Origin of the sequence: Streptomyces humicola (assembly GCF_024436035.1) — a bacterium.
In the GTDB taxonomy this organism is placed as follows: domain Bacteria; phylum Actinomycetota; class Actinomycetes; order Streptomycetales; family Streptomycetaceae; genus Streptantibioticus_B; species Streptantibioticus_B humicola.
The window spans coordinates 170,452-258,012 of record NZ_JANFNG010000006.1 but is presented as its reverse complement, the minus strand read 5'-3'; the positions used below and the strand labels follow the sequence as shown (position 1 = coordinate 258,012).

Here is an 87,561-nt window from a genome sequence, read left to right as displayed (position 1 = left end):
CAGGTCCAGCGCATCGTCATGGCCCGCAACCTCCCCTGACCACCCCCACCACCCCTACCTGCCCTCTGGGAATCGCCGTCATCCGCAGTGCGCCGGGATGAACGGCCGCGCCTCTGGCGACCTCCCGCACCCGCGCGCCGACGACGGGACGCAGTCGCCAGCGGCCGGCGATGGTGGCCAGGTGGATGACGAGTTCGGTGAGGGCGAAGTGGTTGCCCGGGCATTGACGTGCACCGCCGCCGAACGGAATGCAGGCGCCCCGCGCCAGCCCCGCCGAGCGCTCGGGCAGCCAGCGGTCCGGGTCGAAGCGCCCGGGCTGCGGGAAGACACGTGCGTCGTGGTGGAGGGCGTACGGGCTGAAGAGCACCGAGGCGCCTTCGGGCAGCGTGGTCCCGCCGATCGTGACGGTGGCCGGCGCGTGGCGCAGGATGATGTACGGGGGATAGCGGCGCAGCGTCTCCTGTACCACGCGGCGGGTGTAGTCCAGGCGTGAGATGTCGTCGAACTCCGCTGCCCTGCCGCCGAGTACCTCGTCCACCTCGTCGTGGAGTCGAGCCTCGATCCCAGGGTTGGTACCGAGTTCGTGGAAGGCCCAGGCCAGGGCGGCGCCGGTGGTCTCCGTCCCCGCGACCATCATGTTGACGAGCTGGTCGTGCACCTGATCGTCGCTCAGACCCGTGCCGGTCTCGTGGTCGCGGCTGCGCAGGAGGCTGGAGAGCAGGTCCCCGCGGTCGGTGCGGTCCCCGCGGCCGGCGGCGACGGCCTGCCGCGTCGTCCGGTGCAGCCGGTCAACGGCGGTACGGAAACGGCGGTTGCGGCGAGTGGGCAGCCTGAGCAGCAGCGCGGGGGCCAGCGCGCGCCGCGGGATCTCCTCCAGCGCGACCGGCAGTGAACGTTTGATCTCCTCGATGGCGTCGGTGAAGTCCGCGGAGAAGAGCGTGGTCGCCACGGTGAGGAGGGCGAGCTCGTTCATCTCCTCGTCCACGGCGAGCACGTGACCCGGGCGCCACGAAGCGGCCCGCTCGGCGGCGAGTCGGCTCATGGTCGTTGCGTAGGCGGCGATCCGCTCCCGGTGGAACGCGGACTGCATCAGCCGGCGGTGGCGTCGGTGCTCCTCCCCGTTGAGCATCCCGACACCCCGGCCCAGCAGCGGACGCGCCGAATCCACCAGCTGCCCCTGGTCGAAGGTGCCGCTCTCACCGACGAGGACACTGCGCACCAGGCCGGCGTCGTTGATGACGAAGGCGGTGACGGTGCCGAGACGGATCCGTACCACGTCCCCGTACCGGGGCAGCGAGGTGAGGAAGGAGAGCGGGTCGCGGACCATCGGCAGCCCGTGCCCGATCAGAGGCAGGCCGCCCGGTGCGGTGGGCACGGTCATGTCGTCTCCGGATCCAGGACGGGCGCGCGCCCGGTCGCCTGGCGCAGGCCGAGATGGCGGCGGTACCAGGGGGCGTACGCCGTGAAACGCTCACCGAAGCCGCCCGGTACCAGGCCGAGTTCGCGCCAGACTCTGGTGCTGTCGTAGAAGTGGTCGAGGGCCACCAAAGCCAACTGCCGTACCAGCCGCGGCTCGGCGCCGGTGAACGCCAGCGCGTCCTCGTACGTCAGATCCGCGGCCGGGGCGGGGACGCCGAGATGCCGGGTGAGCGCCGCATGCAGCTCGGCGACGGTGACGGGCACCGGATGGTTGACGTGGTAGACGCCTCGTGTCGGGCGCGCGGTGTGGGCGAGGGCGGCGATGGCCTCGGCCAGGTCCTCCACCGCGACGAGGGAGAGCCTGGCGCGCGCACCGTTGACGGTGACCGGAGTACGGGCCAGGGCGGTGGCCAGCGCCGGTACGAACCGGCTGTCGCCCGGCCCGTAGACGAACATCGGGCGCACCACTGTCCCGCCCGCGGCCAGCACCGACCGCTCGGCGAGCAGCCTGGTGCGGCTGGTCACGGAGGCGGGTGCGCACTCCACTGCGTTCTCCGTGATCCCGGCGTGCGGCCCGGTCCCGTAGACGGCGGCGGTGCTCAGATGAACGATGCGGCGGACTCCGGCCCGGCGGGCCTCGGTGACGAGCGCCGCGGTGCCGTGCACGTTGACGGCGGTGCACCTTTCCTGGTCCTCGCCGTGCTTGCCGTCCCCCTCGTTCCCCTCGATCGCTGAGGCGCAGTGCACAAGCGTGTCGACGCCCTCACAGACGCCCGCCAGCGACGCGGGATCGGCCAGATCCCCCGCGATCCGCTCGGCGTCCCCGTCGACGGGGTCGATGGGGCGGCGGTGGGTGAGCAGCCGCAGCGAGGCCCCGCGGCGGGTGAGCGCGGCAAGTGCCGCCCGTCCGACGAAGCCGCTCGCACCGGTGAGCAGGATCATCGCACCCCCGCCTGAAGCGCCAGGGCCAGATAGTCGCAGACGACGAAACCCATGGCCAGCGGCACCGGCCACGCCACCACCCGCCGTCGCGTGAACAGCACCAGTCCGGCGGCCGGGAAGGCGAGCGCCACATACGGGGCATACGCTGCCGACGCGGCGAGCGCGCCGGCGCCTATGGCATGCCACGGCCGGAAGAGCGCCAGGGTCAGCAGCGCCGTGGCTGCCGTGAACCCCGCCGCCGTCCGGGCGCTGCGCTGCGGACCGATGACACCGGAGTACAGACGCGCCCCGTCCGGCCCCGCCCAGGCCGTCTTGCGGGCGAACTCGAAATGCAGGAAGACGCAGACGAAGATCGCCAACAGCAGTACGGCCCGCAAGCCGGCGCCGCCGCCCGCCGAAAGGTAGACGTACACGCTGATCAGCACCTGCACCGGGTAGGTGATCGCCAAGTTGACCAGCAGCCCGTCCCTGACCCTGCGGCTGCGACGTTCGAGTACGACGAGGAGGAGGGCGTAACCGAGATCCGCGACGAGCACGGCGAGGGCCGCCGCGGGCAGCCGCACGTTCAGCGCCACCAGCGCGATCGCGATCACCACCATGGCACCGCGCAGCTCGCCGCGGCCGATCTCCCCTGTCACCAGGGGCCGTTCGGGGTTGTGGACGCGGTCGTACTCCAGATCCTTCTGCTCGTCGGCCATCCGCAGATACAGCAGGGTGAGCACCACGCTGACCGCCCGCACCGCCGTGCCGGGGGAGGGATGCCAGGGGCGGTGCGCGAGGAGCGACGCCGAGCCCTCCAGGGCCAGCACCCACAGGACCGCATACGTCACATACACGTGCGGCGTGAACACCGCGAGCGTGAAGTGGCCCAGTCTGCGCAGTGTCCTCATACCCGGTGTCCTCATGCGCGCTCCGTCTCGCCGTCGAGGACCGTGACCAGGCCACGGGTGCCGTCGATCTCCACCAGCGCGCCGTCCGGGATCGCGGTGGTCGCGCCGGGCAGGGCGACGATGGTGGGGATGCCGAACTTCCGCCCGGTGATCGCGGTGTGGGAGAGCATGGTCCCGCGCTCCACGACGATGCCCGCGGCGCGCAGCATCAGGAAGAGCCACCCCGGGTCGGTCTCCCGGGCGACGAGGATCAACCCCTCGTCGGAGGGTCCGGTGACGTGGGTACGAGGATCCAGCACGATCCGGGCGATGCCGCGGGCCGTTCCGCCGCTGGAGCCCAGGCCGCGCAACACGCCGGGTACGGAGGCCGGTTGCCATGCCGTAGGCCGGGTGTGCCGTACGGGTCCCAGGGTGGTGAACCGCATCGGCGGCTCCTCGTCCGCCGCCTCGAACTCGGCGCGGCGTGCGTCCGCGACGGCCTGCGGCTCCTCGCTCGTACCCGTCCCGTCGAAGTAGCCGAAGAGTTCGTCCTGGGTGAGGTGGACGACGTCGTCGGCGCCACGGAGCACGCCGCGTGCGGCCAGCTCCTCACCGAGCGAGGTGAAGACCGCCTTGGCCAGGCCGAACAACTCGCTCCTGCAGTAACGGGAGTTCTCCCGGTGGCGGACGTACTGGCGGAGCTTCGCCAGCAGCAGCCGCACCACTGTGAGCTGCACCGGGCGGCCCCGCAACGCGTCCGTGAGCCGCCGTTCGGCCTCGGCCCTGATCAGCCGCTCCCGCTGCTGCAGCTCCGCGACGCCGAGGTCACTACGGGCGTAGTCGCCGACCAGGCGCAGCAGCTCCCACGGCGCCTGCCGCACGGTGGGCTGCTCCATCTTCAGCTCCTGCAGTCCCCGGTCGCCGTACCGGTGCAGATGGGCACGGAGCTGTTCGAGGAGCTCGCCGCCGAACTCGCCGCGCTCGACGGCCTGCCACACCTCGCGCACGTCCCGCCCGTCCCGCGCCGCCAGCGCCTCCAGCAGGGAGGGGCAGGAGCGCGCCCGCTCCGCCAGGCGCACGACGGAGAGCACGATCGCCGTGCTGTGGTTCTCCTCGTCCCCGCAGAGCAGGTCGCTGAGGAGCGCCTGGTCCCGGCCCGGCACCCATCGCCGGAGCAACCGTTCCGTGACGGCGGCGGTGGTGCTCAGCACGGAGTCGTTGATCAGCGTGACGCCCCACTCCTCGCCGACGGCCGCCCATACCTCATGGAAGGCCTGGATGCGGGCGAGCGGATCGACGGCGGACCAGTCCCGGCTGCGCAACGGGGAGATCAACGATTCCCACCACGCCTCGAAGCGGCGCATCGCCCGGTCGTGGCGGGCGAAGCGGACCGCCACCCGGCACAGCGGCAGGGCGAGCCGCAGCATCGCGGACCGGCTTCCCGGACGTCCCGCTCCAGGTACGGGTGGCGCGCCGGAGATCCCCATCATCTGCTCCCAGGAGGCCCGGAAGAGCGGGAAGACCGCGAGCTGCTGGTGGAGGTGATACCAGGCGCCGAGCTCGTAGTAGATCCTCCCGTGGTGCCACCCGATCATCCGCTCCAGATGGCGCCGGTTGCGGCGCAGGGTGCGAGCATCCACGCCGAGCCTGCGGTACAGGTCGTGGAAGATGGTGCTGTAGAACTTCTGCGCGAAGGTGTAGGTCAGGGCGGTCGTGACGCCGGGGAAGCTCTCGGTGACGTTCGCACTGCTCCACTGCCGACGCAGCGAAAGGTCGACGGTGATCGGCCGGGACTGCACCAGATGCAGCGCGCCGTCGGCGGTGAACGTCCCCTCGATGTCCTGCGGCACACCGAAGATCCGCTCGATCCTGCGGCCCACGCCGTCCAGTTGCCGTATCTCGTCGTCGGTGAGCACCGGCCTGCCGCGCAGTTCCTCGGGCACCGGCAGGGCAACCGGGCCGGCCTCGGGACGCGCGGCGCTGAACCCGAGCCGCTCCGGCTTGTCGGCGATCCGGGTGCCGATCCCGCCGTCGGCCGCCAGAAAGTAGTGATCGACGCCGACCCGCTCCTGGACGACCCCTTCGCCGATCCCGTATCCCGCTGCGATGACGCACTGCGCGGCGCCGGTGCGCGGATCGCAGGTGAACACCACGAACGACCGCTCGCCCAGCGCCATCTGCTGGACGCCGACGGCCACGTCGACCTCGAGCGGGCCCAGGCCCTGGACATGCCGGTACAGGAGCGATTCGGCGTTGAAGGCGGAGGTCCAGCAGCCGCGGATCCGCTCCAGGAGCAGCTCGCGCGGAACGTAGAGGAAGCTGTCGCTCATCCCGGCGAAGGCATCCTGCGTGGAGTCCTCGCTGATCGTGGAGGCCCGCACCGCGACGAGCGTGCCGGGCGCGAACGCATCGTCGAAGGCGGCGAGGATATCGTGTGCCACCTTCGGCGGGACGGCGGCTGCGCCGAAGAGCGCGCGGACGGCGTCGGAGGCTCTCTCGACCGAGGCGGGATCGGTGAAGTCCACACTGCGCAGCTCGCGTTCGATCGGGTCGCGCAGCGCGTCGGCCACCACCCGGAAGCATCCGGCCGTGAGCGCGAAGAAGGGCGGCACGGGCAGCCCCTCGGCAGCGAGCCGGGCAAGCCGGGCCAGTTTCTGCCCCACCTCGTCCGCGCGGACACTGCGCATCCGGTGCCCGGTGACAATGTATTGACGGCGCATCACCACACCACCGGTACCAGCCGCTTGCGGTTGCGTGCGTAGGCCGGGTAGCCGGTCAGCTCCATCAATGTCCGTTCCTCGACGAGAATCCGGTGCACGATGGCCGGAATCAGCAGCCCGGCACAGGCGGCGATGATGTAGGGGTTTGCGAAGATCGCGACGAATCCGGCGTGGGCCACGATCATGCCCGCGTAGGCGGGGTGGCGTATGAAGCGGTACGGGCCGGTACTGACGATCGCGTGGTCGTGGAGGGTGCGCACCCGGTGCGAGTAGAAGCGGCCGAGGTGGACGACGGCGGTCAGCCGCAGTGCGATTCCCGCGAGGAAGACGACGATCAGGAGCGGTACGATGCGCCCGCTGGGCCAGCCCGGCCACCCGGACCCGGCGGGTGCGAAGACGGCCGCAGCGACCACCGCTCCACGCGCCAGTCCGTACAGCGGCATGCTGCCCCGGTCGTCGCCTCCGGCTTCCCCAGGGCTGCGCCGGAACGTCACTCGCAGCTCGGTCACCGTCCAGGCCAGGTACAGCGCGATCACGACCCGGCGGACCCCGGACTCGGTCACGAGCCCGTACCCGAGCGCGCCGAGTCCGGCGAGGAAGAGCGCGGGCGGAAACCAGCTCTCCGGCTTCACAGCCCTCACCGCGCACCCACCGGGCGCATCCGCCGCAGATGCTCGTACGCGCGGCGGGAGACCACATGGCCGGTGATCGCGGCCTCGCCGATGATCGGGCCGCCATGCACGGTGAACCTCATGACCCCGGCCCCCCGGCGGCGAGCCGTCGGCAGCCCGCAACACCGGAGCACGGTCCGTCGTCCGCGCCGGAGCGGCCGGTCCAGCCGTACGTCGAACGAGCCGACGATGAACTGCCCGTCCGCCGCCACCTCGCGGGCCTCGTGCCCGAGCAGGGTGGCGAACTGCCGTAAGCCTTCCATGAGTTCCCCCAGCGAGCGGGTCGGCCCGGTGCCGCTGACCAGGTAGTGCCCGGGCGGCGGGTCCAGCAGCTCCGCCGCGTACTCGTCCTCGCCGAGTTGTTCGAAGCCGCCGATCAGGACGTTCTCCGAGCGCGCGCGGTGAACGAGCCCGGCCGGAACGGGCGCCGCCGCCGATGGCGTGCCGCGAACGGGATGGTCTGCTGAGGCCGCACGGCCTGCGTACGCGAAACTACCCGCGCCGACCGACGTTCCCCCCTGCACGATCTCCAGATGCCATCGGCCGGGGTCACGGGGCGTCTCCCAGGCCCGCACCACTGGCGCTTCCTCGAGCTCGCAGAACCGGTGGAAGTCCAGCCCCAGCGAGCCGACGCCAGGCGGCCGGCCGCCGTGGCCACTCACCTGCCCGACCAGCTGCAGCGCGCCTTCCACGAGGAGCATGGCGGGCACGTGGTCGAGAGGGTGGTCGAAGAAGTACGGATGGCCGGAGTCGACGGTCAGCCGCGCTTCCCAGACCAGGCGGACATCATCGTCGAACACCCCTGTGGGGTGCGTCGGCTCGGCGCCGGGCGGCGGCCCCGAGGACAGCGACTCAGAAGACAGCAACGCCGGGTACAGCGCTGTCATGTGACCCCCTTCATCTGCCGGACTGCGCCGGGTCGGCCAAGGATTGCGGTCGTGCCGTTGAATTCGGCGAATTCCTTTGCCGTGCCCGAGATCGGACAAAATACTGCCGACCGCGAACACCGCGGCCCATGGCCGCGGTGTGCGGCACTCAATGCCCTTGATTATGCACACTCAGTGTCCCAACTGCCGCTCCATGGAGGCAACGTGACGTGCCATACACACGCCGATAGCCTTATCGTGGGTAATTGAATACCCAACTGCGGCACTACGAATGGCCCTTGCCTGACACTCAGTACCGCCCTTTCGTTTCCACCGGATGACGCGGCGAAAAACATTCGCCGGAGCAGGTCAGGCAACGCCTCGGTGACCTGGGCAGGATGAAGCCGTCGTAGCCCTTCTCGCCGACGGTTTGCGGGGCGGTCGCGGTGAGTCGGGGGTGCCCGGCGACCAGTTCGGCGAAACGGCGCACGCCGTGGACGCGCGGATCGGGACTGGAGGCATCGACGAGGGCGCCGTCGCGAACCACGTTGTCACCGATGATCAGGCTGCCCGGCCTCGTCAACGTGGAGCGGTCGGCATGCACGAGATCGTCAAGACCGATCCGAAACCGTAGTCGCGCAGATAGTCACGCAGCACAGATCAGGGCCGGTTTCCCTCACGAGGAAACCGGCCCTGATCTGGTGTTTCACTGGTCGGGGTGGCGGGATTTGAACCCACGGCCTCTTCGTCCCGAACGAAGCGCGCTGCCAAGCTGCGCTACACCCCGGTGCAACGGGGACTACTCTAGCGGACCCGCAGCCGGAGACGAAATCGCGTTATGCCCGTCCCGGCGGGAAGGGCGCAGGTGGTCGAGGCCGACGAGGCCCAGGGCGAGCAGCCACAGGGCCACGCCGAGCTGCATGGCGTCCAGGAGCACGCGATGGTAGCCGTGGGCGCCGGCGTCGAGGAAGGGGTACGGGTAGCGGTGGCGCGTTCCCGGAGTGAGCAGGGCGCCGCGGGTCAGGACGAACGCCAGGTACGCCGACGGGTAGAGCAGCCACCGGAAGGAGTGCCGCAGGCGGTAGCGGCCGGCGGGGGTGAGCAGCAGCCAGTCCGCGGCGACCGCGAGCGGGACGGCGGTGTGGAGCAGGCTGCCGGTGATCGTCTGCGTCCCGGTGTGTGCGCTCGCGCCGTGGTCGTGGCCGAGGGCGAGGTGGTACACCAGCGCGGTGGCTGTGATGTAGAGCACCGCCGCCCCGGTGAGCCCTGCGGGCAGCGTGGTGCGTCCGGTCGCGGCGCGCAGAGCGGCGGCTGCGCAGACGACAGCGACCAGGGCGTTCGCCTCGATGACCGGCGAGGCGAGGAGGTGCAGGAGGCCGACGGCCCGCGGTGCGCCGAGGGCGTCGAGGGCGATGCCGAGGGCGGCCGCCGCCGCGATGAGCGTGCGGACCGCCGCGGCCGCCGGGTGGCGCCGTCGCCGGGGCCGCGAGGCCAGGCCCGGGGCGCCCATGATGTGCGAGCGGACCGGCGTAAGGGATGAAAGGTGCGGATCGGTCATCGACCCAAGGTAACGGTTCCGTCACTCCTGTGGTGTGAGCGTCAGCAGCGTCGCCTCCGGCGGGCAGGCGAAGCGCACCGGCGTGTAGCGGTTCGTACCGCAGCCGGCCGACACGTGCAGATACGACTCGCGGCCGCCCGCGCGGTGCAGCGACAGGCCCTTGACCCGTTGCGTGTCCAGGTCGCAGTTGGTGACGAGCGCCCCGTAGAAGGGGACGCACAGCTGGCCGCCGTGGGTGTGCCCGGCGAGGATCAGCGGATAGCGGTCGGCGGTGAAGGCGTCGAGAACGCGCAGGTAGGGGGCGTGGACCACGGCCAGCGACAGCCCCTCGCCCGGCTCCGCGCCGCCGCCCACCGTCGCGTACCTGTCGCGCTTGATGTGCGGATCGTCCAGGCCGGTGAGGGCGATCTCGATGCCGTCGGGGAACTTGAGGCGGCCGCGGGCATTGTTGAGGCCGACCCAGCCCGCCGTGTCGAAGCAGTCCCGCAGCTCCTCCCACGGGTTGTGGATCGCACCGTGGACCGGCGCGTTGCCGTTGAGGCCGTGCCGGCCGCGCGCCCTCTCGACGAGGTAGCGGGCCGGGTTGCGCAGCTTGGGCCCGTAGTAGTCGTTCGAGCCGAAGACGTAGGCGCCGGGCAGCTCCATCAGCGGTCCGAGGGCGTCGAGCACCTCGGGGACGGCGTCAGGGTCGGAGAGGTTGTCACCGGTGTTGATCACGAAGTCGGGGCGCAGCGCGGCGAGCGCCTGCAGCCACCGGCGCTTCTTCTTCTGTCCGCAGACCATGTGGATGTCGGAGACCTGCAGCACCCGCAGCGGTCTCATCCCGGGCGGCAGCACCGGAACCTCGACCCGCCGCAGCCTGAAGGACCGGACCTCGAAGCCGGCGGCGTAGGCCAGCCCTGCCGCTCCGACTGCCGTGACTCCCAACGGGATCCCATAACGCGCGCGCATGCGTTCATCGTCGCAGACCCGCACACCGCCAGGAAATCTTGCGGCCCTTGTACGGCTGTGCATGGCAGACTCCCTTGCATGACCACGACGCTCAAGCAGCGGTTGCAGAACGACCTGACCAGCGCGATCAAGGAACGGGACGAGCTGCGCTCGGCCACGCTCCGCCTTACTCTCTCCGCCATCACCAAGGAGGAGGTCGCGGGCAAGACCGCCCGCGAACTCTCCGACGACGAGGTGTTGAAGGTGATCACGCGCGAGGCGAAGAAGCGTCGCGAGGCGGCCGACGCGTTCGAGCAGGGCGGGCGTGCCGAATCCGCGGAGCGTGAGCGCGCCGAGGGCAAGGTGCTCGAGGCTTATCTGCCGCAGCAGCTGTCCGCGGACGAGCTGGCGGCGCTGGTCGCGCAGGCGGTGAAGGAGGCCGCGGCCGACGGCGCCGAGGGACCGCGGGCGATGGGCGCGGTGATGAAGATCGTGAACCCGAGGATCGCGGGACGAGCGGAAGGCGGCAAGGTGGCCGCCGAGGTGAAGAAGCAACTCGGCAGCTGACCTGCCTCCGCATGCGCGAGGGGCGCCCCGGAATGCTCCGGGGCGCCCCTCGTCGCGTCGTTTCGGGCTCAGCCGCCCGGGAAGTTGGCTCCGCCGTTCCCGTTCCCGTTGCCGCCGTTTCCGTTGCCGCCGTTTCCGTTGCCGCCGATCAGGCCCGGCGGGAGGGAGAACCCCGGAAACGGGTTGTTTCCCTGGCCGTTGCCGTTCCCGTTGCCATTGCCGTTGCCGCTCGGGGACGGGTTCGGGCTCGGGTTCCCTTGTGACGGCGGGTTGTTCGAGCCGCTCAGCGACACCGTCGGCAGCTTGGCCGACGGGGTGCCCGCCAACGCGCCGTTCATCGCGTCCCGCCAGATCGGGCCCGGCGTGTCGGCACCGAAGACCTGCTTGTGGAAGACGCCGCCGATGGTGATGTTGTACATCTGGACCGACTGTTGCGGGTCGCCGACCCAGACCGCACCGGCCATGTTCGAGGTGTAGCCGACGAACCAGGCGTTCTTGAGGCTGTCGGTGGTGCCCGTCTTGCCCGCCGTGTCACGGCCGGTCAGGCCCGCCTGCGTGCCCGTACCGTCCTCGACCACGCCCTTGAGCAGCGTGTTGAGGGTGGACGCGGTCTTCGGCGACATGGCGCGGGTGCACGAGGTCTGCGGCACCGGCAGCGACTTGCCGTTGGCGTCCGAGATCGACTCGATCGCGACCGGGGTGCAGTACACGCCGCCGTTGGCGAAGGTGGCGTAGGCCGATGCCATCGTCAGCGGGGTGACGAGCTGGGTGCCGAGGGTGATCGACGGCACTTGCCCGAGCGGTACCCCGTTCGCCTGGTGCACGCCCATCTTCTGGGCCATCTGCACCACCGGGCAGATGCCGATCTTGCTGATGAGCTGCACGTAGTAGGTGTTGACCGAGAGCGCCGTGGCCTTCTGCATGTTCATCGGGCCGACTTCGGACTTGCTCTCGTTCTGCACCTGCGCCGGCGGGTTGCTGTCGTTGACCCAGGGGTTGCCGCAGGTGTTGACCGGGCTCGGGTAGTTCATCGAGTACGGCGCGGGGAGCACCGTGTTGGGGTCGGTGCCGCCCTCGATGGCGGCCGCTGCGGTGATCGGCTTGAACGTCGAACCCGACTGGAAGCCTCCGCCTCCGCCCATGTCCTGGTCGACGTTGTAGTTGATCTGCGTCTCGTCGGTGGCGAAGCCGTACGGTCGCGACTGCCCCATGGCGACGATCTTGCCGGTGCCGGGCTGGACCAGGGTGGCCGCGGCGGCGACGGGGTCGGTCTTGTAGATGTGCTTGTTGAGCGAGTCCTCGACGGAGGCCTGGGCCTGCGGGTCGAGGGTGGTACGGATGGTCAGGCCGCCTTGCGTCCAGCGCGCGGCGCGGTCCTCCTCCGTCTTGCCGAAGGCCGGATCGTTGAGGAAGGTCTCGCGGACGTAGTCGCAGAAGAAGCCGGCGCCGCTGACGGCGGTGATGCAGCCGTTCTTGGGCGTGCTGGAGTTGAGGCCGAGCGGCTTGGCCTCGGCCGCCTTGGCCTGCGCTGTGGAGACGTCGCCGAGCTGGGCCATGCGCTTGAGCACCGTGTTGCGGCGCTTGAGGGCTTCCTGCGGGTCGGCGATCGGGTCGTAGCGGGTCGGCGACTGGACCAGGCCGGCGAGCAGCGCCGACTGCGCCAGATCGAGGTTCTTGGCGTCGGTGGAGAAGTAGCGCTCGGCGGCGGCCTGGATGCCGTACGCCTGCTCCCCGAAGAAGGTGATGTTGAGGTAGTTCTCCAGGATCTGCTTCTTGCCCAGCTCCTTTTCGACCTGGATCGCGTACTTCAGTTCCTTGATCTTGCGGCCGAGGGTCTGCTGGGTGGCCTCGGCCAGCGCCTTCGGGTCGTCCCCGGCTTCCTCGATGAAGACGTTCTTGACGTACTGCTGGGTCAGGGTGGAGGCGCCCTGGGCGACGCCGCCGTCGGCCGCGTTGGTGTCGAGCGCGCGCAGTATGCCCTTGGGGTCGATCGCGCCGTGCTGCCAGTAGCGCGAGTCCTCGATGGCGACGATCGCCTTCTGCATCGTCGGGCTGATGTCGTTCAGCGGTACGACGGTGCGGTCGCGCGAGTAGACGGTGGCGATCAGACCGCCGTTGGCGTCGAGGATCTGCGTCGCCTGGCTCAGCGGCGGGCGTTTGAGGTCGCCGGGAAGGGCGTTGAAGTCGGCGACCGCACCCTTGGCGGTCAGTCCGAGTGCACCGGTGGCGGGCAGGGCCAGACCTGCGAGCACCACACCCGCCATCACGCTGGCGCCGACGAACTTCGCGGCCTGCTTGGCGGTCGGCTCGCCACCGCCCGAACGCTTGTAAGCCATGAGGAGCAGCCTACGTTGCGATTCTGAGGACGTGCGCCCACCTGTTCGCCTACCCTGTGAGAGGCGGGCGCGTCTACGAGTCGCGCATCTGTCTCTCGTGCTCACTCTTGTGGGTGATGAGAGGTGTCCGGATTCCCGTCATATGCCATGTGTATGGGGTCACTCTCCGAGCGAAGTGCCCTTTATGTCCAAAGAGTCGGACTTGCGTCGGGCTCACTCCGTTGGGTGATCTGCCGCGTACGCATAGTCCTTTCGGGCCATTCAAGATTGGGCCTGAAAGGGCTGTTGTGCCGTGCCCTGCTTCCGTAACGTCCTCAACTGGCGGCGGTGAATATGCCGCTGCCGCCGTGGGGGAGCCCCGATTCGGGAGAGGACGGCGCCAGCATGAGCTGGGTTACCGACTGGAGTGCGCAGGCAGCGTGCAGCACCACTGATCCGGACGAGCTCTTCGTCCAGGGGGCGGCACAGAACAGGGCCAAGGCGGTATGCACCGGATGTCCGGTGCGTACGGAATGCCTGGCGGATGCCCTCGACAACCGTGTCGAGTTCGGCGTCTGGGGAGGAATGACCGAGCGCGAACGCAGGGCTCTGCTGCGCCGCCGCCCCACGGTCACCTCCTGGCGCAGACTTCTGGAGACCGCACGCCACGAGTACGAGCGCAGCGTGGGCCTCCTGCCCAGCGACGCGGACGCGGACTACGCAGCGGTCGGCTGACCCTCCGCCAGCCGTTCTCCGACCACGCGCAGACCGTCCAGGTCGTGCACGTCACCGGGCAGCGCCGCGACCTCGGCCACGGGCACCTCGGGATGGACCGAGGCGAAACGGTCACGTGTACGGCGTTCGCGTGCGACGACCTGCATTCGTTCGGCGTGCAGTCGCAGGAGACCGACGGCGAGCGACTCCGCGGGGGGCTCACTGTCAGGCTTCCCGCTGTCGCGATCCACAATGCTGCGATGCGGAAGATTTTCTGAGTCATCAATCACCTGAATGGGGACGGGGGTTGGCGACTCACCGTCGTCTTTGCCCTCCACCGGGGGATCGGCGGCCTCGGCACCCCCGTTGGCCTCCGCGAGCTCCTCGAGCGCCTCGGCCGCCGCGAGAGCGCGTTCCGCCGTGAGCCCCGCCGCTCCGCTGCCGTGCACGCGGTTGAGCACCAGACCCGCCAGCGGCATGTCCTCCGCGGCGAGGCGCTCCACGAAGTACGACGCCTCGCGCAACGCGTCCCGCTCCGGAGCAGCGACGACGAGGAACGCCGTGCCGGGAGCCTGCAACAGCCGGTACGTCGCGTCCGCGCGGGTACGGAAACCGCCGAACATCGTGTCCATCGCGGCCACGAACGTCTGCACGTCCTGCAGCAGATGGGCCCCGACCACCTTGCTCAACGCACCGGTCATCATCGACATGCCGACATTGAGGAACATCATCCCGGCCCGGCCGCCCGCCTTCGCCGGCGCCATCAGCATCTTGATGAACTTCCCGTCCAGGAACGACCCGAGACGTTTCGGCGCGTCCAGGAAGTCCAGCGCCGAACGGCTCGGCGGGGTGTCCACAATGATCAGGTCCCACTCGTCGCGCGCCCGCAACTGGCCCAGCTTCTCCATGGCCATGTACTCCTGCGTGCCCGCAAAACCGGCCGAGAGCGACTGGTAGAAGGGGTTGTCCAGGATCGCCTGTGCGCGCGCCGGATCGGCGTGCTGCTCGACGATCTCGTCGAACGTCCGCTTCATGTCGAGCATCATCGCGTGCAGCCCGCCGCCCGCGGACTCGTCGATCCCGGCCACCTTCCGCGGGGTGTTGTCGAGGTGGGTGAGTCCCATCGACTGGGCCAGCCGCCGCGCCGGATCGATCGTCAGCACGACCGTCCTGCGGCCGCGCTCGGCCGCCCGCACGCCGAGCGCCGCAGCCGTCGTCGTCTTGCCCACCCCGCCGGAGCCGCAGCACACGATGATCCGTGTTTTCGGATCGTCCAGCAGCGGATCGACTTCGAGCACCGGCGCTTCCCAGCTCATCGCTCGTTCCCCTTCGCCCCGCCGCGCAAGCGGCTGATGTAACTGCCGCCCGCCGCTCGCGCGCTCATCGGGCCTCCTCACGCGCGAATCCCTGCTTGCGAAGGCTCTCCGCCAGCCGGTAGAGCCCGCCCACGTCGACGCCGTCGCCGAGCAGTTCGAGCTCGTACGTGGGCAGGCCGAGGGCGGCGATCTCGGCACGCTCCTGGCGTTCGAGCACCACGCGCTCCGCGTGCTCGCGCGCCTGCTCCAGCAGCGGGTCCACCAGCCGTTCGGCGTGCCCGCCGCGGCGTGCACCGCCGAGGCCGGCCTGCGACAGCGCCCTGGCGATGGCGGCACGGCGGTTGCCGTCGCCCGCGGACGCCACCGCCACGTCGTCGAGCACCACGGGACGCAGCATGTTGATCACCGCAGCGCCCACCGGCAGCCCGGCGGCGCGCAGTTCGGCGACGCCGTCGACCGTCTCCTGGACCGGCATCTCCTCCAGCAGCGTCACCAGGTGGACGGCGGTCTCCGACGACTTCAGGACACGCATCACCGCCTGCGCCTGGTTGTATATCGGCCCGAACCGGGCCAGCCCCGCGACCTCGTCGTTCACGTTGAGGAAGCGGGTGATGCGACCGGTTGGAGGCGCGTCCATCACCACCGCGTCGTAGCTGCGCCACCCCGCCTTGTCCTTGCGGCGGACGGCTTCGCAGGCCTTGCCGGTGAGCAGGACGTCGCGCAGGCCGGGCGCGATGGTCGTGGCGAAGTCGATCGCACCGATCTTCTTCAGCGCGCGGCCGGCGCGACCGAGCTTGTAGAACATGTCGAGGTAGTCGAGGAGCGCCAGTTCGGGGTCGATGGCCAGCGCATACACCTCGCCCCCGCCGGGCGCGACGGCGATCTTGCGCTCCTCGTACGGCAGCGGCTCGGCCTCGAAGAGCTGGGCGATGCCCTGGCGCCCCTCGACCTCGACGAGCAGCGTGCGCCTGCCCTCACCCGCGAGGGCGAGCGCGAGGGAGGCGGCGACCGTGGTCTTCCCGGTGCCGCCCTTGCCCGTCACGATGTGGAACCGGGCGGGCGGGCCGGGCGTGGCAGGCTCCTGGACGGCTCGTTGTTGGGCGCTCACATTTGCGAGCCTAACCAGTCCGGACCCGTACCACGCACGGGCCCGTCCGTGCGAGGCCCGCCGGGGCAGTCCGCCGGTGCGGCCCCGTCGACGGAGTCGGCCCGATGTCCCCGCCGACGGAGTCGGCTGATCTGGCACTACAGTCGCACCCATGACGAAGTGGGAATACGCGACGGTGCCGCTGCTCGTGCACGCGACGAAGCAGATTCTGGACACGTGGGGCGAGGACGGCTGGGAGCTCGTCCAGGTCGTCCCGGGCCCCAACCCCGAGCAGCTGGTGGCCTACCTCAAGCGGGAGAAGCAGGCATGAGCGGCGAGAGCGCCATCGAGCAGAAGATCGCCTCGCTGGGGCTGAAGCTTCCCGAGGTCGTGCCGCCGCTCGCGGCCTACCAGCCTGCCGTCGTCTCCGGTGCGTACGTCTACACCGCCGGTCAGCTGCCCATGGTCGACGGCAAGCTGCCGCTCACCGGCAAGGTCGGCGCCGAGGTGACCCCGGAGGAGGCGAAGTCGCTCGCCGCGACGTGCGCGCTCAACGCACTCGCCGCCGTGAAGTCGGCCATCGGCGATCTGGACCGCGTCAAGCGGGTGGTCAAGGTGGTGGGCTTCGTCGCCTCCGCGCCTGACTTCACCGGGCAGCCTGCCGTGCTCAACGGGGCGAGCGAGCTGCTCGGCGAGGTGCTCGGGGAGGCCGGGGTGCACGCCCGCAGCGCGGTGGGTGTCGCCGTCCTGCCGCTCGACGCGCCGGTCGAGGTGGAGCTCCAGGTCGAGATCGAGCCGTAGCAGGGCCGGGCCCCGGTCGTGCTCCCGGGGCCCTGGCGTGTCCCCGCACCGTCCTGTGCCGGCCTTTCCCCGACCCGTCCCGGTCCCGTAGACCGTTCTGGGTCGAACAACCGCGCGCGAACACATACCATCCCGGCATGACCACGACGGGTTGGTTCCCGCACAGCTGGCCCGACCGCATCCGTGCGCTCGTCGACGGCCGGCTCACTCCTGTGACGCCCCGGCGCGCCGCCACCGTGCTGCTGCTGCGGGACGGGTCGGCCGGGCCCGAGGTCCACATGCTGCGCAGGCGCGCCTCCATGGCGTTCGGCGCCGGCGCGTACGCCTATCCGGGCGGCGGCGTCGACCAGCGTGACGAGGGCGCGGTCGGCTGGGCCGGGCCGACCCCGGGGGAGTGGGCGCAGGCGCTCGGCGTCGCCACGCCCGCCGAGGCGCAGGCCGCCGTCTGCGCGGCGGTGCGGGAGACCTTCGAGGAGTCCGGGGTGCTCCTCGCCGGCCCCGATGCGGGCTCGGTGGTCGCGGACACCACGGGCGAGGAGTGGGAGGTGGACCGGCGGGCGCTGGTCGCCCGGGAGCTGTCGTTCGCCGAGTTCCTCGCACGGCGCGCGCTCGTGCTCCGCTCCGACCTGCTGGGGCCGTGGGCCCGTTGGATCACCCCCGAGTTCGAGGAGCGGCGCTACGACACCTGGTTCTTCCTGGCCGCGCTCCCCGAGGGTCAGCGCACCCGCGACGTGTCGGGCGAGGCCGACCGGACCGTGTGGCTGGGCGCGGCCGAGGCGGTCGAGGCGTACGACCGGGGTGAGTTGCGGATGATGCCGCCGACGATCGCGACGCTGCGCGCCCTCGTCCCGTACGCCAGGGTCGCGGACACGCTGGCGGCGAGCGCTGCCCGCGATCTGACGCCCGTGCTGGCACGCGCAGCCGTCACCGACGGCGAGATCGTGGTGAGCTGGCCGGGACACGAGGAATTCACCAAGCGCATCCCCACTGCGCCGGCGCCCCGAGGAGCCGAGTAATGACGGCCGCCATCATGCCCGGTGCCCCCAGGCCCATGGTCGGAGGGCCCGCGACGTCGCGCGCGGTCTGCGTCCTGGCGCCGAACCCGTCGCCGATGACCCTGGACGGGACGAACACGTGGATCGTCTCGGAGCCCGGATCGGAGCTGGCCGTCGTCATCGATCCCGGCCCGCTCGACGAGACGCACCTGCGTAACGTCGTCTCGACGGCCGAGGCTTCGGGCAAGCGCATCGCGCTCACCCTGCTCACACACGGCCACCCCGATCACGCGGAGGGCGCCGAACGGTTCGCGGAGCTGACGAAGAGCACCGTGCGGGCGCTGGACCCGGCGCTGCGGCTGGGGGACGAGGGCCTGTCGGCCGGTGACGTCGTCACGACGGGAGGCCTGGAACTGCGCGTCGTCGCCACTCCGGGGCACACGGCCGATTCGCTCTCGTTCCACCTGCCGGCGGATTCGGCGGTGCTTACCGGCGACACCGTGCTCGGCCGCGGTACGACCGTGGTGGCGCATCCGGATGGTCGCCTCGGCGACTACCTCGACTCCCTGCGCCGGCTGCAGGCGCTGACGGCGAAGGGCGCGATCGACACGATCCTGCCGGGCCACGGTCCCGTTCTGGCCGACGCGCGCGGAGCGGTCGAGTACTACCTCGCCCACCGTGCGCACCGCCTCGCCCAGGTCGAGACGGCGGTCGAGCTGGGGTACACCACACCGCCCGCGGTGGTCGCCCACGTCTACGCGGACGTCGACCGCGCGCTGTGGCCTGCGGCTGAGCTCTCGGTCCGCGCGCAACTGGACTACTTGCGCGAGCACGGACTGATCTGACGCAGCGTCAGATCAGGTGACGGATCAGGGCGAGAGGCCGGATCACGGCGGGCACCGCCCGTCAGCGCGACCGCTTGGCCAGCCGCTCCACATCCAGCAGGATCACGGCCCGCGCCTCCAGGCGCAGCCAGCCGCGGCCGGCGAAGTCCGCGAGCGCCTTGTTGACCGTCTCGCGCGAGGCGCCCACCAGCTGGGCCAGCTCCTCCTGCGTCAGATCGTGGACGACGTGAATGCCCTCGTCGGACTGGACGCCGAAGCGGCGCGACAGGTCGAGCAGCGCCTTGGCGACGCGGCCGGGGACGTCGGAGAAGACCAGGTCCGACATGTTGTCGTTGGTGCGCCGCAGCCGCCGCGCGACGGCGCGCAGCAGCGCGATGGCGACCTCGGGCCGCGCGTTGATCCACGGCTGCAGGTCGCCGTGGCCCAGGCCGAGCAGCTTGACCTCGGTGAGCGCGGTCGCCGTGGCGGTGCGCGGGCCCGGGTCGAAGAGGGAGAGCTCGCCGATCATCTCGGCGGGACCGAGCACCGCGAGCATGTTCTCGCGGCCGTCCTGCGAGGTGCGGTGCAGCTTCACCTTGCCTTCGGTGACCACGTAGAGCCGGTCACCCGGGTCGCCCTCGTGGAAGAGCGAGTCCCCACGCGCAAGCGTGACCTCCGTCATGGAGGCACGCAGGTCAGCGGCCTGCTCGTCGTCGAGCGCCGCGAAAAGCGGTGCGCGCCGCAGAACGTCGTCCACGAGGTCTCTCCTTGTTGACTTCACCGACCGGATCCAGTCCCCATCATGCCGGACGGCAAAACAGTGCGATCAATCACAAGTGTGTCCTATAGCCGCGCGACGCTGCCCCGCGGGGTCGGGGTACGTGGTGGACGCGCGGTGATTTTGGTGGTCAGCGCGGTACCACCGCCATATGTCAGTGGTGAGCCTTAGGCTGGCCGGGTGTCTGATACGCCAAGTGCGAGTGACAAGCGGCAGGGTACGCGACCCGTTCGGGTGAAACGTACTCCGGATTCCGCTACGAGCGAACAAGCCCTCCGCAAGGCCAAGGCTCCGGCCGAGGGCAAGCCGGCCAAGCGCCCCGCGAAGCCCGAGTCGCGGGTCGCCCTCGTCCGGCGCGCCCGGCGGATCAACCGGGAGCTGGCCGAGGTGTATCCGTACGCCCACCCCGAGCTCGACTTCGACAACGCCTTCCAGCTGCTCGTCGCCACGGTGCTCTCGGCCCAGACCACGGATCTGCGCGTCAACCAGACGACGCCGGCGCTCTTCGCCCGCTACCCCACCCCTGACGAGATGGCCGCCGCCGACCCCGAGGAGCTGGAACAGCTGATCCGGCCGACCGGGTTCTTCCGCGCCAAGGCGAAGTCGCTGCTGGGTCTGTCGGCGGCCATCCGCGACCGCTTCGGCGGCGAGGTGCCCGCCCGCCTGGAGGACCTGGTGACGCTGCCGGGCGTCGGCCGCAAGACGGCGAACGTCGTGCTCGGCAACGCCTTCGGGGTGCCAGGGATCACGGTCGACACGCACTTCGGGCGCCTCGCCCGCCGCTTCGGATGGACGACGTCCGAGGATCCCGAGACGATCGAGCGGGACGTCGGCGCTCTCTTCCCCAAGAGCGAGTGGACCATGCTCTCGCACCGCCTGATCTTCCACGGCCGCCGCGTCTGCCACTCCCGCAAGCCCGCGTGCGGCGCGTGTGCGATCGCGCCGCTGTGCCCCTCGTACGGGGAGGGCGAGACGGACCCGGACAAGGCCGCGAAGCTGCTCAAGTACGAGATGGGCGGCGGCGACGGCCAGCGGCTCAAGCCCCCGGCCGCCTACGTGGACTACCTGAAGACGCTCCCCGGCCAGCCCAAGCCCCCGCGGGAGGCCGGATGACGACCGCGCCCGCGGTGTCGGTCCGCGGGCTGCCGCAGTGGCTCACACCGGTCGTCGAGGCGGTCCGGGCCGTACGGCCTGAGCAGCTGAGCCGGTTTCTGCCGCCGGAGGGGGGCGGACGGCCGTCTGCGGTGCTGATCCTCTTCGGGGAGGGTGAGCGCGGCCCCGAGCTGCTGCTGCTGGAGCGCGCCCGGTCCTTGCGCTCGCACGCCGGGCAGCCGTCGTTCCCCGGCGGCGCGCTCGATCCGGAGGACGGCGATCCGGACGGCGTCGGCGCGCTGCGGGCGGCGCTGCGCGAGGCGCAGGAGGAGACGGGGCTCGATCCGTCCGGTGTGCAGCTCTTCGGCGTCCTGCCCAAGCTGTTCATCCCGGTGAGTGGTTTCGTCGTGACGCCGGTGCTCGGATGGTGGCGCGAGCCGAGCGCCGTCGGGGCCGTCGACGAGGCCGAGACCGCACGGGTGTTCACCGTTCCGGTGGCCGATCTTGCTCACCCGGATAACCGTACGACTGTCACACATCCGAGCGGCTTCCGCGGGCCGGCGTTTCTTGTGGAGGATGCCCTGGTTTGGGGTTTCACGGCCGGTTTGATCGACCGGATCCTGCATTTTTCGGGGTGGGAAGAGAAATGGGACCGGAGTAAGGAAGTCCCGCTCAGCGCCTATGCGTGAGACGGTATCCCGGTGAACGCGCTGGACATCCTGCTGCTGCTCGCGGCCGTGTGGTTCGCGATCGTCGGCTACCGACAGGGATTCGTCGTCGGGATCCTGTCGGTGCTGGGCTTTCTGGGAGGCGGACTCGTCGCCGTCGCCGTCCTGCCCGTCGTATGGGACCAGGTGACGGGCAATGCCCAGCCGGGCACCTTCGGGGCGCTCGCCGCGGTCGTCGTCGTGATCGTGTGCGCCTCTGTCGGGCAGGCGTTCACCACCCACCTGGGCAGCAGGCTGCGCACCCGCATCACCTGGTCACCGGCGCGGGCTATCGACGCCACGGGCGGCGCGCTCGTCAACGTCCTGGCGATGCTGCTGGTCGCCTGGCTGATCGGCTCCGCACTTGCGGGGACAGCACTGCCGACGATCGGGCGGGAGGTGCGCTCGTCCAAGGTGCTCACCGGCGTCTCCCGGATGATCCCGCAACGCGCGGACATCTGGTTCGCCGATTTCAGCTCGGTGCTGGCGCAGAACGGGTTCCCGCAGGTCTTCACGCCGTTCTCCAACGAGCCGATCACCTCGGTGCCGCCGCCCGACCCCAGGCTCGCCAAGAGCGCCATGGCGACTCGCGCCGAGAAGAGCATCGTCAAGGTGGTCGGGACGGCGCCGAGCTGCTCCAAGGTGCTCGAAGGCAGCGGCTTCGTCTTCGCCAAGCACCGTGTGATGACCAATGCGCACGTGGTCGGCGGGGTGACCAATCCGACCGTCCAGATCGGCGGCGAGGGCAAGCTCTACAGCGCCACGGTGGTGCTCTACGACTGGCAGCGCGACATCGCCGTGCTGGACGTGCCGTCGCTGGATGCGCCCTCCCTGCAGTTCACCGACGCCGTCGCCTACACCGGCGACGGAGCGATCGTGGCCGGCTTCCCCGAGAACGGCGGCTACGACGTGCGGGCGGCACGCGTACGGGCGCGCATCCAGGCCCACGGGCCGGACATCTACCGGCGCTCGGATGTCAGCCGTGACGTCTATTCGCTCTTCACGATGATCCGTCAGGGCAACTCCGGCGGCCCGCTGCTCACCCCGGACGGCAAGGTGTACGGGGTGGTCTTTGCCAAGTCCCTCGACGACGACTCGACCGGGTACGCGCTCACCTCGAACGAGGTGCGTTCCGACATCACGGCGGGTCGCACGGCTTCGCATCAGGCAAGCACCCAGCAGTGCGCGCTGTGAGCGATACGGGGTCCGATGCGCTGCCGGGGCGTCGGCTGGGCGGGTGTCAGCTGCGCGCCGAGTGACGCAGCCTTGCGCTCACCCAGCGGGCGCGACGCCCCAGGATGCGTGGGATAGCGAGCAGTTGTCCCCGTTCGGGAAGCTCGTCCGACAACACGGCCGAATGCGACGGTTGGCCCGAGGCGGCGGTGCTGTGGTGGTTGCGTGATACGTCACGGTAGTCGTGCGTCCAGCCCATACCGAGCTACGTGCCCGGCGCTCGTGGTCGATAACCGCGCTCCGGTCGCTCAATTGGCTTATGCGCCCGGCATTTGGCGGATCGTCTGACAGTCATACCGGTCTGCGGTCCGGTGCTGACACGGCGTGCGCCGCGGCGCGGTCACCTGTCGGGCTCGGGGTCCTTGAGCCAGTTGACCAGCTCCGTCGAGAACGCCACCGGGTCCTCTTCGTGCGGGAAGTGGCCGAGCCCGTCGAAGAGCCGCCAGCGGTACGGGGCTTCGACGTACTCCCCGGAACCGGCCGCACTACGGGTACGCATCACTGGATCGAGTGAACCGTGCAGGTGCAGCGTCGGCACCCGCACCGGGCGCTTCATGCGGCGGTAGAACTGCACTCCGTCCGGCCGTGCCATCGACCGCACCAGCCACCGGTACGGCTCGATGGAGCAGTGGGCCGTCGACGGGATCTGCATCGCCCTGCGGTAGATCCCGACGGCTTCGTCGTCCGGCAGTCGCGGCCCCGACCACTGCCGCACCAGCCGCCCGACCAGCGCCGCGTCGTCCGCGACCAGCTGCCGCTCGGGCAGCCAGGGCCGCTGGAACCCCCAGATGTATGAGCTGTCGGCGGTCTGCCGGACGTCCGCCACCATCGCGGACCGCCACCGCCTGGGGTGCGGCATCGAGCAGACGGCGAGCCGGCGGATCAGCTTGGGCCGCATCACGGCGGCGGTCCACGCCAGATAGCCGCCCAGATCGTGGCCGACGAGCGCCGCGTCGGGCTCACCGAGCGAGCGGATCACGCCGGTCACGTCGAGGGCGAGGTTGCCCGGGTCGTAGCCGCGGGGCGTACGGTCGCTGCCGCCCACGCCGCGTAGATCCATCGCCACCGCGCGGAACCCGGCCTCCGCCAGCGCGGGCAGCTGGTGCCGCCAGGCCCACCAGAACTGGGGGAAGCCGTGCAGCAGCAGCACCAGCGGGCCGTCGCCCATCTCGGCGATGTGGAAGCGGGCGCCGTTCGCGGCGACGTCCCGGTGCGTCCAGGGCCCTTCGATGCGTACACCCGACAAGCCCCATGGGCCGGATGAGTCAGCGACCGTCATGTCCAAAAGCGTGTCACATCCGGCGTGCGACCGGGTGGCCGTCGGCGAGAGCCCTCGGATGCGGTTTGACGCCCTGCAGCGCCGTGGCCGTCTCCTTCGCCGAGGCGATCGTCCGCTCCGGCGGCTTGATCTTCTTCAGCTTCGCCTTGGCGAAGAGCCCGAGGAGGCCGGCGATCACCAGGTAGGCGGCGCCGACGATCAGGAACGACCAGGCGAGACCGAGACCGAGGTTGTGGATGCCGTATGCCGCGGCGAAGCTCAGCACAGGCAGGGCGAAGAGCGCGAGGACACCGGCCGCGGCGATCGCTCCGCCGCCGATCCCGGCGCGCTTTGCGTCCTGCCGGAGTTCGGCCTTGGCGAGCGCGATCTCGTCGTGCACGAGTGCGGACAGCTCCGCGGTCGCGGTGGAGACCAGTTGGCCGAGGCTCCGCGCGTCGGCTCCGTCGGCTGCGCTCATCGCGTCCTCCGTCGTCTTGGGTCGTCTCAGGTGTTGAGGATGGTGCCGTTGGGGTAACGGTGCTATGCCCCGATCATGCCGGATCATCGTCGTCGTTCGTACCGCTGCGGGCCAGTTGTGCGAGCCTGCGGTGTTCGGCGGCCTTCGCCTCGAGGATCGCGGCCATCCTCACGTGGTACTCCGGATCGTCCTGCAGATACATGTCGGGGATGCCGTCGAGGTCCTCGTCGCGCTCCTCGTCGTCGCACAGTGCGCGGTACTTGGCGTTGCGGATCTTCAGCACGATGCCCGCGGCCACCGCCGAGATCAGCGAGCCGACCATCACGGCCGCCTTGGTGTTGTCGGCGATCACCGGGTTGGCGGGGAAGGCGAGTTCGCCGATGAGCAGGGAGACGGTGAAGCCGATGCCGGCCAGGCACGCGACGGCGAACACATCCGCCCACGCCAGTTCCGGATTGAGCTCGGCCCTGGTGAAGCGGGCGGCCAGCCACGATCCGCCGAAGACACCGACGACCTTGCCCACGAAGAGGCCGAGCACCACGCCGAGCGTCTCCGGGCTGGTGAACACCCCGCGCATCGCCGCGCCGGTGAGCGGGACTCCGGCGGCGAAGAGTGCGAAGAGCGGGACGGCGAGCCCGGCCGATACCGGGCGGACCAGGTGCTCGATGTGCTCGGCCTGGGACTCCTTTCCTTCCTCGGCTTCCTCCCCGCTGTGAGCGTCCTTGGTGCAGCGCAGCATCAGACCCATGGCGACGCCTGCGATGGTGGCGTGCACATGGCTGGCGTGCATGAACCCCCAGATGACGAGGGCGAGCGGCACGTAGATGTACCAGCCGCGCACCCGCTTGCGGATCAGCAGCCAGAAGACGAACAAGCCCACGAAGGCGAGGCCGAGCATGGGCAGGTCGACCGTGGTCGTGTAGAAGATCGCGATGATCAGGATCGCGCCGAGGTCGTCGACGACCGCGAGCGTGAGCAGGAACGCGCGCAGCGCCGAGGGAAGCGAGGTGCCGATCACGGCGAGTACAGCGAGGGCGAAGGCGATGTCGGTGGCGGTGGGAACCGCCCAGCCGTGCAGGTCACCCTTGCCGGCCGTGTTGACGACGAAGTACACCAGCGCGGGGGTGAGCATGCCGCAGACGGCCGCGACGACGGGTAGCGCGGCGGCGGAGGGGGAGCGCAGCTCGCCCGCGACGAGTTCCCGCTTGAGCTCGATGCCGGCGACGAAGAAGAAGATGGCGAGCAGGCCGTCCTTGCCCCAGTTGGCGAGCGAGAGGCTCAGATGGAGTGACTCCGGCCCTATCCGGAAGTCGCGGACCGCATCGTAGGCCGGGCTGAGCGGCGTGTTGGACATGATCACCGCGAGCACGGCGGCCGCCAGGAGCAGCACGCCGCCGACGGTTTCGGTGCGCAGCGCGTCCGCGACGAAGTTCCGCTCCGGCAGGGACATGCGTCCGAGGAAGACGGAGCGGCGGCGGGGCGGCGCAGCGGACAACGAGGTGACCTCCGGTCGGGTTCGGCAGCTGGACTCGGCTGTGGCGGTTGCCGACCAGACGTCCCGGCACGACAGATTCTTTTCGCGTTCTTTACTTTTCGAACACTTTACCCGGCGGTTATGACGGGCTGAGACGGGCCAATCCGACGGTCGTCACATTACGTGCGCAAGGGGCGCCCGGCACGTTGTCGGGCGCCCCTTGCGGTAGCGGTAGGTGTCAGTCCTTGTGTCAGTCCTCGGCGGCCGCGGTGGGCAGCTTGGACTGGATGAGCTCCATCACCGAGGAGTCAGTGAGGGTGGTGACGTCACCCAGCGCACGGTTCTCGGCGACGTCGCGCAGCAGGCGCCGCATGATCTTGCCCGAGCGCGTCTTGGGCAGTTCCGCCACCGGCAGGATCCGCTTCGGCTTGGCGATCGGGCCGAGCTCCTTGGCGACGTGCGCGCGCAACTCCTCCACCAGGTGCTCGTCCTCGCTCGCCGAGCCGCGCAGGATGACGAAGGCACAGATCGCCTGCCCGGTGGTGGCGTCGGTGGCACCGACGACTGCAGCCTCGGCCACCTTGGGGTGCGAGACGAGCGCCGACTCGACCTCCGTGGTGGAGATGTTGTGGCCGGAGACGAGCATGACGTCGTCGACCCGGCCGAGCAGCCAGATGTCGCCGTCCTCGTCCTTCTTGGCGCCGTCGCCCGCGAAGTAGCGCCCCTCGAAGCGGGACCAGTAGGTGTCGTGGTAGCGCTGGTCGTCGCCCCAGATGGTGCGCAGCATCGACGGCCAGGGCTCGGTGAGCACCAGGTAGCCGCCGGAGCCGTTGGGAACCTCGTTGGCCTCGTCGTCGACGACGGTCGCGCAGATGCCGGGGAGCGGGGTCTGCGCGGAACCCGGCTTGGTCTCGGTGACGCCGGGCAGCGGGGTGATCATGATGGCGCCCGTCTCCGTCTGCCACCAGGTGTCGACGACGGGCGTGGTGTCCGCGCCGATGTTCTTGCGGTACCAGATCCATGCCTCGGGGTTGATCGGCTCGCCCACCGACCCGAGGATGCGCAGCGAGGACAGGTCGAACTTCGCCGGGATGTCGTCGCCCCACTTCATGCAGGTGCGGATCGCCGTGGGCGCGGTGTAGAGGATCGTCACGCGGTATTTCTGGACGATCTCCCACCAGCGCCCCTGGTGCGGGGTGTCGGGCGTGCCCTCGTAGAGCACCTCGGTGGCACCGTTGCTGAGCGGCCCGTAGACGATGTACGAGTGGCCGGTCACCCACCCGACGTCGGCGGTGCACCAGTAGACGTCCGTCTCCGGCTTGAGGTCGAAGACCGCATGGTGGGTGTAGCTCACCTGGGTGAGGTAGCCGCCGGTGGTGTGCAGGATGCCCTTGGGCTTACCCGTCGTGCCCGAGGTGTAGAGGATGTAGAGGGGGTGTTCGGCGTCGAAGGCCTCGGGCACATGACTGGCGGACTGCCTTTCGACGAGTTCGTGCCACCACACGTCGCGCTCGTCGTTCCAGGCGGTCTCCTGGCCGGTGCGGCGGACGACGAGGACGTTGCGCACCTTCTCCGTGCCGGGCCTGGTCAGCGACTCGTCGACGGCGGGCTTCAGCGCCGACGGCTTGCCGCGCCGGAAGCCGCCGTCCGCGGTGATGACGACGCGGGCGTCGGCGTCCTCGATGCGGGTGGCGAGCGCGTCGGCGGAGAAGCCGCCGAAGACCACCGAGTGCGGCGCGCCGATGCGGGCGCAGGCGAGCATCGAGATGACGGCCTCGGGGATCATGGGCAGGTAGATGGCGACCCTGTCGCCGGTCCTGACACCCAGTTCGATCAGCGCGTTGGCGGCCTTGCAGACCTCGCGCTGCAGCTCGGCGTAGGTGATGGTGCGCGTGTCGCCGGGCTCGCCCTCGAAGTGGATGGCGACGCGGTCGCCGTTGCCGGCCTCGACGTGCCGGTCGACGCAGTTGTACGCCATGTTCAGCCTGCCGTCCGCGAACCACTTGGCGAACGGCGGGTTGGACCAGTCCAGGGTCTCGATCGGCTCGGTCTCCCACGTCAGTCGTCGTGCCTGTGCCGCCCAGAAGCCCAGCCGGTCCGTCCCCGCCTGCTCGTACGCGTTCGCGGTGACGTTGGCCGCCGCGGCCAGCTCGGACGGCGGGGCGAATCGGCGATCCTCCTTGAGCAAGTTGGCCAGGCTCTCGTTGGTGCTCACGCCATCTCCCTATGATCAGCCGGGTCTTCCGAGGTCCGGGGATGTCCAATGTGTCCCAAGCCATAGCTCATCAGTCCGGGGGCGCGCTGACAAGGGCTACGGCGCACAATTGGTTTAGACCTGTGCGGTCGCCCCTGGGTGGACGGCGGCGAAGGTCCCGTGCTCACGGTCGAGCAGGTATGCCTGGGCCTCGGCGACGTGGAAGTACATGCCGTCCAGACGCAGCTCTCCGGCCGCGGCACGGCGCGCGACACAGGGGTGCGCGCCGAGGTGGTCCAGCTGCTGCACGATGTTGACGAGGCAGAGCAGCTCGGCCTTGTCGGCCTCCGGACGGTCGGCGAGCAGCGCGGATTCCTGGCGCGCGAGTCGCCGGAGGCTGGGGCGGCCGTGCCTGAGCCAGCGCGTCAACGGGGTCTGGGCGCAGGATCCGTGACCGGAGTTCAGCAGCGCCTGGACCGCTCCGCAGCCGGAGTGGCCGCAGATGGTGATCGAACCGACCTGGAGCACCTCGACCGCGTACTCGATGGCGGCGGCGACGGAGTCGCACGCCGACTCCGTGCCGGGCGGTGGCACCAGATTGCCGACATTGCGGACGGTGAACATCTCGCCGGGGCGGCTGGAGGTGATCATGCTGGTGACCAGCCGGGAGTCGGCGCAGGTGAGGAAGAGCTGGGTGGGACGCTGGCCTTCGCGGGCCAGCCGGGCCAGCTCCTCCCGCACCAGGGGCGCGGTGTCGCGCTGGAAGGCGCTGACGCCGCCGAGCAGGGGATGGCGGACGGGGGATTCGGGCATGAGCGTCTCCAGCAGGCCGGCGGTGACATGGGGCATGAGCGTCGCGGTCGCGGAGTGCGGTGGCTCCGTCACTCTCAAGATTCAGTAAATGGAGAGTAATGGGAGAGGCTGGAGTCGGGAAAGGCGGAATCGGGCGTTCGGTGCCGATTCACTCCGATCAGTGACAGGCGGAATGAACGCGGCGCCCGCCGGGCATCGAGGCGGGCGCCACAATCACTGGCTTGTTTCGCCGGCTGGTTCGCCGGGCCGGCGGCGGTCAGACGCCGATCGCGGCCGGCTCCTCGCCGAGCGTGAAGTCCGGGTCGATCTGCGCTGCGAGGTCGAGGCCCGTCCTGGCGTTTCCCCAACCCTCGGCGTTCTTCAGGTGGAAGTGCACCATTTGGCGGGTGTAGCGGCCCCAGTCACGCCGCTCGTAGGCGGTGTCCGCAGCCTGGTGGAGCGCCCGCAGCGCGTTCCGGTTGGACTCCTCCAGCAGGTCGAACCGCGGCGGGCGGCCCTTCTCCATCGCCCGCACCCACTCGGAGTGGCCGACGGTGACGAACAGGTCGTCGCCGATCTCGTCGCGCAGGAAGTCGATGTCGTCCGGCCCCTGCACCTTGTTGCCGACCACGCGCAGCGCGACGTCGAAGTCCCTTGCGTATTCCTTGTATTGACGGTAAACGGCGATGCCTTTGCGGGTGGGCTCGGCGACCAGGAACGTCATGTCGAAGCGGGTGAACATGCCCGAAGCGAACGAGTCGCTGCCCGCCGTCATGTCGACGACGACGTACTCGTCGCGGCCGTCCACGAGGTGGTTGAGGCAGAGCTCGACCGCGCCCACCTTCGAGTGGTAGCAGGCCACACCGAGGTCGGATTCGTTGAAGGGGCCGGTGACCATCAGCCGTACCGAGGCGTCCTCCAGCTGCACGGTGCGGGCGCACGCCGCGTAGACCGGGTTGTCCTCGGTGACGCGCAGCAGGCGCGAGCCGCGCCCGGGCGGTGTGGTCTTGATCATGGATTCGGCGGAGGTGATGCGGGGATTCGCGCCGCGCAGGTACTCCTTGATCGTCGGCAGATGCCCGCCCATGGCGGGGAGCGCGGCCGCCTCCGCCTCGTCGAGACCGAGTGCCGGGGCGAGGTGCTGGTTGATATCGGCGTCGACGGCGATGACGGGGATGCGGGCGGCGGCGAGATGGCGGATGAACAGCGAGGAGAGCGTGGTCTTGCCGCTGCCGCCCTTGCCAACGAATGCGATCTTCATGTTCACCAAAGGTAGTCGTACATATGCAGGTGGTGAGGGTCGAGGGTGAAGAAAACCACTCCAATGAGGGGCGGAGGTGCGCCGTGATGGGTGGTGCGTAGGGTCTTACTCATGGGTAAGAAGGAAGATCCGCTCGCCGTGCTGGGAACGCTGCCCGGGGTGCCCGAGTCGGTCGATTCCGTACGACAGGCCATGGACCGGGTCTACGGCCACCGCGTGATGCGGCGCCGTTCGAACGAGGTGGCCGCCGAGGCGGCGCTGCGCGGAGCGCGCGGATCGGCCGCGCTGGCCGGAGCGGACTGGCCGCTGGAGGAGGTGCGGCGGCGCAGCGACTTCGGCGTCGACGACGAGGCCCGTACCGTGGGCGCCGCGCTGCGGCTGACCGCAGAGGCCGGTCAACTCCTGAGCATCTGGCGGCACTCACCGGCGCAGGCGCTGGCGAGGCTCCATCTCGTCGCCGCGGGAGGCATCGCGGACGGTGACACGGTGGGCCGGCCCCGGCGTGACGGCGAGCCGGTCGAGGGGGAGCAGGTGGGGGTTGCCTTGCCGGACGCCTCGGAGGTCGCGGCGCGTCTGGAGGGCCTGGCCGATCTGGTGATCGCGGGCAGTGACGCGCCCGCCCTGGTCGTGGCGGCTGTGGTGCACGGCGAGTTGCTGGCGCTGCGGCCGTTCGGCTCGTACAACGGGCCGGTGGCGCGGGCGGCGCAGCGGATCGTGCTCGTCGGCAGCGGCCTGGACCCGAAGTCGATCTGTCCGGCGGAGGTCGGGCACGCGGAGCTCGGGCGGGCCGAGTACGTCAAGGCGCTCGGGGGCTACGCGTCGGGCACGCCGGAGGGGCTCGCGGCCTGGATCGCGCACTGCGCGGAGGCGGTCGGGCTCGGTGTGCGCGAGACCACGGCTGTCTGCGAGGCGTTGCAGCGCGGCGCGGCTTAGGGGCGTCGAGGCGACGAGACGTAGAGGCGACGAACGGCGCGTACAGGAAAGAGTTGCGGCAAAGGGTTGCGGCGGCACCCTGGAGTGCCGCCGCTGGCACGTCCGCCGGGTGACCATGCGTGCACTCTTTTGCCCATCAGGTCGGGAACTTCTGCCCGTCACCTGGTTGGGCAACCCGGTCAGCGGGCTGGCTTCGCGTGGGTGCCCGGCGTTCGTGCTCGGTCCGTGGGGCCTGATGCGACGGACTTCCTCTCGGATGTCCGTGGTCTCGCGGGCCGTTGAGTCCTTTGTACTGCACGGGTGGGTGAAGCGGAACCCCTGGCTACGGTTCTTTACTTTTGAGCTCAATTAACAACTAATGCCTCGAATCACATCAAACTGCATTGAATCGGGCATTGGCTCGTATAGGCCGCGAGATCATAGCGAATACTCGGGCCTCCGCCTGCGCGATACGTACCAGACCAGACCTGCGGTCGCGGCGGCCGCGCCCGCCGCGGCGAACGCCGCGAGCACCGGGCGGGGCGGCATCGACGGCACGCGCTGACGCAGCCGGACGGTGCGGCTGAAGACCAGCACCGGCCACCCGCGGGCGTTGGCTTCGCGGCGCAGGGCGCGGTCCGGGTTGACCGCATGCGGGTTGCCGACTGCGGACAGCATCGGGATGTCCGTGGCCGAGTCGCTGTAGGCGTAGGAGCGCGACAGGTCGTACCCCTCCGATGCGGCCAGGGTCGCGATCGCCTCCGCCTTCGTCGGGCCGTAGGCGTAGTACTCGACTTCACCCGTGTAGCGGCCGTCCTCCACCACCATCCGGGTGGCGACGACGTGGTCCGCGCCCAGCATCTCGCCGATCGGCTCCACCACCTCAGCCCCCGACGTGCTGACGATCACGACGTCCCGACCCGCGGCGTGGTGCTCCTCGATGAGGGAGGCGGCCTCGTCGTAGATGAGCGGGTCGATCAGATCGTGGAGCGTCTCGGCGACGATCTCCCGCACCTGCCGCACGTTCCAGCCGCGGCACAGCGCCGAGAGATATTCGCGCATGCGCTCCATCTGATCGTGATCCGCCCCGCCGAGGAGGTAGACGAACTGAGCGTATGCGGTACGCAGCACGGCCCGACGATTGATCAGGCCGCCTTGGTAGAACGACTTGCTGAAGGCCAAGGTGCTCGACTTCGCGATGACCGTCTTGTCGAGATCGAAGAAGGCGGCAGTCCGCGGCAAGGAGTGGTTTTCCACGAGGACGAGCATAGGCACCCACCATTCGGCGTAAGCTGAGGCGCGTGGGTTTGCCTGAGAAGGCTCTCGGGTACACCATGGAAGTCACGGATCGTTCGCGACCGTGCTAACCCGGTCCGACTCCTCCCCCCCCGAGTCGGCCGTGGGGACGACCCCCGCTCTCCCCCCCGGCGGGGGTCGTCGCATGTCCGGACCAATGTCAGGGCCGGAATTCCCGCCGGCGGCCGGTGTGCCGAGACCCGGTCGATCCGCTTCCGTTTTCATTGCCTTCCCTTCGCGCGTCTTCGTACCGCTTCCTTCCGGCTTCTCCCATCGATCTCAAGGCATCGATGTCAGGTACGACGTGTGACGATCCGTAATCGTTGCGCGGTCGGCGAGAAGTCACTCGTGCGGGTGGCGGAGTTCTCCACAACCCTCGGGTTATCCACTGTTTTTGACCAAGATCCCCACGATTCCCAGGGGCGGTTCACCGTGAAGGCCAGCGAGTAACGCGGTATCCACCAGCGGAAGCGAGGGGGCCATGTCCGAATCCATCTCATCTGGCACATCCGGCACTCCGGACACAGCGCAGGGCACATCGCAGGCCACGCCACAGGGCACACCGCGCATGCCCCGGCCACCCGTCGGGGCGAGACGTCTGCCGTCCGGGCGCCGCGCGGCGGGCGGACGGTCGAGCCGCCCGTTGATCGTCACCGAGGACGAGGGCCTGCTGGACGATCTGTTGCGGCTGTGCGCCGCCGCCGGCGCCGAGGCCGAGGTGTCCTACGGACCGCCCGGCCGGCCCGGGAGCTGGGACTCGGCACCGATGGTGCTGGTGGGAGACGAGTGCGCGGCCTCCCTCCACGGCATGTCGCGCCGCCCCGGCGTACTCCTCATCGGACACGATCTGGACGACCAGACGGTGTGGCGGCGTGCGGTCGGCATCGGCGCCGATCATGTGCTCTTCCTCCCCGACGCCGAGCCCTGGCTCGTGGACCGGATCGCCGACGCGGCCGAGGGCGTCGGCGAGCCTGCACTGACCATCGGCGTGGTCGGGGGCAGAGGCGGCGCGGGAGCCAGCACACTGGCGTGCGCGCTCGCCGTGACGGCGGCGCGCTGCGGCCACCGCACGATGCTCATCGACGGTGATCCGCTCGGCGGAGGCCTTGACGTCCTGCTCGGCGGCGAGCGCGCGGACGGCCTGCGCTGGCCCGACCTCGCCGAGTCCCAGGGGCGCGTCAGCAGCGGAGCACTGGAGGAGTCGCTTCCACGGCTGCACGATCTGAGCATCCTCAGCTGGGACCGGAGCGATTCGGTCGTCATCACCCCGGAGGCGATGCGCTCGGTACTCGGTGCGGCGCGGCGGCGGGGCGGCGTCGTGGTCGTGGATCTGCCGCGACGGGTGGACGACGCGGTCATCGAAGCGCTCTCCCAGATCGACGTCGGGCTGCTCGTCGTCCCGGCGGAGCTGAGAGCCGTCGCCGCGGCCGACCGGGTGGCCTCGCGGTTCGGCATGGTGCTCAGTGATCTTCGTGTGGTCGCCCGCGGTCCCTTTCCGCCCGGTCTCGACGACGAGGAGATCGCGCGCCTGCTCGACCTGCGGCTCGTTGGTGAACTCCCTGCGGAGAACGGCCTGTTGGCGTCGGTCGACGGCGGCAGACCACCCGGTGCCGGCGGTCGCGGCCCGCTCGCCCGCTTTTGTTCGGCGTTCCTCAGCGAGGCGCTGGCCGGCGGCGGGAGCGTCGCGTCATGAGCGGGGTACGAGGCGCCGTGGAGGCGCGTGAGCCCCGGGCCGGGCAGGACGACCGGGCGGCGCTGCTGGATGCCGTGCGTCTCAAACTTGCCGAAGCCGGAGAGGAACCGACCCCGGCCAGGGTCGCCGCCGCACTGCGCTCCCAGGGGCGGCTGCTCGGCGACACGGCGGTCCTCGGGGTGGTCCGCACCCTGCGCTCCGAAATGGTCGGCGCTGGGCTGCTCGAACCGCTGCTCGCCGAACCGGGAGTCACCGATGTGCTGGTCAACGGGCCGGAGGAGGTGTGGGTCGACCGGGGCTCGGGCCTGGAGCACACCGGGATCCGCTTCGGCGACGCGGCGGCGGTGCGCCGGCTCGCGCAGCGGCTCGCCACCGCCGCGGGCAGGCGGCTGGACGACGCACGACCGTGGGTCGACGCGCGGTTGCCGGACGGCACGCGGTTGCACGCGGTGCTGCCTCCCGTCGCGGTCGGTGCGCCATGCCTGTCCCTGCGCGTGCTGCGGACGCGCGCTTTCACCCTCGACGAACTCGTCGCCGCGGGCAGCACGGACGCCGGCACGGCACGCCTGCTGCGGGCCGTGATCGACGCCCGGCTCTCCTATCTCGTCAGCGGCGGCACCGGAACGGGCAAGACGACTCTGCTCAGCACACTGCTCGGCCTGGTCGGCCACGGCGAACGGATCGTCCTCGCCGAGGACTCGTCCGAGCTGCGGCCCGACCATCCCCACGTGGTGCGTCTCGAGGCCCGTCCGGCCAACCAGGAGGGCGTCGGCAGGGTGACGCTTCGGGACCTCGTCCGGCAGGCGCTGCGCATGCGGCCCGACCGGCTCGTGGTCGGCGAGGTCAGGGGAGCCGAGGTGACGGATCTGCTCTCCGCACTCAACACGGGCCACGAGGGAGGGTGCGGCACCGTACACGCCAACGCCGCGTGCGATGTGCCCGCCCGCCTCGAAGCCCTCGGCTCGACCGCAGGGCTCGAACGCCCGGCACTCCACAGCCAGCTGGCGGCGGCGCTCTCCGTCGTGATCCACCTCGCGCGCGATCGCAGCGGACGCCGCAGGGTCGCGGAGATCCACGTCTTCGAGCGCGACCGGCGCGGTCTGGTCTCCACCGTTCCCGCGATCGTCCTCGGCGCGGACGGCGACTACCGGCGGGAGCGCGGATGGCCGCGGTTGGCCGCGCTGTGCGAACGGGGTGCGGCATGAACACCGCGGAGACCTTGGCCGTGTTGAGCGCGGCGCTCTGCGTCGCGGGCGGGCTGTGGTCGTTGTGCACAACGGACGAGGCGCTGCGGCGGGCGCGGCTGATGTTCGCCGACTGCGGCCGGCCGCCGGTCGGACCTCCGGGCTGGGCGCGGTGGCAGTCGTACGCCGGGCAGGCCAGGGCCGTACTGGAGCGTGGCCGGAAGCAGGCGGCGCACCGGCTCGGCGTACCGGTCGGGCCCGAGGTGCTGTGCCTGCCCGCCGGACTGCTGCTGGGGCTGCTGACGCATTCGCCGCTTCCGCCGCTCGCTGGCGCGGTCGCCATGCCGCTGCTCGGCCGTCAGCTGCGCGCGCAGCACAGGCGGTCGGAGAACGAGCGGTGGCAGGAGTCGGTGATCACCCTCTGCACGGCGGTCGCCGGTGATCTGCGCGCCGGTCGTCCGCCGGATGCCGCATTGGCCGACGCCGTCGAACGGATGCGGGAAGCCAGGGGCTTCGGTGATCCACAGGCTGGGGAGTGCATGAGTCGGCTACTTGCGGCCGCGCGGTTCGGCGGTGACGTCCCGGCGGCGCTCCGCCAGGCCGCACGCAGGCCCGGGGCGTACGGTCTGGCCGCGGCCGCCGCGTGCTGGGAAGTGGCCACCGTCGGCGGTGCCGGGCTCGCGGACGGCTTGGACCGTGTCGCGGCTGCCCTGCGCGCCGAGCGCGACCAACTGGAGGAGCTGCGCGCCGCGTTGGCAGGGCCCCGGTCGACGGCCGCGATGCTCGCGCTGCTTCCGGTCTTCGGCCTGGTACTGGGCTGGACGATGGGCGCCCAGCCCTTGCGGGTCCTGCTGCACACCCCGAGCGGGCAGGTCTGCCTGGCGGTCGGTGTGGTGCTGGAGGGACTGGGGCTGCTGTGGACCTCGTCGATCGCCCGTGCCGCCGAGAAGGGATGACGGCGATGGGGGGTGAGTTCATCCACAGCCTGGGGACGGCGGTGCCCGGGATCTCGGCCGTGCTGTGCTTCGGTTGGGCGGTCGCCTCCGCCCGACGCGCACACGCGGCCCGGCGCAGGCGCGAGTGGCTGCTCGGCATCGAACGCCTGCGGCGCAGAACCCGGCCGAGGCTGAGCCTGGCGGGGCGTGCGAAGGCCCGGGAGTGGGCGATGGCGGTCTCGGCCGGGTGCGCGATCGCCGTGTTCATCGGCGGGATCCCCGGCTGCGTCGCGGGACTTGCGATGGTGTTCGGCGTACGGAGGTGGCAGCTCCGGTCACGTCGGCGCACCCGCGGAGCCCCCCTCCAGGACGACCGCACGGGCAAGGTGACCGGTCAACTCCCACTCGCGGCCGAGCTGCTGGCCGCCTGTCTGGCATCCGGTGCCGCGCCGGGCGCGGCGGCTTGCGCCGTGGGCCGCACCCTCGAAGGGCCCCTCGCCCAGGCGCTGTCGCGCGCCGCGGCGGAGCTGCGCCTCGGTGGTGATCCGGCCCAGTGCTGGAGCCGGGTGCGCGCACTCCCGCAGGCGGACGTGCTCGGCCGCTGGATGGAGCGCGCAGGCACCACAGGCGTCCCGCCGGTCGCCGAGATCTCACGGCTTGCCGCCGCGTACCGCGCGGAGCGCTCACGTTCGGCGGGCAGCAGGGCCCGCCGCGCGGCCGTGCTGGCCACCGCACCGCTCGGCCTGTGCTTCCTGCCGGCCTTCCTGGCAGTCGGGGTGGTGCCGGTGGTGATCGGCCTCGCGGAGGTGATGGCGCACGCGCAGCAGGTCTGAGCCGGCGGACCGGAGGACGGACGCAACAAGGGCACGTACAGGGAAACCACGGAAACGGGAGGGGCCATCGACATGTGGGGTTGGATGCGGCGCCGTTCGGCGGCGGTGTGCGGCGCGGCCGCGCAGGCGGGGATGAGCACGGCCGAGTACGCGGTGGGCACCTTGGCGGCGTGCGGCTTCGCCGCCGTCCTCTACAAGGTGATCACCAGCGGCGCGGTGAGCTCGGCGTTGAGCGGACTGATCAGGAGGGCGCTCGATGTCGCGTTCTGAGACGCCGCAGCGCGAGGAGCCGCGGTGCGGGACGGTGCGAGCCGATGCCGGGTATGTGACGGCTGAGGCGGCCGTGGTCGTTCCGGTGCTGGTCCTCTTCACCGGGATGCTGTTGTGGGGGCTGATGGCGGCCTCCGCACAGATCCGCTGCGTGGATGCCGCCAGGGCCGGGGCACGGGCCGCCGCGCGGTCCGAGCCGCGCGCTGCGGCGCTCGCCGCCGCGCAGTCGGCCGCACCACGGGGAGCATCGGTGGAGCTGCGGCGCGAGGGTGATCTGGTGCGGGTCCGTGTGACGGCGCAGTCGCTGGGCCCCGGGCGGATGGCGGGACTGATGTCGGTCACGGTCGGCGCGGACGCGGCGGCCCTCGCCGAGGACGCGGTCCGGTGAGCCGCGAGCGCGGCTCGGCCACCGTGTGGACGACGGTGATGACGGGGGCGCTGTGTGCAGTGTTCGCTGCGGTGCTCGCCATGGGCCAGGCGGTCTGCGCACGTCACAGGGCCGGAGGCGCCGCAGACCTCGCGGCGCTCGCGGCTGCCGACCACGCCCTTGACGGTGCGTCCGCCGCCTGCCGCGAGGCCGAGCACGTCGCCGCGGCTCAGGGGGCACGGCTCGTCTCCTGCTCCGTGCGCGGTGAGGTCTCGGACGTCGTCGCCGAAATCACGAGCCGCGGTGTGCTCGCCCCGCTGGGTCCGGCCCGCGCCCGCTCCCGTGCCGGGCCGCCGCAATCACTGCCGCGCGGCGAGGAGGAGGTCGAGGACGCGGATCGCGGCGAGCTTGTCCAACGGGTCGTTTCCGTTGCCGCACTTGGGCGACTGGATGCACGAGGGGCACCCGAACTCGCACTCGCACGCGGCGATCGCCTCGCGCGTCGCGGTGAGCCAGCTGCGAGCGGTACGGAACGCCCGCTCGGCGAAGCCCGCCCCGCCCGGGTGGCCGTCATAGACGAAGACCGTGGGCAGGCCGGTGTCGGTGTGCAGGGGTATCGACACGCCGCCGATGTCCCAGCGGTCGCAGGTGGCGAAGAGCGGCAGCATGCCGATGGACGCGTGCTCGGCGGCGTGCAGGGCGCCAGGGAGCTCCTCGGGGTGGATCCTGGCGTGCTCCAGCTGCGCGTCGGTGAGCGTCCACCACACGGCCCGGGTGCGCAGGGTGCGCGGCGGGAGGTCGAGCTTGGTCTCGCCGAGCACCTCGCCCGTGATCAGCCTGCGGCGCAGGAACGAGACCACCTGATGGGTGACTTCGACGGATCCGAAGCACAAGCGCGCCTCGCCCCACGGCTGTTCGGTCTCCGTGTCCAGGATCGAGATGGCGGTGGTCTCACGGGCCATCGTGGAGTACGGCGGATCGTCCTCCTCGACCAGCGCCACGCAGTCCTCCAGGTCCAGCTGCTTGACCACATAGGTGCGGCCCTGGTGCAGATGGACTGCGCCGTCGTGGACGGTGGCGTGCGCGGAGGAGACGTCGACGGTGCCGAGCAGCCGGCCGGTCGCCGCCTCGACCACCTGGACGGGCCGGCCGCCCTCGCCGCGGATGTCGGTGAGGTCCGCAGCCCGCTCCCGGCGGGTCCAGAACCATCCGCCCTTGCGCTTGCGCAGCATCCCGCGCATCTCCAACTGCGGTATGAGGCCCGGCGCTTCCGGGCCGAAGAGGGCGAGATCGGCCTCGGTGAGCGGGAGTTCGGCGGCTGCGGCGCACAGGTGGGGGGCGAGCACGTACGGGTTGTCGGGGTCGAGCACGGTCGACTCCACCGGCCGGTCGAACAGTGCCTCGGGGTGGTGCACCAGATACGTATCCAGTGGGTCGTCGCGTGCGACGAGAACGGCGAGCGCGCCCTGGCCCGCACGACCGGCCCGCCCGGCCTGCTGCCACAGCGACGCACGGGTCCCCGGGTACCCGGTGATCAGAACGGCGTCCAGGCCGGAGACGTCCACGCCCAGCTCCAGGGCGGTGGTCGAGGCGAGGCCGAGGAGGCGGCCGCTGTGCAGATCCCGCTCGAGTGCGCGACGCTCCTCCGGCAGATAACCGCCGCGATAGGCGGCCACGCGTCCGGGGAGAGAGCGGTCGACGGCGGCGAGCCGGTCCTGCGCCAGCAGGGCGATCAGCTCGGCGGCGCGCCGGGAGCGGACGAACGCGACAGTGCGGGTGCCCTGGACCACCAGGTCGGTGAGCAGGTCAGCGGCTTCCGCGGTCGCCGTGCGGCGCACCGGGGCGCCGCGCTCTCCGCTGAGCTCGGTGAGCGGCGGTTCCCACAGCGCGAAGACGAGTTCGCCGCGTGGGGAGGCGTCCTCGGTGATCTCGGCGACTGGTACGCCCGTCAGCCGGGTGGCCGCCTCTCCCGGGTCGGCCGCGGTGGCCGAGGCGAGCAGGAAGACCGGTTGCGCTCCGTAGCGGGCGCACACGCGGCGCAGCCGCCGCAGCACCTGGGCGACATGCGACCCGAAGACACCCCGGTAGGTGTGGCACTCGTCGACCACGACGTAGCGCAGCCGGCGCAGAAAGGAGGACCAGCGCGGATGGGCGGGCAGGATGCCGCGGTGCAGCATGTCGGGGTTGGTGAGCACATACGTCGCGTACTGGCGCACCCATTCGCGTTCCTCGAACGGCGTGTCGCCGTCGTACACGGCCGGCCGGATCCGGGAGCCGCCGATCGCCGGGCCGCCGGCGAGCTCCGCCACCGTGCGGCACTGGTCGGCGGCGAGCGCCTTCGTCGGCGCCAGATACAAGGCGGTGGCCCCTCTGCCGTTGGCCGCTTCCGAGCCGTCCAGCAGCGTACTGAGCACAGGGGTGAGATACGCCAGCGACTTGCCGGACGCCGTACCCGTGGCAACGACCACCGACTCACCGTGCAGCGCGTGCTCCGCGGCGCGCACCTGGTGCTCCCAGGGCCGCTCGATACCGGCGTCTCTGATCGCCTCGATCACTTCGGGGCGGATCCGATCAGGCCAGTCCGCATGGCGGCCGGTCCTCGGGGGCAAGTGCTCCGTATGAGTGATGCGCGCGGCGCGGCCCGCCCCAGAGACGAGCCGGTCCAGAGCTGTGGCCGGATCGGGGCGGCCGGGTACCGATTGCGGTGGTTGATCGTGGGCCATTGACAGTCAGTGTGTCACCGGCGCGATGGACAATCGTCGTAAGGCGTCGTGCTCGCCCGCCGGTAAGTGATTGAATGCCGTTGCGGCTGCCGATCCGTCCCCTCCCCCGGTGGGGAGACCCCAGGGGGCGAGCGGCTTGATGCTTGATGCAAGGTGCTGGAGGATCCGTGGACCTGTCCCTGTCGACTCGGACCGTCGGCGACCGTACGGTCGTCGAGGTCGGTGGCGAGATTGATGTTTACACCGCGCCCAAGCTGCGCGAGCAGCTGGTCGAGCTCGTCAACGACGGGAGCTACCACTTGGTCGTGGACATGGAGGGCGTGGACTTCCTCGACTCCACCGGCCTCGGTGTGCTCGTCGGCGGGCTGAAGAGGGTGCGTGCGCACGAGGGCTCGCTGCGTCTGGTGTGCAACCAGGAGCGCATCCTCAAGATTTTCCGAATCACCGGTCTGACCAAGGTGTTCCCGATTCACACCTCGGTCGACGAGGCTGTCGCGGCGACCGACTGACGGTGGCGGCGCTCGCGCCGCTATGCCGATGTGATCGTCCGAGTACGGGGGTACCGGGCCTGAGGGGCCCGGACCCCTGTGATGCACGCCCGCAAGACCGAGGGGGAAGCCGTCATGGCCACCGTCGAACTGCGCTTCAGCGCACTGCCGGAGCACGTCCGGACCGCACGACTGGTGGCGGCCGCAGTGGCGCGCCGCGCCGGTGTGGACGAGGCCGTACTCGACGAGGTCCGTCTCGCCGTCGGCGAGGCGTGCACGCGCGCCGTCGGCCTGCACCGTGCCAACGGTGCGAATCTGCCCGTGCGCGTGCTGCTGACCGAGGAGGAGAAGAAGTTCTCCATCGAGGTCGGCGAGGAGGCTCCCGGTGCCACAGGGGACCGTCCGGGCGTGCCGGCCGCGCGGGCGGACGACGAGGCCAGGGCCCACCCCGGCAGTTCGGCGCCGGACAGCGGCGAGGACGAGGGCCAGATGGGCCTTGCGGTGATCAGCGGCCTCGTTGACGACGTCGAGGTCATCGAGGGCCCCGGCGGCGGAGTCATCCGTATGAGCTGGCCGACCAATCCGGCCGTCGCCCTCCCCTGAAGCCGCCCTCCTGAAGCCGCCCTCTCCTCGAGGGCGCCCTCCCCTGACGTCGTCCCAGCCTGACATCGTCCCCACCTGACCCCCTCGTCTCCTGACGGCGTTCGCGCCCGAAACGGATCCCGCCCCCTCGCTGATCCATCTGGGTCTCCGCTGCTCCACCAGGACTTCTGATCCATTGGATCACCAGGTCCCCGCGATCTTCGAGTCTCTTGGCGATCTTTCCTGGCGATCAATTACGGGGGTCCACTCGGCGCCCGATCCTTCACCGTAATCAGTGATTTCTTCGGCCGCCGCAAATTGTCCACCCCCGCGGCAGGCGAATTCTCGTTGCTGCGCTCTGTTTTGATCCCCTCGCGCTCCTTACAATCCGTGCATCTTTGCTCAGCCCGCCTGAGCGCGGCGGCTGTTGCGGTCGCAGGAGTCGCGCGCCCATGTGCCAAACGTCAAGGAGGACGAATGGCGGGGCTTCTCACCCCAGCGCAGGACCTTTCACAACTTCCCCAGCTTCACCCGCTGGCCGCGGCGGCCACACTGACCGGCGGCAACCGCAATCTCGTACTGATCACCACCGTGGTGGCCGTCGCCGCGCTGCTCGTCGCGATCGTCCTGGTCCGCCAGGTGCTCGCTGCTGACGAGGGCACGGAGAACATGAAGCGGATCGCCGCGGCGGTGCAGGAGGGCGCGAACGCCTACCTCATGCGGCAGTTGAGGACGCTCAGCATCTTCGGTGTGGTCGTCTTCTTCCTGCTCATGCTGCTGCCGGCCGACAACTGGACGCAGCGCATCGGGCGTTCGGCGTTCTTCCTGGTAGGCGCGGTCTTCTCGGCGTCCACCGGCTACATCGGCATGTGGCTCGCGGTGCGCAGCAACGTGCGCGTCGCCGCGGCCGCCCGCGCCGCAACCCCGGAGCCCGGAGAGCCCTCCGCGGACCTGACGACGGTCTCGCACCGCGGTATGAAGATCGCGTTCCGCACCGGCGGCGTGGTCGGCATGTTCACCGTGGGCCTCGGTCTGCTCGGCGCCTCCGTCGTCGTCCTGATCTACAAGGCCGATGCCCCCAAGGTGCTCGAGGGGTTCGGCTTCGGAGCCGCGCTGCTGGCGATGTTCATGCGTGTCGGCGGCGGCATCTTCACCAAGGCCGCAGACGTCGGCGCGGACCTCGTCGGCAAGGTCGAGCAGGGCATCCCCGAGGACGACCCGCGCAACGCCGCGACGATCGCGGACAACGTCGGGGACAACGTGGGCGACTGCGCCGGCATGGCGGCCGACCTCTTCGAGAGCTACGCGGTCACGCTCGTCGCCGCATTGATCCTCGGCACCTCCGCATTCGGCAATGCCGGACTGGCATTTCCGCTGCTCGTCCCGGCGATCGGTGTGATCACTGCGATGATCGGAATCTTCGCCGTCGCGCCGCGCCGCAAGGACCGCAGCGGAATGAGCGCGATCAACCGTGGATTCTTCATCGCGGCTGTGATCTCTCTTGTCCTCGTCGGGACAGCGGCATATGCCTATTTGCCGTCGCGGTTCGCCGATCTGAAGGGCGTTCCGGCATCGATCACGAGCCACAGCGGGGACCCGCGGGTATTCGCCCTCGTCGCCGTCGCGATCGGCATCGTGCTCGCCGCGCTCATTCAGCAGCTCACCGGCTACTTCACCGAGACCAACCGCCGCCCCGTACGCGATGTCGGCAAGACCTCGCTCACCGGTCCCGCGACGGTCATCCTCTCCGGCATCTCGCTGGGCCTGGAGTCCGCCGTGTACGCCGCCGTGCTGATCGGTCTCGCCGTCTACGGCGCGTTCCTGCTCGGCAGCGGCTCCCTGCCGCTCGCCCTGCTCGCGGTGGCGCTCGCCGGCACTGGCCTGCTCACCACCGTCGGCGTGATCGTCGCCATGGACACCTTCGGTCCGGTCACCGACAACGCCCAGGGCATCGCCGAGATGTCCGGCGACGTGCGGGGCGAGGGCGCCAAGGTGCTCACCAACCTCGACGCCGTCGGCAACACCACCAAGGCGATCACCAAGGGCATCGCCATCGCCACCGCGGTGCTCGCCGCCACGGCGCTGTTCGGCTCCTTCACCGACGCGATCGACACCGCGAAGGCGGGAGTGGGCCCGGCCGCGCACGGTCTGAGCCTCAACCTGGTGATCGCCCAGCCCAACGACCTCGTTGGGCTGCTCATCGGTGCGGCAGTCGTCTTCCTCTTCTCCGGGCTCGCGATCAACGCGGTGTCGCGGTCGGCCGGTTCGGTCGTCTTCGAGGTGCGCCGTCAGTTCCGCGAGCACCCCGGGATCATGGACGGCACGGAGAAGCCGGAGTACGGGCGCGTGGTGGACATCTGCACCAAGGACGCGCTGCGTGAGCTGGCCACCCCCGGTCTGCTCGCCGTCATGGCGCCGATCGCCGTCGGTTTCGGCCTGGGCGTCGGTTCTCTCGGCGCGTACCTGGCGGGAGCCATCGGCGCCGGCACGTTGATGGCGGTCTTCCTCGCCAACTCGGGCGGCGCGTGGGACAACGCGAAGAAGCTCGTCGAGGACGGACACCACGGCGGCAAGGGCAGTGAGGCCCACGCGGCGACCGTCATCGGCGACACCGTCGGCGACCCGTTCAAGGACACCGCGGGCCCCGCGATCAACCCGCTGCTGAAGGTGATGAACCTGGTCTCGCTGCTGATCGCACCGGCGATCGTTACCTACTCGTACGGTGACAAGGCGAGCCTCGGCCTCCGTATCGGGATCTCGGTGCTCGCGCTCGCCGTCATCGTCGGCGCGGTCTACATCTCCAAGCGCCGAGGGATCGCGGTGGGTGATGAAGGCAACAATGAGTCCGCGACACGACAGGTCGATCCGGCGGTGGTGTCGTAGCACGTGAGAACGGACAGATCGTCAATATCGCGGCGGGCGGTGCGCGTTGAGCGCACCGCCCGCCGCTGCGTAGGCTGCGTCAACGGTGCGTCAGGCGCGGTCTGATCTTGGTGCAAATGGCTGTAATACAGGTCGTACCGATCGTCCGTCTCGCGGCCCGCACCCCGGTTACGTGTATGTTCCGGGGCCGTAGAGCCACGGAAGGAACCAATCCGGTGAACAAGAAGCTCGCGGCTGCGCTGTCCGGTGTGGCGACTTTGACGATGGCGCTCTCCGCCTGCGGCAGCTCAAGCAGCAAGATCGACGACTACGCCAAGTCGGTCTGCGACCAGGTCCAGCCGCAGTTGCAGAAGATCCAGAACGCCAACAACTCCATCACGTCCGTCTCCGGAGGCAGCTCCAAGCCGGATGACGTCAAGTCGACCGACTCCGCTGCGTTCCAGCAGATCTCCGACGCCTACAAGGCCCTCTCCAACGCCGTGAACAACGCCGGCGCGCCACCGGTCAAGGACGGCGCGGCGCTGCAGCAGAACGCGGTCAAGGAGCTCAATGACACCTCCACCGCTTACGCCGGCCTGAAGAAGACCGTCGACGGCCTCAACACCGGCGACCAGGTGGCGTTCGCCAACGGCCTCAAGGGTGTGGCCGGCCAGCTCACCACCTTGAGCAAGGGCGGTGACGACGCCCTGAGCAAGCTCCAGTCGGGCGATGTCGGCAAGGCGATGGCCAAGCAGCCGGGCTGCCGGAAGGCCTCCGGCTCGCCGAGCGCCGGCTCGGGCAATCCGGCGCCGCCGCCTGCCACGCAAGCCCCCTCGGAGCCGGCGTCGGCCACGCCGTCGACGCCGTCCGCCGCGGCCTCGGCGTCCCCGTCGACGAAGAGCTGACCGGCGCCACCGCGTCCCCGCATCCCGCGTCCCGGCACCCCCAGGAGGTGCCGGGACGCGGCCGTTCCGGCCTCGCGAAAGCTCGCGCACGGGCGGCGCGCGGACGGCGCCCGGCCGCACCCGATCCGCGAGAATGAGCCCGTGAGCCAGAACAGCGTGCGCACCGACTCCCTCCCCGTCCCGCACCCCGACAGCATCGCCCGTCTCCGCGACGCCCTGCGCTCGGCGGACTTCACCGCCGACGGCTGCCTCGACCTGCTCGGGGCGACCGCGTACGCGGCCCTGTCCCGCGGCGAGACCGTCCCAGCGCTGCGCGCCACCCGCGCCGACGGTCCGCTCCAGACGCTGGTGCGGCTCTTCCTGCTGCAGCAGCCGGTCACCCGGCGGCAGGCGGCGGCCGCGCTCCCGCTCGACGACTGCCTCGCCGACGGATGGCTTCAGGCCAAGGAGCCGGAGGGCGCGGACGGCGCGGAGGGAGCGGAGGAGGCCGGCGCGGTCCGGGCGACGGTGGACGTGCGCCCGTACGCCGGCCCCGACGGCCAGGACTGGTGGATCGTGGCCGACCTCGGCTGCGGCGTCGGCGGCGCCGCGGGCATCGGCTCCGCCCCCGCCGAGGAGAGGGCGGGCCTGGTGCTCGGCGTCGGGGGCGCCTCCACGACGCTCGCGGGCATCACCATCAGGACCCCCGCCGACTCCGTCCTCGACCTCGGCACCGGCTGCGGCGTCCAGGCGCTGCACGCGACCGCTCACGCCACCCGCGTCGTCGCCACCGACGTCAATCCCCGCGCGCTGCGGATCGCCCGGCTCACCTTCGCGCTCTCCGGGGCGCCGGAGCCCGACCTGCGGCAGGGCAGCCTCTTCGAGCCGGTCGGGGAGGGGCCCGGCGGCACCGGCGGCACCAGCGCGAACGGCGAGACCTTCGACTTGATCGTCTCCAACCCGCCGTTCGTGATCTCCCCAGGTGAACGTTTCGTCTACCGCGACGGCGGCATGGCCGGTGACGACCTGTGCCGGACGATCATCGAGCGCGCGCCCCGCCACCTCACCGACGGCGGTTTCTGCCAGCTGCTCGCCAACTGGCAGCACGTCGACGGCGAGGACTGGCGGGAGCGCGTCTCGTCCTGGGTACCGCGCGGCTGCGACGCATGGATCGTCCAGCGCGAGGTGCAGGACCCGGCGCAGTACGCCGAGCTGTGGCTGCGCGACGGCGGCGATCACCGCGGTGACCCGGCGGCGTACGCCGTCCGCTACGAGGCCTGGCTCGAAGAGTTCGAACGGCTGAAGGTCAAGGCCATCGGATTCGGCTGGATCACGTTGCGTGCCTGCGGCTCGGACCGTCCCGTCGTCATCGCCGAGGAGTGGCCGCACCCCGTCGAACAGCCGCTCGGCGCCGAGATCCGCCGCTGGTTCGAGCGCCAGGACTTCCTGCGTACGCACGACGACGCCTCCCTGCTAGCCGCCCGCTTCCGCCTCGCCGACGAGGTCGTCCAGGAGCAGGTCGGGCTGCCGGGCGCCGAGGACCCGGAGCATGTGGTGCTGCGGTCGAACCGGGGAATGAGGCGGGCCACCAAGGTGGACACCGTCGGAGCCGGGTTCGCCGGGGTGTGTGACGGATCACTGCCGGCGGGCCGCATCGTCGATGCGATCGCCCAGCTGCTCGGCGAGGATCCGGTCGTGCTGCGCGACCGGACGCCCGCGTCCATCCGCCTCCTCGTCGAGCAGGGCTTCCTGGAGCCCGTGAACCAGCCCGTGAGCTGAGGTCCCGGGGCCTTTCAGGGGCGTCCTCCGCGTGTCTGCTGAGCGTGTCCCGCGCGTGTCCCAGGGGCACGGTCGGGCCGTCGGGCGCTGTCGCGAATCGACCGGATCAAGGGGTGTGCGGGGCGGAATGCCCGGGAGTCGGGTTACCGTTCGAGTGGCGTTGCGGACTTTTCCCGTTTGACACGGGGGGCTGGGTTACGGTCACACTCCGCAGCGTCACCCTTTCGACATGGAGAGAAGAGCCGAAGTTGTCCCCGACCACCGAGACCGCACAGGGCGGCCGCCGTCTCGTCATCGTCGAGTCGCCGGCAAAGGCGAAGACGATCAAGGGCTACCTGGGCCCTGGATACGTGGTCGAGGCGAGCGTCGGACACATCCGTGACCTGCCAAACGGCGCCGCCGAGGTCCCTGCCAAGTACACCGGCGAGGCCCGGCGCCTCGGCGTCGACGTCGACCACGACTTCCAGCCGGTCTACGTCGTCAACGCCGATAAGAAGAGCCAGGTCAAGAAACTCAAGGAGCTGCTCGCCGACGCCGACGAGCTGCTGCTCGCCACCGATGAGGACCGCGAGGGCGAGGCCATCGCATGGCACCTGCAAGAGGTGCTCAAGCCCAAGGTCCCGGTGCGCCGGATGGTCTTCCACGAGATCACCAAGCAGGCGATCCAGGAGGCGGTCAGCAACCCGCGCGAGCTGAACCAGCGCCTCGTCGACGCCCAGGAGACCCGCCGCATCCTCGACCGCCTCTACGGCTACGAGGTCTCCCCGGTGCTGTGGAAGAAGGTCATGCCGCGGCTCTCCGCCGGCCGCGTCCAGTCGGTGGCCACCCGCCTCGTCGTCGAGCGTGAGCGGGAGCGCATCGCCTTCCGCTCCGCCGAGTACTGGGACCTGACCGGCACTTTCGCAACCGGCCGCGCCGGTGACTCCTCCGACCCCGGCACCTTCTCGGCGCGCCTGACCACGGTGGACGGCCGCCGCGTCGCCCAGGGCCGCGACTTCGGCCCGAACGGGCAGCTCAAGCCGGGCGTCCAGCAAACCACCGACGTACTGCACCTGGACGAGGACAGTGCCCGCGCGCTGGCCGCCGCGCTCGCCGACTCCGCGTTCTCCGTGCGCAGCGTCGAGTCCAAGCCGTACCGCCGCTCCCCGTACGCGCCGTTCCGCACGACGACACTGCAGCAGGAGGCCAGCCGCAAGCTGGGCTTCGGCGCCAAAGCGACGATGCAGGTCGCCCAGAAGCTGTACGAGAACGGCTACATCACCTATATGCGTACGGACTCCACCACGCTGTCGGAGACCGCTGTCGCCGCCGCCCGGGCCCAGGTCACCCAGCTGTACGGTGCCGACTATCTGCCCGACAAGCCGCGCGTCTACGCCGGCAAGGTCAAGAACGCGCAGGAGGCGCACGAGGCGATCCGCCCCTCCGGCGACCGCTTCCGCACCCCCGCCGAGACCGGTCTGACCGGCGACCAGTTCAAGCTCTACGAGCTGATCTGGATGCGCACCGTCGCCTCACAGATGAAGGACGCGGTCGGCCAGTCCGTCACCGTCAGGGTCGGCGGCACGGCGAGCGACGGCCGCAACGCCGAGTTCTCGGCCTCCGGCAAGATCATCACCTTCCACGGCTTCATGAAGGCATACGTCGAGGGCGCCGACGACCCCAACGCCGAGCTCGACGACCGCGAGCGCCGCCTGCCGCACGTCGCCGAGGGCGACCCGCTCGCCGCCGAGCACATCGAGGCAGACGGCCACGCCACCAAGCCCCCGGCCCGTTACACCGAGGCGAGCCTCGTCAAGGAGCTCGAAGAGCGCGAGATCGGCCGCCCGTCGACGTACGCGACGATCATCGGGACCATCCTCGATCGCGGCTACGTCTTCAAGAAGGGCACCGCGCTCGTCCCCTCCTTCCTCTCCTTCGCCGTCGTCGGGCTGCTGGAGAAGCACTTCGGCCGCCTCGTCGACTACGACTTCACCGCGAAGATGGAGGACGACCTCGACCGCATCGCGCGCGGCGAGGCCCAGGCCGTGCCGTGGCTGCGTCGCTTCTACTTCGGCGAGGGCGAGGGCGCGGGCCAGGCCGGCGGGGCCGCCGACGCGGGCAACGGCGACGGCGACCACCTCGGCGGGCTGAAGGAGCTCGTCACCGACCTGGGCGCGATCGACGCACGCGAGGTCTCGTCCTTCCCGGTCGGTGACGACATCGTGCTGCGCGTCGGCCGCTACGGGCCGTACGTCGAGAGGGGCGCGAAGGACGAGGAAGGCCACCAGCGCGCCGACGTCCCCGGTGACCTGCCGCCGGACGAGCTCACCGTCGAGCTCGCCGAGGAGCTGCTCGCCAAGCCGAGCGGCGAGTTCGAGCTCGGCACCGACCCCGAGACCGGCCGCCAGATCGTCGCCAAGGACGGCCGCTACGGCCCCTACGTCACCGAGGTGCTGCCGGAAGGCACCCCGAAGACGGGCAAGAACGCCGTCAAGCCGCGCACCGCATCGCTGCTGAAGTCGATGTCGCTCGACACGGTCACGCTGGAGGACGCCCTCAAGCTGATGTCGCTGCCGCGCGTCGTCGGCACCGACCCCGAGTCGGGCACTGAGATCACCGCGCAGAACGGCCGCTACGGTCCGTACCTGAAGAAGGGCACCGACTCGCGCTCGCTCCAGTCCGAGGAGCAGATCTTCACGATCACACTGGAGGAGGCCCTCGCGATCTACGCGCAGCCCAAGCAGCGCGGCCGGGCCGCAGCCAAGCCGCCGCTGAAGGAGCTGGGCACCGACCCGGTCAGCGAGCGGCCGGTGGTCGTCAAGGACGGCCGCTTCGGCCCGTATGTCACCGACGGCGAGACCAACGCCACGCTGCGTCGGGACGACGACGTCGAGACGATCACGCCGGAGCGCGGGTTCGAGCTGCTGGCCGAGAAGCGTGCCAAGGGCCCGGCGAAGAAGACCGCCAAGAAGGTGGCGAAGAAGGCTCCGGCCAAGAAGGCCGCCGCGAAGAAGACGGCCGCCAAGAAGACCACGGCGGCGAAGAAGACGGCGGCCAAGAAGACGGCGGCGAAGAAGACGGCGGCCAAGAAGACGACGGCGAGCAAGACCGCCGCCAAGAAGGTCGCTGCCAAGGCCGCAGCGAGCGTCCAGGAGACCGACTGAGACACCTGCCCCGGCCGTTTGTTCGGCCGGGGCAGATGGTGACACCCCCTCCGGTTAGGCTGGCAGGATGACGCGAGCCGAGCAGCCAATGGGCGAGGCCCCCGACTTCAGCGACGCACTCGCCGCGGACTCCCGCGAGCGCGCCGTCACCTCGCTCCTGCGTATCCCGACCCTGCGCAAGCTGTGGACCGCCCAGTTCACCGGCTCCATCGGGGACCGGCTCGGGCTGCTTGCGCTCGTCGTCCTCGCCGTCGAGGCGGCGCTCTTGACCGGTTCGTACGGCGGGGGATACCGCGGCGTCGCCTTCGCCGTCGCCTCGGTCTTCGGCGCACGGCTGCTCGCCACGCTGCTCTTCGGCGCCGTGCTCCTTGGCCCGCTTGCCGCCCTCACCGCACCCGCGGGGGTGCTCGACCGGCGCTGGACAATGATCGGGGCGGACGGCATCCGGCTGGTGCTCTTCGTCATCGCGCCGCTGTGGATCGACTGGGCGCCGGGCAGCGCGCTCACCTGGCTGCTCGTTACGGTCTTCGTCACCGGCGTCGCCGAGCGGTTCTGGAACGTCGCCAAGGACACCGCCGCACCCGCGCTGCTGCCCCCGCCCCCGCCCCCGGCCGACGGCGGCGCCGTGCGGCCAGTGCCCGACCATCTCGACGCGCTGCGCCGGCTCGACCTGCGGACCGGCTTCGTCGCCCTCCCCGTCGCCGCCGTCGCGTTGGTCCTCACCGGCCTGCTCAACAATCTGCTGGGCGTCGTGTCCGCGTGGTTCAGCCTCCACCAGATCGCGCTCGCCTCCTACGTGGCGGCGGGCCTGTTCGCCGCGTCCATCGCCCTGATGTACTTCCTCGAGCTGCCGGACGACGCGACGCCACGCCCCCGCTCCCCGCTCGAAGGGCTGCGGCTGCCCAAGGGACGGGCGGGCGCCGAGCGCGGCCGCACCGGCGCGCTGCCCATCCTGGTGCTCGCCTGCGCGGCCCTGGCGGGGGCCGTCGCCGCGGCCGTGGGCGTCGCCGTACTGCAGGCCGCGGACCTCGACGCCGGGCCGGTGGAGTTCGGCCTGCTCGTCACGGCACTGACCGCAGGGCCGGTGCTCGGCATCCGCACCGCGACGCGGGTGCTGCCCGGCTTCTCGCGGCGCCGCCTGCTCGCCATCGCGATCGCCGTCGAGGGCGCGGGGCTGCTCCTCGCCGGCCTCGTACCGGATACGACCACCGTGCTGCTGCTCGTCGTGCTCGCGGGGTACGCCGCCGGGGTCGCAGCCAACACCGGCCACGCCCTGATCGACCAGGAGGCCGAGGAACCGCGCCGGGCCCGTACGGCCGAGCACCTGCACGCCGTGGTGCGTGTCGCCGTCGCCGTGGCGGTCGTCGGCGCGCCGCTGGTGGCGGGCGCCATCGGCCCGCACCGGCTGGCGGACGGGCACTTCACCTTCGACCACGGCGGTGCCGCCTACACCCTGATGCTGGTGGGCGCGCTGCTGCTGCCGGTGGCCGCGCTGGTCCTCGGCAAGCTCGACGACCGGCAGGGCGTGCCGGTGCGGCATGATCTGCGCGAGGCGCTGCGCGGCGGTGACCCGGCGCAGGCGCCGGCCGCGACGGGCTTCTTCATCGCGATCGAGGGAGGCGACGGAGCAGGCAAGTCGACCCAGGTCGAAGCGATCGCCGAATGGATCCGGGCCAAGGGCCACGAGGTCGTGGTCACGCGGGAGCCGGGCGCGACGGCGATCGGCAAGCGGCTGCGGTCGATCCTGCTCGACGTCGGCAGCACGGGCATCTCGCACCGCGCCGAGGCGCTGCTGTACGCGGCGGACCGGGCCGAGCACGTCGACTCGGTGGTGCGGCCCGCTCTCGAGCGGGGCGCGATCGTCATCTCCGACCGCTACATCGACTCCTCGGTCGCCTACCAGGGCGCGGGGCGCGATCTCGACCCGGTCGAGATCGCGCGGATCTCGCGGTGGGCGACGGGCGGTCTCGTACCGCACCTGACGGTGCTGCTCGATGTCTCTCCGGAGACGGCGCGCGAACGTTTCACCGAGGCGCCGGACCGATTGGAGTCCGAGCCGGCGGAGTTCCACGAGCGGGTGCGCAAGGGCTTCCTGGCCCTCGCCGCCGCCGACCCGTCCCGCTACCTCGTGGTCGACGCGGGCCAGGAGCCGGAGGCGGTCTCCCGCACTGTGCGCCACCGGCTCGACGAACTGCTGCCGCTGTCCGCGCAGGAGATCGAGGCGCGGGCGGAGGCCGAGCGGAAGGCGGAGGAGGAGGCCCGCAGGCGGGCCGAGGAGGAAGCCGCCCGCAAGGCCGAGGAGGAGCGGCTGGAGCGCGAGCGCCAGGAACAGATCGCCAGGCTGCGCGCCGAGGAGGAGGAACGCAAGCGCCTCGCCGAGGAGCAGCGCCGCCGCGAGGAGGAAGAGCGGCAGGCCGAGGAGGCGCGCAAGCGTGCGGAGGAGGCGCGCAGGCTCGCGGAGGAGGAGCGTGCGCGCCGCGAGGCGGAGGAACGCGCCCGGGCCGAGGAGCAGGAACGGCTGCGCCGCCAGAAGGAGGAGCAGGACCGGCTGCGCGCGGAGGCCGAGGCCCGCAGGCTGGAGAAGCAGCGCAAGGCGGAAGAGGCGTTGCTCCGCGCCGAGCAGGCCCGCCTTGCGGCGGAGGCTGCGGAGTCTGCGGAGGCGGCAGAAGCGGCAGAAGCGGCAGAAGCGGCACGGGGCGGGGACGCCGAGGCGACGCAGACGATCGAGACCCCGCATATCGAACCGGAGCCGACGGCGGGGCCGGCGCCCGAGGACGACGCGACGCGGACGATCGAAACCCCGCACGTCGTCCCGGACGCGCACGGCACGCACCGCACGGACGGCACGCCCGACGACGAAGCCACCCGCACCCTTGAGGTCCCGCACTTCCCGGACGCCGAGGAGACGGCGGTACTGCCCCCCGTACCGCCGCAGGGGCTGCAGGGGCGTGAGGGGGATCCGGCGGACCGCGTCCCGCCGTGGCTGTTCCGGCCCGAGGAGCCTCAGGCGCAGTCCCCGGTCGAACGCACCCGCGAGCTCCCGCAAGTCGGCGGCCGCAAGCGTCCCCGCCCCAGTTGGGCGGAGGAGACGCCGATGGACGACCTGCCGACCCTCGCCGACGAACTCCTCGGCCCGCACGACGAGGACGGCCACCCGCGGCGGTAGGCGGCGCTCGGCAGCGGTAGGCGCGGTCACCCGGCTGTGTCAGTGGTGTGCCCGAGAATGGGAGTCGGCACGGAGGAGAGGTGCGGGCATGGCCGTGTGGGACGACCTGGTCGGGCAAGGGCCCGTCGTGGAGCAGCTCAGCGCCGCCGCGCGCGATGCAGACGCCTTGGTGACGGAGGCATCGCACGCGGGGGAGACGGAGCAGGCGGCCGCTGATGCCTTTCGTGCGGCGTCGAGGATGACGCACGCCTGGCTGTTCACCGGACCGCCCGGTTCCGGGCGATCCACCGCGGCGCGGGCCTTCGCCGCCGCGCTGCAGTGCGTCAGCCCCGACCGGGCGCTGGGCGCCACCCCCGGCTGCGGCTTCTGCGACGGCTGCCATACGACGCTGGTGGGCACCCACGCCGACGTCGAGGTGGTCGCCACCGACCAGCTGTCGATCGGTGTGAAGGACACCCGTGACCTCGTCCGCCGCTCCTCGCTCTCCCCGGCCGGGGGCCGCTGGCAGGTGATGGTGCTCGAGGACGCCGACCGACTCACCGAGGGCGCCGGAAATGTCCTGCTGAAGTCGGTCGAGGAGCCCGCGCCCCGCACGGTGTGGCTGTTGTGCGCCCCCTCACTCGAGGACGTTCTGCCGACAATCCGCTCCCGCTGCCGCCACCTCAACCTGCGCACCCCTCCCGTGGACGCCGTCGCCGACGTGCTCGTCCGGCGTGACGGGATCGAGCCCGAGCTGGCCGCGGCCGCCGCCCGCGCGACCCAGGGCCACATCGGGCGGGCGCGGCGGCTCGCCACAGATGAGCGCGCCCGCTCCCGCCGCTCCGCGGTGCTCCGCCTTCCGCTGCAGCTCGGCGATGTGGGCGGCTGCCTGCGGGCCGCCCAGACCCTCGTCGATTCGGCGACCGAGGACGCCAAACAGGTCGCCGAGGAGAGCGACGCGAAGGAGACCGAGGAGCTGCGGGCGGCCCTGGGCGCCGCGCCGGGCGGCGGCAGCCGGATGCCGCGCGGCACGGCCGGGGCGATGAAGGAGCTCGCCGACCGGCAAAAGCGCCGTGCCACCCGCACCCAGCGCGACACCCTCGACCTCGCCCTCGTCGACCTCGCCGGTTTCTACCGGGACGTGCTGGCAGTGCAGTTGGGCAGCCCGGTCCCGGTCGCCAACGCCGAAGCGCGCGACACGATCGACACCGTCGCGGCGTCCTGCCGGCCGGAGAACACACTGCGCCGGATAGAGGCCGTACTCGCCTGCCGCGAGGCTCTGGAGACCAATGTGGCGCCGCTTCTCGCCGTCGAGGCGATGACGATGGCGCTGCGCGCGGGCTGATCGCTGCCCGGCGTGTCGCACGCGTCGCACCCGCTCTCACCCGTGAGAGTTGCGCGAACGAGCGCCGAGCCTCCAGGACGGTTACGCTCGCGGGACACGACGGGAGGACCTGGCATCCATGGACACCGCGCGCCTGCTCCGTACCCCCGGCATCATGATCGCCGTCGCTGGCATGTTTCTCTCCGGGTGCTCGACCGGCGGCTCGCAACACGACACGCAATACAATGCGCCCGGTGCCTCCGCGCGATCCGTGACCGCCAAAGGTGCCTCCTCGGCCACCCTGCAGCCGTTGCCGGCCGCTATCCCGGCCGATCTCAAGCCTTACTACCAGCAGAAACTCAACTGGCGCGGCTGCAGTACCTCGACCCCAGGCAGCGCCACGGGACCCGGCTCATCGACGTCCAGCGGCTTCCAGTGCACGACGATGCGGGTCCCGCTCGACTACAACCACCCGTCGCCCTCGACCGACCTACGGCTCGTCGTCGCCCGTAAGCCGGCCACCGGGCCCGGGCAGCGCATCGGCTCGCTGCTGGTCAACCCGGGCGGCCCGGGTGGCTCCGCAATCGACTACATGGTGGATGCGGCCACGAGCTTCCCGGCGCCGGTGCGCGCACGCTACGACATGGTCGGCGTCGACCCGCGCGGGGTGGCCCGCAGCGAACCGATCGAGTGCCTGACCAACGCGCAGATGGACAAGTACACGGAGGTCGACAACACTCCGTCGGGCCAGGCCCAGATCAACGCGATCACTCAGGCCGACAAGCAGTTCGCGCACGGCTGCGAGCAGCACTCCGGCAAGCTGCTCGGCCACGTGAGCACCATCGAGTCGGCGCGCGACATGGACGTCCTCCGCGCGCTGCTCGGCGACGCCAAGCTCAACTACGTCGGCAAGTCCTACGGCACGCTCCTAGGCGCGACGTACGCCGGCCTCTTCCCGTCCCGTGCCGGCCACCTCGTCCTCGACGGCGCGCTCGACCCCTCGCTGAACTCGCTCGACGAGAGCAGGAGCCAGGCCGCGGGCTTCGAGACCGCCTTCGAGTCCTTTGCCAAGGACTGCGTCCAGCAGCCCGACTGCCCGATGGGCCAGAGCCTCGGCGCGGCGAACTCGTACATCAGCGGCTTCCTGAACCGTCTTGATGCGCACCCATTGCCCACCGGCCAGAGCCGTCCTCTCGTCGAGGCGCTCGGCACGACGGCCCTGCTGGAGGCGATGTACGCCAAGCAGCAGTGGCCCACACTGCGCAACGCCCTCGCCCAGGCGAACAACGGCGACGGCTCCGGCCTGCTCGCACTCTCCGACGCGTACTACGAGCGCGACACCAGCGGCCAGTACTCCAATCTGATGTACGCCAACGCCGCCGTGAACTGCCTCGACCTTCCGCCAGCCGCCAAGTCCCCGGCCGACATCGAGGCCGCGCTTCCAGCCTTCCGCAAGGCGTCACCGCACTTCGGCGTCGACTTCGCGTGGATGAGCCTGAGCTGCTCCTCCTGGCCGGTCCCGGCGACGGGCCGCCCCGAACGCATCGAGGCCAAGGGCGCCGCCCCGATCGTCGTGATCGGCACCACCCGCGACCCGGCCACGCCGTATGCGTGGGCCCAGTCGCTCGCCTCCCAGCTGCAGTCGGCCCGCCTGCTCACGTACGTCGGCGACGGCCACACCATCTACGCGATGGGCAACGACTGCATCGACACGGCAGTCAACGCCTACCTCCTCCAGGACAAGGTCCCGCCGAAGGGAGAGCGCTGTAGCCAGTAGCGCCGCAGAAGTCCGTACGGAGCACCCCGCCGCACTGTGTAGACTTGTCGCCGTTGCCGATCCCGCCCGCGCCCCGCGCGAGGGTTGGTAGGCAGCATGCCGCCTTAGCTCAGTCGGCCAGAGCGACGCACTCGTAATGCGTAGGTCGAGGGTTCGATTCCCTCAGGCGGCTCCGGTATCGGCCCAGGTCAACGACATTTCCGTCGCTGGCCTGGGCTTTCTTAGTTGCATAGCCAGTTGCAGTAGCGCCAGCTGGGCCGGAGCTGCTTGGCGGGCTCGGGAGGGCCACGACCGAGCCGCAGCCGGGGGCGTCTGCACACGGCTGCTTGGCCTGCGGCTGCCAGTCGGCGTAGCCGCACAGCGTGCAGTACCGGTGTTCACTGCCGTCGATGGCGGGTGCCCACTCATGGCCGTATGGGTCGGGCGGCTCGGGCTGCTGCTGCTGTCCACCCCACAGGGCCTCGCCCATGCGGCGTGCGGCTTCCTGCGCCAGCGGCGTCGCGACGTGCGTGTACCGCGTCGTGACGCGTAGGTCGGAGTGCCCCAGGATCTCCATCACGATCCGCACGTCTACGCCGTACTCCAGCAGCAGCGTGGCCGACGTGTGACGTCCGTCGTGCACGCGGGCGTCTCGGACTCCGGCCGCGCGCAGCAGTTCCTTCCAATCCTCCCAATCGTCCCGTGGGTCGATGAGCCGCCCGTCCGGCTGGCAGAACACGAGGTCGTGTTCTTGCCGTGCGGAGCACGTGTGTGCCTGCCGGCGTTCCTGCTCGGCTCGGTGCGCCCGCAGGATGGGGAGCAGTTCGGGCGGGAGCATGACCGTGCGCCTGCTCTTGCCCTTGGGCTCGCGGAAGACGAGCCCGCCGCCCTTGCGCTTCGGACAGATGCTCGCGTGCCGTGCGCAATCCTTCGGGCACGGCGGCGGACAGGCGCGCTTGTGCTGCTTGCACTCCTTCGGGCACGGCTTGATCTTGTGCCGCTTCGCGCCGCACGCGTGGGGATCGTCGCACCCGTGCTGCCAGGTGTTCCGCTGCAGCTGCCACCACACGCGTACGCGACCGGTGTTGAGGTCGACGTACTGCCAGCGCAGCCCGAGCGCCTCGCCTTGCCGGAGCCCGAGTGCGAGCCCCACCGCCCATCGGACGAAGCTGGGCCGCTCCCGGGCGGCGGTGAGGATCTCGCGCGTCTCCTCCTGGCTGAACGGAATGATCTCCGTCTCGCGGACAGTGGGTGGGTCGACGAGCTTGGCGACGTTCCGGGAGACGATGCCGCGTCGGACTGCGATGGTGAGCATGCGGGAGAGCACGCGGTGGACCTTGAGCACGTGGCTTGGCGCCTTCCCGGCGTCCAGCATCTTGGCGTAGAGCCGATCAAGGTGCTCGGGCTGGAGTCGGTCGATCTTGTGTTGCCCGAGGCCCGGAATGATCCAGTTCTTCGCCTTGGACCGGTAGTCGTCCAGCGATCGGGGTGCGAGCGTGCGGGCGGCGATCGTGTCGAGGTAGGTGTTCACCCACTCCTCGACGGTGGGCACGCGACCCTTTCCAGGCACGTGACCCGCGTCGCGCTTCTGCTCCAACTCGCGGATCTTGTTGCGAACTTCTGTCGCCGTCTTGCCCATGCGGTGGCGCCGGTCCGGCGAGCCGTCGTCCTTCAGACCGATGGTGATGTACCCGTGGTACCAACCATCGGCGCCCAGATAGATCTTGGTGTGTCCGTTGGGTTGTCGTTTGCTCATGTGGATTCCTCCTGTTCCTGTTCGCGCAGTCGGTTGACGTAGTCGAGGAGCGCGCGGGCGGGGATCTTGCGGCTCCGGCCGATGTGGATGGATTCGATCTCACCCGAGGCGAGAAGTTCATAGAGCTTGCTCCTGCCGATCCGTAGGGCGTGCGCGGCTTCCGCGACGGTGTAGACGAGGCGTTCGGTCGAGTTCGTGATCGTCGTGGTGATCACCTCCTTTCGTGGATTGGCTGGTTAGGACGTCGTCCGCGTGAACGTCCGCCGTGCCGTCCGCGGCCCATACGCGCAGGCGCGCGAGGGGGCGCGGACGTTCGCGCGGACGCGGACGATCAGCCGGTCATGGTCGCCTCCGTTCCGCGCTCCCGCCGCGAGCGCCAACGGCCCCGGGAGACCTGGACGACGCGTCCGGCCGCCGCGTACTCCTGCAACCGGCCGTAGACCCAGGTACGGCCCATACCGGTGACCCGCATCAGGTCGGCGACGGAACGACCGTCGAGCGGTGCGTCGTTGAGCGCCTGGAGCAACGCCGTCTCCGGCCCCGCCTCGGCGGTCACTTCATCGGCCGCCTCTACGAGTTCGGCGTCGATAACGTCGGCGTCCTCGCCTGGGTCCTCGGGCGGCTGAGTAGCCGACTGCGAGAGGGCGTCGAGTGGGGTACGCGTCGGCCCGTACCGGCCGGCGGTCGCGCTGACCTCGGCGTCGGTGATGAGGTAGGCGCGGGCGTGCTGTGGCGTGTTCGCCTCGGGCGCGGAGAGGAGGAACTTCCCCGGAGCGTCCAAGGCATGGGCGGCCCAGCCCGCGGCGAGCATGCCCTGTCCGAGGACGAGGTCGACGTCTCGCCGCTCCCGAACGCGCAGGCACAGGCGTACGTCCATCTGCGACCGCACGGCCTTCTTGCCCATGGCTTGCTGCGTTGGCCGCTGAGTCGCGGCAAGCAGCGTCACGGCCACGGCGCGCCCGCGTCGCGCGATCGAGTCGGCGTAACCGAGGGCATCTTGAGCCTCCTCCGCCAGCTCCGCGTACTCGTCCACGACGATCACAAGCGCCGGTTCCAGCGTGCTCGGTTCCCAGACTCGAAGTCCTCTGTGGCTCAGCGCCCCTGCGCGGCCGTCCAACACCCCTACGCCGTCGCGCAGTAGATCGGCAGCCTCCTGGGCCGTTGTCGCCAGGCGGTCGAGGCAGGCGGCCCACGGCCGTAGCTCCATGCCGCCCTTAAGGTCGATGCCCCACAGGACGACGTCCGGGCATGCCGCGAGATTCGCGAGGATGACATTGAGAACTCCGCTCTTGCCGGAACCGGCGATGCCGCCGATCAGCGCGTGACGACGGAGGAACGAGACGCGGACGGGCGAGGCGTCCTCATAGACGCCCAGCTCGATGGGGTCGCAGATGGAGACTGCAGATGGGCCGGTCCACACGACGGGTTCCGCGTGCGGGTCGCGGGCGAGCACGCGCAAGGCGAAACGGTCGGCTCGGGTCTCGTCGGGCGTGACCCGGACCGCGCCCCTGCGCGTGCCGAGCCCGGATTCGATGGCCGGTACGCGGCTGACCGCATCCGCCACGGTTTGGCCACGCCGCAGGCTGACCCTGGCTCGCCAGCCCCACGCGTCTACGGTCGCTGAGACGATCTGCGATCCCATGAGACCGATTGACTCCGCGACTTCGGGCCATGCCCGGATCGTGCGATCGACCGTGACGCGCGCTCGTCGGCGTCGGTGCGTCCACCATGGCACCCCGGCTGCCGCGGTGCCGGTGAGGAGCAGCCACGGCAGCGGGAGGCGGCTCACGCCCAGCGCCGTGGCGCTGGCGAGCCAGCCTCCCGCCGCGCTGGTCGTCGCGGCGGCGTAGACCCGTTCCTCGACGCGGTCCAGCCGGCGAAGTAGCCAGCCCTTCAACACGGCGCCGGACGCGACGAGCGAGCCGAGAAGGATCCACGGCCAGGCACCGGGATGGGTGGCGTGCAGGATGATTCCTGCGAGCCCCGTCCAGAGTCCGAGCGCAATCGGCGCCAGCTCTGACCGGTAGCGGAAGAGCAAGCGCCCGACGGCTTCGAGCAACTCACCAGAGTGCCGATCGTTGACGACGAGCATGAAGGGCGGCGCGTCGCGGCTCGTCAACTGCTTGCGAAGCCGCCGCGTACTTCTGCGAGTGGTTCGATTCAAGGGCATTCCTCCTTTCACAGTTGGTTGTTCACGGGTGGATACCTGACAGGAGCCGGGCGCCGGCCCGGACGGTCGCGCTGATGTACGGCGCGACCGCGCTGGACGCCAGGAAGAAGCCGAAGAGCGTGCATACGACGGCATGCGAGGTGGCGAGGCGTCCGTACCGCCAGAGGGCGAATATCGCGCCCCCGAGCAGCACGATCGCCGACAGGGAGAGAATCACCGGAGCTCCTTTCCGACTCGCCTACGCGAGCACTACGAGGGCGACGACGCTGGTCAGCGCCACGGCGAAGGTGAACCGCTGCGGAGACGACGTGGCCCACAGCACGAAGAGCGCGAGCGCACGAACGGGCAGGACGGAGAGACGGAAGGCGAAGGGAACGGCCTCGGCGGTCGCCGACCACATCCGCGTGAAGTGGGCGGCGGGCCGGACAGAGACGGCGCTTATCTCCACGGCCGTCGGCGACTTGGCCCACGGTCGACGGCCCTTGTCCTTGGCGGGGAGCAGCTGAGTGGTCTGCACAGTCACGATGCGCTCACCGCCTCGGTGAAGTAGGAGTTGGACTGGATGAACTCGCGCCACTGGTCGCGGCGCCTCCCGTTGGTGCGTCGCAACCAGCGGACTCGGCCTCGGCACTTGCGGCACAGGTCGCCGCGTCCCTCGATCTGCGCGCCGCACGGGCAGATGCGGGGTGCCTCGGACTCTGACTGCTGACAGTTCCTCTCTTTGCGTGGCATCAGACCTCCTCTCCGGTGCGGGACCGAGACGGAAGCCGATGCGTGGGATGCCGCTCTATTGAACATGTACAGCATGTTCAAGTTCTCAGCGTCGTCACACCGCTCGTGGCTGTCAAGATGGCTTCTCTCGGACCGCAGTTGACGGTGGATGTGTGCGGACGAATCCGCACGACAATGAGCATCCGGTGAGAGGATGGGACGAGATCACCACATGACTGGACGTGTGCAAGACGTCTCCAGGGGCATGGACGTCCCTGGGCGTCCCGGATGGGAGTACATGCCGAACGAGAGATTGCGGGCGGTACTGCTGGAACGCGGCGTGACGCCAGCCGCGTTGGCCAGCGCTGTCGACGTCGACCCGAAGTCGGTCGAACGCTGGATTGGCGGACGGATGCCCTACCGTCGGCATCGCTTCGCCGTTGCCACCTTCCTGGGCGTGGACGAGGGCTACCTGTGGCCTGACGCCTTGCCTCGCCAGCAGGTCGCGAGCGCATCCGAGAGCGAGATCGTCAACGTCTATCCACACCGCTGGGCGGTGCCGCGGGACGCCTGGGGACGTCTCTTCGCGACCGCGGAACACGAGATCGGGGTGCTGGTCTACAGCGGCCTCTTCCTGGCGGAGGACACGGGCGTCCTGCGCACCTTCGCCGAGAAGGCTCGTTCTGGCATACGCGTGCGCATCCTGCTTGGCGACCCGGACAGCGAGCATGTCGCCAACCGGGGCGTGGACGAGGGCATTCACGACGCGATGGCGGCGAAGATCCGCAACGTGATGGTGCTCTACGACCGGGCCATCGGCAGGGTTGACGGGATCGAACTGCGCCTGCACGACACCGTTCTGTACAACTCCATCTATCGGGCTGATGACCAGGTTTTGGTCAACACCCACGTCTACGGCTTCGCTGCCTCACATGCTCCTATTCTTCACCTCAAGCACATTCCGGGCGGAGAAATGGTCAACACCTACCTTGAGAGCTTCGAGAGGGTCTGGACTCAGGCCAAACCGCTTACGTAAGGACACGCATGGCATCGAGGATCGACTACTACGACGACCCCAACGCGCCGAAGGCCAACAGCCTGGTCCCGTCGGCCAACGTGGTCGTGCTGAACGAGCGCGACGAGATCCTGATGATTCGTCGTAGCGACAACGGGAATTGGGCCGTGCCAGGCGGAGCCATGGATCTGGGCGAATCACTGCCCTACACGGCCGTACGCGAGGTGGAAGAGGAGACCGGGATCAGGTGCGAGATCACGGGCCTTGTCGGCATCTATACCGACCCGCGGCACGTCATTCTCTACACCAGCAACGGCGAGTGCCGCCAGGAGTTCTCCGTCGTGTTCACAGCGCGGGCAGTGTCCGGCATCCCGACCCCGAGCGACGAATCGCGCGAAGTCGAATGGGTGAGCCCAGAGAGAGCCGTCGACCTGCAAATGGACAGGTCCATGCGCATTCGCCTCAACGACTTCCTCTCCAAGCGAGCCGAACCCCATCTCGGCTGACGCTCACCCCTCCTTGGCTGCCAACCGTTCCGTGACTGCCCTCGATGCGGAGGTCAGTATCGGCGCGGCCCGCTCGATGGAGCGGGTCACGACATGCCCGGGCCCGTAGCGAGAGAGGATCTCGCGGAGACGTTCCTCCGTGCTCGTCTCGTCACCGTGAGGAGTCGTCGTCATGTCGCAGTAGATCAGTGCTTCGACAAGATGCTCGTCCTCGAAACTGAACTCTGCGGAGAGCTCCCTATCCAAGGAGCGTTCCTCTGCCTCGATCAGCGCGCACGAATGGTGCGCGACGAGATTGCACAGCCGCACGTCGGCCCGCTCGATGTCTCGCAGGTACCGAGCACCGTCCAATGGATGAAACCCGGTCTTGGCAATCGCCGGGGAGTAGCCGATATCGTGCAGCCACGCGGCGGCCTCCACGAGTTCGGCGTCCTCACCCAGGATCGGGGTCAAGCTCTCCGCGCGGGCGGCAACACCCTGGGAATGCGCCCAGCGGCGGGGGAGCGGTTCCTCAAGCAACCGCCGTGCGAGATCGCGAGCCCACGAGACGTCCATACAGCGAGGCTAACGTCTGCGGACGAACCATCCCTTGCCTTGCACAGATTCGACAAGTCCAGCTCCACACAAATCGGCCAATGCTTGCCTCGCCGTGCCGCGCGATACCTCGTAGCGCGCCGTCAACGCCGCCTCGCTCGGCAGAGAGGCCCCCTCCGCCAGCTCGCCGCTCTCGATCGCCGCCCGGATGTCGGCCGCGATCTGCCGGTACTGGGGCGGCCTCGGGTCGGCCCGTGCCGTGCCCCGCTCGGCAGCCGATCGAACGACCCGTCCGCGGCCGGGAAGCGACTCGATCAGCCCCTCCTCTTCGAGCTGGGCAAGCGCACGCCGCAGCGTGTTACGGGCGACTCCGTACTCGGCGGAGAGGGCGAGCTCAGAGGGAAGCAGCTCGCCCGCGGCCAGTGCCCCGGAGCGGATCCGCTCACGTAGCGCGCCGGCGATCTGCGTGTACGCGCCCCAGGCTGTCGATCGTCGGCTCACTCTGTCCTCTCACCGGTTCCGGACCATGCGCGCTGGTGCAGCGACGCCATCATGTCGAATCGTCCCTCCGCATCGGCACCATCACGCCGTACTTGCGCCCGGGCATCCGCATCCCCGGGAACCAGTCGACACAAGACGGAAGCGCCCCTTGCTCCCTATGTGCCAGTCGCAGAAACCCGACGGGTCGAATCGTCCAGAGAACCCGCGTCGCCCCGTGAGTGACGGCCAGCTCAAAGAGCCGTCCGCTCCGGAGAGCGCGGATTGCCTTTTCCCTGCCAGTGTCGAGCCAGGCGTGCGCTGCTTGCGACTCGTCTGGCGAGAGCGCAGAGACGAGAGTGCGAAGTGCAACACGGACCCACCGGACCGCTTGCTCCGGCGTGTAGGCGTCGATCGAGGCAACGCCCTTGAGCTCGGCGTCCGTCATCGGCGCCCTCACCGCGCACTCACACCAGTACCCGCTGCGTACGACGGGAGAGCCGGTCTGCCTCATGACCAAACCTCCGGCACAGCGGAGATGTCCAGTTCGCACCAGACGCACTTGTCGGTGTTCGTTCGGTAGGTCCCCCACCGAGTGGTGAGAGCTTCAACGATGTGCAGCCCGCGCCCCGACTCATCCCCCGAGCGCACTCGCCGTACCACGGGCTTGCACTCGCCTTCGTCGTGAACCTCGAGTCGAACTGTCGTGCCACGCCTCACCATGCGCAGGTGAATCGGCGAAGCGCTTATCCCCTGGTTGTGGACAACCGCGTTGGTGACCAGTTCGGAGACGACGACTTCGAAGACGTCCGCACAGTCGTCGTAACCTCCGGCCATCAGCGCCACGTCAGCGAACCGGCGGGCAAGAGGGACGGACGCGGGATCATTCCTCAGCACCAGCGAGCCGAGCAGCTCGACGGGGTGCAGGACTTCTGTGGCCGGCGGCCTACTGTTCTGAATGCTCACGGGAGATTCCCCACACGTAGCGGCTGACGCCGAACAGGCTTTGCATGTGCAGGAGTCTCGCGACGGCTCGCTCAGCCAAGTACCACGTTCTTGGGACGTCTTGGGACGTCTTCGGTACATTGAAGACGTCCCTGCGAAGCCGGGAGCCGCCGATGAACCACGCCCTGAGACAGGCGTTAGCGCAGGCCGGACTGAGCCGCGTCGACGTGGCGGCGTGCCTGGAGGTCGACCCGAAGACGGTCGACCGTTGGATCGATGGCCGAGTACCGCACCGCCGTCACCGAGAGCGCCTCAGCGCGCTGGTAGGCACGCCAGAGTCTGATCTGTGGCCCGACGTAGGCCGTCGACCCAGACAAGCGCAGCTCGGCCCAGAAATCCTGGCGATCTATCCCCACCGCTGGCAGGTCCCCCAGGACGTCTGGCGCTCCTTCTTCGCCCGTGCGAAGAACGAGATTGGCGTCCTGGTCTACAGCGGCCTCTTCCTCATCGAGGACGCAGCGGTCGTCCAGACCTGGGCAGCGAAAGCCGCCGAAGGAGTCAACGTCCGTCTATTGCTGGGCGACCCGACGAGCCAGTACGTCACCACCCGGGGTGGGGAGGAGGGCATCGGCGAATCCATGGCCGCCCGCATCCGGAACGCGCTCGTGTTGCTGCGTCCCGTTGTCTGGGAGACAAGCATCGAGATCCGCACCCACGGCACGACCCTCTACAACTCGATCCTCCGTGTTGACAACGAACTGCTCTGCAACGCGCACGTCTACGGCCAGGCTGCAACGCACTCACCCGTCCTGCACCTGAGGCAGACCGATGAGGCCACCATTGCGACCGCATATCTGGAGTCCTTCGAACGAGTCTGGGCAGAGGCATCGGTGATCACATCGCGCCAACCAAGTTGACCTTGGGGGCAGGAGAGGACAGGGAGACACGAGCCCATGGCGCTGTAAGTGGAGCAGCCTGCCGACTCCAGGACAATGCTGAGCTTGCCCCCAGCTCTCACTGAGTAACAACCTTCTCCACGGGTTGACTGGATACCAGCGAGCGGTCGTGCTTCGGCGGTTGCAGTGCTGAAGGCCGACGAGTTCGACGATACTGCTTCCTCGCGTTGCCGTGTCGTGACACACTCCCTCTATGGCAGAACTCGACTCACAGCCAAAGTCGATCCAATCCATCTACGCCTGGTACAGCGAGAATAAGCTCTGGGTTAATAGGCGTTACCAGCGGAAGCTGGTGTGGACCTTGGAGGAGAAGCAGAAACTCATCGAGTCGGTCCTTAAGCGGTACCCCATCCCCGCTATTCTTTTGGCTGAGCGGGAGGCCGGGGACTATGAAGTAATTGATGGCCTGCAGCGACTCCACACCCTGGTTTCATTCATCGAGACGGCCTTTCCAACAACTGACGGAAAGCTCTTTGACGTCGATCAATTCGTGACCGCAAAGACTCGCTCGGTGGAAGAGAGTGCATTCGCCGTAACGCCCGGGAGTAAACTTTCCGCCCGCGAAGTCGGCACGATCCTCGACTATTCGCTCGCGGTTTCAATCATGCGTGGTGCCACCAACGAGGAGATTGACGATGTATTCTCGCGCATCAATACTTACGGGCATCGGCTGAGCGATCAAGAGCGGCGACAGGCTGGCGTTCGCGACGATTTTTCATCTCTCGTACGTGAACTCGCATGTGATGTTCGAGGGGATGCGTCGAGTGATGTTCTCAACCTCTCTAAAATGCCATCGATTAGCATCGACCTTCCCATGACCAAGCATGGGTACGATGTCCAGGCGGAGGAAGTTTTCTGGGTAGCCCAGGGGATCTTGCGGTCGACTGATCTGCGAGACTCCATGGATGAGCAGTGTATTGCCGACATCGCCGCTTCAATTATTGGTGGATCCATACTCGAAAGATCTAAAGTTACCTTGGATGAAGTTTATCAGTCTGGAACCCAAGAAAACAACCGAATGGCCAGGTGTCTGGACGGTTACGGAGTGGAGCGGTTCAAGGCGGAATTCAAGTACTGTCTCGAGCAGATCGAAGCAATATGTGAGACTCAAGAGGTCCGAAAGCTCCGATCGATTCTCTTTTCCAGGAGTAATACCAGCCCCTTTCCGGCCGTATTCGCCCTACTCTGTGTATCCTTCCATGAATTGCTGTTCGGCGAAAAGAAGAAGGTTGCCGACTACGCAGGGATTAAGGCGGCACTCACGGGCCTCGACCGTAGGATCCAGACGGGAAAGGCCTCAACAGCTCGCAGCGAGCGCCGAAAGAACGTTGACACGATCAAGGGCCTTATTCGTCCTCACTTGATTGATGCGACCCATAAGGACATCTATGGCGACCATACTAGTCTAGATGTCGACAATATCATTAGGCGCTCAGGGGTGGAAGCTCCACATTACGAGCTTAAACAGGGGTTTCTCCGCCTCGACAGTAGCCGCAGGGTCGATGCGACGGTAGTTGACAAGATTCTCAAAACCATTTGCGCAATTGCCAATAATGGCAAAGACAGAGCTGGCACCATCCTTATCGGGGTCGCCGACAAGGAGCAAGATGCGATGAGAATTCAGGCGCTCGATCAAGTCGAACCCCGTCGAGTGGGGAACGGACAGCATTTCGTTGTTGGTGTGCGTCGCGAGGCCGAAATCCTAGGAGAGTCCAGTGAGCGATACTTCGGACGGTGGAAGGCCGACATTCGGTCATCTGGTTTGAGTCCAGCATTGCGAAATTCGGTTCTGTCAAGCATTGCTTACGCCGATTACTACGGTCTGGGCGTGATCATAATTCGAGTGCCCGAGCAGCAGGAGGTATCCCTCCTTGATGGGCGCGTCTTCGTTCGTGAAGGCGACGAAACCGTTGAAGTAACTGATCTGGCCAGGACGTTGGAGGTAGGGAAACGGTTTCAGTAGGGTTCACGCCTCACTACCTAGTAATTCGACGGCTCGGCAATGCTGTGATCCCGCGTGGGAACCAAGGTTCCGTCTACGATGAGCACGCTGTCCTTGCGGAACCGCTTGCGCGGCTGCAGCGCCAGCAGCGGGCCGAGGTGATTGATGATCTGGTCCGCTGCCGATTTCGACACCCCGAACAACGGGGCAAGTTGCGGCATGGTCAGGTTGGTGTGCCGGTACGTCGCCACCAGCAGCACCCAGTCCTCCAGCGGCAGCCCCTATGGCCGCCCCCGCTTCGGCGCATGGGCCCCTTCGCGCCGCAGCATGGTCACCAACTTGCCGAAGGCACGGGGGCTCAGCCCAGTGAACGGGCCTATCCAGGAGGGCTCCGACGCCGTGATCACACCAACCACGGCCAAGATCATCGCACAGCAAGATTACTTACGGAACATCGCTTAGGGTGAAGCCGTCTGTAACTCTCTCCGCCGGCGCGCGCCACTAAGATCTCTTCATGACCACAGAGAAACTAGGCAAGATCCTCAGCTCAGTGGCAAAGAGGATGCGGGCCGACTTCGAGCAATCGCAGAACTTTAATCATAACGGCGAAGCCGGAACGTCGCGCGAGGTGCTCATTCAAGAATTTCTGTCCGGATATCTGCCGCCACACGTGGAGGCGGTGCACAATGCGGAACTTATCGCTGTAAATGGTGATGTATCACCGCAATGTGACATTGTCCTCATAGACCGTGGGACGCCGCCGTTCACTAGCCTCAACGGATTTAGGATTATTCCCAACGAGTGCGTGTACGGCGTAGTCGAGGTGAAGACGAAGCTGGATGGGGCACAGCTCACGGACGCCTGCAACAAGATCAGTCGTATGCGGAGGATTCCAAAGACTTCATACCGACCGATCCCCGGAACGATTCCGCGCTCGACTAAAGCGTACGGTAAGACGCACGATCATTTTCCGACATCAGGCATGATCGTCGCGTTCGACAGTCTTAAGCTGGAAACTATCGGCAATCATCTCGTGGACTGGTGTCGTACTCACAATCCCATCGATTGGCCGGACAGCGTGTGGGTCGTTGGGAAGGGGCACCTGCAGTGGGGCGACCCACGGAATCGCTCCCTCTTCAGATCGCCGGTAGCAGGCGCATCACTCATGCAAGTCGACACTGTGCCCGAGCAAGACATCCTTCTCTCGTTTGCCCTTCACCTCAACATCCATTTCTCCGATGCATGGATGAATCCGCTCGATCTCACCCCCTATGCCGGCTCCACGCCATTGGGGCACATCACAAAAAAGTGGACAATCTAGGTGACCATTTGCAAATCACCTCTCAGTCGCTTGCTCCGAAGGTGCCGACAGAAAAGTGATCCCGTTACTGGCTAGCCTTAGGGACGGTGTCTCCGACGAAACGGCCATCGTCAGATCGGTACACGACCCCAACGTCATACCGGTCGAGCAGGGTGTACATATCGGGAGCGGGAGCGGCCGGCAAGAGGATGACGCGCTTGGGCTCACCTTGGTGCCCCGGCGCCTCGACGTAACGGCTATAGTCCAGGATTTGCCCGAGAGCCATCCGCACATCCTCTCGGGAGGTCGAACCCTTCGCCTCGTAGAGCACGTGGTCCGTTGCGTCATACAGGTCGGTGCGGAGCGTTGAGGTGAGGCCTCTTACCTTGATTTGGAAGGCACCAGTCTGGTGCCCGGCAAAGTCCAAGTAGGCCTTGTACGCTTGAGTTAGCTCCGCCTCGCGGCGGACGGCGATGGTGGCGGCAGTGGAAGCCCGGAGACTCAGTTTTGTACCGAACGCTTCAGGAGCCACAAACTTTCCGCTGGTCTCTGCATTGGGAGTCGCCTTGGACGAGGAACTCCCCTTACGAACGCGCTGCTTGGGGAGCGGCAACGCGCCGCTTGTCGCCGGATCTGACTGGAACATCGCCGCAGTGACGGGCTGAAACGGCACGAACTCCGCCGTGGTTTCCTCAGCGGGAGGGATCACGTCCTGCGCGGTGCGCTGAACAGCTCCCTCGGGGCGCAGACGGAAGACGATAACATCGCGCTCGATGCCGTCCTCGCCATGAACCCTACGCCACACATACGGCTGCAACCCGTCCAGCGTGAACGTCCCAAGGTATCGGTGCGTCTTCGTATGGCTGCCAGGCAGCTTTCCCACTCGCGTGAATACACGAAGCACTCGGCCTTGCTCCGCGTGCCGAAGTATCGCCCTGTTACCTGAACCGGCGACGCCATCGAAGGTCTGGTCACCGGACTTCCCAGCGCCGGTGTACTCAAAGACCGGGTCCAACTCGTCTTCTTCAGCCAGCCAGCCGTCGTAGTACCCGGCCTGCTCGCCCACGTCCGGGTCCGAGTAAAGGTTCACGCTGTGCATGTCCTCAGAGGGGCAGATCCCGCCCTGTGGACTCCCCCCGAACAGTGCACGGATCTCCGCGCGCGTACGGACATCGCCGGGGTCAATCCCCTCAACGCTAGTGGTCATGACCTGACTCTAGATCAGCGCACTGACAGACACACCAGTATCCGTCGGAAGCTGCGAGGATGAGGGCGGTCACCAGTTCCTTGCTGGGCTGCGGACTCAGCATGGGCCGGCAGAGTGCGGTCATCCGCCTCCGAGACTCTGAGCTGTTCAAACGTTTAAGTGCAAGAGCTCTCCGGAGCCGGGTGCACTCGCTTTAGTACCCGTGGGGTTACAGCGGGCGTCCGACTCACACAGCCGTCTGCACTGCCCTGAGGAACTCTGGCCACGAGGACACGTTGATGCCGGACAAGGCGCCATTCAGGCTGAGTTGCAGGGTGCGGCGCAGGGGATGGGGCGACTGCATGATTGCCTCGTTGCGGTTGGCCAGACGGCCGAGTTCGGCCTCGGTGGGCAGCCGATCGCTTTTGGCTCCGTTGCAGGCTGCGTGCGTAGGGGCGAGGTTCCAAAGGGCATCCAGATCTGGGCCGTGCCAGGAGCGGACGCTGCCGAGGCGATGCATCAGGGAGAAGGGGAAGACGTGGTCGACGGCTATGGCATCGCTCAGGGCCAGGACGTTGTCACAGATTAGGCAGCGGCCATGTTGGAAACCAACCGTGGCCTCAACGATGCCGGTCACCGAGCGGCGGCGGCGCTTGTCGGTGATCTTTAGTGTGTCCCAGTCGACGGTGACGCCCTCCTCCATCAGACTGCGGCCTACGCCAGCAGCGAAGGAGCTCTCCACGATGCTCCAGCGCGCGCCCAACTCGGCAACAAGGCTCGGGGCCTGCTCCGACTGCGCCAACCGAAGCAATTCGGGGGTCAGACGTACGGCGCCCTGCCGCCCCGACCCTGCCAACTCGTAGAAGGTGTGGGGCACCGCACTGTCGCCGCGCAGGTTGTGAAACTTCTGCATCACCATCGTCGGCATCGAGCGCACCGCAGCCGCAACCAGCCTCTCCGTGGGTCGGCCGGTGCCCAGCGTCGCGGCGCTCTCCTTGGCAGCAACAGTGAGGAAGTCTTTATCTCCCAACTCCGCAACGTGCGGCGCTTGTGGGTTGTGGGCCAAATGGCGTGCCATGCCCAGGCTGTAGGTGGCAGCCAACTCGGCAAGCGGGACCGACTCCTGTCCGAGCCGCCCGAACTCCAGCAAGGCTTGACCAAGGGCGAACTTGTAGGTGCGTGAGTTGGCCCCCATCAGCACGGCGAGCCTCCACGACGCACGCGCCGAGGCATCCTGAGAGTAGAACTCCCGCCCGCTCACTCATCCCCCTTGCGAAGCACAACGGTGTGCCACCATACCTCGGAACGTCCGAGCCGGTCCGCGCCCTCCTCTACCAGCCGCACCAACCGCAGCCCCGCTCGCCCCCCGTTACGCGCGACCTCCTCGGCAGGCACGTCGAACATCACCCGGTCGGTCGGCGGTGCCCCACGTCGCAGCGAGATCACCAGCAGTCCCGCCGGAGCCAGCAGCGTGACCAGCCTCTCCATCGCTCGCCCACGTGCGACCGGCGGCAGGTGCATCCACACTGCCGACAACAGCGCCAGCTGGAAAGTCCCCTCCAGCCGGGACAGTTCAGGCAGGCAATCCTCTACCCAACCGACGTCCTCGCTCGGGTGCAGGCGCTGTGCCACTTCCCGTAGCTCACGCACCGGCTCGACCGCGACCACCTGATAACCGCGCCGCGCCAGCGCCGCGGCGTCCCGCCCAGTACCGGCCCCGACGTCCACCACAACTGCCGGGGCCGGCGGCAGCAAATCCAACACCCCACCATGCACCTCCTCGAAGGTGACGCCCCCGTACCGCTGCCCGAGAAATTTCGCGTTTTGCGCGTAATAGGGCTGAACGCCCGTGGCCAACTGGCGTACCGCGGGCGGCCCGCCCTGCCTAGCGGAGTTCTCGCCTGCACCAACCATGGCACCAAGCTACGGGAGCGCTATGACAACGGCGCCTGGCAAACGCAGGAAGCTCCCGTCTCAGCCACGGCGAACACCGGTGCACCACGGCAACGACCACCCACACCCGCGCAGGCCACGAAGCTACAGGTCAATGGCCTCGTGCCTCTGCCCCCTCACGTCCTGTTCGAGGCCGAGTAAGATCTTTTCCTTCGGGTCGTGGGAGCGGCCCAACTCCGAGGGGGAGTTGATGAGTGATCTGAAAGCCGACACGACACTGATACGTGAGTGCTCGGACCGGCTGCAGAGGGTCTACGACGAGTTCACCAACCGGCCGAATCCCGCCGACGGCTACAGCCCCGCTGAACTGGGACACCCTAAGATCAGCGGGGCCTTCGACGAGTTCTCCGACAACTGGAAGCTGCATCGGCAGGAGCTTGCCGAGAAGATCCGCACCCTGGGGATCATCACACAGGACGCCGCCGACTCCTACGACGGCATCGACACCGACCTCGCCGCAGCCCTCCACACGGCGGGCGAGGGCCAGTGAGGCGACCGCCAGCGTACGAGTGGGAAGTCCTCGGCGAGCCGGGCGATCCCGTACCGGGTGATCCGGATGCGATCGCACTGCTTGGCGAGAGTTTGCGGGGGACAGCCAACGCCATCCAGCAGGATGTGCGGGACATCCAGGCGCTTGCGGGAGTCGAGGCTTGGCAGTCGAAAGCCGCCGACACGTTCCGGTCGGCGGCCCACGATGCGGTAGCCGACCTGCAGAAGGCATACCACCGCTACGACATCGCCTCTGACGCCATCGGCGCCAGCGTCCGCGAAGACTCTGACGGCGATTGGGCCAGCGCCGTTGAGATGGCGCAGCAGCAGGCCGCGAAGGCTCTCCGGGACGCACACGCAGCACAGTCAGAACAGCAGGCAGCCACGCGGCAGCTCGACCAGATGCACCCGGATGATCCGCAGCGCGGCGCGGTGCAGCAGCGGCACGATGCCGCTACCGGTGACCTGGACGCGGCCAAACGTGAGCTGCAGGCGGCGAAGAGCCTGTACGAGACGGCGGCGAGCACCGCGGCCGCGAGGATCCACCGGGCGATCACGCACGACGGCATGCACGACACGTTCGGCGACCAGGTCAGCAACATTGTCGGCAAGGTCGAAGGCGTCGTCCTGGGCGGTGGTGAGATCCTCGAAGGCGCCGAGGGTGTGCAACTCGGTGTCGAAGGTGTCATTGCCGGCGTCGTTGCGATGGCCACCGGCGCCGGAACCGTCCCCGGCGCGATCGAAACCGGGCTCGCAGCCGCTGATGTCGGGTTTAGCGTCGAAGCGATCGCCGACGGCGTCGGACGACTCCGCGCGGCCATCGCCGGTGAAACGGGTGGTGATTGGGACGAGGAGGCGGCACGCAGCCTCCGGGGCGAGGACAACTACATTCGTCCTGAGGCGATCCAGCAACTCACACCGGACGAGATATTGACGAAGAAGGGGCGAGTGTTCGGGGCCAATACTGGCGACCGAATGACGGTGCGCACAGTCCGCACCAAGACGGACCTGGACAACATATGGGATAAGCTAACGGATGGTGCACCCAAGCCTCCGCCCGGCCAGAAGCTGGCCTTCTACGTCCGGCCGGATGGCACGCGCATCCAATATAGGAACGATTCCACGTCCACGCCGAGCGAGACGATCGATGTCTTCCCTCCGGGAGGACGCAAGCAGGCCTGGAAGATCCATCAGGGGACACATTGATGATCACCTTGCGCCACCCCGCCGTTGAAGGGGCGCTTGCGGAGGGGCGCCAGGACTGGGTTCCCCTCAGCTTCCTCGCCGGAATGGTTGAGGAGGACACGCCGCGTTGGAAGTCAGAGAAGCGCCACCCCAGCGAGGAAGAGATCAAGGCGGAGACGATTGCTGTATGCGACTTCCTGCTCCGGGAAGGCCTGATGCGGGTGGGCGAGCTGTCCAACTCCACTGAGGATCCCGGCGACTTCTTGCCATGGGTCGGCGATATTAGGGGACGCATAAGCCGCGATTGGGACTTCTTGATGTCTCGTGAGCACTTCGAGCCGTGCTGGCTGGAGATCACGGAGCGGGGGCGCCATGAGGCCGAGAAGATCCCTCCGCTATCGCCGGAGGAACGGGAGCCGTAGGTTGATGAGGAGGGTGCCTGCATGCAGGCGCCCTCCTCCGAGCCTCACGGCAGAGCTCAGTTGCAAGATCAGTAGCAGTACGTCCACATCCGGCGGTGCCCGCTGACGTGCGCCCCGTGGGCTGACCAGTATCGATGGACACCGCCAGACGCCACTGGACTATCGGTTCTCTTGCTCGTAATGCGTAGGTCAAGGGTTCGATTCCCTTAGGCGGCTCCATGGTGAACCCCAGGTCAGGTCCTTTGACCTGGGGTTTTTCCACTCCCTTGACCATGAAGAATGGTCAGATCCGGCGTTGTAATTCCATGAGTCGTAATCCGTCGGTCAATGGTTTGATGTCGCCACAGGCGGTTGACTCGAGTCCCAGGTCATACCCGCTCTGACCTGCACGTTTTGCTGGGTTCCGTCGTCTCGTTAGTCGTGGCAGAGGTGCTCGCTGAGGGTTAGGGGAGCGCGAGGGGAGCGCATCGGGACGGAGGGAGCGCAGCGGGCTGGTGCGGGGAGCGCGATTCCCGGGCGGTGGGGAGTCCGTGGCTGGCGGTGCGCTGACCGCGGCGAGGCGCCCCGGGATGAGCGTTCCCGGCCGGGCGGGAGCCGGGGCCGGCACCCGGGCGGGGTGGTTCGCGGGACAGCGCTGCCTCGTGCCCGCTTTGTGGTGAGGCGACAAGATGGACCCGTAGGTTGAACAGGTGCCGGATATCCAGGAGAGCGTGGTCTTCAAGTTCTTGGTGGCGCAGACGAGCGCGGTGTTGCTGACGCGTGGAGTCGAGGTCGAACCGGTGGCGGTGCGCGACGTGGCGGCCGTGATTCGCTCGGTGGCCGAGCGAGTCGGCATGGATGAAGCCCTCCACTCGGTAGGGCCTGGGGCGGTTGCCGAGGCCATCGCCGTGACTGCGGACCCTGACGTGAGGGTGACCAGGTGCGCCCGGTTCGGAGCGATGCCTGTGCCGGGGGTCACGAAATTTGGCACCCTCTGGTTGCCGACTATGTGCTGGAGTACGCGCCAGACGTTCCCATCGGTGTCGTCGAGGCCAAGCGCTACCGCGCCGATGCCAACGACGGTGTGGAGCAGGCTCGTCGGTACGCCGCGAAGCTCGGGCTGTCCTTCGCCTACGCCACCAATGGCCGACAGATCGTGGAGATCGACTACAGCGGTACTGCTCCCACGATCCGGGAGATCGACCGCTTTCCCACTCCCGAGGAGCTGTGGACCCGGTACCTGGCCGACCAGCAGGCGGACTCCAGCGTCGGGAGGTGTGGTGCGTGGTGCCGGTGCAGGGCCGGCGGGGTCAGGGCCTTGCCCAACGGCATCTTGGAGAAGCTGTAGAAGCTGGTCAGGCGCTCGATCACAGCATGGTCCCCTCATCGGTGCAAGCGGCTGGCCCACACGGCAGCCGCAGCAAGCATCGCGTTGGGCAGGCCCGCCATGGCGAGCGGCACGGTGACGACGTTGTAGCCGAATGTCGTGTGCTCGGCCCAGTGGCCGCAGGCGCCCGCCGACCTGAGCGCCCGGAAGCCTTCACGTCAGGTCGACTGAGGCTCGTGATCGGCAGTGCGATGGAGGGGTATGAAGCATCGCCGTCCCGCCCTCGCTGTCCTTGTCGCCCGTCATCAAGGTCAGCCCCAGCGTCTCCTCCAGCCGGTGCAGCAGCCGCGTGCCCCGGGCGACGGCCGTCCTGCGGTCCGGGGCGCGCAGGATGAAGCGGGCCACGGTCTGGCCTGGCACGACCAGGCGGCCGGGCCCGGTCCGGTAGGTGTCGAAGCCGAGCACCTCGAGCACGCCGTCGTCGTCGTGCAGCGGGGCGAGGGACGCCGTCTTCGGCAGGCGCCCGCCGGTCTCGGCGGTGACCACGAAGACGGCGGTGCACCCCGCGAAGCCTTCGGGGACGCGTACCGGTGCACCGGTCACCAGGTCCAGGAAGGAGGCGTAGATCTCCTGGCCGGTGGCGTGCCGGTAGCAGTTGGGCAGGCCGCCGCCCATGATGCGCGGGTTGAACTCGACCAGCACCGGGCCGCGTTCGGTCAGCATGATCTCCAGGTGGAAGATGCCGAAGTCGGCGCCGATCGCGCGGCAGACCGCTTCGGCGTACGCCACGCACGCCGCGCTCTGCACCGGGGCCAGGTCCGCCGGGACGCACGACCCCAGTTCGATCACCTCGTTGCGCGGTGATCGGAACCTGCCAGTGACGCAGAACGGGAAGAACGCGCCGTCCCGGGCGCCGATCTCCACCGAGACCATCCGGCCCACCAGCAGCTCCTCGACCAGCACGCCCCGGCTGAACTGGGTAACCCAGTGCGGTGGCACCGCGTCCTGGCCGGCGAGGATGTCGGCGGCGGCCTTCCGCGCCCCGGCCGTGTCACGGGCCACGTGGGACAGCAGGCTGGCGCTGCCGGACGGCGGCTTGAGGACCACTGGGTAGCCGATGCGCTCCGCCGCGGCGAGCGCCGCGTCCTGGTCGGCGGCGAGCACGTAGGCGGCGGAGTCCAGCCCGGCGGTTTCCAGCGCCGCCCGGCAACGGTCCTTGCGCCGTGCCATGAGGACCGCCTCCGGTGCCGTACCGCGCAGGCCCAGCTCGCGGCAGGCGTGGGCGACGGCCTCGGCCGCCAGCTCCTGGAATGCCACGGCCACGTCGATCGGGTGCCGCGCGTGGCACTCGCCGAGCGCGGCGACCACGGCCTGCGGGTCTGTGGTGTCGATCCCGTCGACGAGGGTGTCCGCCGAGTAGACGATGCTTAGGTTCTCGCCGGTGAGCGCGTACTGGGTCAGCGGCGGCTGGAGGAAGGTCACTCGGTGCCCGGCCGTCTTCGCGAGCCGGAGGGCCCGCAGCGAAGGGGGGTTGGCGTCTACGACCGCGATGTGCACAGCGCGGCTCCTTTCGAGTTCGGGGCCCACGACCCGGGCTTCGACCGACGGGACACGGGCCGCGGGTCAGCGGTAGTGGACCTGGCCGGCGCGCTCGCGGTAGGGGTCGCGGTGGAACACCTCGAACGGCACCGCGGGCCGGCCGCCGAACCGCGCGCCAGCGGCGGCCAGGTTCCGCCCCAGGAAGGCGCGTACGTACTCCTCCGGGTCCTCGTCGGTGAGGGCGCGCAGGTAGGTGTCGTGGGCTAGCACCGCCCGTACGCCGCGTTCCACCGCCCACGTCACGTCCACAGCGTGGGTCGGGTAAGGGGAGTTGGCCACCGCCTGCCAGCGCACGCCTTCCCACGGATCCAGGCCCTCCTGCGGGAACAGGTGCTCGTTGGCAGCGTCCGCCACCGCGTCTAGTGCGGCCCGGCCGACGTGGCGGTGATCCGGCGTGTTCCAGGACACCCCCCGCCAGTGGTCGTGGTGATTGAGCGTTACCAGGAGTTCCGGCCGGTGCCGCCGGATGGCGTGCGCGAAGTCCCGGCGCAGCCGCGGACCGTACTCGATCAGGCCATCGGGGTGGTCGAGGAACTCGACCCGGGTCACCCCGGCCACCGCCGCGCTGGCCCGCTGTTCCGCCTCCCGGATCGGCTTGGCCTTCTCCGGATCCACGCCGGCGATGCCGCACTCGCCCCGACCGGCCATCAGGTAGACGACCTCCTTGCCCTGGTCGGTCCAGGTGGCGACGGCGGCCGCGGCCGCGTACTCCACGTCGTCGGGGTGGGCGACGATGGCCAGGGCGCGCTGCCAGTCGGAGGGCAGTTCGAGGAGCGGATCGGTCATGCGTCACGTCCTAGTCGATACATCGATGTGTCGGTACGTCGGTCCGGTCCGGGGTCCTGGCTCCGGTCCGGATCCGGAGGTGAAGCGCGGAAGAGCAGGGCGGGCAGCAGGACCCCGGAGCCGCCGGCGAACGCCCCGGCGCACAGGAAGACGGCCGCCAGACCGAAGTGGTCGGCCACCAGGCCGCCGAGCCCGGCGCCGAACGGGGAGACACCCAGCACGATCCACCGGTAGACGGCGTTGACCCGGCCGAACAGGTGCTCCGGGATGGTCGACTGGCGGTGCGACATGCTCATCACGTTCAGCGTCACGGTGAACCCCCCGTAGCACGCCATCGCCCCGAAGGCAGAGAACGGGCTGGGCACCGCGATCAGCACGAAGCACAGACCGACGGCCGGCGCGCAGAAGCCGAGCACCGCGCGCCCGCCGAACCGGCTCAGCATCCGCGCCGCCACCGCCCCGGCGAGCAGGCCGCCCACCGCAGGCGCCGCGGCGATGAACCCCAGCGCCGACTTGGGCAGTCCCAGGCGGGCCGGGGCGACCACCCACAGCGGCAGCATCGTGGTGACCGAGGCGAACGCCAGGTTGCCGGTCGCGGCGACCACCGCCAGGCCGATCAGATCGCGCCGGGTACGGAAGTACCGGGCGCCCTCGCCCAGGTCCCGGAACATCGCCCGCAGCGTCAACCGTCCGCCCGGCGTGGCGCCCGCGTCCCGGTCACCGCCCCCGGGCAGCCGCCGTTGCAGCGCCTGCAGGCCGGACAGGGTCGCCGCGTACAGCGTGGTCGACAGCGCGATCCCGGCGCCGGTGACCGCCGCCAGCACGCCGCCCAGCGCGGGGCCGGCGAACTGCTGGGTTAGCGTCAGGCCCGATTGCAGGTTGGCGTTGGCCCGCGGGATCAGCGGCTTGGGGACCATCCGCGGGACCAAGGACTGGGCCGCCACGTCGATGAAGGTGCCGCACCCGGCGATCAGGAAGGCCGCGGTCACCAGCCCCCAGACGGGCAGCAGCCGCTCCCAGGCGAGCACGCACAGCACCGCGACCAGCGGCAGCCGGGTCATGGACGCCACCCGCATCACGGTGAGCGGGGGGAACTGGTCCACCACCACGCCGGCGGGCAGGGTGAGCAGCAGCCACGGCGCGCGCAACGCCACGCCGACCGCGCTCACGACGAGCGCGGAACCGGTCAGCGACAGGGCGAGCAGGGGGATGGTGACGAGGTATATGCCGTCTGCGAGGTTCGAGCCGAGTACCGACACCTGGAAGGTACGGAACCGGAAATCCAGCTTCAGCGCGTGCCTCGGACGGTCTGTCAGGCCTCGGGACATCGGCTACCCACCGGCCAGCAGGGCGGTGTTCATGGCAGCTCCCCGGCCGGCGTTGAGCACGTCGGCCGCGGCCGGCGTGCCGTGCCGCACCAGGAGGCCGCTGCCCCGCAGTCCGTAGAGGAACGGTCCGAGCACGTACGGCACCTCGGCGTCGGCGACCTCGCCGTCCGCGGTGCGCACGAACCGCATGGCCGTCCGGTCGGCGTCGACGTACCGCTGGAGCACGTGCCCGCCCTGCCGGGCCGCGTGGTCGAGCGCCGTCCGCCAGTCCGCGTCGGCGGCAGCGGCGCCGACGACGACACCGCTGCCGCCGAAGCCGTTGGCAGGCTTGAGCACCCAGCCGGCGCGGTCCCGCACGGCGAGGCCCAGGGTGTCGCGGTCGACGGGGCGGAGCCGAACGGTCCTGGGCACGTGGGTCTCGACGAGCCGCCGGTCCGCCGGGTCGAGCAGGTCCAGGTCGTCCCAGAGCCAGGCCAGCGTGATCTTGTTGGTGAGCAGCATGGTGCTCTCCGGGGTGAACATTCGCACGGCGCCGGCGTCCAGCGCCCGGCGGAGCGCCGTCAGTCCGGCGCTTGGCGGCTCCCCGTGGCTGACGAAGGTCCGGAACACCGCGCCGACCGCTCTCCCGCCGGCCAGCAGGGTCCCGTCGGGTGCGGTGGTCAGCGCGGTCAGGGGATGGGTGAACATCCGCATGCCGTGGTCCCGCGCGTGCCGGAAGACGGGCGCGAGCCAGTCGGCGAACCGGGCGCAGTCGTCGAGCCCCGGCAGATGGCCCCCGGTGAAGTGCGGCATGAGCACCGGGGCGGCGGCGTCCCGGCGCAGTCCGAGGAAGGTGCGCAGCGCCTCGGCCCTGGCCCGCACGGCGGACGGCGCCGCGGACAGACCGAGCCGGCTGGCGAGGCCGCAGCGACGGTAGCGGTCGAGGAAGCGGCCGCTGAGCAGATCGGCCTGCAGTACGCCGCCCAGTGCCCCGTCAACGTTCAGCTCCACAAACCGCGCGACGCCGCCCTCCATGAGGATGTCCGGGCGGACCGCGGTCAGCAGCCGGTCTTCGACCGGGTCGCCGGGGTCGAGCAGTGGGTAGTCCTCCGGCCGGGAGCCGAGCGCCGCCAGCAGGTCGCGGGCCGTGTCCGCCCGGCGCCGGGCGGCGGACAGCACCAGTTCGGCCGCGCGCCGGGACAGCCGTACCAGGTCCCGGTACGTGTCCGCGCCCACCAGCAGCGGCCGCACCGGACGCCAAGGGCCGTCGGCTCCCTTCACGCCGTCGAACAGCCGGACCGCCGCGCGCGGGTCGTCGGCCGTGGCGCAGGGTGGCAGCAGCCGCGGCCACAGGTCGGCGGTGTGTGTCGTGGTCAACGGTCCGCCCGGCCCGCGCTGTGGCCGTGCGCGGCGAGCACCGCATCGATGCGGCGCAGCCCCTCGCGCAGGACGGACTCCTCGCGGGCGAAGGTGATCCGCAGCCCGCGCTCGGTGCCGAAGACCTCCGCTGGCATCAGGAGCACCCTGGCGCGCAGCACTTCACGGCAGAAGGCCAGCGAAGTGCCGGCGACGGTCATCACAAGCCAGGCGAACGGCGTGCCCTGCGGCTTCAGCAGCCGGAAGACGTCCGGGTGCCGCGCCACCCAGTCGCGCAGCACCTCGATGCCGCCGGACGTCAGCCGCAGGTAGCGGTCGAGGTAGTGGTCGTGCCGCCGCAGCACCTCGGCCGCCAGGGCGTCGGTGAGCACGGAGTTGGCGAGGGTGGTGGAGTGCTTGCGCTCCATGGCGGCCGCCACCAGGTCCGCGGGCCCGCACATCCAGCCGGTGCGCAGGCCCGGGAAGCCGTACACCTTGGAGACGCCGGAGACCGAGACGGCCCGTTCGTAGCGGCCGAGCAGCGAGTCGCGGGCGAGGTCGGCCACGTACTCCTCGTCCAGGATCAGGTGGCTGCCGTGCGCGCGCAGCGCGGTGACCAGCGAGGCCACGTCCCGCTCCGGCACACGCCGTCCTGTGGGATTGCAGGGGGAGTTGAGCACCACGGCCCTGGTGCGCGGGCCGATCAGCCGCACCGCGCGCGCGATGTCCGGGTCGCCGTCGGGGGTGGTGCCCACGCGGTCGACCCGACAGCCCAGTTCGGTGGGCACCTCCCAGGCCTGCGGCCACCCGGGGGTGAAGGCCACCACGTGGTCGCCGGGGCGCAGCAGGACCCGGTGGAGCAGGTAGAGCGCCTCCTGGGCGCCATGGGTGACGCCCACGTCGGCGGCGTCCCGGCCGTAGCGGCCGGCGACGAGCTCGCGCAGCGGGACGCTGCCGCGGTTACTGCCGTAGTCCAGCGACAGGCCGGCGGGGTACGGCAGGTCGTCCACCGATCCGCAGTCCAGGTAGCTGTCGCCCAGGTCCAGGTCGTAGCGGCCGGCCGCGTCCTCGAAGAACCAGCGGTGCATGGGGTACCCGTCGTCGGTGAGCGCGGTCGTCATCGGGTCACCCCGACAGCGATCGTGCGAGCCGCGGCGCCCAGTGCCCGCGCAGTACCGGACCGACTTCGCCGGTGAGGGACACCGCTCCGTCCTCGCCGATGTCCACGGTGACCCGGCCGCCGGGCATGTGCACCGTGACCCGGGGGCCGGACAGGCCGCGCGCGTGGGCCACGTACGCCGCGGCGGCGGCACCGCTGCCGGACGCCGGCACATGCCCGGCCACCCGCTCGAAGACCTCGATGCTGAGGTTCTCGCGGTCGGTGACGTGCAGCAGTTCCACGTTGATCCGGTCGGGGAAGAGGTCATGGCTGCTGACCGCGGCGCCCACCCGGCGCGCCAGCCCCGCGTCGGCGGGAGCGTCGGCGAGGGGGAGCACGCAGTGCGGGCTGCCCAGCCGTACGCAGCCGGCCTCCCACCGCCGGCCCGCGGCGTCCAGGGGCTCGCGCAGCATAGTGCGGGCCGGACCGCGCGCCCCGACGGCGCCGCTGTCGGGGCGGGCGGTGCCGAGGCCGACGCGCACAACGCCGCTGTCCGCGTCGACGATCGTCGCCGTGGACGTCCCCGAGGGTGTGCGCAGGGTCATCACGTCCGCTTCGGTGTGGCCGGATTCGCGCAGGTACCAGGCGAAGATCCGCAGTCCGTTGCCGCTGCCGCCGCACTCGGAGCCGTCCGCGTTGAAGGTCAGCAGCCGGAAGCCGTCGGCGGCGGGCAACGGTCCGTACAGCAGGCCGTCGGCGCCGAGGCCCCGGTTCCGGTCGCACACCCGCCGGACGTTCTCAGGCAGCGGTGCGAAGGCGGCGTACCGCGGGTCGACGACGACGTAGTTGTTGCCCAGCGCCTCGTATTTGACGAAGTCGGCGGGATGCCAGGTGTCTTGGCGCACCGGTGGTCCTCCCTTCAGGAGGCCGCCGAGGCGGCGACCCGCTCGGTGGCGTGCATGCGCCGCAGCAGGGCGTCGAGGTAGTCCTTCGAGGTGTTGAGCCGGATCGCGGCGCCCAGCGCGATCTCCCGGCCGACCCGCGGGTCCGCGGTCACCAGCGGGCTGACCACGTTCTTGAACCAGCCGGCCGCGTGTCCGGCGTCCACCCCGATGTGCAGGTCGTGGTAGACGATGCCGACCTCGTCGAGGTCATGACCGCGCCAGGCGTCGACGACGCACCGGAAGCGCCGCGGGGCCAGGTACTCGGTGACCCCGAAGTAGCCGACCGCCTTGTAGTAGTGGCGGCGGGAGAGCGCCAGCAAGGAGGAGATGTTGCCGGAGACGGCGGCCTCCGGCAGGAACGTCTCGCGTATGTAGCGCGGATCGGCGCCGACCGCCTCCAGCGCTCGGCCGAACAGCGTGGTGTGCACCAGGGTGTGGTCGCCGTTGCCCATCTCGTCCCAGTAGTTGGCGGCGATCTCCATCTTCTCCGCGCCCTGCCGGCCGATCTGCATCGCGGCGAGGATGTCGTCGAAGCGCGGGTCGAGATTGGTCTCCTGAGCGAGCAGCAGTCGCAGGTCCTCGACGCTGCCGTGCTCGGCCAGGCGCTGGTGGTAGAGCGGGTGCCAGCCTGCGGGATGCCGGCTCACCATCGCCTTGAGCCAGCGCACGTACTCCGGTCCTGTCTCCGGGTAGCAGGTCAGCTCCCGGGCGGGTACGCGCTCCGTCTCGTGACGCAGTACGGCGTGTTCCAGGAGGGCGGCGACGTCCCGCAGGATCGGCTGCTCCTCGCGGTCGGTGTCGGTGACCGCGACCCCGGAGAAGTCCCGGTCGTAGATCAGGGCCAGCACCGCGTGCACCTCTTCCAGCGCGGTGTGCTCTGCCTTGCCGTACGCGCGTGCCGTCAGGGCGCGGCAGGCGGCGGCCAGTTCACCGCGGAAGCCGTAGTCCCCACTGGCGCGCCGCAGGTCGTCGGCGGGCAGGGCGAGCAGTGCCCGGAGCGCGGCCGGCAGGCTGTTGTCCAACAGGGCAGTGAAGTCGGTGTCCATGGTGTCCATACAGAAAAGAACCGTTTCTGTGCTGCTCAGCTCTCGCTGTCCGTCAGGGCCGCCGCGTCGTGCTCGTCGCCGTACCACTTCTCGCTCCAGCGGGAGAAGGCGACGATGAAGATGTCCCGGTGGCCCGGCTCGTCACCGGCCGCCACCACATCGGTGACGTCGTGGGCGATCGCCCGGTCGTCGAGGAGTACGGCCTGGTCGGGCCCGATCACCCCGGTCCAGAACGGCTGCGGGGCGTCCGGCCGCCACAGCCGGGTCTCGCCGCCGGCGATCCGCTCCCGGCGCAGCACGCCGATCATCACGAATTCGTGCCCGTCGTGGTGCACGCCCTCCGGGGTGAGGGGACCGGGGCGTCCGGGTGCGGCACAGGTGCGGTTCTGGTGCAGATTGATCTGCCAGTCCTCGCTCCGGTCCAGCCCGAGCGACCGCGCCCCCGCGTCGATCAGCGGCGTGAAGTCCACCGCCACCGGGAGGTAGGTGCGCCGCTTGCCGCCGCCGACCGGGTTGAACTTCCGGTACGCGGTGTAGTCCCGGTGCGGCAGCCGTTCGAAGTCCCATCCCGCACCGTCCCGCGCCGCCGACAACCGGTACTGCGAGAACTTCTTGTACCGGGTGCCATGGCCCATGTAGGCGTCGACCGGCAGGTCCTCGTAGCTGGCGAGTACCTCGGCCGAGGTGGGGGGCAGGTCGATGAGGGCGAAACCGTCGGTGTCGAGAGCCATGGTGATGTCCTTCCTGCGAAGTCGCGCCGACGGCCCGCGGATCGGGCCCGGCCGATGCGGGTGGAGGCCGTTTCCGTGCTCCGCGGGCAGGGGCGGGCAGCGCTGCGTATGGCTGAGAGGGACGAGCGCTCCATCCGTTCATGGGTCCGGCCGGGCGAGCGGCGACGGCTCGCGCTCGCGGAACCGTCCTCCCGATTCACCCTCTCCCGGCCGTTCACCGCGGGCTAGAGGGGTCCGCCCTCAGCATGGTGCAGTGCAGACTTCTGCGGGCCGCCTTCCGCCGGGGCGTTCTGCTCCGCCTCGTCGGTCAGCAGGGCCTCCAGGTCCTCCAGGCAGTCGCCGCAACCGGTGTTGGCCCCGGTGGCCTCGCGCAGCGCGGCGACGTCCCGGTGCCCGGCGCGGATGGCCTCGATCAACTCGCCCTCGCTCACCCGGGAGCACAGACAGACCAGCAGGTCACGGGGCGATGTCATACCCGAGTCCCGCCGCCCACTTCACCAGTTCGGGTTCGGCCAGACTGCCGCCGAGCCAGTCGTGGTCGAGCTCGCTCCCCGGCAGCGACGGCACCACTGCGACGAACAGCCCCGCGGCCCGGGCCGAGGCGATCCCGGTGGCCGAGTCCTCGAAGGCCACCGAGGCCCCCGGCGCCGCCCCCAACGCGCCGCACGCCTTCAGGTAGAGGTCGGGGGCGGGCTTGGCGTCCGCCACCTCGTCGGCCGCGAAGGAGACCGGGAAGAGGTCGGCGAGGCCGGCCGAGGTGAGGGCGGTGTCGAGAAGTTCGCGGGGGCTGTTGCTGGCGACCGCGACCGGGAGGGCCCGCGCGCAGGCATTGACCAGCTCGGCGGCCCCGGGCAGGGCTTCGGCGCCGCCGGCCAGTTCCTGCCGGACGAGCTCGAGGAGCTCCGCGGCGAGTTCGGGGCCGGCTCCGGGCCTGCCGAAGTAGTCGGCCATCGCCTCACCCGCGCCCGCCAGCGTACGGCCGATCACCAGTGCCTTCTGCTCGTGCCCGAAGTCGTGACCGTGCGCGGCGAAGATCTTGGTCTCGGCTCTGGTCCAGCAAACCTCGGTGTCGACCAGGAGCCCGTCGCAGTCGAAGACGAGGGCTTGTGGAGCGAGGGGAAGGGACGTCACGCTTCTTTCCTCCAGTCGGTCGCCGAGACGGTCGCCAACAGGGGCGCGACGCCTGGCTCGTTGCAGTCGATCCAGTCTGTCAGGACCGACAGGACGTCCCATCGGGCCGTGCCCGGCGGGAGGTCGGACTCGTCCAGGGCCGACAGCCACCGTCGTACGGCGTCATGGGCGCCGTGTTCGCGGGCGAGGCTCCCCCAGACGTCGGAGCGGACGGCCAGCCGGGTGAGGCTCTGCGCCGAGTCCAGGTCGTGGGTCGGAGCGTCGGCCTCGAGGCCGGCGAGCAGGCTTCGAGCCGGACATTCCTCGCCGGTGGACGACGGTGTCGCGGTGAGGGCGGCGCGGAGCCAGTCGGTGCCGGTCCGATAGCAGAACAGCCGCAACTCCCGCACCAGATCGGCCGGTTCATCAGCCGTGTGGATGAAGTTGAACAGGCCGTTGACCCTGCCGAACCGGGTACGCAGATCGCGCGCGTGAGCCGCCTGCGGATCGGCGCCCCCCTTCGCCGCGGTCAGCCGGACGCTGGCGGGCAGCCCGTCTGCCCGGCGAGTGTCGCGCAGCAGAACCAGCAGCGAGGGGCTCGATCCCAGCAGGTGATCCACCACCGCGATTCGCTGCCGGGATGCGGCGTTGAACTGGTAGCGCCAGATCTCCCTGGTCAGCAGCGGGTCGAAGGTGAACGGCCGGGCCGCGATCGGCTGCCAGCCCTCCTCCCCCAGAATGTCCAGAACCAGCCCGCCGCGCCGGCCGACGACCGCGTCCGGCTTGATCACCACGAAGGTGGTCGTGTAGAGCCAGGCGCGGTCGCCGGGCGAGCGGAACAGGTCGAGCCCCTCACGGGCGTAGGGGTCCAGCCGGTACGCGGCCCGCTTGCGCGGGTCCGCGGTCAGGGAGTCGAACGCCCTGGGGCTGACGGCGGACATGTTCGTCTCCGGCACGAGGTGCGTGCCCAGGTCTGCCTCGGCGGTGGTCGCCGTCATCGTTCTCTCATTCCTCCACGATCGAGGCGTGGCCCGCCAGCAGCGGCAGTACGACGGAGCAGCAGGCCGGGCGCTCCGGATTCACCAGGTGCATGTGCCGGGCGTCCGGCGCCTGCACGGATGTCACAGGCAGCCCACGCCCGACCCAGTCGTCCAACTGAAGGTCCGTCAATTCCCTTGGCACGGCTTGGTCGTGCTCGGCGCTCACGACGGTGAGCGAAGCGAGATCGGCCGGGTGCGGCTCGGGGGTGGCCTGCTTGTGGCTGCCCCCGACCGCCAGATGGGCGGCGAGGAAGTCGTCCACGGATCCGCCGCCCACCCCGAGGCGGGATGCCTCGGCGAGGTCGGTCACCGGGGCGAGCAGCACCGCGGTGGCTCCGCGGGCCGTCCCGGCGATCGAGGCGAGCAGCAGATGGCAGCCGGCCGAGTGCCCGACGAGCGTCGCACCGGCCCAGCTCGTGTCCGATTCCTCCAGCGTCCGCAGCGCGGCACGGCAGTCGTCGGCGGCGGCCGGCCAGACGCCGCCGTCCCAGCTCGGCCGATACTCCACCACGGCGACCCGGTGACCGCGTCCGACCAGGGCACAGGCCAGTGGTTCCAGGTCCTGCGCCGTACGGTCGTGCCGCCAGAAGCCGCCGTGCACCAGCACCACCGGGGCGGCCGAAACGGTCGCCCCCGCCACCGTCGCCCTGGTCTCCTCCGGCTCTGCGGGCCCGTACAGATCGATCCGCTGCCAGTGCAACGGACCGTAGCCGAGGTGGCCGTAGGACATGCTCACAGCAGGCCGAACGCTTCGAGGCGCGACAGCCAGTGGTGCAGCCGCTCGTCGGACATCAGCACCTCGGAGCGGCGCTCCTCGGACTCGTCGGCGGTGCCGTAGCGGTACCACACGTCCCCGTTGTCGCGCCGGATCATGAAGGCGCGGCGCTTCTGGGCCGGGCTCTGGATCATCAGGGAGATGGTCTCGGGCTCGGTGATGGTGGTGTGCAGCTGATCGTGGTCGAGCGTGATGACCCGGCCGGCCGGTTCCTCGCGCACGAAGTACGGCCAGAACCGTGAGACGTCGGCGGTCTCGTCGAGCGGCTGGTCCGTCGCGTAGAGCGTGTGCTGGTAGGCGCCGTGCAGGATGTACGCCGTGAAGCTGTACCGGTGGTTGTGCACCCGCTCGTACTGGTCGGTGTTGGCGAGCCGGAGCCGGATGCGCAGGCCCTTCTCCTGGTCGTCCCAGATGACGATCTTGTCGTCCAGAGCGTGGCACTCGAACTTCTGCCGCAGCTCGGGCGTCCGGATGGCGCGGGCCACCAGGGTGCGCAGCAGCGCGCGGTCGTCGCCCAGGCGGCGGGCGATCGCGTCGGTGATCTCCGCCGCGCGCTCGAGTTCGTTCCAGCGAACAGTGGGCAGCGAGGCCATCAGGGCCTCGGCCATCGTCACTTCGGCATCGGAGGGCGGTGCCAGCAGGATCGCCGGGGTCGGGTCCAGCAGGTCGTCGCCGGGGCGGGTGGCCATCACAGCACCTCCATGGCACGCAGGCGGCCGGTGAGCTCGTCGAAATAGTCCTTGGAGATGCGCTTGATGCCCCGGCGTTCGGCCTTTTCCTTGTCCTCGCCGAAGCGCCACCACACGCGGCCGGTCTCGCGCTCGGTGATGATCGAGCGCTCCTTCTCGGCGGGGCCGCGCAGGAAGAGGGAGACGGTG

The 87,561-nt window shown here is 69.6% G+C and carries 79 protein-coding genes, 2 tRNA genes and 5 pseudogenes (1 of these 86 only partly in view); 37 read left to right on the top strand and 49 right to left on the bottom strand.

Features of this window, described 5'->3' with window-relative positions; genetic code table 11:
- Nucleotides 1-16: 16 nt before the first annotated feature.
- The 10 genes and pseudogenes from NGB36_RS11470 to NGB36_RS11420 form a co-directional block, all read right to left on the bottom strand.
- On the bottom strand, nucleotides 17-1,381 hold the full coding sequence (locus NGB36_RS11470; RefSeq protein WP_255920086.1) for a cytochrome P450: 1,365 nt from the start codon (nucleotides 1,379-1,381) through the stop codon (nucleotides 17-19).
- On the bottom strand, nucleotides 1,378-2,361 hold the full coding sequence (locus NGB36_RS11465) for an NAD-dependent epimerase/dehydratase family protein (RefSeq protein ID WP_255920085.1): 984 nt from the start codon (nucleotides 2,359-2,361) through the stop codon (nucleotides 1,378-1,380). Before NGB36_RS11465 ends, NGB36_RS11470 begins: the two co-directional genes overlap by 4 nt.
- Nucleotides 2,358-3,266, bottom strand: coding sequence for a UbiA prenyltransferase family protein (locus NGB36_RS11460; RefSeq protein WP_255920084.1), 909 nt, complete (start codon nucleotides 3,264-3,266; stop codon nucleotides 2,358-2,360). Before NGB36_RS11460 ends, NGB36_RS11465 begins: the two co-directional genes overlap by 4 nt.
- On the bottom strand, nucleotides 3,263-5,917 hold the full coding sequence (locus NGB36_RS11455) for a PEP/pyruvate-binding domain-containing protein (protein ID WP_255920083.1): 2,655 nt from the start codon (nucleotides 5,915-5,917) through the stop codon (nucleotides 3,263-3,265). Before NGB36_RS11455 ends, NGB36_RS11460 begins: the two co-directional genes overlap by 4 nt.
- Nucleotides 5,918-5,949: 32 nt before the next feature.
- Nucleotides 5,950-6,591: a methyltransferase family protein gene (locus tag NGB36_RS11450; protein ID WP_255920082.1), complete on the bottom strand. Its 642-nt coding sequence runs from the start codon at nucleotides 6,589-6,591 to the stop codon at nucleotides 5,950-5,952.
- Entirely contained in the window at nucleotides 6,588-7,508 is a 921-nt protein-coding gene (locus tag NGB36_RS33130) for an AfsA-related hotdog domain-containing protein (protein ID WP_269470034.1), read from the bottom strand. The genes NGB36_RS11450 and NGB36_RS33130 overlap by 4 nt, the downstream gene beginning before the upstream one ends.
- A gap of 373 nt (nucleotides 7,509-7,881) precedes the next feature.
- Nucleotides 7,882-8,070, bottom strand: a pseudogene (locus tag NGB36_RS11435) (methyltransferase); the annotation flags it as partial.
- 127 nt (nucleotides 8,071-8,197) lie between these two features.
- A tRNA-Pro gene (locus NGB36_RS11430) sits at nucleotides 8,198-8,274 on the bottom strand.
- Between the two features lie 12 nt (nucleotides 8,275-8,286).
- Nucleotides 8,287-9,045: a Pr6Pr family membrane protein gene (locus NGB36_RS11425; RefSeq protein WP_255920081.1), complete on the bottom strand. Its 759-nt coding sequence runs from the start codon at nucleotides 9,043-9,045 to the stop codon at nucleotides 8,287-8,289.
- Between the two features lie 21 nt (nucleotides 9,046-9,066).
- Complete coding sequence (locus NGB36_RS11420) at nucleotides 9,067-9,996, bottom strand: metallophosphoesterase (RefSeq protein ID WP_255920080.1); 930 nt, start codon at nucleotides 9,994-9,996, stop codon at nucleotides 9,067-9,069.
- A gap of 78 nt (nucleotides 9,997-10,074) precedes the next feature.
- Here NGB36_RS11420 and NGB36_RS11415 point away from each other — a divergent pair, with 78 nt between their 5' ends.
- On the top strand, nucleotides 10,075-10,542 hold the full coding sequence (locus NGB36_RS11415) for a GatB/YqeY domain-containing protein (protein WP_255920079.1): 468 nt from the start codon (nucleotides 10,075-10,077) through the stop codon (nucleotides 10,540-10,542).
- Nucleotides 10,543-10,610: 68 nt separating this feature from the next.
- Here NGB36_RS11415 and NGB36_RS11410 read toward each other — a convergent pair whose 3' ends face one another.
- Nucleotides 10,611-12,878, bottom strand: a complete 2,268-nt coding sequence (locus NGB36_RS11410) for a transglycosylase domain-containing protein (protein WP_255920078.1) — start codon at nucleotides 12,876-12,878, stop codon at nucleotides 10,611-10,613.
- A 384-nt stretch (nucleotides 12,879-13,262) separates the two neighbouring features.
- On the opposite strand from NGB36_RS11410, the gene NGB36_RS11405 reads away from it, so the two are divergent.
- A complete protein-coding gene (locus tag NGB36_RS11405) occupies nucleotides 13,263-13,592 on the top strand; it encodes a WhiB family transcriptional regulator (protein ID WP_255920077.1) in 330 nt (109 codons plus the stop codon).
- Here the strand turns inward: NGB36_RS11405 and bagB are convergent.
- Complete coding sequence (gene bagB, locus NGB36_RS11400; protein WP_255920076.1) at nucleotides 13,574-14,887, bottom strand: ATPase BagB; 1,314 nt, start codon at nucleotides 14,885-14,887, stop codon at nucleotides 13,574-13,576. The two genes, NGB36_RS11405 and bagB, sit on opposite strands and share 19 nt — an antisense overlap.
- Nucleotides 14,888-14,951: 64 nt before the next feature.
- Nucleotides 14,952-15,995, bottom strand: a complete 1,044-nt coding sequence (bagA, locus tag NGB36_RS11395) for an ATPase BagA (RefSeq protein WP_372509412.1) — start codon at nucleotides 15,993-15,995, stop codon at nucleotides 14,952-14,954.
- Nucleotides 15,996-16,146: 151 nt separating this feature from the next.
- Here bagA and sp36 point away from each other — a divergent pair, with 151 nt between their 5' ends.
- The 4 genes from sp36 (at nucleotide 16,147) to NGB36_RS11375 (ending at nucleotide 18,615) form a co-directional block, all read left to right on the top strand.
- Nucleotides 16,147-16,305, top strand: a complete 159-nt coding sequence (gene sp36 / locus NGB36_RS11390; RefSeq protein ID WP_009189813.1) for a Sp36 family protein — start codon at nucleotides 16,147-16,149, stop codon at nucleotides 16,303-16,305.
- Nucleotides 16,302-16,775: a RidA family protein gene (locus tag NGB36_RS11385; protein ID WP_255920075.1), complete on the top strand. Its 474-nt coding sequence runs from the start codon at nucleotides 16,302-16,304 to the stop codon at nucleotides 16,773-16,775. The genes sp36 and NGB36_RS11385 overlap by 4 nt, the downstream gene beginning before the upstream one ends.
- A 137-nt stretch (nucleotides 16,776-16,912) precedes the next feature.
- Nucleotides 16,913-17,791, top strand: coding sequence for an NUDIX hydrolase (locus NGB36_RS11380; protein ID WP_255920074.1), 879 nt, complete (start codon nucleotides 16,913-16,915; stop codon nucleotides 17,789-17,791).
- On the top strand, nucleotides 17,791-18,615 hold the full coding sequence (locus tag NGB36_RS11375) for an MBL fold metallo-hydrolase (RefSeq protein WP_255920073.1): 825 nt from the start codon (nucleotides 17,791-17,793) through the stop codon (nucleotides 18,613-18,615). The genes NGB36_RS11380 and NGB36_RS11375 overlap by 1 nt, the downstream gene beginning before the upstream one ends.
- A gap of 61 nt (nucleotides 18,616-18,676) precedes the next feature.
- On the opposite strand, the gene NGB36_RS11370 is transcribed toward NGB36_RS11375, so the two are convergent.
- A complete protein-coding gene (locus NGB36_RS11370; protein ID WP_255920072.1) occupies nucleotides 18,677-19,351 on the bottom strand; it encodes a Crp/Fnr family transcriptional regulator in 675 nt (224 codons plus the stop codon).
- A 255-nt stretch (nucleotides 19,352-19,606) separates the two neighbouring features.
- Here NGB36_RS11370 and nth point away from each other — a divergent pair, with 255 nt between their 5' ends.
- From nth to NGB36_RS11355, 3 genes are read left to right on the top strand one after another with little or no spacing between them, the layout of a single operon-like run.
- Nucleotides 19,607-20,485, top strand: a complete 879-nt coding sequence (nth, locus tag NGB36_RS11365) for an endonuclease III (RefSeq protein WP_255920071.1) — start codon at nucleotides 19,607-19,609, stop codon at nucleotides 20,483-20,485.
- On the top strand, nucleotides 20,482-21,153 hold the full coding sequence (locus tag NGB36_RS11360; protein WP_255920070.1) for an NUDIX hydrolase: 672 nt from the start codon (nucleotides 20,482-20,484) through the stop codon (nucleotides 21,151-21,153). Before nth ends, NGB36_RS11360 begins: the two co-directional genes overlap by 4 nt.
- Before the next feature lie 12 nt (nucleotides 21,154-21,165).
- A complete protein-coding gene (locus NGB36_RS11355; RefSeq protein WP_255920069.1) occupies nucleotides 21,166-22,365 on the top strand; it encodes a MarP family serine protease in 1,200 nt (399 codons plus the stop codon).
- A gap of 379 nt (nucleotides 22,366-22,744) precedes the next feature.
- On the opposite strand, the gene NGB36_RS11345 is transcribed toward NGB36_RS11355, so the two are convergent.
- The 6 genes and pseudogenes from NGB36_RS11345 to NGB36_RS11320 all read right to left on the bottom strand — a co-directional run bounded on the left by NGB36_RS11345 (nucleotide 22,745) and on the right by NGB36_RS11320 (nucleotide 29,861).
- A complete protein-coding gene (locus NGB36_RS11345; protein ID WP_255920067.1) occupies nucleotides 22,745-23,683 on the bottom strand; it encodes an alpha/beta fold hydrolase in 939 nt (312 codons plus the stop codon).
- A 13-nt stretch (nucleotides 23,684-23,696) separates the two neighbouring features.
- Nucleotides 23,697-24,140 carry a phage holin family protein gene (locus NGB36_RS11340; RefSeq protein ID WP_255920066.1) on the bottom strand — a complete coding sequence of 148 codons (444 nt, stop codon included), beginning with the start codon at nucleotides 24,138-24,140 and terminating at the stop codon, nucleotides 23,697-23,699.
- A gap of 73 nt (nucleotides 24,141-24,213) precedes the next feature.
- On the bottom strand, nucleotides 24,214-25,590 hold the full coding sequence (gene nhaA / locus NGB36_RS11335; RefSeq protein ID WP_255920102.1) for a Na+/H+ antiporter NhaA: 1,377 nt from the start codon (nucleotides 25,588-25,590) through the stop codon (nucleotides 24,214-24,216).
- A gap of 274 nt (nucleotides 25,591-25,864) precedes the next feature.
- Nucleotides 25,865-27,829 (bottom strand): acetate--CoA ligase, encoded by a 1,965-nt coding sequence (acs, locus tag NGB36_RS11330; RefSeq protein WP_255920065.1) that lies wholly within the window; start codon nucleotides 27,827-27,829, stop codon nucleotides 25,865-25,867.
- 114 nt (nucleotides 27,830-27,943) lie between these two features.
- Nucleotides 27,944-28,594 (bottom strand): annotated as a pseudogene (locus NGB36_RS11325) (carbonic anhydrase); the annotation flags it as partial.
- 283 nt (nucleotides 28,595-28,877) lie between these two features.
- Nucleotides 28,878-29,861 carry an ATP-binding protein gene (locus NGB36_RS11320; protein WP_255920064.1) on the bottom strand — a complete coding sequence of 328 codons (984 nt, stop codon included), beginning with the start codon at nucleotides 29,859-29,861 and terminating at the stop codon, nucleotides 28,878-28,880.
- Nucleotides 29,862-29,972: 111 nt separating this feature from the next.
- On the opposite strand from NGB36_RS11320, the gene NGB36_RS11315 reads away from it, so the two are divergent.
- Entirely contained in the window at nucleotides 29,973-30,794 is an 822-nt protein-coding gene (locus NGB36_RS11315; protein ID WP_255920063.1) for a Fic family protein, read from the top strand.
- A gap of 417 nt (nucleotides 30,795-31,211) precedes the next feature.
- Here NGB36_RS11315 and NGB36_RS11310 read toward each other — a convergent pair whose 3' ends face one another.
- Entirely contained in the window at nucleotides 31,212-32,042 is an 831-nt protein-coding gene (locus tag NGB36_RS11310; protein WP_255920062.1) for an HAD family hydrolase, read from the bottom strand.
- 595 nt (nucleotides 32,043-32,637) lie between these two features.
- Between NGB36_RS11310 and ssd the strand changes: the two genes are divergently transcribed.
- The 7 genes and pseudogenes from ssd to NGB36_RS11275 all read left to right on the top strand — a co-directional run.
- Complete coding sequence (gene ssd, locus NGB36_RS11305) at nucleotides 32,638-33,762, top strand: septum site-determining protein Ssd (RefSeq protein ID WP_255920101.1); 1,125 nt, start codon at nucleotides 32,638-32,640, stop codon at nucleotides 33,760-33,762.
- The gene (locus tag NGB36_RS11300) at nucleotides 33,759-34,967 is read left to right on the top strand and encodes a TadA family conjugal transfer-associated ATPase (RefSeq protein WP_255920061.1); all 1,209 of its coding nucleotides are present in this window, start codon (nucleotides 33,759-33,761) and stop codon (nucleotides 34,965-34,967) included. Before ssd ends, NGB36_RS11300 begins: the two co-directional genes overlap by 4 nt.
- A complete protein-coding gene (locus NGB36_RS11295; RefSeq protein ID WP_255920060.1) occupies nucleotides 34,964-35,902 on the top strand; it encodes a type II secretion system F family protein in 939 nt (312 codons plus the stop codon). The genes NGB36_RS11300 and NGB36_RS11295 overlap by 4 nt, the downstream gene beginning before the upstream one ends.
- A 5-nt stretch (nucleotides 35,903-35,907) precedes the next feature.
- A complete protein-coding gene (locus NGB36_RS11290; RefSeq protein ID WP_255920059.1) occupies nucleotides 35,908-36,714 on the top strand; it encodes a type II secretion system F family protein in 807 nt (268 codons plus the stop codon).
- Nucleotides 36,715-36,798: 84 nt separating this feature from the next.
- The gene (locus NGB36_RS11285; protein ID WP_308288835.1) at nucleotides 36,799-36,984 is read left to right on the top strand and encodes a DUF4244 domain-containing protein; all 186 of its coding nucleotides are present in this window, start codon (nucleotides 36,799-36,801) and stop codon (nucleotides 36,982-36,984) included.
- The gene (locus NGB36_RS11280; RefSeq protein WP_255920057.1) at nucleotides 36,971-37,372 is read left to right on the top strand and encodes a TadE family type IV pilus minor pilin; all 402 of its coding nucleotides are present in this window, start codon (nucleotides 36,971-36,973) and stop codon (nucleotides 37,370-37,372) included. Before NGB36_RS11285 ends, NGB36_RS11280 begins: the two co-directional genes overlap by 14 nt.
- Nucleotides 37,369-37,644 (top strand): annotated as a pseudogene (locus tag NGB36_RS11275) (Rv3654c family TadE-like protein); the annotation flags it as partial. The gene NGB36_RS11280 and the pseudogene NGB36_RS11275, both read left to right, overlap by 4 nt.
- 66 nt (nucleotides 37,645-37,710) lie before the next feature.
- On the opposite strand, the gene sftH reads toward NGB36_RS11275, so the two are convergent.
- Nucleotides 37,711-40,074: a DEAD/DEAH box helicase gene (gene sftH, locus NGB36_RS11270; protein ID WP_255920056.1), complete on the bottom strand. Its 2,364-nt coding sequence runs from the start codon at nucleotides 40,072-40,074 to the stop codon at nucleotides 37,711-37,713.
- Nucleotides 40,075-40,241: 167 nt separating this feature from the next.
- On the opposite strand from sftH, the gene bldG reads away from it, so the two are divergent.
- The 11 genes from bldG (at nucleotide 40,242) to NGB36_RS11215 (ending at nucleotide 56,590) form a co-directional block, all read left to right on the top strand.
- A complete protein-coding gene (bldG, locus tag NGB36_RS11265) occupies nucleotides 40,242-40,583 on the top strand; it encodes an anti-sigma factor antagonist BldG (RefSeq protein WP_018562186.1) in 342 nt (113 codons plus the stop codon).
- A gap of 114 nt (nucleotides 40,584-40,697) precedes the next feature.
- Nucleotides 40,698-41,165 (top strand): ATP-binding protein, encoded by a 468-nt coding sequence (locus NGB36_RS11260; RefSeq protein WP_255920100.1) that lies wholly within the window; start codon nucleotides 40,698-40,700, stop codon nucleotides 41,163-41,165.
- A 456-nt stretch (nucleotides 41,166-41,621) separates the two neighbouring features.
- Nucleotides 41,622-44,027: a sodium-translocating pyrophosphatase gene (locus NGB36_RS11255; protein WP_255920055.1), complete on the top strand. Its 2,406-nt coding sequence runs from the start codon at nucleotides 41,622-41,624 to the stop codon at nucleotides 44,025-44,027.
- 215 nt (nucleotides 44,028-44,242) lie between these two features.
- Nucleotides 44,243-44,911 (top strand): small secreted protein, encoded by a 669-nt coding sequence (locus NGB36_RS11250; protein ID WP_255920054.1) that lies wholly within the window; start codon nucleotides 44,243-44,245, stop codon nucleotides 44,909-44,911.
- 141 nt (nucleotides 44,912-45,052) lie between these two features.
- Nucleotides 45,053-46,669 (top strand): DUF7059 domain-containing protein, encoded by a 1,617-nt coding sequence (locus NGB36_RS11245; RefSeq protein WP_255920053.1) that lies wholly within the window; start codon nucleotides 45,053-45,055, stop codon nucleotides 46,667-46,669.
- A gap of 248 nt (nucleotides 46,670-46,917) precedes the next feature.
- Nucleotides 46,918-49,812, top strand: coding sequence for a type I DNA topoisomerase (gene topA, locus NGB36_RS11240; protein WP_255920052.1), 2,895 nt, complete (start codon nucleotides 46,918-46,920; stop codon nucleotides 49,810-49,812).
- A gap of 67 nt (nucleotides 49,813-49,879) precedes the next feature.
- Complete coding sequence (gene tmk, locus NGB36_RS11235; RefSeq protein ID WP_255920051.1) at nucleotides 49,880-52,978, top strand: dTMP kinase; 3,099 nt, start codon at nucleotides 49,880-49,882, stop codon at nucleotides 52,976-52,978.
- Between the two features lie 88 nt (nucleotides 52,979-53,066).
- A complete protein-coding gene (locus NGB36_RS11230; RefSeq protein ID WP_255920050.1) occupies nucleotides 53,067-54,302 on the top strand; it encodes a DNA polymerase III subunit delta' in 1,236 nt (411 codons plus the stop codon).
- 118 nt (nucleotides 54,303-54,420) lie between these two features.
- Entirely contained in the window at nucleotides 54,421-56,058 is a 1,638-nt protein-coding gene (locus NGB36_RS11225; RefSeq protein WP_255920049.1) for an alpha/beta hydrolase, read from the top strand.
- A 98-nt stretch (nucleotides 56,059-56,156) separates the two neighbouring features.
- Nucleotides 56,157-56,230: transfer RNA gene (locus tag NGB36_RS11220), tRNA-Thr, on the top strand.
- A gap of 234 nt (nucleotides 56,231-56,464) precedes the next feature.
- Nucleotides 56,465-56,590 (top strand): hypothetical protein, encoded by a 126-nt coding sequence (locus tag NGB36_RS11215; RefSeq protein ID WP_255920048.1) that lies wholly within the window; start codon nucleotides 56,465-56,467, stop codon nucleotides 56,588-56,590.
- 27 nt (nucleotides 56,591-56,617) lie between these two features.
- Here the strand turns inward: NGB36_RS11215 and NGB36_RS11210 are convergent.
- From NGB36_RS11210 to NGB36_RS11185, 6 genes and pseudogenes are all read right to left on the bottom strand, one after another.
- Nucleotides 56,618-57,676 (bottom strand): annotated as a pseudogene (locus tag NGB36_RS11210) (tyrosine-type recombinase/integrase); the annotation flags it as partial.
- Between the two features lie 113 nt (nucleotides 57,677-57,789).
- Nucleotides 57,790-58,008 (bottom strand): helix-turn-helix domain-containing protein, encoded by a 219-nt coding sequence (locus tag NGB36_RS11205; RefSeq protein ID WP_255920047.1) that lies wholly within the window; start codon nucleotides 58,006-58,008, stop codon nucleotides 57,790-57,792.
- Between the two features lie 116 nt (nucleotides 58,009-58,124).
- Nucleotides 58,125-59,957, bottom strand: a complete 1,833-nt coding sequence (locus tag NGB36_RS11200; protein ID WP_255920046.1) for an FtsK/SpoIIIE domain-containing protein — start codon at nucleotides 59,955-59,957, stop codon at nucleotides 58,125-58,127.
- Nucleotides 59,958-59,985: 28 nt separating this feature from the next.
- On the bottom strand, nucleotides 59,986-60,180 hold the full coding sequence (locus NGB36_RS11195; RefSeq protein ID WP_255920045.1) for a hypothetical protein: 195 nt from the start codon (nucleotides 60,178-60,180) through the stop codon (nucleotides 59,986-59,988).
- Nucleotides 60,181-60,201: 21 nt separating this feature from the next.
- Nucleotides 60,202-60,486, bottom strand: a complete 285-nt coding sequence (locus NGB36_RS11190; RefSeq protein ID WP_255920044.1) for a hypothetical protein — start codon at nucleotides 60,484-60,486, stop codon at nucleotides 60,202-60,204.
- The gene (locus NGB36_RS11185) at nucleotides 60,483-60,695 is read right to left on the bottom strand and encodes a hypothetical protein (protein ID WP_255920043.1); all 213 of its coding nucleotides are present in this window, start codon (nucleotides 60,693-60,695) and stop codon (nucleotides 60,483-60,485) included. The genes NGB36_RS11190 and NGB36_RS11185 overlap by 4 nt, the downstream gene beginning before the upstream one ends.
- A gap of 319 nt (nucleotides 60,696-61,014) precedes the next feature.
- Between NGB36_RS11185 and NGB36_RS11180 the strand changes: the two genes are divergently transcribed.
- Together NGB36_RS11180 and NGB36_RS11175 are read left to right on the top strand one after the other, a co-directional pair.
- A complete protein-coding gene (locus NGB36_RS11180) occupies nucleotides 61,015-61,710 on the top strand; it encodes an XRE family transcriptional regulator (RefSeq protein WP_255920042.1) in 696 nt (231 codons plus the stop codon).
- Between the two features lie 8 nt (nucleotides 61,711-61,718).
- Nucleotides 61,719-62,195 carry an NUDIX domain-containing protein gene (locus tag NGB36_RS11175; protein ID WP_255920041.1) on the top strand — a complete coding sequence of 159 codons (477 nt, stop codon included), beginning with the start codon at nucleotides 61,719-61,721 and terminating at the stop codon, nucleotides 62,193-62,195.
- Nucleotides 62,196-62,198: 3 nt separating this feature from the next.
- Here the strand turns inward: NGB36_RS11175 and NGB36_RS11170 are convergent, their stop codons facing one another.
- The 3 genes from NGB36_RS11170 to NGB36_RS11160 form a co-directional block, all read right to left on the bottom strand.
- Nucleotides 62,199-62,750: an HD domain-containing protein gene (locus tag NGB36_RS11170; protein WP_255920040.1), complete on the bottom strand. Its 552-nt coding sequence runs from the start codon at nucleotides 62,748-62,750 to the stop codon at nucleotides 62,199-62,201.
- 9 nt (nucleotides 62,751-62,759) lie between these two features.
- Nucleotides 62,760-63,230, bottom strand: a complete 471-nt coding sequence (locus NGB36_RS33410) for a GntR family transcriptional regulator (protein ID WP_255920039.1) — start codon at nucleotides 63,228-63,230, stop codon at nucleotides 62,760-62,762.
- Nucleotides 63,231-63,716: 486 nt separating this feature from the next.
- The gene (locus NGB36_RS11160; RefSeq protein WP_255920038.1) at nucleotides 63,717-64,172 is read right to left on the bottom strand and encodes an ATP-binding protein; all 456 of its coding nucleotides are present in this window, start codon (nucleotides 64,170-64,172) and stop codon (nucleotides 63,717-63,719) included.
- A 152-nt stretch (nucleotides 64,173-64,324) separates the two neighbouring features.
- Between NGB36_RS11160 and NGB36_RS11155 the strand changes: the two genes are divergently transcribed.
- Together NGB36_RS11155 and NGB36_RS11150 are read left to right on the top strand one after the other, a co-directional pair.
- Nucleotides 64,325-65,068, top strand: coding sequence for an XRE family transcriptional regulator (locus tag NGB36_RS11155; protein ID WP_255920037.1), 744 nt, complete (start codon nucleotides 64,325-64,327; stop codon nucleotides 65,066-65,068).
- A 232-nt stretch (nucleotides 65,069-65,300) separates the two neighbouring features.
- Nucleotides 65,301-67,070 carry a GmrSD restriction endonuclease domain-containing protein gene (locus NGB36_RS11150; protein ID WP_255920036.1) on the top strand — a complete coding sequence of 590 codons (1,770 nt, stop codon included), beginning with the start codon at nucleotides 65,301-65,303 and terminating at the stop codon, nucleotides 67,068-67,070.
- Between the two features lie 20 nt (nucleotides 67,071-67,090).
- Here NGB36_RS11150 and NGB36_RS11145 read toward each other — a convergent pair.
- Nucleotides 67,091-67,465, bottom strand: a pseudogene (locus tag NGB36_RS11145) (helix-turn-helix domain-containing protein); the annotation flags it as partial.
- Between the two features lie 98 nt (nucleotides 67,466-67,563).
- Between NGB36_RS11145 and NGB36_RS11140 the strand changes: the two are divergent.
- Nucleotides 67,564-68,370: a DUF6602 domain-containing protein gene (locus NGB36_RS11140; RefSeq protein ID WP_255920035.1), complete on the top strand. Its 807-nt coding sequence runs from the start codon at nucleotides 67,564-67,566 to the stop codon at nucleotides 68,368-68,370.
- A gap of 64 nt (nucleotides 68,371-68,434) precedes the next feature.
- On the opposite strand, the gene NGB36_RS11135 is transcribed toward NGB36_RS11140, so the two are convergent.
- The 3 genes from NGB36_RS11135 to NGB36_RS11125 form a co-directional block, all read right to left on the bottom strand.
- The gene (locus tag NGB36_RS11135) at nucleotides 68,435-69,556 is read right to left on the bottom strand and encodes an SRA domain-containing endonuclease (RefSeq protein ID WP_255920034.1); all 1,122 of its coding nucleotides are present in this window, start codon (nucleotides 69,554-69,556) and stop codon (nucleotides 68,435-68,437) included.
- Nucleotides 69,557-69,782: 226 nt separating this feature from the next.
- Nucleotides 69,783-70,796 (bottom strand): HNH endonuclease family protein, encoded by a 1,014-nt coding sequence (locus tag NGB36_RS11130; protein ID WP_255920033.1) that lies wholly within the window; start codon nucleotides 70,794-70,796, stop codon nucleotides 69,783-69,785.
- A complete protein-coding gene (locus NGB36_RS11125) occupies nucleotides 70,793-71,449 on the bottom strand; it encodes a class I SAM-dependent methyltransferase (RefSeq protein ID WP_255920032.1) in 657 nt (218 codons plus the stop codon). Before NGB36_RS11125 ends, NGB36_RS11130 begins: the two co-directional genes overlap by 4 nt.
- A 229-nt stretch (nucleotides 71,450-71,678) precedes the next feature.
- Between NGB36_RS11125 and NGB36_RS11120 the strand changes: the two genes are divergently transcribed.
- From NGB36_RS11120 to NGB36_RS11105, 4 genes are all read left to right on the top strand, one after another.
- Nucleotides 71,679-71,978: a hypothetical protein gene (locus tag NGB36_RS11120; RefSeq protein ID WP_255920031.1), complete on the top strand. Its 300-nt coding sequence runs from the start codon at nucleotides 71,679-71,681 to the stop codon at nucleotides 71,976-71,978.
- Nucleotides 71,975-73,183 (top strand): putative T7SS-secreted protein, encoded by a 1,209-nt coding sequence (locus tag NGB36_RS11115; protein ID WP_255920030.1) that lies wholly within the window; start codon nucleotides 71,975-71,977, stop codon nucleotides 73,181-73,183. The genes NGB36_RS11120 and NGB36_RS11115 overlap by 4 nt, the downstream gene beginning before the upstream one ends.
- Nucleotides 73,183-73,584 (top strand): hypothetical protein, encoded by a 402-nt coding sequence (locus NGB36_RS11110; RefSeq protein ID WP_255920029.1) that lies wholly within the window; start codon nucleotides 73,183-73,185, stop codon nucleotides 73,582-73,584. Before NGB36_RS11115 ends, NGB36_RS11110 begins: the two co-directional genes overlap by 1 nt.
- Before the next feature lie 988 nt (nucleotides 73,585-74,572).
- Nucleotides 74,573-74,911, top strand: a complete 339-nt coding sequence (locus NGB36_RS11105) for a hypothetical protein (protein ID WP_255920028.1) — start codon at nucleotides 74,573-74,575, stop codon at nucleotides 74,909-74,911.
- A gap of 192 nt (nucleotides 74,912-75,103) precedes the next feature.
- Here NGB36_RS11105 and NGB36_RS11100 read toward each other — a convergent pair whose 3' ends face one another.
- The 14 genes from NGB36_RS11100 to NGB36_RS11035 form a co-directional block, all read right to left on the bottom strand.
- On the bottom strand, nucleotides 75,104-76,447 hold the full coding sequence (locus NGB36_RS11100; RefSeq protein WP_255920027.1) for an ATP-grasp domain-containing protein: 1,344 nt from the start codon (nucleotides 76,445-76,447) through the stop codon (nucleotides 75,104-75,106).
- 66 nt (nucleotides 76,448-76,513) lie between these two features.
- The gene (locus NGB36_RS11095) at nucleotides 76,514-77,275 is read right to left on the bottom strand and encodes a PIG-L deacetylase family protein (protein ID WP_255920026.1); all 762 of its coding nucleotides are present in this window, start codon (nucleotides 77,273-77,275) and stop codon (nucleotides 76,514-76,516) included.
- Nucleotides 77,272-78,603, bottom strand: coding sequence for an MFS transporter (locus NGB36_RS11090; protein WP_255920025.1), 1,332 nt, complete (start codon nucleotides 78,601-78,603; stop codon nucleotides 77,272-77,274). Before NGB36_RS11090 ends, NGB36_RS11095 begins: the two co-directional genes overlap by 4 nt.
- Nucleotides 78,604-78,606: 3 nt before the next feature.
- A complete protein-coding gene (locus NGB36_RS11085; RefSeq protein WP_255920024.1) occupies nucleotides 78,607-79,959 on the bottom strand; it encodes a hypothetical protein in 1,353 nt (450 codons plus the stop codon).
- On the bottom strand, nucleotides 79,956-81,059 hold the full coding sequence (locus NGB36_RS11080) for a pyridoxal phosphate-dependent aminotransferase (protein ID WP_255920023.1): 1,104 nt from the start codon (nucleotides 81,057-81,059) through the stop codon (nucleotides 79,956-79,958). Before NGB36_RS11080 ends, NGB36_RS11085 begins: the two co-directional genes overlap by 4 nt.
- Before the next feature lie 4 nt (nucleotides 81,060-81,063).
- The gene (dapF, locus tag NGB36_RS11075; protein ID WP_255920022.1) at nucleotides 81,064-81,942 is read right to left on the bottom strand and encodes a diaminopimelate epimerase; all 879 of its coding nucleotides are present in this window, start codon (nucleotides 81,940-81,942) and stop codon (nucleotides 81,064-81,066) included.
- 14 nt (nucleotides 81,943-81,956) lie between these two features.
- Nucleotides 81,957-83,036 (bottom strand): iron-containing redox enzyme family protein, encoded by a 1,080-nt coding sequence (locus NGB36_RS11070; RefSeq protein WP_255920021.1) that lies wholly within the window; start codon nucleotides 83,034-83,036, stop codon nucleotides 81,957-81,959.
- 26 nt (nucleotides 83,037-83,062) lie between these two features.
- Nucleotides 83,063-83,758 (bottom strand): 2OG-Fe dioxygenase family protein, encoded by a 696-nt coding sequence (locus NGB36_RS11065; RefSeq protein ID WP_255920020.1) that lies wholly within the window; start codon nucleotides 83,756-83,758, stop codon nucleotides 83,063-83,065.
- A gap of 224 nt (nucleotides 83,759-83,982) precedes the next feature.
- A complete protein-coding gene (locus tag NGB36_RS11060) occupies nucleotides 83,983-84,231 on the bottom strand; it encodes a (2Fe-2S)-binding protein (protein ID WP_255920019.1) in 249 nt (82 codons plus the stop codon).
- Nucleotides 84,215-84,889, bottom strand: coding sequence for an HAD family hydrolase (locus NGB36_RS11055; RefSeq protein ID WP_255920018.1), 675 nt, complete (start codon nucleotides 84,887-84,889; stop codon nucleotides 84,215-84,217). Before NGB36_RS11055 ends, NGB36_RS11060 begins: the two co-directional genes overlap by 17 nt.
- Nucleotides 84,886-85,866 (bottom strand): nucleoside-diphosphate kinase, encoded by a 981-nt coding sequence (locus tag NGB36_RS11050; RefSeq protein WP_255920017.1) that lies wholly within the window; start codon nucleotides 85,864-85,866, stop codon nucleotides 84,886-84,888. Before NGB36_RS11050 ends, NGB36_RS11055 begins: the two co-directional genes overlap by 4 nt.
- A 7-nt stretch (nucleotides 85,867-85,873) precedes the next feature.
- Complete coding sequence (locus NGB36_RS11045) at nucleotides 85,874-86,638, bottom strand: alpha/beta hydrolase (RefSeq protein ID WP_255920016.1); 765 nt, start codon at nucleotides 86,636-86,638, stop codon at nucleotides 85,874-85,876.
- 2 nt (nucleotides 86,639-86,640) lie between these two features.
- Complete coding sequence (locus NGB36_RS11040; RefSeq protein ID WP_255920015.1) at nucleotides 86,641-87,372, bottom strand: hypothetical protein; 732 nt, start codon at nucleotides 87,370-87,372, stop codon at nucleotides 86,641-86,643.
- Nucleotides 87,372-87,561, bottom strand: the 3' end of a protein-coding gene (locus tag NGB36_RS11035; RefSeq protein ID WP_255920014.1) for a hypothetical protein. The gene runs 494 nt beyond the window's last position; only the last 190 of its 684 coding nucleotides appear in the window; its start codon lies beyond the right edge, outside the window; it ends in the stop codon at nucleotides 87,372-87,374. The genes NGB36_RS11040 and NGB36_RS11035 overlap by 1 nt, the downstream gene beginning before the upstream one ends.

Excerpts from the sequence above, each read along its gene's own strand:
- NGB36_RS11295 (WP_255920060.1), top strand. The coding sequence starts at position 34,964 with ATGAACACCGCGGAGACCTTGGCCGTGTTGAGCGCGGCGCTCTGCGTC.
- NGB36_RS11300 (WP_255920061.1), top strand. The coding sequence starts at position 33,759 with ATGAGCGGGGTACGAGGCGCCGTGGAGGCGCGTGAGCCCCGGGCCGGG.
- sftH (WP_255920056.1), bottom strand. The coding sequence starts at position 40,074 with ATGGCCCACGATCAACCACCGCAATCGGTACCCGGCCGCCCCGATCCG.
- NGB36_RS11375 (WP_255920073.1), top strand. The coding sequence starts at position 17,791 with ATGACGGCCGCCATCATGCCCGGTGCCCCCAGGCCCATGGTCGGAGGG.
- NGB36_RS11470 (WP_255920086.1), bottom strand. The coding sequence starts at position 1,381 with ATGACCGTGCCCACCGCACCGGGCGGCCTGCCTCTGATCGGGCACGGG.
- ssd (WP_255920101.1), top strand. The coding sequence starts at position 32,638 with ATGCCCCGGCCACCCGTCGGGGCGAGACGTCTGCCGTCCGGGCGCCGC.
- NGB36_RS11185 (WP_255920043.1), bottom strand. The coding sequence starts at position 60,695 with ATGCCACGCAAAGAGAGGAACTGTCAGCAGTCAGAGTCCGAGGCACCC.
- nhaA (WP_255920102.1), bottom strand. The coding sequence starts at position 25,590 with ATGTCCCTGCCGGAGCGGAACTTCGTCGCGGACGCGCTGCGCACCGAA.
- NGB36_RS11065 (WP_255920020.1), bottom strand. The coding sequence starts at position 83,758 with ATGGCTCTCGACACCGACGGTTTCGCCCTCATCGACCTGCCCCCCACC.
- NGB36_RS11460 (WP_255920084.1), bottom strand. The coding sequence starts at position 3,266 with ATGAGGACACCGGGTATGAGGACACTGCGCAGACTGGGCCACTTCACG.
- NGB36_RS11080 (WP_255920023.1), bottom strand. The coding sequence starts at position 81,059 with ATGACGACCGCGCTCACCGACGACGGGTACCCCATGCACCGCTGGTTC.
- NGB36_RS11285 (WP_308288835.1), top strand. The coding sequence starts at position 36,799 with ATGCGGCGCCGTTCGGCGGCGGTGTGCGGCGCGGCCGCGCAGGCGGGG.
- NGB36_RS11255 (WP_255920055.1), top strand. The coding sequence starts at position 41,622 with ATGGCGGGGCTTCTCACCCCAGCGCAGGACCTTTCACAACTTCCCCAG.
- NGB36_RS11170 (WP_255920040.1), bottom strand. The coding sequence starts at position 62,750 with ATGGACGTCTCGTGGGCTCGCGATCTCGCACGGCGGTTGCTTGAGGAA.
- NGB36_RS11110 (WP_255920029.1), top strand. The coding sequence starts at position 73,183 with ATGATCACCTTGCGCCACCCCGCCGTTGAAGGGGCGCTTGCGGAGGGG.
- NGB36_RS11280 (WP_255920057.1), top strand. The coding sequence starts at position 36,971 with ATGTCGCGTTCTGAGACGCCGCAGCGCGAGGAGCCGCGGTGCGGGACG.
- NGB36_RS11420 (WP_255920080.1), bottom strand. The coding sequence starts at position 9,996 with ATGCGCGCGCGTTATGGGATCCCGTTGGGAGTCACGGCAGTCGGAGCG.
- NGB36_RS11345 (WP_255920067.1), bottom strand. The coding sequence starts at position 23,683 with ATGACGGTCGCTGACTCATCCGGCCCATGGGGCTTGTCGGGTGTACGC.
- NGB36_RS11360 (WP_255920070.1), top strand. The coding sequence starts at position 20,482 with ATGACGACCGCGCCCGCGGTGTCGGTCCGCGGGCTGCCGCAGTGGCTC.
- NGB36_RS11175 (WP_255920041.1), top strand. The coding sequence starts at position 61,719 with ATGGCATCGAGGATCGACTACTACGACGACCCCAACGCGCCGAAGGCC.
- NGB36_RS11310 (WP_255920062.1), bottom strand. The coding sequence starts at position 32,042 with ATGCTCGTCCTCGTGGAAAACCACTCCTTGCCGCGGACTGCCGCCTTC.
- NGB36_RS11070 (WP_255920021.1), bottom strand. The coding sequence starts at position 83,036 with ATGGACACCATGGACACCGACTTCACTGCCCTGTTGGACAACAGCCTG.
- NGB36_RS11290 (WP_255920059.1), top strand. The coding sequence starts at position 35,908 with ATGGGGGGTGAGTTCATCCACAGCCTGGGGACGGCGGTGCCCGGGATC.
- NGB36_RS11040 (WP_255920015.1), bottom strand. The coding sequence starts at position 87,372 with ATGGCCACCCGCCCCGGCGACGACCTGCTGGACCCGACCCCGGCGATC.
- NGB36_RS11155 (WP_255920037.1), top strand. The coding sequence starts at position 64,325 with ATGAACCACGCCCTGAGACAGGCGTTAGCGCAGGCCGGACTGAGCCGC.
- NGB36_RS11095 (WP_255920026.1), bottom strand. The coding sequence starts at position 77,275 with ATGACCGATCCGCTCCTCGAACTGCCCTCCGACTGGCAGCGCGCCCTG.
- NGB36_RS11050 (WP_255920017.1), bottom strand. The coding sequence starts at position 85,866 with ATGACGGCGACCACCGCCGAGGCAGACCTGGGCACGCACCTCGTGCCG.
- NGB36_RS11455 (WP_255920083.1), bottom strand. The coding sequence starts at position 5,917 with ATGCGCAGTGTCCGCGCGGACGAGGTGGGGCAGAAACTGGCCCGGCTT.
- NGB36_RS11120 (WP_255920031.1), top strand. The coding sequence starts at position 71,679 with ATGAGTGATCTGAAAGCCGACACGACACTGATACGTGAGTGCTCGGAC.
- NGB36_RS11320 (WP_255920064.1), bottom strand. The coding sequence starts at position 29,861 with ATGAAGATCGCATTCGTTGGCAAGGGCGGCAGCGGCAAGACCACGCTC.
- NGB36_RS11425 (WP_255920081.1), bottom strand. The coding sequence starts at position 9,045 with ATGACCGATCCGCACCTTTCATCCCTTACGCCGGTCCGCTCGCACATC.
- NGB36_RS11125 (WP_255920032.1), bottom strand. The coding sequence starts at position 71,449 with ATGGTTGGTGCAGGCGAGAACTCCGCTAGGCAGGGCGGGCCGCCCGCG.
- NGB36_RS11260 (WP_255920100.1), top strand. The coding sequence starts at position 40,698 with ATGGCCACCGTCGAACTGCGCTTCAGCGCACTGCCGGAGCACGTCCGG.
- NGB36_RS11215 (WP_255920048.1), top strand. The coding sequence starts at position 56,465 with ATGGCCGTATGGGTCGGGCGGCTCGGGCTGCTGCTGCTGTCCACCCCA.
- NGB36_RS11135 (WP_255920034.1), bottom strand. The coding sequence starts at position 69,556 with ATGACCACTAGCGTTGAGGGGATTGACCCCGGCGATGTCCGTACGCGC.
- NGB36_RS11315 (WP_255920063.1), top strand. The coding sequence starts at position 29,973 with ATGGGTAAGAAGGAAGATCCGCTCGCCGTGCTGGGAACGCTGCCCGGG.
- NGB36_RS11045 (WP_255920016.1), bottom strand. The coding sequence starts at position 86,638 with ATGTCCTACGGCCACCTCGGCTACGGTCCGTTGCACTGGCAGCGGATC.
- NGB36_RS11140 (WP_255920035.1), top strand. The coding sequence starts at position 67,564 with ATGACCACAGAGAAACTAGGCAAGATCCTCAGCTCAGTGGCAAAGAGG.
- NGB36_RS33130 (WP_269470034.1), bottom strand. The coding sequence starts at position 7,508 with ATGACAGCGCTGTACCCGGCGTTGCTGTCTTCTGAGTCGCTGTCCTCG.
- tmk (WP_255920051.1), top strand. The coding sequence starts at position 49,880 with ATGACGCGAGCCGAGCAGCCAATGGGCGAGGCCCCCGACTTCAGCGAC.
- NGB36_RS11060 (WP_255920019.1), bottom strand. The coding sequence starts at position 84,231 with ATGACATCGCCCCGTGACCTGCTGGTCTGTCTGTGCTCCCGGGTGAGC.
- NGB36_RS11385 (WP_255920075.1), top strand. The coding sequence starts at position 16,302 with ATGAGCGGCGAGAGCGCCATCGAGCAGAAGATCGCCTCGCTGGGGCTG.
- NGB36_RS11405 (WP_255920077.1), top strand. The coding sequence starts at position 13,263 with ATGAGCTGGGTTACCGACTGGAGTGCGCAGGCAGCGTGCAGCACCACT.
- sp36 (WP_009189813.1), top strand. The coding sequence starts at position 16,147 with ATGACGAAGTGGGAATACGCGACGGTGCCGCTGCTCGTGCACGCGACG.
- NGB36_RS11380 (WP_255920074.1), top strand. The coding sequence starts at position 16,913 with ATGACCACGACGGGTTGGTTCCCGCACAGCTGGCCCGACCGCATCCGT.
- NGB36_RS11225 (WP_255920049.1), top strand. The coding sequence starts at position 54,421 with ATGGACACCGCGCGCCTGCTCCGTACCCCCGGCATCATGATCGCCGTC.
- NGB36_RS11090 (WP_255920025.1), bottom strand. The coding sequence starts at position 78,603 with ATGTCCCGAGGCCTGACAGACCGTCCGAGGCACGCGCTGAAGCTGGAT.
- NGB36_RS11410 (WP_255920078.1), bottom strand. The coding sequence starts at position 12,878 with ATGGCTTACAAGCGTTCGGGCGGTGGCGAGCCGACCGCCAAGCAGGCC.
- bagB (WP_255920076.1), bottom strand. The coding sequence starts at position 14,887 with ATGAGCTGGGAAGCGCCGGTGCTCGAAGTCGATCCGCTGCTGGACGAT.
- NGB36_RS11150 (WP_255920036.1), top strand. The coding sequence starts at position 65,301 with ATGGCAGAACTCGACTCACAGCCAAAGTCGATCCAATCCATCTACGCC.
- NGB36_RS11415 (WP_255920079.1), top strand. The coding sequence starts at position 10,075 with ATGACCACGACGCTCAAGCAGCGGTTGCAGAACGACCTGACCAGCGCG.
- NGB36_RS11465 (WP_255920085.1), bottom strand. The coding sequence starts at position 2,361 with ATGATCCTGCTCACCGGTGCGAGCGGCTTCGTCGGACGGGCGGCACTT.
- NGB36_RS11230 (WP_255920050.1), top strand. The coding sequence starts at position 53,067 with ATGGCCGTGTGGGACGACCTGGTCGGGCAAGGGCCCGTCGTGGAGCAG.
- NGB36_RS11340 (WP_255920066.1), bottom strand. The coding sequence starts at position 24,140 with ATGAGCGCAGCCGACGGAGCCGACGCGCGGAGCCTCGGCCAACTGGTC.